The sequence below is a fragment of the Runella sp. R5_40 genome, from assembly GCF_057652295.1.
On the sequence record NZ_JBYFCH010000004.1, the window covers coordinates 230,686 to 346,028 of the forward strand.

96 protein-coding genes and 2 tRNA genes (2 of these 98 only partly in view) are annotated in these 115,343 nt (G+C 44.1%); 32 read left to right on the forward strand and 66 right to left on the reverse strand.

The genetic code is table 11. The features are described from left to right. Together AC23N5_RS10260 and AC23N5_RS10265 are read right to left on the reverse strand one after the other, a co-directional pair. Positions 1-251: the start of a SusD/RagB family nutrient-binding outer membrane lipoprotein gene (locus tag AC23N5_RS10260; RefSeq protein ID WP_487755494.1), read on the reverse strand. It extends 1,279 nt beyond the left edge of the window; the window shows 251 of its 1,530 coding nt (coding positions 1-251); its start codon is at positions 249-251; the stop codon falls past the left edge of the window. 33 nt (positions 252-284) lie between these two features. Then, positions 285-3,461, reverse strand: coding sequence for a SusC/RagA family TonB-linked outer membrane protein (locus AC23N5_RS10265; RefSeq protein ID WP_487755495.1), 3,177 nt, complete (start codon positions 3,459-3,461; stop codon positions 285-287). 565 nt (positions 3,462-4,026) lie between these two features. Here AC23N5_RS10265 and AC23N5_RS10270 point away from each other — a divergent pair. Further along, on the forward strand, positions 4,027-6,408 hold the full coding sequence (locus AC23N5_RS10270; protein ID WP_487755496.1) for a penicillin acylase family protein: 2,382 nt from the start codon (positions 4,027-4,029) through the stop codon (positions 6,406-6,408). A 45-nt stretch (positions 6,409-6,453) separates the two neighbouring features. Then, positions 6,454-7,557: a non-hydrolyzing UDP-N-acetylglucosamine 2-epimerase gene (gene wecB, locus AC23N5_RS10275; RefSeq protein WP_487755497.1), complete on the forward strand. Its 1,104-nt coding sequence runs from the start codon at positions 6,454-6,456 to the stop codon at positions 7,555-7,557. Positions 7,558-7,883: 326 nt separating this feature from the next. Here the strand turns inward: wecB and AC23N5_RS10280 are convergent, their stop codons facing one another. Further along, positions 7,884-9,911: a hypothetical protein gene (locus AC23N5_RS10280; RefSeq protein ID WP_487755498.1), complete on the reverse strand. Its 2,028-nt coding sequence runs from the start codon at positions 9,909-9,911 to the stop codon at positions 7,884-7,886. Between the two features lie 75 nt (positions 9,912-9,986). Between AC23N5_RS10280 and AC23N5_RS10285 the strand changes: the two genes are divergently transcribed. Next, the gene (locus tag AC23N5_RS10285; protein WP_487755499.1) at positions 9,987-10,580 is read left to right on the forward strand and encodes a Crp/Fnr family transcriptional regulator; all 594 of its coding nucleotides are present in this window, start codon (positions 9,987-9,989) and stop codon (positions 10,578-10,580) included. A 73-nt stretch (positions 10,581-10,653) separates the two neighbouring features. Next, positions 10,654-11,244, forward strand: coding sequence for a DinB family protein (locus AC23N5_RS10290; RefSeq protein WP_487755500.1), 591 nt, complete (start codon positions 10,654-10,656; stop codon positions 11,242-11,244). 47 nt (positions 11,245-11,291) lie between these two features. Here AC23N5_RS10290 and AC23N5_RS10295 read toward each other — a convergent pair whose 3' ends face one another. The 3 genes from AC23N5_RS10295 to AC23N5_RS10305 all read right to left on the reverse strand — a co-directional run bounded on the left by AC23N5_RS10295 (position 11,292) and on the right by AC23N5_RS10305 (position 14,636). Next, complete coding sequence (locus AC23N5_RS10295) at positions 11,292-11,750, reverse strand: RES family NAD+ phosphorylase (protein WP_183972452.1); 459 nt, start codon at positions 11,748-11,750, stop codon at positions 11,292-11,294. Position 11,751: 1 nt separating this feature from the next. After that, on the reverse strand, positions 11,752-12,258 hold the full coding sequence (gene parS / locus AC23N5_RS10300; protein ID WP_183972450.1) for a type II RES/Xre toxin-antitoxin system antitoxin: 507 nt from the start codon (positions 12,256-12,258) through the stop codon (positions 11,752-11,754). A 254-nt stretch (positions 12,259-12,512) separates the two neighbouring features. Further along, on the reverse strand, positions 12,513-14,636 hold the full coding sequence (locus AC23N5_RS10305; protein ID WP_183972448.1) for a Tex family protein: 2,124 nt from the start codon (positions 14,634-14,636) through the stop codon (positions 12,513-12,515). 225 nt (positions 14,637-14,861) lie between these two features. On the opposite strand from AC23N5_RS10305, the gene AC23N5_RS10310 reads away from it, so the two are divergent. Continuing rightward, positions 14,862-15,842, forward strand: a complete 981-nt coding sequence (locus tag AC23N5_RS10310) for a phosphotransferase (RefSeq protein ID WP_487755501.1) — start codon at positions 14,862-14,864, stop codon at positions 15,840-15,842. Between the two features lie 18 nt (positions 15,843-15,860). On the opposite strand, the gene AC23N5_RS10315 is transcribed toward AC23N5_RS10310, so the two are convergent. The 6 genes from AC23N5_RS10315 to AC23N5_RS10340 all read right to left on the reverse strand — a co-directional run bounded on the left by AC23N5_RS10315 (position 15,861) and on the right by AC23N5_RS10340 (position 25,364). Continuing rightward, the gene (locus tag AC23N5_RS10315; protein WP_487755502.1) at positions 15,861-17,168 is read right to left on the reverse strand and encodes a TolC family protein; all 1,308 of its coding nucleotides are present in this window, start codon (positions 17,166-17,168) and stop codon (positions 15,861-15,863) included. A gap of 5 nt (positions 17,169-17,173) precedes the next feature. Next, positions 17,174-18,292 carry an ABC transporter permease gene (locus tag AC23N5_RS10320; RefSeq protein WP_487755503.1) on the reverse strand — a complete coding sequence of 373 codons (1,119 nt, stop codon included), beginning with the start codon at positions 18,290-18,292 and terminating at the stop codon, positions 17,174-17,176. Positions 18,293-18,304: 12 nt separating this feature from the next. Further along, a complete protein-coding gene (locus AC23N5_RS10325; RefSeq protein ID WP_487755504.1) occupies positions 18,305-19,264 on the reverse strand; it encodes an HlyD family secretion protein in 960 nt (319 codons plus the stop codon). A gap of 197 nt (positions 19,265-19,461) precedes the next feature. Continuing rightward, positions 19,462-20,166: an ABC transporter ATP-binding protein gene (locus AC23N5_RS10330; protein WP_487755505.1), complete on the reverse strand. Its 705-nt coding sequence runs from the start codon at positions 20,164-20,166 to the stop codon at positions 19,462-19,464. A 223-nt stretch (positions 20,167-20,389) separates the two neighbouring features. Beyond that, positions 20,390-23,878, reverse strand: a complete 3,489-nt coding sequence (locus AC23N5_RS10335) for a PVC-type heme-binding CxxCH protein (protein ID WP_487755506.1) — start codon at positions 23,876-23,878, stop codon at positions 20,390-20,392. Positions 23,879-24,134: 256 nt separating this feature from the next. Continuing rightward, on the reverse strand, positions 24,135-25,364 hold the full coding sequence (locus AC23N5_RS10340) for a GDSL-type esterase/lipase family protein (protein ID WP_487755507.1): 1,230 nt from the start codon (positions 25,362-25,364) through the stop codon (positions 24,135-24,137). A gap of 240 nt (positions 25,365-25,604) precedes the next feature. Here AC23N5_RS10340 and AC23N5_RS10345 point away from each other — a divergent pair, with 240 nt between their 5' ends. Together AC23N5_RS10345 and AC23N5_RS10350 are read left to right on the forward strand one after the other, a co-directional pair. Further along, complete coding sequence (locus AC23N5_RS10345; RefSeq protein WP_487755508.1) at positions 25,605-26,516, forward strand: MBL fold metallo-hydrolase; 912 nt, start codon at positions 25,605-25,607, stop codon at positions 26,514-26,516. Between the two features lie 212 nt (positions 26,517-26,728). Continuing rightward, on the forward strand, positions 26,729-27,268 hold the full coding sequence (locus AC23N5_RS10350; RefSeq protein WP_487755509.1) for a DUF6580 family putative transport protein: 540 nt from the start codon (positions 26,729-26,731) through the stop codon (positions 27,266-27,268). A gap of 54 nt (positions 27,269-27,322) precedes the next feature. Here AC23N5_RS10350 and AC23N5_RS10355 read toward each other — a convergent pair whose 3' ends face one another. Further along, on the reverse strand, positions 27,323-28,237 hold the full coding sequence (locus tag AC23N5_RS10355) for a 1-aminocyclopropane-1-carboxylate deaminase/D-cysteine desulfhydrase (RefSeq protein ID WP_487755510.1): 915 nt from the start codon (positions 28,235-28,237) through the stop codon (positions 27,323-27,325). Between the two features lie 79 nt (positions 28,238-28,316). Between AC23N5_RS10355 and AC23N5_RS10360 the strand changes: the two genes are divergently transcribed. Continuing rightward, the gene (locus AC23N5_RS10360; protein WP_487755511.1) at positions 28,317-29,159 is read left to right on the forward strand and encodes a hypothetical protein; all 843 of its coding nucleotides are present in this window, start codon (positions 28,317-28,319) and stop codon (positions 29,157-29,159) included. A 2-nt stretch (positions 29,160-29,161) separates the two neighbouring features. On the opposite strand, the gene AC23N5_RS10365 is transcribed toward AC23N5_RS10360, so the two are convergent. Continuing rightward, complete coding sequence (locus AC23N5_RS10365; protein ID WP_183972428.1) at positions 29,162-29,581, reverse strand: DUF4783 domain-containing protein; 420 nt, start codon at positions 29,579-29,581, stop codon at positions 29,162-29,164. Positions 29,582-29,680: 99 nt separating this feature from the next. Here AC23N5_RS10365 and AC23N5_RS10370 point away from each other — a divergent pair, with 99 nt between their 5' ends. Next, positions 29,681-30,178, forward strand: coding sequence for a phosphoribosyltransferase family protein (locus AC23N5_RS10370; RefSeq protein ID WP_122934342.1), 498 nt, complete (start codon positions 29,681-29,683; stop codon positions 30,176-30,178). A 19-nt stretch (positions 30,179-30,197) separates the two neighbouring features. On the opposite strand, the gene AC23N5_RS10375 is transcribed toward AC23N5_RS10370, so the two are convergent. The 3 genes from AC23N5_RS10375 to AC23N5_RS10385 all read right to left on the reverse strand — a co-directional run bounded on the left by AC23N5_RS10375 (position 30,198) and on the right by AC23N5_RS10385 (position 32,218). Then, positions 30,198-30,518, reverse strand: a complete 321-nt coding sequence (locus AC23N5_RS10375; protein ID WP_028525734.1) for a YbjQ family protein — start codon at positions 30,516-30,518, stop codon at positions 30,198-30,200. Positions 30,519-30,658: 140 nt separating this feature from the next. Continuing rightward, positions 30,659-31,426, reverse strand: coding sequence for an SDR family NAD(P)-dependent oxidoreductase (locus tag AC23N5_RS10380; protein WP_487755512.1), 768 nt, complete (start codon positions 31,424-31,426; stop codon positions 30,659-30,661). A gap of 33 nt (positions 31,427-31,459) precedes the next feature. Continuing rightward, positions 31,460-32,218: an SDR family NAD(P)-dependent oxidoreductase gene (locus AC23N5_RS10385; RefSeq protein ID WP_183972426.1), complete on the reverse strand. Its 759-nt coding sequence runs from the start codon at positions 32,216-32,218 to the stop codon at positions 31,460-31,462. Between the two features lie 408 nt (positions 32,219-32,626). Here AC23N5_RS10385 and AC23N5_RS10390 point away from each other — a divergent pair, with 408 nt between their 5' ends. Beyond that, the gene (locus AC23N5_RS10390; RefSeq protein WP_487755513.1) at positions 32,627-34,315 is read left to right on the forward strand and encodes a sodium:solute symporter family protein; all 1,689 of its coding nucleotides are present in this window, start codon (positions 32,627-32,629) and stop codon (positions 34,313-34,315) included. Here the strand turns inward: AC23N5_RS10390 and AC23N5_RS10395 are convergent. Further along, complete coding sequence (locus AC23N5_RS10395) at positions 34,312-35,271, reverse strand: zinc dependent phospholipase C family protein (protein WP_221225589.1); 960 nt, start codon at positions 35,269-35,271, stop codon at positions 34,312-34,314. The genes AC23N5_RS10390 and AC23N5_RS10395 overlap by 4 nt on opposite strands. Before the next feature lie 420 nt (positions 35,272-35,691). Here AC23N5_RS10395 and AC23N5_RS10400 point away from each other — a divergent pair, with 420 nt between their 5' ends. Continuing rightward, positions 35,692-36,090 carry a Dabb family protein gene (locus AC23N5_RS10400; RefSeq protein ID WP_028525739.1) on the forward strand — a complete coding sequence of 133 codons (399 nt, stop codon included), beginning with the start codon at positions 35,692-35,694 and terminating at the stop codon, positions 36,088-36,090. A 73-nt stretch (positions 36,091-36,163) separates the two neighbouring features. Here the strand turns inward: AC23N5_RS10400 and AC23N5_RS10405 are convergent, their stop codons facing one another. Together AC23N5_RS10405 and AC23N5_RS10410 are read right to left on the reverse strand one after the other, a co-directional pair. Beyond that, entirely contained in the window at positions 36,164-36,955 is a 792-nt protein-coding gene (locus AC23N5_RS10405) for an anti-sigma factor (protein ID WP_487755514.1), read from the reverse strand. After that, the gene (locus AC23N5_RS10410; protein ID WP_028525740.1) at positions 36,952-37,491 is read right to left on the reverse strand and encodes an RNA polymerase sigma factor; all 540 of its coding nucleotides are present in this window, start codon (positions 37,489-37,491) and stop codon (positions 36,952-36,954) included. Before AC23N5_RS10410 ends, AC23N5_RS10405 begins: the two co-directional genes overlap by 4 nt. 166 nt (positions 37,492-37,657) lie before the next feature. Here AC23N5_RS10410 and AC23N5_RS10415 point away from each other — a divergent pair, with 166 nt between their 5' ends. Next, complete coding sequence (locus AC23N5_RS10415; RefSeq protein ID WP_487755515.1) at positions 37,658-38,089, forward strand: hypothetical protein; 432 nt, start codon at positions 37,658-37,660, stop codon at positions 38,087-38,089. Positions 38,090-38,166: 77 nt separating this feature from the next. Continuing rightward, on the forward strand, positions 38,167-38,631 hold the full coding sequence (locus AC23N5_RS10420; protein ID WP_028525742.1) for a group I truncated hemoglobin: 465 nt from the start codon (positions 38,167-38,169) through the stop codon (positions 38,629-38,631). A 60-nt stretch (positions 38,632-38,691) separates the two neighbouring features. Here the strand turns inward: AC23N5_RS10420 and AC23N5_RS10425 are convergent, their stop codons facing one another. Next, on the reverse strand, positions 38,692-39,894 hold the full coding sequence (locus tag AC23N5_RS10425; protein WP_037301643.1) for a class I SAM-dependent rRNA methyltransferase: 1,203 nt from the start codon (positions 39,892-39,894) through the stop codon (positions 38,692-38,694). A gap of 97 nt (positions 39,895-39,991) precedes the next feature. On the opposite strand from AC23N5_RS10425, the gene AC23N5_RS10430 reads away from it, so the two are divergent. Then, positions 39,992-40,831, forward strand: coding sequence for a sugar phosphate isomerase/epimerase family protein (locus AC23N5_RS10430; protein WP_487755516.1), 840 nt, complete (start codon positions 39,992-39,994; stop codon positions 40,829-40,831). Between the two features lie 68 nt (positions 40,832-40,899). Here AC23N5_RS10430 and AC23N5_RS10435 read toward each other — a convergent pair whose 3' ends face one another. The 4 genes from AC23N5_RS10435 to AC23N5_RS10450 all read right to left on the reverse strand — a co-directional run bounded on the left by AC23N5_RS10435 (position 40,900) and on the right by AC23N5_RS10450 (position 46,004). Continuing rightward, a complete protein-coding gene (locus tag AC23N5_RS10435; RefSeq protein ID WP_310586980.1) occupies positions 40,900-41,586 on the reverse strand; it encodes a SanA/YdcF family protein in 687 nt (228 codons plus the stop codon). Positions 41,587-41,598: 12 nt separating this feature from the next. Further along, positions 41,599-44,256 carry a DNA gyrase/topoisomerase IV subunit A gene (locus AC23N5_RS10440; protein WP_487755517.1) on the reverse strand — a complete coding sequence of 886 codons (2,658 nt, stop codon included), beginning with the start codon at positions 44,254-44,256 and terminating at the stop codon, positions 41,599-41,601. Positions 44,257-44,388: 132 nt separating this feature from the next. After that, positions 44,389-45,279: an oxygen-dependent coproporphyrinogen oxidase gene (gene hemF / locus AC23N5_RS10445; protein WP_183972412.1), complete on the reverse strand. Its 891-nt coding sequence runs from the start codon at positions 45,277-45,279 to the stop codon at positions 44,389-44,391. Between the two features lie 8 nt (positions 45,280-45,287). Beyond that, positions 45,288-46,004, reverse strand: coding sequence for a tRNA1(Val) (adenine(37)-N6)-methyltransferase (locus AC23N5_RS10450; RefSeq protein WP_183972410.1), 717 nt, complete (start codon positions 46,002-46,004; stop codon positions 45,288-45,290). 26 nt (positions 46,005-46,030) lie between these two features. Between AC23N5_RS10450 and AC23N5_RS10455 the strand changes: the two genes are divergently transcribed. Then, the gene (locus tag AC23N5_RS10455) at positions 46,031-46,432 is read left to right on the forward strand and encodes a hypothetical protein (protein ID WP_487755518.1); all 402 of its coding nucleotides are present in this window, start codon (positions 46,031-46,033) and stop codon (positions 46,430-46,432) included. A gap of 8 nt (positions 46,433-46,440) precedes the next feature. On the opposite strand, the gene AC23N5_RS10460 is transcribed toward AC23N5_RS10455, so the two are convergent. Continuing rightward, positions 46,441-47,073 (reverse strand): ribonuclease H1 domain-containing protein, encoded by a 633-nt coding sequence (locus AC23N5_RS10460; RefSeq protein ID WP_487755519.1) that lies wholly within the window; start codon positions 47,071-47,073, stop codon positions 46,441-46,443. A 75-nt stretch (positions 47,074-47,148) separates the two neighbouring features. Between AC23N5_RS10460 and AC23N5_RS10465 the strand changes: the two genes are divergently transcribed. Beyond that, a complete protein-coding gene (locus AC23N5_RS10465; protein WP_487755520.1) occupies positions 47,149-48,171 on the forward strand; it encodes a DUF6807 domain-containing protein in 1,023 nt (340 codons plus the stop codon). Between the two features lie 121 nt (positions 48,172-48,292). Here the strand turns inward: AC23N5_RS10465 and AC23N5_RS10470 are convergent, their stop codons facing one another. From AC23N5_RS10470 to AC23N5_RS10500, 7 genes are all read right to left on the reverse strand, one after another. Further along, positions 48,293-49,051 carry an oxygenase MpaB family protein gene (locus AC23N5_RS10470; protein WP_487755521.1) on the reverse strand — a complete coding sequence of 253 codons (759 nt, stop codon included), beginning with the start codon at positions 49,049-49,051 and terminating at the stop codon, positions 48,293-48,295. Positions 49,052-49,572: 521 nt separating this feature from the next. Beyond that, the gene (locus AC23N5_RS10475; protein ID WP_487755522.1) at positions 49,573-51,534 is read right to left on the reverse strand and encodes an AAA family ATPase; all 1,962 of its coding nucleotides are present in this window, start codon (positions 51,532-51,534) and stop codon (positions 49,573-49,575) included. Beyond that, the gene (locus AC23N5_RS10480) at positions 51,531-55,199 is read right to left on the reverse strand and encodes an Eco57I restriction-modification methylase domain-containing protein (protein ID WP_487755523.1); all 3,669 of its coding nucleotides are present in this window, start codon (positions 55,197-55,199) and stop codon (positions 51,531-51,533) included. Before AC23N5_RS10480 ends, AC23N5_RS10475 begins: the two co-directional genes overlap by 4 nt. Positions 55,200-55,296: 97 nt before the next feature. Continuing rightward, a complete protein-coding gene (locus tag AC23N5_RS10485; RefSeq protein ID WP_487755524.1) occupies positions 55,297-56,955 on the reverse strand; it encodes an ATP-binding protein in 1,659 nt (552 codons plus the stop codon). Next, a complete protein-coding gene (locus tag AC23N5_RS10490) occupies positions 56,952-60,200 on the reverse strand; it encodes a helicase-related protein (RefSeq protein WP_487755525.1) in 3,249 nt (1,082 codons plus the stop codon). Before AC23N5_RS10490 ends, AC23N5_RS10485 begins: the two co-directional genes overlap by 4 nt. 153 nt (positions 60,201-60,353) lie before the next feature. After that, a tRNA-Asp gene (locus AC23N5_RS10495) sits at positions 60,354-60,430 on the reverse strand. A 118-nt stretch (positions 60,431-60,548) separates the two neighbouring features. Continuing rightward, positions 60,549-60,625: transfer RNA gene (locus AC23N5_RS10500), tRNA-Asp, on the reverse strand. A 173-nt stretch (positions 60,626-60,798) separates the two neighbouring features. Here AC23N5_RS10500 and AC23N5_RS10505 point away from each other — a divergent pair. The 3 genes from AC23N5_RS10505 (at position 60,799) to AC23N5_RS10515 (ending at position 64,695) form a co-directional block, all read left to right on the forward strand. After that, positions 60,799-61,899 carry a Nif3-like dinuclear metal center hexameric protein gene (locus tag AC23N5_RS10505; protein ID WP_487755526.1) on the forward strand — a complete coding sequence of 367 codons (1,101 nt, stop codon included), beginning with the start codon at positions 60,799-60,801 and terminating at the stop codon, positions 61,897-61,899. Between the two features lie 68 nt (positions 61,900-61,967). Continuing rightward, positions 61,968-62,699 (forward strand): zinc ribbon domain-containing protein, encoded by a 732-nt coding sequence (locus tag AC23N5_RS10510; RefSeq protein WP_487755527.1) that lies wholly within the window; start codon positions 61,968-61,970, stop codon positions 62,697-62,699. Positions 62,700-62,856: 157 nt separating this feature from the next. Beyond that, positions 62,857-64,695, forward strand: a complete 1,839-nt coding sequence (locus tag AC23N5_RS10515; protein ID WP_487755528.1) for an alkaline phosphatase — start codon at positions 62,857-62,859, stop codon at positions 64,693-64,695. On the opposite strand, the gene AC23N5_RS10520 is transcribed toward AC23N5_RS10515, so the two are convergent. Both AC23N5_RS10520 and AC23N5_RS10525 read right to left on the reverse strand, forming a co-directional pair. Beyond that, the gene (locus AC23N5_RS10520) at positions 64,675-65,805 is read right to left on the reverse strand and encodes a glycerate kinase (RefSeq protein ID WP_487755529.1); all 1,131 of its coding nucleotides are present in this window, start codon (positions 65,803-65,805) and stop codon (positions 64,675-64,677) included. The two genes, AC23N5_RS10515 and AC23N5_RS10520, sit on opposite strands and share 21 nt — an antisense overlap. 6 nt (positions 65,806-65,811) lie before the next feature. Continuing rightward, on the reverse strand, positions 65,812-68,136 hold the full coding sequence (locus AC23N5_RS10525; protein WP_183972345.1) for a penicillin-binding protein 1A: 2,325 nt from the start codon (positions 68,134-68,136) through the stop codon (positions 65,812-65,814). 184 nt (positions 68,137-68,320) lie between these two features. Here AC23N5_RS10525 and AC23N5_RS10530 point away from each other — a divergent pair, with 184 nt between their 5' ends. Together AC23N5_RS10530 and AC23N5_RS10535 are read left to right on the forward strand one after the other, a co-directional pair. Then, the gene (locus AC23N5_RS10530) at positions 68,321-68,956 is read left to right on the forward strand and encodes a TetR family transcriptional regulator C-terminal domain-containing protein (protein WP_183972344.1); all 636 of its coding nucleotides are present in this window, start codon (positions 68,321-68,323) and stop codon (positions 68,954-68,956) included. Beyond that, positions 68,953-70,287: an ABC1 kinase family protein gene (locus AC23N5_RS10535; protein WP_183972343.1), complete on the forward strand. Its 1,335-nt coding sequence runs from the start codon at positions 68,953-68,955 to the stop codon at positions 70,285-70,287. The genes AC23N5_RS10530 and AC23N5_RS10535 overlap by 4 nt, the downstream gene beginning before the upstream one ends. A gap of 44 nt (positions 70,288-70,331) precedes the next feature. On the opposite strand, the gene AC23N5_RS10540 is transcribed toward AC23N5_RS10535, so the two are convergent. From AC23N5_RS10540 to AC23N5_RS10570, 7 genes are all read right to left on the reverse strand, one after another. After that, a complete protein-coding gene (locus tag AC23N5_RS10540; RefSeq protein WP_487755530.1) occupies positions 70,332-70,979 on the reverse strand; it encodes an SCO family protein in 648 nt (215 codons plus the stop codon). A 17-nt stretch (positions 70,980-70,996) separates the two neighbouring features. After that, entirely contained in the window at positions 70,997-71,563 is a 567-nt protein-coding gene (locus AC23N5_RS10545; protein WP_487755531.1) for a toxin-antitoxin system YwqK family antitoxin, read from the reverse strand. Between the two features lie 14 nt (positions 71,564-71,577). After that, positions 71,578-72,321, reverse strand: coding sequence for a YHYH protein (locus AC23N5_RS10550; protein WP_487755532.1), 744 nt, complete (start codon positions 72,319-72,321; stop codon positions 71,578-71,580). A gap of 170 nt (positions 72,322-72,491) precedes the next feature. Beyond that, the gene (locus AC23N5_RS10555; RefSeq protein ID WP_183972339.1) at positions 72,492-73,007 is read right to left on the reverse strand and encodes a Spy/CpxP family protein refolding chaperone; all 516 of its coding nucleotides are present in this window, start codon (positions 73,005-73,007) and stop codon (positions 72,492-72,494) included. A gap of 9 nt (positions 73,008-73,016) precedes the next feature. Beyond that, positions 73,017-73,322 carry a hypothetical protein gene (locus AC23N5_RS10560; RefSeq protein WP_487755533.1) on the reverse strand — a complete coding sequence of 102 codons (306 nt, stop codon included), beginning with the start codon at positions 73,320-73,322 and terminating at the stop codon, positions 73,017-73,019. A gap of 21 nt (positions 73,323-73,343) precedes the next feature. Next, positions 73,344-73,916: an RNA polymerase sigma factor gene (locus tag AC23N5_RS10565; RefSeq protein WP_183972337.1), complete on the reverse strand. Its 573-nt coding sequence runs from the start codon at positions 73,914-73,916 to the stop codon at positions 73,344-73,346. 50 nt (positions 73,917-73,966) lie between these two features. Further along, entirely contained in the window at positions 73,967-75,487 is a 1,521-nt protein-coding gene (locus tag AC23N5_RS10570) for a D-apionate lactonase family protein (protein WP_487755534.1), read from the reverse strand. Between the two features lie 216 nt (positions 75,488-75,703). Between AC23N5_RS10570 and AC23N5_RS10575 the strand changes: the two genes are divergently transcribed. Further along, positions 75,704-75,862 carry a hypothetical protein gene (locus tag AC23N5_RS10575; RefSeq protein WP_487755535.1) on the forward strand — a complete coding sequence of 53 codons (159 nt, stop codon included), beginning with the start codon at positions 75,704-75,706 and terminating at the stop codon, positions 75,860-75,862. 94 nt (positions 75,863-75,956) lie between these two features. Here the strand turns inward: AC23N5_RS10575 and pepT are convergent, their stop codons facing one another. From pepT to AC23N5_RS10590, 3 genes are all read right to left on the reverse strand, one after another. Further along, positions 75,957-77,195 carry a peptidase T gene (gene pepT, locus AC23N5_RS10580; protein WP_487755536.1) on the reverse strand — a complete coding sequence of 413 codons (1,239 nt, stop codon included), beginning with the start codon at positions 77,193-77,195 and terminating at the stop codon, positions 75,957-75,959. A 268-nt stretch (positions 77,196-77,463) separates the two neighbouring features. Next, complete coding sequence (locus AC23N5_RS10585; protein WP_487755537.1) at positions 77,464-77,988, reverse strand: hypothetical protein; 525 nt, start codon at positions 77,986-77,988, stop codon at positions 77,464-77,466. A gap of 65 nt (positions 77,989-78,053) precedes the next feature. Beyond that, on the reverse strand, positions 78,054-78,725 hold the full coding sequence (locus AC23N5_RS10590; RefSeq protein ID WP_487755538.1) for an NUDIX hydrolase: 672 nt from the start codon (positions 78,723-78,725) through the stop codon (positions 78,054-78,056). A gap of 71 nt (positions 78,726-78,796) precedes the next feature. On the opposite strand from AC23N5_RS10590, the gene AC23N5_RS10595 reads away from it, so the two are divergent. The 10 genes from AC23N5_RS10595 to AC23N5_RS10640 all read left to right on the forward strand — a co-directional run bounded on the left by AC23N5_RS10595 (position 78,797) and on the right by AC23N5_RS10640 (position 88,939). Next, entirely contained in the window at positions 78,797-79,234 is a 438-nt protein-coding gene (locus AC23N5_RS10595; RefSeq protein ID WP_487755539.1) for a DUF2721 domain-containing protein, read from the forward strand. Positions 79,235-79,316: 82 nt separating this feature from the next. Further along, a complete protein-coding gene (locus AC23N5_RS10600) occupies positions 79,317-80,096 on the forward strand; it encodes a pentapeptide repeat-containing protein (RefSeq protein WP_487755540.1) in 780 nt (259 codons plus the stop codon). A 120-nt stretch (positions 80,097-80,216) separates the two neighbouring features. Then, positions 80,217-82,700, forward strand: a complete 2,484-nt coding sequence (locus AC23N5_RS10605; protein ID WP_487755541.1) for a S9 family peptidase — start codon at positions 80,217-80,219, stop codon at positions 82,698-82,700. Between the two features lie 100 nt (positions 82,701-82,800). After that, positions 82,801-83,589, forward strand: coding sequence for a hypothetical protein (locus tag AC23N5_RS10610; protein ID WP_487755542.1), 789 nt, complete (start codon positions 82,801-82,803; stop codon positions 83,587-83,589). 92 nt (positions 83,590-83,681) lie between these two features. Beyond that, the gene (locus tag AC23N5_RS10615) at positions 83,682-84,542 is read left to right on the forward strand and encodes an Rpn family recombination-promoting nuclease/putative transposase (protein ID WP_487755543.1); all 861 of its coding nucleotides are present in this window, start codon (positions 83,682-83,684) and stop codon (positions 84,540-84,542) included. A 7-nt stretch (positions 84,543-84,549) separates the two neighbouring features. Beyond that, on the forward strand, positions 84,550-84,948 hold the full coding sequence (locus AC23N5_RS10620) for a ketosteroid isomerase-related protein (protein ID WP_487755544.1): 399 nt from the start codon (positions 84,550-84,552) through the stop codon (positions 84,946-84,948). Positions 84,949-85,034: 86 nt separating this feature from the next. After that, complete coding sequence (locus AC23N5_RS10625) at positions 85,035-85,628, forward strand: GNAT family N-acetyltransferase (protein WP_183972327.1); 594 nt, start codon at positions 85,035-85,037, stop codon at positions 85,626-85,628. A gap of 50 nt (positions 85,629-85,678) precedes the next feature. Next, entirely contained in the window at positions 85,679-86,578 is a 900-nt protein-coding gene (locus tag AC23N5_RS10630; RefSeq protein WP_487755545.1) for a carbon-nitrogen hydrolase family protein, read from the forward strand. 46 nt (positions 86,579-86,624) lie between these two features. Further along, positions 86,625-87,674, forward strand: a complete 1,050-nt coding sequence (locus tag AC23N5_RS10635; RefSeq protein WP_487755546.1) for a winged helix DNA-binding domain-containing protein — start codon at positions 86,625-86,627, stop codon at positions 87,672-87,674. A gap of 38 nt (positions 87,675-87,712) precedes the next feature. Next, positions 87,713-88,939 carry an MFS transporter gene (locus AC23N5_RS10640; RefSeq protein ID WP_487755547.1) on the forward strand — a complete coding sequence of 409 codons (1,227 nt, stop codon included), beginning with the start codon at positions 87,713-87,715 and terminating at the stop codon, positions 88,937-88,939. A 61-nt stretch (positions 88,940-89,000) separates the two neighbouring features. Here the strand turns inward: AC23N5_RS10640 and AC23N5_RS10645 are convergent, their stop codons facing one another. The 21 genes from AC23N5_RS10645 to AC23N5_RS10745 form a co-directional block, all read right to left on the reverse strand. Further along, the gene (locus AC23N5_RS10645) at positions 89,001-89,456 is read right to left on the reverse strand and encodes a hypothetical protein (protein WP_183972323.1); all 456 of its coding nucleotides are present in this window, start codon (positions 89,454-89,456) and stop codon (positions 89,001-89,003) included. 138 nt (positions 89,457-89,594) lie between these two features. Continuing rightward, positions 89,595-90,521 (reverse strand): nucleoside hydrolase, encoded by a 927-nt coding sequence (locus AC23N5_RS10650; RefSeq protein WP_183972322.1) that lies wholly within the window; start codon positions 90,519-90,521, stop codon positions 89,595-89,597. Between the two features lie 73 nt (positions 90,522-90,594). Beyond that, positions 90,595-92,346 carry an ABC transporter ATP-binding protein gene (locus AC23N5_RS10655; RefSeq protein ID WP_487755548.1) on the reverse strand — a complete coding sequence of 584 codons (1,752 nt, stop codon included), beginning with the start codon at positions 92,344-92,346 and terminating at the stop codon, positions 90,595-90,597. Positions 92,347-92,443: 97 nt separating this feature from the next. After that, a complete protein-coding gene (locus tag AC23N5_RS10660) occupies positions 92,444-92,851 on the reverse strand; it encodes a Dabb family protein (protein WP_487755549.1) in 408 nt (135 codons plus the stop codon). Between the two features lie 19 nt (positions 92,852-92,870). Further along, complete coding sequence (locus tag AC23N5_RS10665; protein ID WP_487755550.1) at positions 92,871-95,117, reverse strand: TonB-dependent receptor; 2,247 nt, start codon at positions 95,115-95,117, stop codon at positions 92,871-92,873. A gap of 121 nt (positions 95,118-95,238) precedes the next feature. Then, complete coding sequence (locus tag AC23N5_RS10670) at positions 95,239-96,513, reverse strand: HupE/UreJ family protein (protein WP_487755551.1); 1,275 nt, start codon at positions 96,511-96,513, stop codon at positions 95,239-95,241. Continuing rightward, on the reverse strand, positions 96,455-97,855 hold the full coding sequence (locus AC23N5_RS10675) for a DUF3500 domain-containing protein (RefSeq protein ID WP_487755552.1): 1,401 nt from the start codon (positions 97,853-97,855) through the stop codon (positions 96,455-96,457). The genes AC23N5_RS10670 and AC23N5_RS10675 overlap by 59 nt, the downstream gene beginning before the upstream one ends. A 114-nt stretch (positions 97,856-97,969) precedes the next feature. Beyond that, the gene (locus AC23N5_RS10680; protein WP_487755553.1) at positions 97,970-98,725 is read right to left on the reverse strand and encodes a LytR/AlgR family response regulator transcription factor; all 756 of its coding nucleotides are present in this window, start codon (positions 98,723-98,725) and stop codon (positions 97,970-97,972) included. Continuing rightward, the gene (locus tag AC23N5_RS10685) at positions 98,722-99,696 is read right to left on the reverse strand and encodes a sensor histidine kinase (protein WP_487755554.1); all 975 of its coding nucleotides are present in this window, start codon (positions 99,694-99,696) and stop codon (positions 98,722-98,724) included. Before AC23N5_RS10685 ends, AC23N5_RS10680 begins: the two co-directional genes overlap by 4 nt. Before the next feature lie 448 nt (positions 99,697-100,144). Then, positions 100,145-102,442, reverse strand: a complete 2,298-nt coding sequence (locus tag AC23N5_RS10690) for a glycoside hydrolase family 3 protein (RefSeq protein WP_487755555.1) — start codon at positions 102,440-102,442, stop codon at positions 100,145-100,147. A gap of 275 nt (positions 102,443-102,717) precedes the next feature. Continuing rightward, positions 102,718-103,713 carry a zinc-dependent alcohol dehydrogenase gene (locus tag AC23N5_RS10695; protein WP_487755556.1) on the reverse strand — a complete coding sequence of 332 codons (996 nt, stop codon included), beginning with the start codon at positions 103,711-103,713 and terminating at the stop codon, positions 102,718-102,720. 11 nt (positions 103,714-103,724) lie between these two features. Continuing rightward, on the reverse strand, positions 103,725-104,984 hold the full coding sequence (locus AC23N5_RS10700) for an MFS transporter (protein WP_487755557.1): 1,260 nt from the start codon (positions 104,982-104,984) through the stop codon (positions 103,725-103,727). A 99-nt stretch (positions 104,985-105,083) separates the two neighbouring features. Further along, positions 105,084-106,202 (reverse strand): alpha/beta hydrolase family protein, encoded by a 1,119-nt coding sequence (locus AC23N5_RS10705; RefSeq protein WP_487755558.1) that lies wholly within the window; start codon positions 106,200-106,202, stop codon positions 105,084-105,086. A 113-nt stretch (positions 106,203-106,315) separates the two neighbouring features. Next, on the reverse strand, positions 106,316-107,191 hold the full coding sequence (locus tag AC23N5_RS10710) for an amidohydrolase family protein (RefSeq protein ID WP_487755559.1): 876 nt from the start codon (positions 107,189-107,191) through the stop codon (positions 106,316-106,318). A gap of 28 nt (positions 107,192-107,219) precedes the next feature. Then, positions 107,220-108,356: an ATP-binding protein gene (locus tag AC23N5_RS10715; RefSeq protein WP_487755560.1), complete on the reverse strand. Its 1,137-nt coding sequence runs from the start codon at positions 108,354-108,356 to the stop codon at positions 107,220-107,222. A 115-nt stretch (positions 108,357-108,471) separates the two neighbouring features. Next, positions 108,472-109,578, reverse strand: a complete 1,107-nt coding sequence (locus AC23N5_RS10720) for a 5-methyltetrahydropteroyltriglutamate--homocysteine S-methyltransferase (protein WP_487755561.1) — start codon at positions 109,576-109,578, stop codon at positions 108,472-108,474. Between the two features lie 75 nt (positions 109,579-109,653). Then, on the reverse strand, positions 109,654-110,421 hold the full coding sequence (locus tag AC23N5_RS10725; RefSeq protein WP_487755562.1) for a 3-hydroxyacyl-CoA dehydrogenase: 768 nt from the start codon (positions 110,419-110,421) through the stop codon (positions 109,654-109,656). Between the two features lie 40 nt (positions 110,422-110,461). Then, positions 110,462-112,264: a feruloyl-CoA synthase gene (locus tag AC23N5_RS10730; RefSeq protein WP_487755563.1), complete on the reverse strand. Its 1,803-nt coding sequence runs from the start codon at positions 112,262-112,264 to the stop codon at positions 110,462-110,464. Then, on the reverse strand, positions 112,261-113,046 hold the full coding sequence (locus tag AC23N5_RS10735) for a crotonase/enoyl-CoA hydratase family protein (RefSeq protein ID WP_487755564.1): 786 nt from the start codon (positions 113,044-113,046) through the stop codon (positions 112,261-112,263). Before AC23N5_RS10735 ends, AC23N5_RS10730 begins: the two co-directional genes overlap by 4 nt. A gap of 115 nt (positions 113,047-113,161) precedes the next feature. Beyond that, positions 113,162-113,776, reverse strand: coding sequence for a response regulator (locus tag AC23N5_RS10740; RefSeq protein ID WP_487755565.1), 615 nt, complete (start codon positions 113,774-113,776; stop codon positions 113,162-113,164). Beyond that, on the reverse strand, positions 113,773-115,343 hold the 3' portion of the coding sequence (locus AC23N5_RS10745; protein ID WP_487755566.1) for a tetratricopeptide repeat-containing sensor histidine kinase. Its footprint extends 403 nt past the window's final position; 1,571 of the gene's 1,974 nt are visible here — the last part of the coding sequence; the start codon falls outside the window, past its right edge — the gene reads right to left on this strand; its stop codon occupies positions 113,773-113,775. The genes AC23N5_RS10740 and AC23N5_RS10745 overlap by 4 nt, the downstream gene beginning before the upstream one ends.

The following is a 115,343-nucleotide window of genomic DNA, read 5'->3' on the forward strand; positions in this document are numbered from 1 at the left end:
GCTCTTCCGAGGTAATTGTATTGCGCATTTTCGGGGAATTCCATCCGGATGATGGACTTCCCGTTCATCATCGACGAGATGCTTCCGAGTGAGTTTCTCGACACATCAAGGATAAGCGTAGTTGCCAGCATGGGCGCAGACGCTTTGGTCGCCGCGTTGGGGTTGGTATTGATCTGATCAAAGTTTGAGCAACTGCTCATTGAAAGACCCGCCACCGCGATTAAAAAGTATTTTTTCAATGTAAATTTCATACCTAATTCTTTTTAATGTGATGCAATTGATTCTTAGAACGTCAACGTGATGTTACCTCCCATGTAACGAACTGAAGGCGATGTCAACTGCGTATCGTCTGCTTTGTCTGGGTCAGCAAAACGGAAAGCTTTTGTCCACATCCATACGTTTTGGCCTGTCAAAGAAATAGAACCAGAACGTGCTCCGAGCAACTTGGCGATGTTTGAAGGAAGGTTGTAGCCTAAAGACACCTCTCTAAGTTTGAAGAACGTCGCATCGGTGATACCGCGAGTACCGTCGCCGTACGAGCGAGCGTAATCTTGGTACGACACTTTGGCTTCGTTTGGAGCAAATACGCGCGTGTCGTTGGTAATGTTACCAAAGCTATCAAACGTTACGGCGCCCGACTTCACAATCACTCCTTGTCCTACGAACGATTTGTTTTTGTTCACCACTTCGTCGTATCTCCATTGGTTGTCTGAATCTGGGTGCGCACCCGTATCCCACATTTTGTACGAAGTATAGTTGTTCAATACTCCACCTACGCGGCCGTCAAAGTTGACCATCAAATTGAATTGCTTGTACTTGATGGTATTGGCAAAGCCCCACAAGAATTTAGGATCTGTGTAACCACGTAAGTAGCTATAATCGCTCAACAATGGCAAACCATTGGTACGGTGAATCATGCTTCCAGAAGCTGGGTCGGTCATCCACACACGGTCTGTGTAAACATCCATACGTCCACCTGCGACAGTCCAAGCATTTTTAGCTGAATTTGGCGCAATTTCTTTGAAATAACGGTGGTTGTACGAGTAGTTGGCGGTGGCATCCCATTGCCAATCTTTGTTTTTAAGGATGGTTGCATCAAGGCTCACTTCCAAACCTCTTCTTACAATCGTCTCGTCCCAGTTGATAAGTGTACTGTTAAATCCTGACGCCGTCGAAACGTTAGCAAATGTTTGACGGTTGTAGGTGTATTTGTTGAAGTACGCTACGTCCAATTTTAAGCGTTTTTTCAAGAAATACGCCGCCGTTCCCACTTCCCACGTACGGTTAGTTTCTGGAAGGATGTTTTCGGCGTTACGGATGGTCGTTGGGTAAGCTGCTGAGTTAAATGTATTCCACGCGCCAATCGTCGTTCCGTACGTTTGGTTGGTAGCATAAATACCCAAATCAGACTTAGAAAGCGTCCAAGAACCGCGCAATTTCCAGAAATCAAGCCAAGAAGGCATTGTACCCAATACTTCACTGATCACGAAGCTACCACCCACCGATGGATAGAAATATGAACGTGAGTTTTTAGGCATAGTTGAGCTCCAGTCGTTACGACCCGTTGCATCAACAAAAAGCATGTTTTTGTACGAAAGGGTTAACTTCGCGTAAGCACTGTTTACTTGTTTGGCACGGGTTCCTTTGCTAACGTCAGTAAATCCAAGTGGATCTGCTCCCACAGATACGTTAGGACGTTCAACCGAGTTATTCAACGAATAATACCCTGGAATCAAAATACCACTCCGTGTTGAGCTATACAAGTTGTTGTTATCCATTTTATAAATAGCCGCCCCTAACAATCCATCAATGTTGAACTCGCCAAAGTTTTTATTGTAGGTCAACAAGGCGTCTCCATTGAAACTATAACCTGTACTTTTGTTAATCGAATACAAACCTGGGGTATCCCATCCACGGTTTGAGAGAATGTTTGGCGGGTTGCGTTTTGTTTCGTCGTTGCTATACAAATCAAAACCAGGACGAATCACCAAGTTAGCTCCTTCAAACAGTTTATACGTAGCGGTAAGATTCGCATTCAAACGGTTTTCATAGATACCCCATACTTTTTCGTGCGCCATCAAATATGGGTTGTCGTACCAAGCCTTGTAATGCCAGTTTTGCTGAACGTCAGGAATCAACCAATAGTTATCCTTATAATCAGCCAAACGGTACTCAGGTCCCATCCAAATCAAGATATTGTACATGTAGCCTTGGTCGCTATACCCTGCTCCCATGATTTGGGGGGCGTTACGCTTGTTGTAGCCCATTTGGCTCGACAACTTAAAACGATCGCCCACTTTCATCTCACCACTTAGGGTAAAGTTGTAGTTGTTTGAGGTCAAGTTTGGATATTGGCCTTTGTTGTAAACGTGGGTCAACGAGGCACGGAAACTACCATTTTCGCCCGTTTGTGCCACACTTACGCTATTGTTGGTAATCAACCCTGGAACCAAGAAATCATTGAAGTTGTCTTTTCCGCTTGATACTAGCTCACGCATTTCCATTTGTTTGGTAAATGGATTCCATTGGTTTGCCATTTTACCCGCGTCCAATTTTTGTCCCCACACGTAGTCAGTTGGGTCATACACCCCACCAATCCCTGCGCTGTATGAACTTTGTACTTTGGGAAGCATCAAGAAACCTGCATTGAACATGTTGTTGGAGTTGACCGTAACGGTAAGCCCTTTGCCTGACGCCCCTTTCTTGGTCGTGACAATGATGGCACCGCTACCTCCGCGAGAACCGTACAAAGCCGAAGCCGTTGGTCCTTTCAACACGTCAACGCTCTCGATGTCATCTTGCGCGATGTTGTTGAGAGAGATGTTATTATAAGGTACCCCATCAATCACAATAAGCGGCGATTCACCCCGCAAGCTGATGGCTGGCATTTGGTTAAACTCCGTACTGTTGCGTACCCACAAACCCGATACGCGGCCCGTCAATGACGTACCAACGCTTACTCCCTTTACCGTTTGGAGCGAAGGGCCTGATACTTTTTGTACGGCATACCCTAGTGATTTTTCTTCGCGTTTCACCCCCAAAGCCGTTACCACTACCTCGTTCAAGATTTTGGTATCGGTTGTCATTTTAATGGAAAGTGAAGTTTGGGTACCTACCACAATTTCTTGAGAAGCATATCCAATGAAAGAGATGGAAAGGACGGATTTGTCGCTTTTCACCGAAAGTTTGAACTTACCAGCGGCATCCGTAAGCGTACCATTGGTTGTTCCTTTTTCAACAACGTTCACTCCTGGAAGCGCCTCACCATTTTCATCGGTAATTGTTCCAGTAATGTCTTGTGCTGCTTTCTGAGTCCCTACTTTGTGTGAGGGTGGGGTGGCAGCATACGCCCCCGTGATAGTTGAACTGGTTAGTACAGAAAGCGAAAGCATAGAACCCGCTACAAATAACAATGGGCTCCTGTCTTTCAGCAAAATGTGGGAAAGTAATGTTTTTCTCATTTGCTTTTTATTGAGAGTTGGGAAATAAAAAAACAAAAAAATACAATTTCCACGCGTAAAACGGTGGCAAAGAAGGGCAGAAACAGTGTTTGATCAGTTAGTTAATTAAGTTAGTTTGTGAATGATTTATTTAAAATGATGAGGTTGCTAATATACTATTTCTTTTACATTCGTGAGCAAAAGTGGTGCAAAAATAGTTTAGGCATTCTACACACAAAAGCCAATGTTGTTATCAAAACATTAACTCTATTGTCAAAAGTCCCTATTTTTTTCAAAAAAACATGAGCCATAGTATAGGTAAATTAAACTATAACCCTCCCCTTTTTATCCGACGTTTTCTATTTTTTATTAAAACAAAAAACTATATTTAGGTACATTTTCACTCAAACAAGGCTTAATTGAAATTATCCAAGAAAATGCTTTGTTTGGTGGTCGTTGCTTAAATTTTTGCCAGCAATCCTCAAACTACATACAGCTGAATAGTAAAAAAAGACTACTTGAAGTATGTTATTTTATTGTTAAATTTCATTTTCAAACGTAACCTCTCCCAACCTAATCTACCCTCGTGAAACGCTTCAAACTGCTCTCGTTTTGCCTTACTTTGGGGCTAGTTTGCTCCCTTTCTGCCCAAGAACTGTCCGTCAAAGGGTTTAAACAACCCGTCGAAGTCATTCGTGACCGCTGGGGGATTTCGCACATTTATGCCCAAAATGAGCACGATTTATTTATGGCGCAAGGCTACGTAGCTGCCTCCGACCGTCTATTTCAGCTTGAAATTTGGCGACGACAAGCTACGGGTACGGTGGCCGAACTGCTGGGCGAAAAAGAGCTAAAACGAGACATTGGCACTCGTTTGTTTAAGTTTCGCGGTAATCTAACAACCGAGCTAAACCACTATCATCCCCGTAGTGCGCAGATTATCAAGGCATTTGTGGAAGGAATTAATGCCTATGTGGGCGAAATGCGACAGCATCCCGAAAAACTTTCCTTTGAATTTAAAGTATTGAATACGCTTCCTGATTTTTGGACGCCCGAAGTTGTCATCAGTCGGCACCAAGGGTTGCTGAGCAACGTCAAAGACGAATTGAACAACGCCCGAATTGTGCATTTGGCAGGCGCCGAAAAGCTCCGAGAATTGCAGTGGTTTCATCCCGTCCGAAACGCGCAAGAACCCGATTTGAGTCTTGATAAAGTCATCAAAGGGGAAGAATTGTTTCAACCTATTTTGGATATATATGAGGCATTTCGGTCGCCCTTAAAATTTACGAAAGAAGACAAACGTACGGGACAAGCCTTCGATTTTGACGCTTGGTACGAAGAAGAAAAGCTCCAAGTAGGTTCTAACAACTGGATAATTGACGGAAAACACGCTCAAAGTGGCTACCCCATGCTCGCCAACGACCCGCACCGCGCGCAATCGGTGCCAGGACTTCGGTACTGGATTCACCTCAACGCCCCAGGTTGGAACGCGATTGGCGCGGGTGAACCTTCGCTTCCAGGCGTTTCCATTGGCCACAACGACCACGCCGCTTGGGGGCTCACCATTTTTGAAACCGACAACGAGGATTTGTACGTCTATGAAACCAATCCACAAAACCCCAATCAATACAAATACCAAGGGAAGTGGGAAGCGTTGAAGGTAATTCAGGATACCATTAAAGTAGCCAATCAAGCTCCCGTGGTAGTTGCGTTGAAATACACTCGCCACGGCCCCGTGACGTTTGAAGATACCAAAAACCACAAATTATATGCCGTAAGGGCAGGTTGGCGCGAAGAAGGTTGTGCGCCTTATTTGGCGAGTTTGCGCATGAACCAAGCCAAAACGTGGGAAGAGTTTCGTACGGCCTGTACTTTCAGTCGGATTCCTGGGGAAAACATGATTTATGCCGACCAAAAAGGCAACATTGGTTGGCAAGCCGTTGGGATTTCTCCCATTCGCAAAAATTGGACAGGCTTAGTGCCCGTTGCTGGAGATGGCCGCTACGAATGGGCGGGTTATTTGCCGATTGTGCAACTTCCGCATAAAATCAACCCTTCGGAGGGGTACGTCGTTACGGCCAACAACAACTTAACGCCCGTTGATTTTCCGTACCGAAATGCCGTTGGTTGGACGTGGGCAAACCCCGTCCGTGCGCACCGCATTGAAGAAGTGCTCAATGCAGGCAAACGGATGAACCTTCAGGATTTTGCCACCTTACAAACCGATTATCTTTCTGTTTCGGCCCGTACGCTCGTGCCACTTCTCCTCAAAAATCCAACCTATGGTTCGAAAGAAGCCGAACAAGCCAAACAACGGCTGACGCAATGGGATTATCATCTTACCTCCACCTCCATCGCCGCCGCTATTTATGCCGAATGGGAAACACAGCTAAAACTAGCCATGCATACGTTGATGGTGCCCGAAAACATTCGAACGTATTACAAAACCTTGCCCATGAAACGAATCGTGGATTGGTTGGTGACGCCAACATCAGCATTTGGTCAAAACCCAGTAGCAGGCAGGGATGAATTTTTAAGTAAATCGTTCCAAAAAGCAATTGAAACGCTTCAAAAAAGACTTGGTAACGACCAAAATCAGTGGCAGTATGGCCAACCCAAAAACAAACACATTGCCCTCAAACACGCCCTGAGTGAGTTGGTTAGTGAAGAACAACGGGCAAAAATCAACCTTGGCCCACTCCCACGCGGCGGCTATGGCGAAACGGTGGGCAATACAGGAGGCCAATTAAACCAGGAACATGGCGCTTCTTTTCGGATATTGGTGGATACCGAAGACTGGGATAAAACCTTGGGAATAAACAACCCAGGCCAATCGGGCAACCCCGACGACCCGCATTACCGCGATTTGTTTGAGCTTTGGGCCAAAGACGGTTTTTTCCCCGTTTATTTTACCAAAGATAAAATCAAAACCATTGCTGACCGAACGTGGACGTTTAAGGCTCAGTAGAAATACGTACTTTTACCCCAAAGTCAGACCGAATCTTACTGTAGAATGAAAATAGTGAATATCGTGGGGGCACGCCCCAATTTTATGAAAGTGGCACCATTGCACCGAGCCTTTCAAAAACGAAGCGAAATTGAGTCTAAAATTGTCCATACTGGTCAGCATTACGACGCCAAAATGTCGGATGTATTTTTTAATCAGCTCGAACTTCCTCAACCTCATTATTTTTTGGGCATTGGCGGCGGAACACACGCCCAACAAACCGCCAAAATTATGTTGGAGTTTGAAAAAGTAATGGAAGCAGAGAAGCCCGATTTGGTGCTCGTGGTTGGGGACGTTACTTCTACCATTGCTTGTGCGCTCGTTGCCAGTAAAATGCACGTACCGATTGCGCACGTTGAAGCGGGTTTGCGTAGTGGCGACCGCCGAATGCCCGAAGAAATCAATCGGATTTTGACGGATAGCATTTCAGACTTGCTTTTTGTGACCGAACAAGCAGGCATCGACAACCTGAAACGCGAGGGAGTTCCCGACGAAAAAGTATTTATGGTGGGAAATTGCATGATTGATTCGTTGGTACATTACCGCCAAAAAGCCCAACAACTTAGGATTTTGGCTGATTTTGGGGTTGCGAAGGGCGAATACGTGCTAATGACCATGCACCGCCCCGCCAACGTCGATACGGCCGAAGGACTTTCGAGTATTTTGCAAATTGTAGCCGATACCGTTAAATACAAAAAAGTCATTTTCCCGATTCACCCAAGAACCCGTTCTAACATCGAAAAATTTGGGTTGAGTGACCAACTTGCCCGCATCGAAGGCATGCTGCTTACCGAGCCGCAAGGGTATTTGGAATTTCTTCATTTGATGGAGAACTCGGCATTGGTCGTTACCGATTCGGGCGGAATTCAGGAAGAAACAACGTATTTACAAGTGCCATGCCTGACGTTTCGGGACAGTACCGAACGCCCCGTCACGGTGGAGCTTGGCACCAATCAGTTGCTTGCCGACTTAAATCCCCAAACGGTTCACGAAAAAGTAGTTGAAATTTTGGAAGGGCGAATCAAACAAGGAATCATTCCTCCCCTTTGGGACGGTAACGCCGCCGAACGGATAGCGGATATTCTGAGTCCGTTAGCTGTTATTCGTTAGCCGTTATCTGGTTTCTTTAAGTAATAAAGCAAAAGTTCTAGAGTAATTCAAAGTAGCCTCGGTAGAGGCGCAACATTTGTAGTAACAACAGGTAATTTTTTAATTTTTGCTTCGTAGAAGCACAACTTGTTGCTTTGTTATGCTTCTACGAAGCAAAAGGGTTTTATGGTTGCCCCTCTCTACTACTACAAAGGTTATGCTTCCGCTCGGGCGGCCCCGTACGAAGCAATATAAACTACTAATAAACTAAACCTTTTGCCCAACTACTTAAATCCACATAAAATAATAGCACACGGACACATATTTAACTGGCCTAATTTCGTACCTTAGTTTATTTTCCGATACACTTGGCCACTGCTCGCAGTGATGGTTGAGGCTTCCGTTGGAGGCTCGGTGGCAAAGGCCAATTCATATCCTTCAAGCGGCAACTCATCCAAGGCTACCTTTTGTACCGCATCCAAATTTGCGACAAAAACGTAAGAATCATCTTCCGCCAATGTCCACGCAATTAACTTGTTTGTAGCCGTCGCGTCGGGGGTGAGTAGCCATTTTACAGTTTTTGCATCAATCTGCGGCCAGATTGTTTCCGCAAAAAGACGTAACTCCAACATTTTGGTAAACTGCTCCATATTTTCTCCCCACTCAAACGGCCCATGGGTTACTTTGTCGGTCTCGGCATCATCGTGGATTTGAAAAACGTAGAGCTTGGTATATTCTTCGTTTTTACCGCGTTGTTGGTGCAAGTTTCTTACTTCAAAGCCCAAACTATAATAACTCGGCATATCTGTCAAAAACAGCCCTGTAAAGTACCGAACGATGTTGCCCGCACGGTAAAATTCATCAAAACGAGGATCGTCTTTGTCGGCCGTAATCATGGTAAAACTAGGCGCAAAAGCCCGCGAACGAAGCAATTGATCATACAGGCTAAAACGCTCCATAAACGTAGCCTCCCCTACTACCGACGACTGTAAATCGCCCAAAGTTGCATCGGCACGAATCGCCTCCAAGTGGTCAAATTCGTCGCCATAGCCCATTGTATCAGGCGGTGCGATAAACGTCTCGGCATAAAAAGCAAAATGTTGGGCGCCGTGTTTTTGCACATATTCTTTTACCGCCCGCAACGGGTCATAAAAATGATCGGGCTGGGCAGGAACGCCCTCCGCCCGCATTTGAACGTGGGCCATGTCCCCCCGCATAAAATCAAAATTATACTCCTGCTGACATTCGTGGTATTTGCGCGTAAAATACGCCCACGCCGCCATGTGTGGATTCTGAAAATCAAGTTCCCATTGCTGATTGTCGTTTTTAGAATGATAAAAACGGTAGCGCGTCAACGGCCCAAATACCCGCGACATGTCCTGTGGATGGTCAAACTCATACTGGTACCAAGGCGTACCGCGTTCGTCGAGCACAAACTCCTCGGGGTTGATGTGTAGCCCACGGTAGGGCGGCGCCATCGTCATGGGCAAAGTTTCAAACCCACGACCGACCAAGTCTTGCATCAAGGCAAGGCGGCGGTGTAGGCGTTGTTGTTGGTCAAAACCAAACAGTATTTCTTGTCTTTTTTTATCGTGTAAGAAAGGAATGGTTGGGTCAAAAAGTACTTCTTTCCCAAAGTTCAACCACGAGCCATCGGCGGTTCCGTGATGGTGTAGATGCTGCCAAATAACCTCTTCTACTTGCTCCCACACGTTTTCTGAATGGTTGACAAGCCGACCGCCATCTCGCTGCACCCACTCAAACAGGCGAGGATGCGTCAATACAATTTCCGAAAAACGGTCGGTGTGTGGTATCACATCCAAACCTACCGTTTTGCCCATGGCGTGTAGCAAATTCACCACCACTTTGAGTTGTTTCTCGACCGTATCCAACCACGGCACGGCACGTTGAAGCTGCCAGCTAAAAAACTCCGCGTTGATATTCCAGCTTACTTTTCCGTACAGGCTTCCTACCACCCCAGGTTCCCAAATGGGAAGCAAATGAATAGAATCGTGGAAAGACGGCAGAGTAAGCGCATATCCCACCACGTTCCAAAAGCTCCCAATCGTTCGAACGTTTACGCCCACCATGTTGGACGTTTTTAGCCATTGGCTATCTGGCTCATTGGCCCGTGGCGAAACGATAGTTTCCGTGGGTTGCAGCGCGCGGCCAAGCAGCTCGGTGCCTAGGCGTTTCTGCAAAATATCGAGCAGTTGAAACGCATCAAATTTCGTAGGCAAATCGGGCAACAAGCCTGACACAAACGAGGATTTTTTTCGTTCGTAGCTTGTTAATGAACGGTGATAAGTAGTACGCCAATCTTGCACGTACGCATCACGCGTCAGCGAAGTAGTAGAAGTCAAACTGTTCATCATAGGTCTTTGTAGGTCAGCAAGGTACTATTTTTTAAGAAAAGGTCATATCTTGTGTTGGAAAAATTAAACAATCGTATGCCTGATTTATCCCCTGGCCTTGCCACCCTCAAAACCGTTATTGATTCGACATCCCCGTTGACAAATGATAGCTGGGAAGCTTTCAGTGGCATTTGGCGGCCTTTTTCTGCCAAACGAAAAGAAATCTTGACCGTGGCAAATGAGCGGGAACGTTATTTATATTTTGTGTTAGAAGGCGTACAGCGGGTCTATTACTTTGACGACCAAAGCCGCGAATCAACCTTGGTTTTTACCTATGCGCCTTCGTTTGGTGGTGTTTTGGACGCCCTGATGCTCGCCTCGCCTTCTAAATATTATTACGAAACCCTCACTCCTTCCGTTTTTTTGCGGGCTTCCATCACCGATTTACAACCATTGATTGACACCCGACCTGATGTGGCTACCTTGATTCGTTTAGGCGTAACAAGTGCCCTCTCAGGAGTGCTTGAGCGGCTCGTCGAGCTTCAAACGTTCAGCGCCGAAGACCGTTTTAAGCAACTTTTACGGCGAAGTCCGCACATTTTACAGCTTGTTCCTCACAAGTATTTGGCCAATTATTTGGGAATAGATGCGACCAATTTTAGCAAATTTATCAATCGAATGAAAATCTAGAAAATCTTGGTATTTGCCAAGATTTATTTGGCGGTATCCCCCGACTTTTGCGGACATACAACCAACAACAACGATGGCTACGATTCAGCATTACGAACTTATTGAGCAACTCGAAAACCGCATTGAACGACACTTGGAAGAGGCAATTCATTCACTGCAAAATTTACCCGAAAAAGTACTTCTACAACCTGCTTCCAACGGTGGCTGGAGCATTGCGCAGTGCCTCGAACACCTCAATACCTACGGTGATTATTATTTACCACAAATAAAATCAGGACTAGAAAAAGCCCAAAAATCGTCACCTTCCACGCATTTTCAAAGTTCGTGGTTGGGGGCTTATTTTATCAAAATGATGGAACCTGAAACGGGGAAGAAAAAATATAAAGCATCCAAAGGGCACATTCCTGCGCCCAATTTGGACGCCTACGCTACTGTCGCGCGGTTTATTCAACAACAAGAAGAGTTGTTGTCGTACGTAAAACAAGCCAAGTCGGTCAACCTCAACAACATTCGGATTCCGATTTCCATCACTCGGCTGATTCGACTCAAATTAGGCGATGTTTTTCAGTTTATGATTGCTCACGATGAGCGCCATTTGCAACAGGCGTTTCGCAATCTGCCTCAAGGGGCATTACCAACGCCCTCAGTCTCTAAACAACGTTAACCTTTTAGGCATAAATAGAGAAAAGGGGCTGCTATGTTCCCAATAGGTCACTTAAATATTCTTTTATCAAAAGGAAATTTTTCAACCTTTGTAATCTCTATTTTATAAAAATCTTTGTGGTTGGGATTAATCAAAATATTGTAATCACCTTGTGTCACTACTGATGGAACACGCAAAAGGCAATAGTTATTTTCCACCACAAAGTTATCTCCAAATTTTTGTGTAGAAATAGGATGAGGAAATTCTTGCCAGTCAGAAGGCAGCTCTTCTTCAGCTATTTCTTTCATCAAAAACTCATCAGGAATCTTGATAGTTAACATCACATAATCATCAGGCAGCGTCGCTAAAGTAAAATGCACCGCCACTTCCGCCATAGCCAATGATCTATTTTGCGCCGTATAAATCAATTCAACCCCAATTGAATTCCATCGTGCTCCCTTGAGAGCAGCACCTTTACCAGAAAGTGGAGTCGCAAACTTTTCCCTTGAAAGACGAAACACTTCCATTTTATACAAGTATTCCGTAGTTAATACGAGTTAGTTCGCTAATAACCAGCTCTTTCCCATACGAATCTTTCAGTAGTTCAATAGGTTTTAAACTACCTAGTGCATAGTTGGGCGTAGTTAGCCAAAGTCGCAGTTTCTCCATACTTCCAAACACATCTAATCCTACTTTGGTCACCTCTGCCATCTCAATGATTTTTTCAGAATGAATAGGTTTGAAATGGTGTTCAGCCGTTGTTTTATACCGTTGTAATGATTTTGTAGAAATGTCAAGAAAATTAGCCCAGTCATTTTCCGTAAACGGAGTATAAGCTTGAATTAACCCAAAAAGTGAATAAGGAATCCCCGTTCTAATCGCAACGATTATAAGCATTTTATTCGACAAAAAGTCTTCGTACGTCACGGCCTTATTTAACTCGATGTGGTAATCTTCCAAACGAGATTGCTTCAAAAAAGACGATATTTCTCTATCCAGTCTTCCTTCAATGGTTGAATTGATTGTTGTTGCCATATCTGTATATTGAGACATTTGTCTTCAAAATTAAGACATTTTTCCTTAAAATAACGCAAACATTTCAAGAAATGTGCCTGTAGGCACTACCTATCTGTAGCGATGATGTTTATTTGGTCATTTCGGCGTGCCGTAGGTACGCAACTGACTACAAAAGTTTGCTTACTATTACACATCACACAAAGACAGCAAGGCGCAGAGGTATTAAATCAATACTTCGCGCCTTGCTGTCTTTGTGTGAGCAATTTTCAATCTTACAACTTCATCGTCAACGCAATTCGCTTGCGTGACAAATCAACTTCTGTCACTTTTACCGTCACGTGCTGTTGAAGTTTTACTACTTCGTTCGGGTCTTTGATGAAGCGATTGGCCATTTGTGAAACGTGCACCAAGCCGTCTTGTTTTACCCCTATGTCAACAAATGCACCAAATGCGGTGATGTTGGTCACGATGCCTGGCAACACCATTCCTTCGTGCAAATCTTCAGGCTTGCGAACGCGGCTGTCAAACTCAAAAGCCACAATGGTTTCCCGAGGGTCACGCGAGGGTTTTTCGAGTTCTTTCACAATGTCTTGCAATGTCAACAAGCCAGTAGAGGCACTTACGTATTTTTGAGGGTTAATTTGGCGACGCAGCTCAGGTTTTCGCATCAATTCCGCCACATTCGTTCCCAAATCTTTCGCCATTTTCTCTACCACAGGATAGCTTTCGGGGTGAACAGCGCTGTTATCGAGCGGGTTGTCTGCATTTTCAATCCGTAGAAAACCTGCGGCTTGCTCAAATGCCTTACCTCCCAAGCGGGGAACTTTCAGCAACTGTTGGCGCGACTTAAAATCCCCATTTTGGGCACGGTAAGCCACAATGTTTTTGGCCAAAGCGGGTCCTAATCCCGACACATACTGAAGAAGGTGTTTGCTGGCAGTATTGAGGTTGACCCCCACGGAGTTTACGCAACTTTCAACCACGGCATCCAACGCGCCTTTCAGCATATTTTGTTCGACATCGTGTTGGTATTGCCCTACCCCAATGGATTTAGGGTCAATTTTTACCAATTCTGCCAACGGGTCCATCAAACGACGCCCAATCGACACCGCACCGCGAACCGTCACGTCCTTGTCGGGAAACTCATCGCGGGCCACTTCCGAGGCCGAATAAATCGACGCACCTTGCTCCGAAACCATGTAAATAGCCACACCGCTGATGCCACTATTCGGGCCAAGTGGGCCACTTTTTATAAAATCTTCCGTTTCGCGCCCAGCGGTTCCGTTTCCGATGGCAACCGCCTGAATCTGGTGTTTTTTGACCAAATTTAGAATCGTTGCTTCGGCTTCCAAACGTTTATCAAACGGATAAATAACCGTATCGGCCAGCAAATTCCCCTGAGAATCTAAGCAAACTACTTTACAGCCCGTGCGGAAACCTGGGTCAATGGCCAATACCCGTTTTTGTCCCAAAGGCGACGCCAAGAGCAACTGGCGCAGGTTTTCGGTAAAAATTTGGATGGCATATTTGTCGGCTTTTTCTTTTGACAAATTAGAAAATTCCGTTTCGATACTTGGTTTCAACAAACGCTTGTACGCATCCGATACGGTTTGTTCTTGTTGGTCTTTGCACGCTGGTAAGCCTTTGACAAACAAGCGGTCGAGGTATTCGATGGCTTGTTCTTCGTCGGGAGAAATGTCAATGTTTAAGAAACCTTCTTCCTCGCCCCGTCGAATGGCCAACAAACGGTGCGAAGGAATTTTGTTGAGCGGTTCGCTAAAATCAAAATAATCGCGGTACTTGGCTCCTTCTTCCTGTTTTCCTTTTTTGACTTTAGAGGTAATGATGGCGGTACGCTCAAAGGCAAAACGCATTTTGTTACGGGCTTCGGTCGTTTCCGAAATCCACTCCGCCATAATGTCACGCGCCCCTTGAAGCGCATCATTAACCGATGCTACTTGGTCGTTGAGGTATTTCTCGGCCAATCGCTCAGGATTACCTTCTTTACCCGAAAAAATCACCTGTGCAAGCGGCTCCAAGCCTTTCTCAATGGCCATCGTCGCCCGCGTTTTGCGCTTGGGTTTGTAAGGCAAATAAATATCTTCCAACGATTGTAGGTGATACGTATTTTCGAGCAATTTACGGAGTTCAGGAGTCAATTTACCCTGTTCTTCAATACTTTTCAGGATAGCCTCACGGCGTTTTTCTACTTCCTGAAACTTTTGGTATTGTTCTTTAATGGCAAGGATTTGAACCTCATCAAGTTGCCCTGTCATTTCTTTCCGATAACGAGCAATGAAAGGCACCGTAGCTCCTTCGTCGAGGAGTTGAATGGTATTTTGGGTTTGGCGTTCGCTAGTGCCCACGATGGGCGCAATGAATTGAGATGCGGTCATTTACGTTATTTATACTTTTAAAAATCTTTATCGCTTCGTCGCTCTTTCCAAATTATAATTTAGAAAAAAAAATCCAGCGTTTCCGTTGCAGTGCTGTCGCTGCACCGAACCAGCCCGCAAATAAGCAAACAGAAGCGGATTGGTGCAAACTATTTTTTCTATCTAAACCTAAAACGCTGGCACAATTGTTTTAGTCGTACCTTCGAAAATTCAAATCACAACTTTATGCACCTCGACATCACGAAAGCACAAGCATTGCAAGAATACCTACAGGCAAAAGGATGGCTCAAAGAGAACGAACCTATTTTTAGCCTTGAAATCCCTGGCGAAGGTAACATGAATTATACGCTTCGGGTTCGGACGCACGACCGTACGCTCATTGTCAAACAGGCGAGGCCTTACGTTGAGAAATACCCCCAAATTTCGGCTCCTTGCGAGCGTGCGGTGATTGAGGCTCATTTTTACGAGAAAATCCAAGAATTTGCTTCCATCCAAACCTTCATGCCTGCTTTGATTGGGGTGGATGAAAGTGCCTCTATTCTTGCGTTGGAAGACTTAGGGACGTCGAACGATTATACGTTTTTGTACCAACCTCAGCAAAAGCTGTCGATGGTTGAAGCCGAAGCATTGGCGCTTTTTTTGGCCATGTTGCACCAACTAACCTGGAAAGAAACCCTCGACGGGACGTTTGCCAACCGTGCCATGCGGGTACTTAACCATGAACATATTTTTAAGTTTCCCTTCGTGGAAAACAACGGGTTTGACCTCGATTCGCTCCATGACGGATTTCAGATGATTTCGATGGCCTATAAAGTTGACCCGTATTTGAAAAAGAAAGTGGAAGAACTGGGTCAGGTGTATTTGTCGGACGGGCACAGCTTGCTGCACGGCGATTTTTACCCAGGCAGTTGGCTAAAAACCGATTCTGGTCTGAAAGTGATTGACCCTGAGTTTTGTTTTTATGGCTGTCCTGAATTTGATTTGGGTGTACTCACGGCCCATCTGATGTTGACCAAACAAGACGAAGACACCATTCGTAAAGTGTATCAAGCCTACGGTGCGGTAAAAAATCCACAGTTGGTTGATCAATTTACGGGCGTCGAAATCATGCGGCGTTTGCTCGGTTTGGCCCAATTACCCCTCTCATTGAGCTTGCTCGACAAAGAAGAACTGCTCGAAACGGCCTACGAAATGATTATGAAATAGGCACCCGAAACGGGGACGTTAGAGCGTCCCCGCAGCTTTTTTATAGCGCACATGGGCAATCAAAAATTGATACACACTGTTCAAATAATTGGTTTCGGCGTTCTGAAGGCTGTATTCGGTATTTTTCAAATCGGCCAACAACAACGTTCCTTTTTCGTAGCGAAAGCGGTCGGTTTCTAAAATTTGTTGCGCTAACGCTACGTTTTTCTTCGTGTCCAGCACATTAGCCTTTTCTTGGGCCAGAACTGTCGCGGTGTTGGTAATTTCGTACTCAAAATCTCCTTTCAGCCTCTCCAACGTATTGCGATTTACTTGCGTTTTCAACGCATATTCGTTGCGCAAAAGGGCCGTTTGTTTACCGTCATACAGGGGAATGTTTAGCTTCAAACCTACGTAATTGAACGGAAACCACGTTCCCGACGAAAACGGATTAAATTTGTCATTGAGCTGGAGTGCGGTGTAGTTTCCGTAAGCACTTACCAACGGTGCCAGCCGTGATTTTTGCTTTTGCTGAAGTAATTCATTCACCCGCAACGCCGATTGCTCTTGCTTTAACTCAGGGCGAGTATCAAGCGCCGTTTCTGGGGTTGTATTTTCCGAAGTGGCCAATACTTTTTCCAAGGTTTCGGTTAGCTCTAGCGCGGTTTGTTTTAAACCAATTTGGTACAACAGGTACGCCTGATTCACTTTTAAATCTTGTTTTGCCTTCGTCAGCGCCGTTTGAGCGTTGTTAACATCCAATTGCAGGCGGTCAAAATCGTTTTTTAGAATCGTCCCTTTTTCCCACTTCGTTTTCCCCGACTCCCAATACGCTTGCGCCCGAACAACCGCTTTTTCGGCCAGCGTAATTCTTTCTTGATTGAACAAAACGGCGTAATAAGCCTCCGTAACGGCTTGTTTTATGTCTATTTTTTGTTTTTCAAGCGTAATTTTTTGACCTTCCACTGTTTCAGAGTTTATCAATCGGTCGTATTTTCTAGCCGCATCATAGACTTTTTGCTCGGCCGAAAGTCCTACATTATTGTTAAACGGAACACCTAACACCAATTTGACGTCTTGGCCGTTGGCAAAAGGGGCATTTTTGAAAACCGAGGTTTGAAGTTGGGTGTTCCAACGCATATCCGCCGAGGCGTTGACCTGCGGAAGCCATTTTGCCCGAAGTTTAGCCTCTTCTCCTTCCGCAATTCGCAACTGAAGTTGTTGGTTTTTCAGTTCGAGGCGATTGTCAATGGCCATTTTTAAGGCGTCATCAAGCGACAGTTTTTGAGCATTTACAGCCATAGGCAACAGCCCAATTCCGAGTAAAAAAAACGCGATTTTCTTCATAACAATTAGGTTCTAAATACTTGGGCGGGTTCCATTTTGGTGATTTTACGCATGGCAAACAAACTCCCCAACACGGCGATGAACAGGGTTACACCAATGAGAAAAAGGATGAGATACGGCGTAATTTTGATGTTAAGGCTGGTTTTGGTGACATTGACAAAGCCCCGCAGCAAGACGTAGGCTATGACAAAACCGACTGTCGAATAAATAACGGCTTGCCATAAAATCAGTTGGCGGATGATTCCGTTGGTTCCTCCAATGGCTTTGAGCGTGCCGTAATCTTTCAATCGGTCGTTGACGGCCGAAAACATCGTTAGACCCACAATGGCAAAGCCTGTGATGATGGCAAAAACGACCAACAAACCGAAGGAAGCGACAATGCCACTATTGAGCGCAAAGTATTTGAGACTTTCTTGGGTAAACGCTTCGCCGTCGCGGGCTTTCACCCCCAAAATCTCTTTATTGATGTTGTTTACGACTTGTTGGTGCGTAAAACCTGGCTCGGCTTCCACCAAAAACGCCGATGCTTGGTTGGTGGATATTCGGCAGAGCTTGCGGGCACGTTCAACCGTTGTAAAGCCATAGGCCACGCCTAACCCTTTAGCACTTCGGGTGTTTCCACTCAAAAAAACGCGAGAACCGTTGAACTCAAAATGGTCGCCAATTTTGATTTTTTTGGAAGAAATGGGGTCGTATTCGTCCGTAATGAGGGCACCTTCTTGCTGCAAATCTTCCAAATTTCCTTTGACAAAATTCCACGGCCCACCCGCGTGGCGCGGCGATTGTGTTCCAATGAGCGTAATGGGCGTTTTGGTACCATCTTTGAACTTGGCGCTACCTGCGGCCACCACCATCGTATTGACCCGCTTCACGCCCGCCACACTCATTAGCTCCCGCGAGACACGCATATCCAACAGCGGCAAATCACTGACTTGCTGACTTTTATCGCTCACAACCCAAATGTATTGCTTGTTGTTTTCGGCCAAAGAAATGGTGCCGCCCAACAAGGCAAAACAAATGCCCAGTTGTTGTCCAATCAAAAAAACCGAGAGAATGATACCAAACAAAATCCCAAACATTTTGGCTTTGTCGTACCACATAAACTTAAACGCCTCTTTAAGCATGGTAGGTCAGGTTTATTGGAGAAGAATGAGACAGTCAACTCGGCTGCCAATCAACGGCATTTTTCCCGCCTCCAATCGAATGGACACGTCCCGAACGCGGCGGTCTTCTTGTTCGGTCGCTTGATCTTTAAACAGCGATTTTTGTTTCAGATACGCCGCGGCATAGCTCACTTTGCCCTGCGCCAAGGTGTCACCCGTGGTTTGGGATAAAATGTAGGCTTTTTGCCCTACTTGAACCCGTTCGGCGTAGAGTTCATCCACTTCGGTTTTGGCATACAACGGCCCTGACGGCGCAAAATCGGCGATTTGGGAGTCGTTATTGACGTATTCACCCACTTTGACCAACACTTTCAGGATTTTTCCAGAAAGCAGCGCCAACACTTTTTTCTTTTCCAAAACAGTTTGGTAATAGTTTAAATCAGCCTTCGATTCCCCAATGCGACTTTGGGCTTGCCGAACGTTGGCCTCGGCCGTCTCAGTATCTTTCAGTAACTTATCTACCGTCGCTTTGCTATCGTCCACGGCTTGTTTGGTTTGGGCGTTGCCTTTGAACAAATCCACGTTTCGGGTGTAGTTTTCTTGGGCATTGGCCAAACTGACCCGCAGTCCCTCAAGCGTAGCTTGGTTGGCAGCCAAGGTGGCTTGGAGCGTTGCAATCTTGCTTTGTGACTGGCGAAGTTGGGCGTTTTCCACGGCTACTTCCACGCGCAACAGAGGTTGTCCTTTTGTGACCGAATCGTTTTCGTCGATAAGCACTTCCAGAACGCGGCCTGTTGTACCTGCCGTTAGGCTCATAAGTCCATCTTCTGGCTCAATTCTCGCTACGCCCAAAATCTGGTCTTTGGTCGAAGGAAGTGCCACCGAATCGACCTTGGCTACTTTTTCTTCCGAGTCCGATTTTTTACCACATCCCCACCAAAGTGGGAGGCAAAAAAGCAACAACCATTTTTTTTTGATTTTCTTTATTTTCACGTGTGTAAATGGTTAAAATTAAAGCAGATTCAAAATAGCAGTAAGTAACTGTTAATCATACTAATTAAGTAATAAAACAAAAGTTTTAGAGTAATTCAAAGTAGCCTCGGTAGAGGCGCAACATTTGTAATAACAACAGGTGTTTTTTTAATTTTTGCCAACTACTTAACGGTTAACAAATAACGATTAACTGTTTATCAGCCCTTAACGTTCGTTAATTCAATAGGAATCACTAGCCCATTTTTTACCTCTACGGCACGGTCAGCGTACTGTTGCAAGCGGGGGTCGTGGGTGACAACAGCAACCGACTTCCCTTGACGAGCCAGCGACTGTAATTCTTTCATCACTACCCCCAACGAATCTTTGTCGAGCGATGCCGTAGGTTCATCACACAAAATCATTTTGGGGTTTGTTACCAAAGCCCGAGCAATGGCAATGCGTTGTTGTTGGCCACCAGATAACGCTTTGGGTAAATTTTTACGGCGTTCTATCATTCCCACCGTTTCAAGGGCTTTTTGAACTCGTCTTTTTCGTTCACTGCTGTCCAAACCGAGTAATTTTAGCGGTAACTCAACGTTTTCTTCGGCCGTAAGTGGTGCTAAAAGATTGAAGCTTTGGAAGACAAAACCAATGGTTTCCAATCGAAGACGGGCTAATTTGGTGGCGTTCAAGGAATTAATATGCTGCCCATCCACCCACAAATCGCCGTAGCTTGGATAAATGACACACCCCAACAGAGAAAGCAAGGTGGTTTTACCCGAACCAGAAGGGCCAATAATCAAGGTAAGCTCTCCTTCATGCAGCTGAAAATCAGTCGCTTGAAGGGCTACAATTGTTTGATCACCCGTTTTGTATTCTTTTCCCGCACCTTTGAGTTCGGCGATGAGCTTTTTCGGATTCATGTTTTTTAAAAAAGTACGATATTGTAATTTATATAAAATACTACAACAACATCGTATTTTTCATACAACTGAGAAGGTTTGAATTTTGTTAGAAAAAAATTAAAATTTAATCTTCAAAAAAACGGTGAAGGCAATCGTGAATTAGGTCAAATAAAAAGACTTCCCACTTCGGCCAACATAGCCTCAGTAGGAAGTCTCCAGCAAGCAGTTGAAACTACTTGGTTTACATATCCATCATCAAACGAAGCTGGGCGGCTCCGTTTTGGTCATCCAACACTTGTACAGAAATACTATTTTCTTTGAAGGCGTTTCTGTCGATGGCAATTGTGAACGAATGAATGCCTTTGGCTAATTCACCCGAGATACCCGTTGGCGACATTTTCATCGGTTTGGCATCCACCCAAGCCGATACTCCCGCGACTGAGTTCAGCGCTAATTCAACGTTTCCTTTGTTGACTACTTCCAAATTGAAACGGACAAAACTAAAACGCTTTCCAGCACCGCCTTCCACCACTGGTAGTTCATCGAGCGGCAAGTTGCCCGATACTTTACTGTAAATCGGCATGTTTATGACCTTTCCTTTGTCCTTTGCCACAAACAAACCTCCTTCTTCTGTTACTTTTCGGGTCAGCTCTTTGCTTCCCATGGCAGTATTCCAACGGCGAACAAAGCGGGAAGTAGGAACGCGGTATTGCCCACCCATTTTTGATAAAAACCCAATCAAATCCACAAATTCTTTCTTGTCAAGCCCCGCCGTCAAGCTCGCTGGCATCAACGAACCTGGTGTTTTTTCGATGGTTGAGATTTGATTTTTAGCAATTGATATTTCCTGTCCTGCAACATCCCGCACCACTACTTCAGTATTGCCATTGCTCACCAAATAGGCCATCATTTCACTGCCATCTTTTTTCACAATTCGCTGCAATTCATAGCCTTCTTTGATCGAAAGCGTAGGATACAACACCGAACGAATGATGGTTTCTACGGGCGAACTTGTGCCCAAACTACTCAAATCGGGACCAATTCGTCCTCCAGCTCCGCCAATGGCGTGGCACGTTTGGCACAACAATTCAGACTTTCTAAAGACTTTTTCGCCCAAGGCAGGGTCAGCCGTTTCGACCACCGTTTTGGCCAAGGCCGTTATTTCGCGGTCGTTGAGTTGTTGGGGCATTTTTTCGACGGGCAATGTACCGCCCGACGCCTCCAGCGCTTTTTCCAATTGCACCACATCATCGGCACGGCGACGAGTCCAAGGAATATTTCGTCCCATCAATTGGCGGCCTGCCTTGGCAAAATTTTCAGGAATTTTTCGCGTATTAATGGCTTCTGACAAAGCCTCTGTCGCCGTTTTGGTCGCAAAAAACGCTTTAAACAAATCAGTTACATCCGTTTCAGCGGGAACAGTCCGCATCAGGTCTGTACCAATTTTGGCCGCTTCGTTGGCATCCAGCCCCACCAGTTGCGTCACTGACATTACCCGTAGTTCGGGAGAATTTTTAGTCCCTGTTAAGTCGATGAGCATTTTTTTCGATTTTTCGCTGCCCATCGCCGATAAAGCCACCAATGCTGCCTTTTTGACGGGTTTTTCGCCTTGTTGAATCAACCCCAACAATTGCTCACTCAGTTCTTCCATTTTCCACAGCCCAATCAACCGAATCGCCGTGGTCGAGACGGCTTCGTCGTCGCTCTTTATAAAATCCACAATTCTACCCAATCCATTGGTAGGTTGTATTTTTCGTTGCTGTGCTGCCTCCGCCAACGCTCCTAGCCGCGCCGCCGTTTGTTTGTCGCGCGCAGCGTTACCTTGAACCGCCATATCAAACAAGGTAGTTAAGTCAGCAGCTTTCCCCCATTTTGTAATCGACGACAACGCATCCTTTTGATATTCTTCGGGCACTTGTCCTTTCTGATACAGTTGGGTCAAGCGGGCTACCGCTTCTGGGTTGTTGACTGATTTTAGGGCAAAAGATGTCTTCTTGGAGTCACCCAAAAAGTTGGAATCTGTTTTTAAGCGACTCAACCACTGAGGCTCCAATTCGCGTACGGTTTCCCACAGTGCAAAATCCAAAAATTCATCCATTGAGTTGTCCAATACGGTCAAAGCCGTTTGCGCTGCTTCGGCGGTTTTCAGCTTCCGTAGGGCAATCACGGCCTCCAATCGAACCCGAGGATGGGTGTCTTTTACGGCGTTTGCCAATAGTCCTGCCTCGTCTTTTATTTTACCATGCCACAACTGAAAGGCCCGAATCGCCGCTGCACGGGCGTTGTGGTTTTCGGCTTTGAGAAGAGTCAACAACACCGACTCATTGACGGTATCCAACGTTTGATACGTCCACAACGCTTCCAACAACAAATGCTCGTAATTGGGGTCTTTTTTATCCAATTTACTCACCCATTGCTCAAGGGCAGGAATCACCTCCTTCGCACCACGGCTTTTGAGGACTTGTTTGGCTTGAAGCCGTGTCCAATCTTCGGGTTGGCGAAGCGCCTCCAAGAGTTCATTTACCGAAGCTTTGGTCAGTTGTGGTTTCTTTACCAACGGACGGTTTTTGGCCACAATCCGCCAAATCCGTCCGTGTTCTTGGTCGCGGCGCGGGTCATGGAAATCCACTTCTCCGTGCTGGATAATGGGGTTATACCAGTCAGCAACGTAAATAGCGCCGTCGGGTCCTACCGAAATATCCACGGGACGAAACGCTACATTATCAGTCCAAAGCAAGTCTTCCACTTGTTTAGAAACAAACCCGCTACCTTGTTCTTCCAATTTAAAACGGTTGATGCGATTGGCACGAAAATCATTGGTAATCAACGAACCCGCCCACGATTCGGGCAAGTGTCGTCCTGAAATAATATCCAAGCCGCTGTGCTTAGGTTGGCCTGGGTTAAGCCCTCTTAAAATACGTTCAGCACCAGGTGCCGTCACAAACGTAGCGCCAGGAAAGGCGTAGTTAATTCCCTCATTTCCCGCCCCATCGGTCAAGAATGACGAACCCCAACGCGAGAACTGCAAGCCCCACGGATTGATAAGCCCTTTGGCATAAATATCGAGGTCGAGTTGTTGAGGGCGCAATTGCCACACTCCTCCCCCTTCCAAACGCTTAATTCCAGAGGGCGTTTCTACGTGGCTATAGATATATATGGATTGGTTAAAATACATGCTTCCTTCGGGCCCCCAGCGGAAGGTGTGAATCAAATGGTGCGTATCGGCGGTTCCAAATCCGCTCAAAATGCGTCTTCTTTTATCCGCCTTCCCATCACCGTCGGTATCGGCAAAATGCAAAATTTCGGTCGAGTTGGCTACATAAACGCCACCATCTCCTGGCAAAATACCCGTGGGAGTAAGAAGTCCTTCGGCAAAAATGGTTGACTTATCCGCCTTGCCATCCCCATCGGTGTCTTCCAACACAAACACTTTATCGTTGGCTTGTTCACCCGTTTTTAGGTGAGGATAGGCAGTGCTACTTACCACCCAGAGACGCCCTTCTGCATCCCAGTTCATCTGAATGGGCTTTGCAACCAATGGCTCGGCCGCAAAGAGGGTCACTTCAAAACCATCGGCTACTTTAAACGATTCGAGTTCTTTTTGAACATCAGGGTTTGGAACATCCCAGTTTTTATCTTGATTTACCAAGGCCGTCGTCAAAATAACAACGGGCAGAAGTAAGGTTTTTCGCAACAACGAAATAGTTTTATTGATTGTAGTACGTTGCATAATCGAAGTTTACTGTTTGGGGTTTTCAGGTTGGGGTTTTGAGTGTACTGTTTGGGGTTTTCTGTTTAGGGTTTCGGGTTTTCTATTTTTTCCCAGGTTGAACGCATTAAAAATAAAAAGTGACTATTTATTGCTCCAGAGGAGCCAAATCTTCATAGAAAGAAATAATTAGAAAATGTTTCGCCTCTCCGAGGCTGTTTTTTTAAAATGCTTTTAACCTGATTTTTCCCAATAACCAATCACAAATAGCCAATACCTACTTCAAAAGAGTTAATTGATAAGTAACTGGTTTAGGTTGGTTGGCAGTGGCAATTTGAGCTTCTAGCCACGTAATGAGGTAATTTTGCTCCTCCAATCCTTTTTTATGCCGCCCTTGCTCGTACGAACGAAAGCCCAAAATGTACGTTTGGTTCAAGGGGCGGTATTGGTAAAAAAAGAGTTCTTCCTTCTTAACAATGTTCTTTTTCAGTTCTTCGGCTTGGACAAAAGCAGGCCCTTGTCGAATAACAACACCCTCTTCCCATTGTTTTGCTGACGCTACCGCAATCACCTCATTTTCGGACGTTAGTGTGTAAAAACCTTTCTTCAGTCCTTTGATGCTCAGCTTTCGACCGTTATCAACCATGATGGCTTTGCCATCTTCTTGCGGGGCTGGCAAAGGAAAATACGTCTCTTTCACCACAAAACTTGTGGATTCTTTTGCTTGACTTAACAGTTGGGTGGGCACATTCGACTCCACCGTATTTTTAGATACGTCCAACGTAATACCTTCGTTTCGGTCGGTCCACCCCAGCCCTTTTTCCAAAAAAGTAGCCAAATGGTAATAGCCCGTCGCATTAAGGTGCACACCGTTTTCCGTAATCACGGACTGTTTACTTGCTTCCAAAATGGGTTTAAATACATTGATAAAACGCTTGCTACGGGCTTTGGCAATTTGCTCAATGACCGAACCATACGTCTCTAACGCACTGTTTTTTTGTGAAACACTTTCAGGAGGTGATACTAAGAGAGGTATGGGCGAAACCAGAATTGTTTTAGCCCCCAACTGGTCAATTTTATCAATGAGTTGATTAAGACCTTGTTTAAAACGTGGCAAGCCCTCCTCTCCTTCCTGTGCTTCGATGCCCCCATAGGCGACAAAAACCACCGTGGGCTTTGCCTCCGTTATCTGTTGCATCAAAAGCTCGTAGGGCGTTGGCGGCGTTGTTACGTAACTCCTCGCGTCACCAAACACATTGTCACCCGACCAACCAATGTTTCGGAAAGTCAAGTTTCGGTTGGGCCAGCGGGTCGTCAGGGCTAGTTCCAAATAACCAAATTGGACGTCGTTTTCAATCAACGAATTTCCCACAAAAAGTACCCTATCGCCATTCTCAAAAGCGAAGGGTGCCGTAAGGTCCGTTTTTGGTTGGGAAAAAACGTGGGTACAAAAACCAACAATAAATAGGAAACAATAAAAAGTAAGTGAATTAGACAGCTTACACATGGATAAAGGGTTTGTGAGGAAAGTGAATAAAACTCAATTTGTAGATAGTTGATTGGTTGGTGCGTTGGTTGGCAGGTTGAAGTTTAGCCTAACCTATTATAAAGAGTCACTTTTTGCCAAAAATTACCTACTTGGTCGCCTAGATTTTCAAAAAATGAAGAAAATTCTCCTTATTTATGACATTGTTTGGTAAATAGCTTCATTTACAATTAACAAATAACGGTCAACCGATTAGTACACATGATGAAATATTGGTTCTTCCAACTCCTTTTTGTCATTGCCGCAAACGCCCAGGAGCCATACGTGGTGGTATTGGGGACTGCACAAGACGGCGGTTATCCTCAAGCAGGTTGCAATAAAGCCTGTTGTAGAGCAGTTTGGGAAAAGAAATTGGCGTTTGAGGCCGTCTCTTGCATCGCCTTGGTAGATCCCAGTACGGGACAACGTTGGATTTTTGACGCTACCCCTGATTTCAAAATTCAACTTGAAGCGCTTAAAACCACTTCCCAAAATGCGAACAACGACTTGTCAGGAATTTTTCTGACCCATGCCCACATCGGACATTATACAGGACTAATGGATCTCGGTCGAGAAGTAATGGGTGCCAAATCCGTACCCGTTTACGCCATGCCCCGCATGAAAACTTACTTGGAATCAAATGGGCCGTGGAGCCAATTGGTACAACTGGAGAATATTAAACTTCAACCATTGCAAGAGGATATACTTATTGAACTAAATGACCGCCTAAAAGTAAGAGCATTTAGAGTGCCTCACCGTGATGAATTTTCAGAAACGGTCGGGTTTGAAATAATTGGCCCTCAAAAGCGACTGGTCTTTATACCCGACATCGACAAGTGGCAAAAATGGAACCAATCCCTCGAAACACTCGTCCAAAACGTTGACTATGCACTTTTGGACGGCACTTTCTACAAAGATGGCGAAATCAATCGTCCCATGAGTGAGGTTCCCCACCCTTTTGTTACTGAAACCATTTCCCTTTTGAAACACCTCCCAATATCCCAAAAAAAGAAAGTACATTTTATTCATTTAAACCATACCAATCCACTACTTCAACGAACGTCACCCGAATACCAAGAGATACTAAAAGACGGATTTCATGTAACGCATACCCAGCAATCCTTCAAACTGTAATTTCAGCCAAAAAGACGCCATAACAATCTATGGATTTTAGGGATTTATAAACTTTTTTAAGTATTAGTTCACTATTTGTCATTTTTTTTAGTGTTTTTTTGACACACTTCTTGCTATTTTCACAAATATCATTTTATCTTTACACCCAAGTTCAGAGAAATCTAAGAGCCAACAAAAAAAAACACGTATCGAGAGAACTTTTTACCTCAGTCATGAATTCAGTTTTTACGAGATTTAGTACAGTAGCTGTGCTGATTTTTTTAGCTACACTTTCTCGGATTTTACCTCATCCATTTAACTTTACTCCCATTGGAGCAATTGCCTTGTTTGGTGCTGCTCAGTTTAGTCGTAAAGTTTATGCTTTCATGATTCCGATGGTAGCCATGCTTTTGAGTGACGTACTCATTGGCTCACCTTCTCTCCCCACTTACGTTTCTTTTGTTATCATTTCCGCATTTGGTCTTTTCTTTTTGAAAAAAGTTACTTTTGGACGCGTTGTCGTGGCTAGTTTGGTAGCTTCTATTTCGTTCTTTTTAATTACGAATTTCTTTGTTTGGTTTCAAGGTTCAATGTATCCACAAACGTGGGCGGGTCTTGTAGCGTGCTATACTGCGGGTTTAGCATTTTACCAACAAACCTTTTGGGGAAATTTATTCCTCAACACCGTCATGGGTGACTTCTTTTACAATGCTGTTCTTTTTGGAAGTTACTACGGTATTCAACGATTGACATTCAAGCCTTCTATGGCGTAAAATATTTGTTTTCATGGCTGTTAATAGGTAGATAAATAGCCCCGATATTCGGGGCTATTTTCTTTTTATCGGAGGCAACAGTTCACTTCTTCCTTGTAAGCCTCCCGTATGCAAAACTACCATTTGGGTTCCTGGTTTAAAAAAACCTTCTTTCGCTAATTCCACCAGTCCATACATCATTTTAGCGGTATAAACTTGTTCAAGTGGTATGCCCGTCTGCGTTTCAAAGTCGCGGATAAAATCCAGCAGTGTGTCGTTCATTTTTCCATAACCTCCAAAGTGATATTTTTCTATCACCTTCAGACGTCCTGTGGGTTGGGGAATATGCGTCAAAATCAATTGCGCAGCCTCTTCTGACGAAATTTTCAAACTAGGAAAAACCAATACCTCGTTCTCAAAGGCAGATAGAATACCCGCTGCCGTTCCACCCGTGCCCAGCGCAGTACAGAAATAATCGATCTTTCCGCCAAGCTGATTTTTCACCTCTTCTACCATTTCGGCAACCCCTTGTACGGCCAACTGATTTGAGCCGCCTTCGGGAATCACAAAAGCATCTCTGCCATAAAAGTGGGCCAATGTTTCTTTATCTCGGTAGGCTGTTCGGCCTACAAAATGTAATTTCATCCCACACTTGGCCGCAAACTGCAACGTTGGGTTTGAGTCAGGACGAAGTTCTTCACCGCGAATGATACCGATGGTGTCAAAATCCAGCGCCTTCCCCGCAGCTGCTACGGCTGCGATGTGATTTGAAAATGCACCACCAAACGTAAGCAATGTTTGAAAGCCATTTTTTTCGGCCTCAATCAAATTATATTTTAGCTTCCGCCACTTATTTCCCGAAATGTAAGCATGAATTAAATCATCACGTTTGATGTAAACGCGTAAACCTAGCTCTATAAAAATAGGGGCTTCAACGATTTGAATAGGCGTTTGGGCGGTGTTCTCCCAAAATCTGACGACTTTACTCACAATAACAACTTCCTTTTTACGTACATTTGCTTAAATCAATACCCAAGTTTTATCAACTTTTATCATTCCCCAAACAACTATGAAAAAAATAATTTTGAGCCTGATGATGTTTGGCGTTGTTGGCGCTGCTTCAGCCCAAGAAACTCCCTCGGCAGATGCCATCCTTGACAAATACCTAGCTGCCATTGGCGGCAAAGAGGCCCTTTCCAAAATCGAAGACATTTCTATTAGTACCGTTGCCGAAACCCAACGTGGTTCGATGGAATCGGAAGTGAAATTTAAAAAAGGCAATAAATTCAGCAGCGTCATTTACATGATGGGCAATGAAGTAATGCGCCAAACTTGCGATGGAACAAAGGTAGCCATTACTTCTGGTTTTGGAGGTAATACCAACTCTCGTACCCTCGAAGGCAAAGACGCCGCAGGCGCCATTTTACAAGCTGCTCCATTTCCCGAATTACTTTATGCTGAATTTAACGTTCAAAAAACGGTGGTTGGTAAAGAAGCTGTCAATGGCAAAGATGCGTGGAAAGTGGAATTTGCCATTCCTGAGGGAAGAAAATGGAACGATTTCTTTGACGTAGAGACGGGTCTTAAAGTAAAAAGAGCTGGCTCGGGTGAAGGTCAAAGAGGCCCTCGTCCAGATGGTCAAGGCGGTGGTCAGCGTCCCGAAGGACAACGTCCTGAAGGTGGCGGTGGACAGGGTGGCCAAGGCGGCGGCCGTGGCGGTATGGGTGGTGGAATGATGGGCGGCGGAATGATGAACGCAGCCCTCAGCGACTACAAAGAAATCAAAGATGGCAATGGTGTTAAAATCCCTTACGTCCGCGAGCAAGGCAACGGACAGTTCTCTTCAAAAGCAGAAGTGACGTCGGTCAAAGTAAACAAAGGCATCAAAGACAACAACTTCGTGATTAAATAAAATCACTCTTTCTTAAAATGTAGCGTATTGATAAGGTATTCTTTTTCGGTGACTCTCATCAAAATATATACCTGAAACGAATTACCATTGAGTGCCTGATACGTTGCTGTACAATAACGAACTTTAGAAGCCGTCCCCTGAAAGCCATATTTAAAGTCTTTCGGGGGATATTTTTTAAAGAAGTTTTTCAAAATCAATTCTGCCTGCCCATCACGAACGCGCCGAAACTCAACGTGTTCGGCATCAATGACTAAGTCCAAATTTTTCTCAAAATGCACCGCAAGATTGTGGGCATTTCCGCTTTTTATCGAGCCTTTTATTTTTTCGGCGATTTCAAGCTCGCGGGCTGCCTTTTCGGCAATAAAGCCACTAAAAATACACCCAACTACTAACGTCAAGAAAATAATTTGCAGGGTTCTCATTGCGAAAGCGTAAATTTGTTTTTTGATTTCAATAAGTTCTTGGCTAAAATTGTGCCAAACTCGTTCGTCTCACAAAAAACAGATTATTCCTTTTTCGCTGTGCAGAATCCAATACTTTCACTCGACCAAACCCACCAAAAAATAAAGCGAATTGCGTTTGAAATTTACGAACGTAACCTCGAAGAAACCAACGTTGTCCTTGCTGGAATTGTGGGCGAAGGCTATACCATGGCTGGTCTTTTAACCAACTACCTGCGGGAGATTTCGCCTTTGAACATTACGTTGATGAAAATTGACCTAAACAAAGAGCAACCCCATACCAGCCCTGTCCATTTTGACATAGACAAAGAAGCACTGAACGGCAAAGTAATCATTGTGGTGGATGATGTGCTAAACACAGGTCGTACGCTAGCCTACAGTCTTTCTCCGTTTTTGGGTGTTTCTGTCAAACGGGTACAAGTAGCGGTCATGGTCAACCGGGCACATCACTCCTTTCCCATTTCGGCCGATTATGTCGGTTATGCCCTCAGCACTACCCTCAACGAGCACATTCGGGTTAAGCTTTCTGAGCCTGAAGCAGGCGTATATTTAAGTTAATAAGAGGGGTAGCCCCCTCTTATTCATAAATAATGGCAGTACCATTGGCGCTTACCATAAGCATGGTACCACTACCACCGATGGTTTGATAGTCTAAATCAACCCCAATGATGGCATTGGCGCCTAGGCGTTGGGCTTGTTCAATCATTTCTTTGAGGGCAATACTCTTCGCTTCGCGCAAGCCCTGTTCGTACGCCCCCGAGCGTCCGCCTACGATGTCACTAATGCCTGCAAAAAAGTCTTTTACAAAATTGGCACCTATGATGGCCTCGCCGTTGACCAAACCGATGTACTGAGTAATTTTTTTACCCTCAATGTTGTTGGTAGTTGTTATGAGCATATCAAAAGCGGTGAGAATGTTAAATATTGGGCACAATAGTAGTCATAATGGGATAAATCGGCGGTACAATCTAGGAACAACGGTCTTGGGAATGTACCAACGACTTAAAACCTCCATGAAAATATTGGGATATGTGCTTTCTAAATAGTCGTTCCTCCATCGACGGTATAAATGCCTCCTGTGCAGTATCCCGACGCATCCGAAGCTAAATACAAAACCAACGAAGCCACTTCTTCTACTGTCCCCATGCGGGCAATGGGCAATCGTTTTGTAAAATGCGCCAATGTTTTTTCATCTTGCCACAATGCCTGACTGAACTTTGTCTTGATAAGCCCTGGCGCGACCGCATTTACGCGAATTCCGTCGGCACCCCATTCTTTTGCCAATACTTTGGTAAGCATATTGATGGAGGCTTTACTCACGCTATAAATCCCCAAACCTGGGTCGGGCGTTTCGCCAGCAATGCTACTAATATTGATAATGCTCCCTCCGCCTCTCAGTTTCATGACGGGATAGACCATTTTAGATAGTTGAAAAGGTGCTTTTACGTTGATGTCCATGATTTTGTCGTAGGCATTGTCGGGGCAATCTACGGTGGGGCCATAATAAGGATTGGCCGCCGCGTTGTTTACCAAAATATCAATTCCGCCATACACTTCAACCGTTTTATCAAATAAGTGCTTTGTTTGTGCTTCGTCTCCCATTCTTGCCTCTATGGCCGTGACTTCGCCCCCCGTTTTACGAATGTCTTCCGCCAATTCGTCGAGGTCTGCTTGCCGCCTACTACTGATCACGACTTTTGCGCCAAATTGCGCCAAATACCGCGCGATTTGCTCGCCAATTCCTTTACTTGCTCCCGTAATGAGTGCTACTTTACCTGTCAATTGAAAAAGTTGGTTGTCAGCCATTTTGGTTGTTTCTTTAGTAATTGGTGAATGAAATTAGGCAGTTAAAAGTCCGCCATCGAGGACAAGGGTGTGCCCTGTCATAAACGATGATGAAGCCGAGGCTGCGTACAAAATTGCGTCAGCGATTTCTTCGGGTTTTCCAAATCGCTTCATCGGAATGGCATTCTGGAGTGCTTCTAGGTAATTGGTATCGTCGTTGATAATCGCATTTTCGAGCATGGGCGTCAACGTAAAGGCTGGGCAAATGGCATTGACCCGGATTCCGTGTTTGGCAAATTCGAGGGCAGCCGAACGCGTCATGCCTACTACGGCATGTTTACTGGCCGAATAACCAATGTGCCCCGCAAATCCACCCAAACCCGCCACCGACGCAATATTGACGATGTTGCCTCTTTTTTTACTCAAAAAATGGGGTAAAACGGCTTGCATACAATAAAAAAGGCCGTTCACGTTGACATCCAACACTTTTTGAAAGTCGTCAATCGGATATTTTTCGGTACGAGCGCGTGGCCCAACGACGCCCGCACTATTGACCAATACATCAATATTCCCAAAATAGGAAATACAATCGCTAATCATACGCTGTACATCTTCTACGTCGGTGACATCAATACGAGCAAAAGTCGCCGCGGCACCCATTCCCGTAAGTTCTTCCACGAGTTCGTCCCCTGCTTTTTCTGACAGGTCGGCAAGGAATAATTTAGCACCTTCACGAGCAAAAGCCAATGCCGCCGACCGCCCAATGCCAGAACATCCTCCCGTAATAATCACTACTTGATCTTTGAAATTCATTGAATGAAAAATAAGTTAAATTAAGGGTTTTTGAAAAAAGTATCGGTTGTTAAAACTAGGATTATGACGCTTTAAACATCTTTTTTGACTTTCTAGCTAATCTTTACCAGAAGCTCAAAGAATACACCTAATTTTACGGCACGCATTTTGGTTATTTTTTTGATGTAAAACAAATAATTCACCCATTCCCTTTTGCTACTCAAATTTCGCGCATTTGTATGATGGACTCCCAGCAACCTAACGAGACCGAAGGATTACCACCTTTCATTAAAAGTTGGCGCCAAATGTACCGCATTGTCATTGGTACCTTATTAGTACTTATAGTGCTTTTTTACGTAATGATGAAGTATTTCGAATAATATTCCCAGATTTCTAAACCTTTCACTTTCCACCTAATCCCTCCTGCCAATGAGTTTTATTGACTGGATTGTCTTAATTGGTACCCTCAGTTTTATTATTATTTACGGTATTTACCGAAGCCGTGGCAAGCAAAACATCGATGATTATCTTATTGCAGGTCAATCGCTGCCTTGGTACCACGTATGCTTTTCCGTAATGGCTACGCAAGCGAGTGCGATTACTTTTTTATCTGCCCCAGGCCAAGGCTTTGCCGACGGAATGCGCTTTGTTCAGTTTTATTTTGGGCTTCCACTGGCGATGGTCGTGCTAAGTATCACTTTTGTCCCTATTTTTCACCGACTCAAAGTGTTTACTGCCTACGAATTTCTCGAAACTAGGTTTGATGGTCGAGTTCGGATTTTTACCGTTATCCTATTTTTATTATCGCGCGGACTTTCAACGGGGCTTTCCATTTACGCTCCTTCCATCATTTTAGCCACTATTTTAGGCTGGGATTTAACTTGGACCAATATTTTGATGGGCTCGTTGGTACTTATTTATACCGTTACGGGCGGCACAAAAGCCATTTCTCACACCCACTTACAGCAAATGATTATTGTAACCATGGCCATGTTTGTGGCAGGTTACATGGTTGTTCATTTGTTGCCTAGTGACATTGGTTTTGTGGATGCGCTCAAGATTGCGGGGAAAGCAGGACGTCTTAACACCATTGATTTTCATTTTGACCCCAATAGCCGTTATAATATTTGGTCGGGTCTAATTGGAGGTTTCTTTTTGCAACTATCGTATTTTGGCACTGACCAATCGCAAGTAGGCCGCTACCTCACAGGTGAGTCCATCGGACAAAGTCGCATGGGTCTCGTCATGAATGGTTTGTTAAAAATCCCGATGCAATTCCTGATTTTGCTCGTTGGCGTGCTCGTTTTTGTCTATTATCAATACAATCCCGCCCCGTTGTTTTTTAACAAAGTAGAAACTGACAAACTCAGAAATAGCGAATACGCCGCCGATTACCAATCGTTGGAAGAGAAACATTCATTGGCCGTGAGCAGTCAACGGGCAGCCGTCGATGGTTTGGCCAAAGCATTGGATTCCAAAGACGAAACTTCGATTGCCCATTGGCAAGAAGCGTTGAAAGAATCGGACGATACCCAAAAGCAACTTAAAAAAGACGCGGTTTCCTTGATTAAGAAAAACAACCCAACCGCCGATACCAGCGATGTGAATTACGTATTCTTGCGATTCGTACTTGACCGCCTCCCCATTGGACTGATTGGTTTATTAATTGCCGTCATTTTTAGTGCGTCAATGGGCTCGATTGCCGCTGCCTACAACTCCTTGGCCTCTACCACGGTTGTAGATTTGTACAAACGCGTCTATAAAACCGATGCCAGTGACAATCATTATTTGATGGCCACCCGCATTTCTACCATCGGATGGGGTGTTTTCTGCATTTTTGTGGCGCAATATGCCAGCAAATTAGGAAGCATGATTGAGGCCGTTAATATTCTTGGTTCGCTTTTCTACGGCGTTATTTTAGGGATATTCTTGGTCGCGTTTTACTTCAAAAACATTGGTGGAAAAGCTACCTTTTGGGGAGCAATTGTGGCCGAAATCGGCGTAGTTCTGTGTTGGTGGTATGACTTAATGGCATTTTTATGGCTCAACGTCGTCGGATGCGTACTCGTCATTGCTTTTGCGTGGATAATTCAAAAAATTAAGCCTGCCAACGCCTAATTATCGCTCTCCGTTCTGACCGAAAATAGTCGCTTCAACCAGCCCATTTTTTCTTCTTTTTCTTCTTTTTTTGCTTGTTCGTCTAAGTCAAAATGAGAGAAATCAGAAAGGATGGGCTGGCCTGCATCCACCCAACACGTAAACCAAAAATCCGCCACCATTTTAACGGAAGCACGCATTTGCCGTTCAACTTGGCGGTTTAGCAGCTGGTGGTACCGTTCCGAAAATTCCCTCGAATAGGTCTTCACTATCACCCCATTACGATCTTCCAATACGTATTTCTGTTCAGGTCGAAATTTCGCCGACAACTCCCGCTCAAACCGTAAGACACTGTCCAATCCTGCATTGGCATTTCGGACGGCCTGCCAAGCGCGGTGGGCTACTTTGTGTTCGTACATAGCCGCACCCACAAACATATCATAACTTTCCCCGTACAATTCTGCCACCCTCGACTCCCAAAAAGCATGAATCCCTTCCTGACCCGTCATTTGTCCGTTGTAATTGCGGGTTGTGTGCAGGGGTACGTTGGCGTCGGCAATATAATGCCCCAAATCTGCCGCTACCCGTAAGATACGACGGGGATTTTTTTGACGAAATGCTTCCGTAAGCTGAAATTTGTATTGCTGGATTGCCCAAGGGACAGTACCATTGAGCGCCAGCGTATCTTCGCCGTATTTTTCAACCGCCTCTTTCCAATAATAAGGAAGTTTGTACAATGCGCTATCTCCATACGCCTCTGCGTCAATATAATGGCGTGGGGCCTCTCCCACTACGGCGTAGCGCCTTTTGTCGGGATTGACCGCATTTTCAGTCAGGTAGTTGATTTGTGTTTTGAAAAACACTTGCATTTCGGGAGGAAGGCTAAAAACCGCGAGACGGTTGATGCGCTGGTGCGCCCAAAAACCCCACTTTATTTTACCACAAAAGCCACCAATTGGGATATTCAGCAATAACAGAAGAAAAATTAGTGTAAATATTTTCCGAATTAAACATAGATTACAGGGGTACACTCCAAATTTTATTTGGTATTTGTTCTTTACACAAAAGTGTAATATCGTATTTTTTATCCTCAAAAACCGAAATAAAACCATTTTTGAACTGCAAAATGGCGTAAAGTAAGTTTTTGAATTAAGTAATTGGCTGAGTATTTTTTGCAGAATCATCGATTTAATCTTCAAATTTTTACTGAGACGCTGAATAAGGTTGTATCGTCACTTTTAATACAGTCGTAATTTGATTTGGCAAAAAGCAAAAAATACAGAATTGTTTATATTTTTAATAAAAAAAGTACAATTTTTAAATTTCGTTCGTTATCTTTGCATCGTATTCAAAATCAGACGTGAAAACTGAAGTTTAAAAATCAACTTATTACCAAAATGAACAAGAAGAAGTTTTTCGGATATATCAAACCAGTATTTGGCCTTTGTGTATTTATGCTCATCATTTACGGAGCCTACACGCCAAGTCAGAATGCAGAGATTCAAAAAATCGTTTGCATTAAGTTTAAAGCCGACGCAAGTGCCGCCGATATTGAGCGCCACATGAATGAATTTGCTCAGCTCCGCCGTGAGATTCACCAAATGGTTGCTTACTCAGGTGGTAAAACGTTGAGCGTGGCAGGAAGCTCAGAATATGATGCGATGCACTATCTTACTTTCCGCACAAAGGATGACATTTTGACGTTCCAAAATCACCCTAAATACCAAGAGTTTGTGAAAAACAACCAAGCATCTTGGGAAAAAGAATTGGTGATTGACGCAAGCATTGCTAAATAGTTTTTCTCAAAAAACTCCCCAACAAAAAAGCCTCGGCGTTTGCCGAGGCTTTTTTGTTGGGGACGGGGCAGGATTACCCTGCCACCTTACCCATCACGTATAACTCTTCCAAATGAGGCGTCGGATTGCCTCCCTTCTTTTCGAGCGTGACCGCAAATGCTTCTGCTTGTCCCGTCGTTTTCATTTTTTGGAAGGCAGTACTTACATCAAACACGCCTAAATCAACTGGCTTTCCTTCCACCAACGCCCAAAGTTGATATTGTTTGTCGGCACTAGGAGTAGGCAATGACAAAACACTTAACTGAACTTCCTGCGTTTTAGGATTCCACACAACCCGCACCGAACTACTAGGTGATTTCTCTACCCCTTTCAAAGTCACAAACTGGTTATTGGCATCATTTAATTGCGCAATTTGCGTTGTTTGTACTTTTATTTCGTTCTGTTGTTGTGCCACCGTTGTAGAAAGTGTATCCAAACGAGCGTTGAAGTACACCACCGAGCCAACCAAAGCTGCTACTGAAGCCGCCGCTACCCATCCCCATTGAAAGGAATTTCCGCGCGAATTAAGCGGTAAAACGGGCACATTATCTTCTTCCTCCTCAACAAGTTGTTCCACCTGTGTTTCAGGTTCATCGTCTGCAAAGGTGAGCTGTGCCATAATTTTACTTTTCAATGCAGCTGGGGCAGCCACTTTGTTGGCAAAAGCAAATCGTTCTATTGTATCGCTGAGACTATCTAACTCAGTCCTTATTTCGGGGTAAATTTTAGATAGGCAATCCACTTCCCTCCGTTCCTGTTCAGAAACGTTCCCTGAAAGATAGTCTTCTAGGATACCTGATTCTATGTATTCTTTAACGTTAATCATGCACCAAAAAATTTTCTTAAATCCCTAAGAGCACTTCGCACACGCGTTTTTACCGTCCCAAGCGGCATGTCTAGCCTTTGGGCTGCCTCTTCGTGCGTGTAGCCTCCCCAATACACCATTTCTATCAGCGTTTGCTGCTCCGGTTTTAGTTGCGACACCACTTCTTTAAGTTCGTTGTTGTTAATTTCCTCATATATTGATTGACCTTGTTCTACAGTATATACGGCTGTATCTATGTCTTGGATTTCGAGGCGATTAACTCGCAAATAATCTATCGACGTATTTCGTGCGATATTGAGCATCCAGGTAAACAAACGCCCTTTGCTTGAGTCGTATTGGGCAATGTTCTTCCAAATTTTGACGAAGATTTCTTGCAACAAATCTTGTGCAGTTTCTTCAGTGCGAACCACCTTTAAGATAACCCCGTACAGTGCGTCGGAGTAATTATCATAAAGGTAATTGAAAGCTTTGCGATCTTGCCTTCGCAACAGTTCCAATAGTTCGCTCTCATTCAATTTAGGCGTTTTTAATCCCATATAAAAAAGTTAAACCACTTGAGAATAGACAGTATTTACAAGTAAACAAAAGCGAGCGTACTTCTGTTTAAGAGCTTTCATGTATGCAATATCCAAAAAAAAAATCAGTCCTCTAAATCCAACTTGACATTCGCCCTCGTAGATAGTACCAAAAAGGTTATCGACCATGAAAAAAGGACTTATCAAAACCGCTAAAATTTCGCTTTACTCCTTAGGTTTTCTTTTTATGGCATTTGTTGTCTATGCCAATTTAGAACCTGCCCCCATGCACGCTTACGTAAAGCCAATTAGCATGACCATCATAAAAGTAGATGGGCTTGATGAAACTACTAATTCGGAAGCGTTACAAAAACAAATGAGTCAACAAAAAGGGGTCACCGCTTGTACAGCCAACCCCGCAAGTCAACTCGTGAGCATCACTTTTGACCCTGATGCCACCAACGAGTCTTCTTTGAAATCATTGGTAGGCACCTATTCTGCCAAAAAAGTTGAGCCCGCATCCTTTGATGGCATTACAGCAAGCGGCCCTGAATGCCCCGTGCCGTTGTCGTACATTCAAGCATTTGAGCGCGCTAAATACGCCTTCTGTTTCCGTTAGCATCTTTTATTTTCTCTCAATAACTACTCAAGTTTTAATTTAATCCATTTTCTCAATCAATTAAATCAATTAAAACCATGAAAAAAGCATTTTTGTCTTTATCGGTTGCGCTTGTGTTCATTATGTCATCTTGTAAGAAAGAAGAAGAAGCAGCGCCAAAATCATTGTATGACCGCCTTGGTGGGGTAAGCGCCATTTCAGCAGTTGTGGATCAATTTATCACAAACGTAGCGGCAGATCCAAACATGGTTCGTACGTTTACGCCACTTCTTCAAGAAGTACAAAAAGGTAACACGGCACGTTTGACTGCCCTTCGTAACAACCTAATTGACCAAATCGGTCAGGCTAGCGGCGGTCCACAGAAATACACAGGAAAAGACATGGTGACAGCCCACAAAGGGATGAAAATCACTGATACTGAGTTCAACTCACTGGTCAATGACTTAGTGATGGCCTTGAATAAGTTCAATGTACCATCTACCGAGCAAAACGAACTTTTAGGTGTTTTAGGAGGCTTAAAAAGCCAAATTGTAGGCCAATAGTAGGGTCTGGTTGGGTAGTTGAGTATTACAGCAGGGCAAATTGCCCTGCTGTTCTTATTTTTACTCGACCCAAAGTACCAGTCCTTTGAGGTAGCTTCCTTCAGGATGGAAAAGATTGACGGGGTGGTCGGCGGGCTGCGTAATTTGGTGTAAAACCCGCACTTGGCGTCCTGCCTCGATGGCCGCTGCAACCACCGTGTTGTAAAACAGCTCGCGATCCACTACTTGCGAACACGAAAACGTGAACAATATCCCGTTTGGTTTTAGGTGCTTGATACCTTCTGCATTCAATCGCTTGTAGCCTTGTACGGCACGATGACGCGCCGACATGCTCTTGGCATAGGCTGGTGGGTCAAGAATCATCAAATCGTAAGTACCTGTTGTTTCTTTTAAAAACTTCATTACGTCTTCTGCATACGACTGGTGGTTTGTCGTCTCACCAAAATTGGCTTCTACATTGCGCTCCGTCAATTCAATCGCTTTTTTGGAGGCATCCACCGAATCGACCGATTGTGCTCCTTCTGCCAAAGCATAAATAGAAAAACCTCCCGAATAGCAAAACGCATTCAGGACATTTTTCCCTTTGGCATAGCTTCCCAACAACCGTCGGTTATCGCGTTGATCGAGGAAAAAGCCCGTTTTCTGCCCCGTTTCCCAATCAATCAAAAAAGTATGTCCGTTTTCTTTGACAGGATGCGGAACAGGACAACTACCGAAAACGTACCCGTTTTGGGTAGTTTTGGCAAACTCATCGGGCAAGGTATCGGCGCTTTTATTATAAATGGCTTTCAAATCGCTGCCGTATAAATCTTGTAACGCTTGCGCCAACTCATCGAGCACGCGGTACATCCCAATCGAATGGGCTTGAATAACCAACACCCCGTTGTAAAAGTCGATAATAAGCCCAGGTAAACCATCGCCTTCACCGTGTACCAAGCGGTAGCTATTGGTGATGGTGTCTTCACTACTCCATTGGGTGGCAAAAAGCTGCTGACGAACGGTCAGTGCTTTTTGCAATTTTTGTTTCCAAAAATCAACGTTAGGTACAATTTGTTCAAAACTGAACAATTTTACGGCAATGTTGCCATTGTGGTAATGCCCCGTTGCCAAGTACTGGCCACGGCTATCACAAACTTCAACGATTTCACCGTCAGTTGGTTGGCCTTTGATTCGGGCGATAGCCCCCGAAAAAACCCACGGATGAAACCGCCGTACGGCTTCATCGCGATTGGGTTTTAGATATACAAGTGGAAAAGAATGCACGAAGATGATTATTAATTGAAAGACAAAAATACTTAGCACAATGCAAGTAGAAAGCACATTTTTCGTTTTTTTTCCTGAAACTAACCACCAATCACCAATGAATCGTCGCGATTTTTTGAAACAAACATCCGCATTAAGCGCGGGAATTACCCTCACACCAAGTCTTTTTACTGAAGCGAAACCCATCAAAAAATTTGGAATTCAGCTTTACAGCGTTCGTGATTTGATGCCAAAAGATGCCAAAGGAACCATGAAAAAACTGGCTGAAATGGGCTATACACAATTTGAAAGCTACGGCGGCCCCGACTTTTTGTGGGGAATGTCGCCGAAAGAATGTAAAACATTTCTGGGTGATATGGGCGTCAAAATGGTGAGTACACACTTTGACATGAACAAAGACCTGGATAAAAACATCGAGCGTGGCGCTGAAGCGGGACTCAAATACATGCTTTGTCCTTATTTAGGCCCTCAAAAAACGATTGATGATTGGAAGAAAAAAGCCGATTTGTTTAACCAAGTGGGCGAAAAAGTAACCAACGCGGGAATGAAATTTGGCTACCACAACCACGATTACTCTTTTAAGCCACTCGAAGGCCAAATTCCGCACGAAGTGCTTTTAGCCAACACTGACCCCAAAAAGGTGATGTTTGAATTGGATTTGTGCTGGATTGTAGCAGCGGGACAAGATGCTGTTGAGCACTTCAAAAAGTACGGAAAACGCTACGAATTGGTACACATCAAAGACATGGTAAAAGACAGTAGCGGCAAAGTTACCCAGAAAGATTTGGGACAAGGCTCAATCGACTTTGTGACCATTTTGAAAGCTGCCAAAAAAGCGGGTGTAAAATACTACCTTGTAGAACAGGAACAATACCCTGGAACATCGATTGATAGCATCAAAGTAGATGCCGATTGGATGAAGCAACTTTCGATTTAATAGTAACGCAAAACCTCCCGAAAGTTCCAAACTTTCGGGAGGTTCTTTGGAACTTTCGGGAGGTTGGTTCACTCCCCTTCTCGCACCCCCGCTTCAGGCTTCAGAACATATACGTCCAACATCGCCTTAGGACGGGCAAGGTACTCACGAAGCAATGTTTTTAGCGAATAGCCATTGGGGACATCTTGCGCGGCAAATCCGACGGCATCCATCCCTTCATGTTCGGCTAAGTAAAGCGCTCGGGCATTGTGGAAATTTTGAGAAATCACCGTCACCCGTTCTTGTCCATATATCTCGCGACACCGCACTACGGAGTCAAACGTTCGATAGCCCGCAGTATCGAGCAACATGACATCTTCAGGAATCCCCAATTTTGTCAAGGCTTGTTTCATCGCTTTGGGTTCGTCGTAGGTTTCCGCTTCCTTGTTACCGCTCAAAATCAAGTACTTGACTTTTCCTTCTTTGAACAGCAGCGCGGAAGCTTCCATGCGGTACTTAAAAAACAGGTTCTCTTTCCCCCGAGCTACGTATTTGCTAGTACCCAACACCAGCCCAACATCGTTGGAAGGCAGCGAGGAAACGTCAAAAAACACCTTGTGACGGGTCGTTAGTACCACAATCCAGTTACATAGCAACACTGCCACTACCACCCCAAATACCGACCACAAGCCTGCTTTGATGAGCTTTTTCATCAAAGAGACCCGCAAACGGCGCGAATGGCGAATGGCGTTGATATGTAAAAAAGCGGTTTTCACATTGCTAGTTTTTTAGAACAACCCCAGCTGCCCCGTCTCATCGGGAGCTGCGGGTGGGGTTTGTGGTGGCGTTTCGTCATCATCAGACGGCGCGGCTATTTCAGGTTCATGTTCAACAATTTCTGGTTCGGCTATTTCCGCTTGAATAGATTCGAGCTGCTTTATTTCTTTGATTTTTAAAGCAGAAACCCGATTTCCCAGGGCTTTCCAGCCTCTTACCTCCACAAATTCGTCCAAAGTATGTTGCTCAACTTGGTTCTCCGTTTTGCTCTTTTCTATCACCACTTCCATGCGTGGATGTACGTCCGTCGAAACAAATACGATTTTAGACCCTTTGTTTTCACCAATAAACGAAAATTTCTTATCAGTGGTTGTGGTTTCTATTTTAAAACGCTTGGCAAAGTAATTTTTTTGTACCGATTCGTAATAAACTGCCGTAATTGGTTTTTCGGGAACAAACTTCTCCAAAAGCACCAATTCTTTGGGTTCGTAACGGTTGGTCAAATCAAAGCTGGTAAGTTCGTACGTCCCTTCTTTGTAAAGAACCAGAATCAGGTCACCATTGTCAAAGTTACCCAAATAACGTCCCCGATCGTCACGGTTTAATCGACCTAGCACTTCGTCGTACCACAAGTCAACGCCGCCGAGTGTTGAGGCACCTGCCGATTTAAAGGCAATTTTACGGACGGGATACTTGGTCAGTACATTTCCCATGGCCGAGCGATTTTTGACCGCTAACTTAGAAAAATCAAAATCAAAAATCTTGATTCGAGCCGTACTTTGGGCCGTTAGACTTACGGTAATTATTTCTGCTTCTCCGTTGTCGTTGGCACTAAAATAGGTCATTTTCGACTTGTTTGTCCCCAATGACACGTCGTATTCTTTGTCGCGCGTGATGCCCGTTACGGCAAAACGTTTGGCATAACTCACCCCCGATTTTCCGTCAAGGTAGGATACATTGTATATTTTGCGTTCGTCGTTTTTCTTAAACACCGACACGTAAAATATGTCTTTGCCCACAAAAACCTTATCGGCTACGCGTACCACTTTGTATTTACCGTCGCGGCGAAAAACAATGATGTCATCGATGTCCGAACAATCCATGACGTATTCATCTTTTTTCAAGCCATAACCAATAAAACCTTCTTCACGGTTGACGTACAGTTTTTGGTTCGCAGCCGCAACGACGGTCGCCGCAATGGTATTAAACGAACGAATTTCGGTACGACGCCCACGGTCTTTACCATATTTTTTCAACAACTCTTTGAAATAATTGATGGCATAGCGTGTCAAATGAACGAGGTTATCTTCCACTTCGGCCAACTCCGCCTCAAGGCGTTTCATGGCTTCATCTGCCTTAAACGCATCGTATTTTGAAATACGTTTGATGCGCAATTCGGTCAGGCGAAGAATATCCTCTTCTACGATTTCGCGGTAAAAGTCATTTTTGTAAGGCGTCAACCCCGCATCAATCGTTTGAATAACCGCCTCAAACGTTTCACACTCTTCAATATCGCGATAAATGCGATTTTCGATAAAGATTTTCTCTAACGAACTGTATAAAAGTTTTTCTTTTAGCTCAAATCGTTTGATTTCTAGTTCACGTTTGAGCAAATGAACGGTTTGATCGGTACACGTTTTTAAGATTTGAGAAACCGTCACAAAGTGGGGTTTTTCGTCGATAATCACGCAGGCATTGGGCGAGATACTTACCTCACACTCCGTAAAAGCATACAAAGCATCAATGGTAATGTCGGGCGAAACGCCTGGAGCAAGGTGGATAACAATCTCCACGTCCCGTGCCGTGAGGTCTTCCACCGCTTGCATTCCCTTTTCGGGTTTTTTAATCTTAATTTTCCCTTCCTCGCTGGCCTTGATAATCGAATCCTTGATGGAAGTCGTGGTTGTTCCAAACGGAATTTCACGAATCACCAACGTTTTCTTATCAAGCTCTTCAATTTTGGCCCGCACGCGAATTTTCCCGCTTCGTAGTCCATCGTTGTAGTTAGTTACATCGACAAACCCTCCCGTTGGGAAATCAGGATACAACGTAAACGGCAATCCTTTCAAATAAGCCATTGACGCCTCAATCAATTCCACAAAATTATGCGGCATGATTTTGGTCGAAAGCCCCACGGCAATTCCTTCCACTCCCATGGCCAACAGCAACGGAAATTTCACAGGCAGCGTGACAGGCTCTCGCTTACGGCCGTCGTAGCTCATTTGCCACTCGGTCGTATCTTCGTTAAAAATAACGTCGTTGCCAAACTTAGAAAGGCGCACTTCGATATAACGAGCGGCGGCGGCGCCATCGCCCGTTCGGATGTCACCCCAACTACCTTGCGTATCAAACACCAAGTCTTTTTGACCCATGTTGACAATCGCTTCGTTGATAGACGCATCCCCGTGCGGGTGAAATTGCATGGTAGCCCCAATCACGTTGGCTACTTTGTTAAAGCGCCCGTCGTCCATTTCTTTCAGTGCATGAAGAATACGACGCTGCACAGGTTTCAGGCCATCCTCAATGTTAGGAACAGCACGCTCTAGAATTACATAAGAAGCATATTCCAAAAACCAGTTTTGGTACATATCCGACACCACCAACTGGTCGTGGCGGGTGTGTTCAGGGAGATTTTGGTCTTCGGGTAAAGTGTCGTTGATTTCGCTCATCGGTTCGTATTGAGTGCCACGTAATTTAAGAGTTTTGCAAACTCTTTTACCAAAAATAGTCGCTCAATCGCTATTGGTAAATTACAATTTTTTAACACGTAAATATACAAAAAAATGTCCAAAAATCGCGTTTTATACCCACTCAATGCCTTTTTTTAGCATCGAAAGCGTGTATTCTTCGCGCGATTGTGGAGCGGGCTTATAGTCGTACTCCCAGCCTGCCAATGGGGGCAAACTCATTAAGATTGATTCCGTTCGTCCGCCCGTTTCTAGTCCAAATTTTGTGCCACGGTCCCACACCAGATTAAATTCCACGTAACGCCCACGGCGGACCAACTGCCACGCTTTTTCTTGCTCACTATACGGAATATCAGCGTTTTTTTTCATCAATGCCGTATAAGTTGGCGCAAAGGTTTCGCCCACTGCTTTGACAAATTCAAACACCTGATTTTTATGGTCGTCGGAAGTTGGTTTTAAATAATCAAAGAATATTCCGCCCACACCACGGGTTTCTTGGCGGTGAGGCAAGAAGAAATAATCATCCGCCCAATTTTTAAATTTGGGATAATAATTGACATCGTGGGCATCGCAGGTAGCTTTGAGTTGTTGGTGAAACCAGCGAGCATCCTCATCAACGACGTAATGCGGCGTCAGGTCAATTCCTCCCCCAAACCAGCTAGTGCCGTTGGACATCTCAAAGTAGCGAACGTTCATGTGAATGATGGGAACCATCGGGCTCACAGGGTGCATGACAATCGAGACCCCAGTGGCAAAATAATCGGCCCGTTCGGTGAGGTTCATTTGTTTCATAAGTGCCTCGGATGTTTGTCCCTGCACCGCCGAAAAATTGACGCCTCCTTTTTCAAGGATAGTTCCCGCCTGAATCAAGCGCGTTCTGCCACCGCCACCGCCGTGGTGTTGCCAAAGGTCTTCATGAAACTTGCCTTTTCCGTCGGTTTGTTCGATGGCTGCACAGATTTGGTCTTGTAACTGTTGGAAGTAATCAGAAATCGTGTTACGCATTTTTTAATTTAGAATATCAAATAATAGTCCTTTAATAAAGTACGAAAACCCTCAGAATACTTACCGTCTCCCTCGTGAATGGTAAGTTTCTCTATCTGTAATGGCTTATTGTGCCACTGGAAGGTCGTTATAAGTCGAAAAAGTGCTTTTTCTTCTCGTTGAAAAATCTGAAGTTGCTGGACAGGCCAAAGACCTTTTCCCTGCAAGAGTTCCGTCATTTTTTGGGTTTCAAAGGGAGGTAATAATACCACAAATCGGCCTTTTTTTTGCAATAAACTAGCTACTGAATTGGCTAATTCGACCAAAGAAAGGCTTTCGGCGTGCAGGGCTTGGTTTTTAATTTCGTTGGTAGAAAGCAAGTGATTTTCAAAAAATGGCGGATTGCTGATAATAAAATCGTAGCCCTTTTCTTTCTTCCAATTTTGGAGGGCGGTTTTATACACTTGAATGCGTTCGGCAAAGGGACTTTGGCTAACATTTTCTTGGGCTTGTTCGGCGCTAGATTGCTCAATTTCAATGGCGTCGATGTGTAAATTTTCGTTCCTTTGCGCCAGCATTAAGGCCAACACCCCCGTACCCGTGCCAATATCTAACCCTTTTTTCACCCCGTCCACCGACGCATACGCCCCCAACAAACAGGCTTCTGTACATACGCGCAATGAACTGCGGTCGTGCCAGACAGTAAATTGTTTGAATTTAAAATAGGGGTTTGAGCTACGTCCCATTGTCTTACCTTTATAAAAAATGATGTATGAATAATTATCTAAAACAAATCCCTTACTCCATTGCCCAGTACATCATGTACGCCCTTATTGGCTTTGGTCTGGCATTTCAACTTTGTGTTATTATTGGACTCATACCCCATAAGTATGTTTGGGGTGGACGGCTCGAAAATCAAGAGCAGATGATTGCGTTTGAGCTAATATCCATGTCCAATTTACTACTATTATTTATACTCATCCAAGTCCACGGACGAACAAAATATGCTAACTTAAAAAAAGTGGCGACCCTACTGTTATGGATTTTTGCGGGAATATTTGCTTTAAACACCCTTGGAAACCTCGCTGCCATTTCGTCGCTTGAAACGTTACTTTTTACACCCATTACTATCGTGGCGTCCATTCTGTGTGGTCGAATCGCGTTGGGCAGATAAAAATTTAGCTATTTGCGGCCAAAATCTGCGGGATTTTCTCCCCAATATTCCGTTTCCCACTTCACAATGGCGTTGGTAAATTTATTTTTTGAAAGCCATTCTTCTGCCCGTTGAAGCATTTCAAAGAGGGCTTTGTTACGCGGCGTCACTTCCAATTTTGTATTGGCATGTTTTCGCTTAATCCAGCTCATTGCCGTTTTAGAATCGGTATAAATCGGCAGATTGCTCTGGTGTTTTTGGAGATACGCCAAGCCGTGTACAATCGCCAAAAACTCCCCAATGTTGTTTGTACCGTCCTGAAACGGCCCTTGATGAAAAAGTTTTTGACCCGTGCGCACATAGACGCCTTGGTACTCCATGTCGCCCGTGGCGGTATTCCACGCGGCATCTACCGCAATACTTTCAGGGTTGGGTTTGCCCACATTGGCAGGGGCTTCTTTGAGCGCAGGCTTGGCTTTGCTAGGGGTAATAAACTCCCAATAACTTTTGCTAAGAGCAGCTTCTGCTTCCTTCAATGAATCGAATGACTTGTATTTTGCTTCAGCAAAACCTTTGATTTGCGCCTCGCACTCGTCCCACTCCGTAAACACCCCTCGACGGCGGCCTTCCCAGACTACGTAAAATTTTCGTTTTTTTGCCATGCTACAAACTTAAAGAAAGTACGGGGTAAAAACGGAATCTCAACGCCTTTAGAAGGAAATTCCACTACAAATTCTATGAAATTTCCTTTTTTAGTGGGCGCTTTGGCACTTTCAAGTTTAGCCATCGCCCAAAAAGGGGTTGTCCTCACCCCCAACGAAACCGAAAAAAAAATCGATGTTACAATCGATGGCAAGCCTTTCACCAGTTATTTTTATCCAGGCCCCGATGTTTTAAAAAAAGCAGTTCTTTACCCTCTACTTACTGCCCAAGGTACTGAAATTACGCGCGGCTGGCCTATCAAACCTCGTACGGGCGAACGCGTGGACCACCCGCACCACGTCGGGATGTGGCTCAACTATGAATCGGTCAATGCCCACGACTTTTGGAACAACTCCACGAAAGTAGATCACGCCAAACACACCTACGGCACCATCGTTCATACGGGAATCACCAACATGAAAGGTGGCAAAAACGAAGGTACCCTTACCGTTACGGCCGACTGGCTCGACAAAAATGGTGGCCTGATGTTGACCGAAACCACCACGTATATTTTTAAGGGAGACGCTACCACCCGCACCGTTGACCGCATCACTACGCTAACTGCTAAAACCGAAGTAGTGTTTAAAGACGTCAAGGACGGCATGTTTGCCATTCGCGTTGCTCGACAATTGGAACACCCTTCTACGGGGCCTTCGGAGTTTACGGATGCTTATGGGGTAGTGACCAAAGTTTCGTCGATGGACAACACGGGCATTACGGGGAGTTACCGAACCAGTGAAGGAATTGAGGGCGACAATGTTTGGAGTACGCGCGGCCGTTGGTGCAACCTTCGCGGAAAGATTGGCAACGAGACCATCAATGTCGTTATTCTCGACCACCCAAAAAATGTGGGCTATCCTACCTACTGGCACGCCCGTGGCTACGGACTTTTTGCCGCCAACCCGCTTGGACAAGCTATTTTCAGTAAGGGTAAAGAAAATCTTAATCTGACGCTCAAAAACGGCGAATCCACTACTTTCCGATACCGCACGGTCATCGCTTCCAAAACCCTTTCTGACGACCAAATCAATAAAATTGCGGCAGATTTTGGGAAGTAGCCTTGGTCAGACGATAGTCAGACCAAGAACTACCTGAATTTGAATTTGGTCTGACTGTCGTCTGACCAAGTAAATATACTTATCTAAACCTAAAAGGTTTTCAAAACCTTTTAGGTTTGGTTTACCGAGTATCAAGCGCAGCTATCTGGGGTTTGTAGGCCGTGGGTAGAATGGTATCCTTCAGTAAATTTTCCAGCTTTAGGTACCTAAACAACTTGTATGTAGCAATCACAGGCGCAAAAAGTGGAATCCTTCCAAGTCCCAAAAGCCGATTAACCCTTTGAGGAACGACTAACGTTTGCGCTTGCTTTAGAATAAGAAAGCGGACAGTCCCCAAATGTTTTTGGTATTGGCGGTACAGGTCATGGGTAAATTCGCTGGCCATTAAATTATCCCGCAAGTGTTCTTCACGCATTCTTTGCCAGTCTTCAAAAGTAGTCGGCAGCCCTCTGAGGCCCATTCTAGCCCCTACCCGATAAAATACGTTGAACGTTTCTTCCTTTTCTTCTTGGGTTAATTTTCGTTCAAGCACTTCAAACGAACGAATGGAATAATCAATCAGCATAAAAAGCACATCGCGGTAGGCCCAATCAGGAATTTGAGCGGCTCTGTTTTGTTCTACGGCTTGGTGGATAGCGGCGATTTTATCAATGGAATTAAGGGCTTGTTCCTCCTCCGAAAACACAATTTGACGAGCGTAAGCCACCGTCGAAAATAACCGACCAAGCGGGTCAGAAGGCAATTTACCCGTAAAATACAGCCAATCGACGGCTTTATTGAGGGCAAATTCGGCCGATGCCCCCGCAAAAATAAACAAGATGGTATCGGCTTTCCCCCATATTGTCCGAACGATGGAATTGGGCGCGACGAAGTGTTTCATTTTAAAATGAATAAAAAGTACTTTTTAATACAAAGTTAAATAAAAACACAAGACTTGTCAAGGGGAATCCAAACTGAATTGGGGAAAAATCAACGAAAAAGCCCAGAAAGGCCTGGGCTTTGGAGCTGTTCTATTCAGTTACTTCGTATGACTATCGTCTGAACGAGTAACTTTCATTTTTGATTCCCTCGCACTCGCTTGGCTCTGTCGAGTGAATCGTATTCAAAGGCTTCAAGCCGTCAAGATGACTTTGAATCATCATCACTCGCCAAAAGGCGAGCGATTGCGGGGCTGCTTCTATATGTTACGTAGATGCTAAGAAAGTTGTCTTCATTTTTCCATCGGCTCGCCTGTTTGGTATGGTTCAAAGGTGAGGAATTGGTATATATTCACACCACTGCGACCAAAACTTAAAAAATACATCTCCTAGGTCATTGTATGGACATCGCTTAACGAGTTACCATAAATGGGTTCAAAATAGTGATAGCTTAATTTTTCGTAGACGAGTGTATTTACCACATCTATGATGATGTTATCAAGTTAAATACTTGTTTACCTTTAATATTACTACAGTTTAAAGCATGTGTTATCTGCCTATAAGCATCGTTAATATTTTTGCATTTTCCATTACCTCCAAAATTCTCAGTAACACCATTAGATCCTTTTCTTGATAAAACATGACACTTAGGAGCAGAGTAAACTATACTTGAATCTAAGAAGTAATATCTTCTCCAATTTTCTAATAAAACTATTTGATATTTCCAATCAACACCAGAAGAATCAGTATCGGTTAAAAATACATAAGTTGGCTCTTTTTCCTTTAACTCAAAAACAATCTCGCTTCTAAGTTTTTGTAATTCAGGGATTGTTATATTAATAAAAGTATGAAGTTCATCTTGATAGACGGTTGTGCCCAAATTGTCATGGGATAATGGGTTTAAAAGTAAATCTTTATACAAGTACAAATCTTGAAGTGGAGTAAAATCTCTATTATTAGATGCAAATAACTTTTTTAGCTCATCTATTAATTTCTCTAATGTTTTTAATTTCCACTCTCCCTCCTTTGAAACGGCATATAGTAAATTGTCTGGTAAAAACAGTTTTATTACTCTCTCACATTCAGTCCTCAATGAGTTTGCACAGGCTGGGAAGTCATAGTTATTAAAATAATATCTCGCTTTAGATAGATTATCGCTACTATTATCTATCACATAGGGTTGCTTTAAGGTGTGATAGTCATCAAAAAACATCTCAAAGTATTTCCAATTATCAGGCTTATCTAATTTCTCAATGTAATGTTTTATTACTTCCTGAAATGATTTATCGTGGGTAAAAAGAAATATTTGATATTCACTTGAATATAAACCATTTGGATTCAATAACCATTCTAATATTTTTCGTCTATTGCTCATATCCAAACTTATAAGCAAATCGTCCAGACATAGTATTTTAAAGTCAGTAGTTTGAACACGAGTAAGCAAGGCTCCAATCCGAATCGCCAACGCAATGCGGGTAAGTTGTGCTTCATTGAGAAACGACTGTGGGCGATGGTTTTCTATCCATTGCTGAGTTTGAACATCATATATACTTACCCAAAGTTTGATTTCAGCCCCTTGTGGAATTTTGTTGTTGATTAATGCATTGTCTTTTTCTTTTATCCAAAGCTCGTTAATTGGGGTTTTGTATGACAACTTCACCTTCAAAACATCCTTTCCCTCAAAAAAATGAGCTTTTAAAAACTCATTGGCGTTATTTTCTATTTGAGTAATAAAAGATAAGATTTCGTTGTTGAATGTTTCTAGTTTTAATTGGAATTGCTCTTGAATTATTTCGTTTTCTATTAGAACTTCATCTGGGCTTTCTTCTGGGCCATTTTCCGCTATATCACCAGCAATTACTATTGTTTCATCTGAAATAAATGTATTTACATTTCCTTGATTTTCTTGAATTAAGGGTAGCTCCAAGTTCTCCATTTGCTCCCGATAGCTTCTACCGTTTTCCTCAAAATACGGAAATACATCGCGCCAAAATACCTCCCACAGGTTCACTTCTTGCTTGTGCGTGACGTTGTAGAAGTTTTGCAACAGTTTGTAGTTGATAAAATCAGAGGCCAAATTGGCTTTTTGAAGTACTATATCGCCGATGGTGTTGATGAGGGTGGGCGAAATGGTCTTGATGGTTTTTGTACCGTCATCGGCCACATAGGTCATTTCAACAAGTACGTCTTGGTCGGCTGGAGCAAAAACGTTTTTCAAACTTCGGTTGGTTTTTTCACTATTCTCACCATCAAAATGCTGAAAATAGGCTTGCAGTTGGGCATCGGTTTTGCTGCTACTTTGCAAAAAAGTGTATAAAGCCCAATAGAGCGAACTTTTGCCGCTGCCATTATTGCCGTAGAGCAGGACATTTTTGCCGCCAAACTCAAACGTTTGGTCCCTAAACGCCTTGAAATTTTTGAGTACCAAGCGGTCTATTTTTTTCATACATTCAGAATGTGGGCTATGGTATGAGGGCTTTCGATGGTCATGAGTTTGAGGCGATTCCTAACTTGGCTATCGGGCTGTTGCCACTGCTGATACACCTGCAAAATGGTTTGAGACTGCCCGTCATAGGGCTTGATTTCGGTAGCGACAAATGGCAAGATGTCAATGCGCTTGGCTTTCATTTCTTCGCCAAAATACAACTCAAACACACAGCCGTCTATGACTTGCCGCAGGTATTGAGCCACGGCACTATTCCCAATGCTCGGGTGAACTTGGGGGTGCGCGGTATCGGTGAGATAAATGACGTATTTTACCAAATGCGCAATGGCTTCTTGGTAGTGCGTACTTACGGACAATGGGATGGGAAACGGGTTGAGATAATTACTTTTAAAACGTCGAGCATCCCCTTGAAGAGTATCGCCCGTGTTTTTCAAAAACCACCACAATACCGCACTGTTGGCAATGGCCAAAAGGTATTCGTAACTCGCTGAAATATTTTCTTTTTTGACCCAACTATACACAGTAGTAGCATGATAAAAGTTACCTTCATTGAGCGTTACGTTGGGGTGTGTGGTGCAGATTTCCATGCTCGAAAGCTTGGGTTGTTCAAACTTAGCAAGATTATTTTCTCGACCATGTTTATGCCAATCTTTCTCCTTGCTCATTTTTCCATTCTCCCTACTTTTAAAAACATCTTCGTGTTCCAAAATGTACTGGTAAGTGTAAGGATAACTTTCTTGAAAAGTTCTAAGGGGTACAACAACAGCCTGTTCTCTTTCAACTCGATAAGGAAAAAAAACATAATTGTTGGTTTGCAATGGTGCATAGCGTTGTACATCGCGTCCCTTCAGCATAGGCTTAAAAAAAGCCCTTTCGACTTGCCATATTCGGTCACTAAGTTTATTTCTACCATATAAATATACTTCATCCTCCCGTTCAACCTCAATCAGAAATAAGTTATCATTACTTGTTTGCAAACCAACAAAAATGTCAAAGACATCTTCTATTTTATTCGGATGCTGGTATATCTTTTCAAAGATTTGGTACTCTTCTGCCGTTCTGAAAAATATCCATTGGTTACCCCCGTAGGCTTTGGCGGCGCGGTCGAGGGTATCGTAGCTGATAAATTCGTAGCGAGATTCGTCGTTGAGGTGTCGGATAAATTCGCTGCGGTGGGCAAATTTTTGGAGTTTAAAGCCTGCATTGGCTTTGTTGGAAAAAAAAGCAATGCAAACGTAGGTATCGGCATCGTTAAAGACCCGATTGGCGCCAAAATGGGCAATTTTGTCAATGTACATGCCTTTCCGCAAAAAACTACGGAAAGGGGCAGAACTATCAGAATTGAAGAATTTGTGGGGAAAAATAAAGCAATTACTGCCGTTTTCTTTGGCCAGTTTCTTGACGGTCATCACAAAAAACAGGTTGGCAAACTCATACGCCCCCGTCGTAATCTCGCGGTAATCTTTTTCAGTTTCGATGTATTTTTTCTCGTCGGTCAAGTTGGCCTGTATGCCCTGCACCCGCATATAAGGCGGATTAGCGATGACGATATCAAAGCCTTTTTCGTCGGTCACTTGTTCGTTGAGGATTTCGGCGAAGGTGAGTTTCCAATCAAAGAATCGCAAAGGCATTTCAGGATTTTGCTTCAATGCGCGCAATTTAACAATCAGTGCTTCATAGCTTGCGGTACGTTGTCGGAGGTCCTCTTCGGCTTTTTGTTCGGCCTTCGATTTGGGCAAGGCAAATAATCCGCCTTGCGACACATTGGCAGCACTGGCCTCTAACTGACTCAACGCCATTTGATTAATCAGCAAATCAATCTTGATGTCTCTAATCTCTTGTTGCAACGCTTCTTTGGTGGGGTGCGGCTGGGTATCTTCGTCGTTGAGGCTAAAAAACGCCCGCTGTTTTTCCACTACTTTTCGGAGTGAGTCCCGAATGCCCTCCAAGAGAAATTGATTACTGGTGGTATGGGATTTGTTCCATTCAATTTCTACAATCTGGTTTTCAAACTTGGGCACAAGCGAGTCGCCCTCTACGATTTTGTAGTCGAGGTTAGGTAAGGCACGGGGTTTTTCTTCGTCCACAATCAACGACAACCAAAAGCGCAAGCGGGCAATATCCACGGCTCCTGCATCCAAATCCACGCCATAGATAGATTTCTGGATGATATTTTCTTTGACCTTGGCCGACGAGTAGCTTTTGAAGCCACGGGCAAAATAGATGATTTCTTTGATGGCAAAAATCTCCTGCAATAGCCCCATCGGAAATGCGCCCGAGCCAATGGCAGGGTCGCAGATTTTGATTTTTTCGAGCCTATTGTCAATGTCAATCAGTAAATCTTCTGGGATATTATTGATACTTTTCTGCACCACTACTTGCCTGATTTGGCTTTCAATAGTAGGGTTGTTTTTGGGATTGAGATGTACATGGAGGTAATGAATCAGGCTTTGCTGACACATAAAATGTACGATGTCTTTTGGGGTGTAAATCGCACCTTTTTCGCGGTTTTCTTCGAGCAGGTTTTCAAAGATGTGTCCGAGCATTTCGGGGTCAACGGCCACCGTCTGGTCCTCGGGGCTATCTTCATAAATCGTAAAATTGAAGCTATTCATAAAGTCGAAAAGCCCTCTTTCGTTGGGTTTGTCGGCTTTTTTATCATCGTTTTGATGGAAAAAGTGGGCAGGAAACGAGATGAGCGATGGCATTGGCTCATTTTTACCATAAAAAAGTCCACCGTTGAGATACGGTACTTTTACTTGCTTGCCCGTGGGCATCGTAAACAAATCCCCTTCTCGTTTGGTATTGAGCGTCTCAAAAAACAGCTTTGAAAGCCAATGCGAATAAAAGGCGGATGTTTGGTCTTGTGCCTGTACTTCCTTGAAAAGTGACAGCAAAAAATTGGTGTCGCCATCCCAGTGGTCTTGGCCAAAGGTAGCCCCCAACCAGCGTTTTTTCTGAACAAAATACAGAAACACGATACGTCCAAGCAGGCGTTTGCAAAAGTCCCTCACTGCTTTGTCATTGCCCCCAAACACGGTGTTTTTGAGTGGCATTAGGTGGGCCAAAAACTTCTTTTCGTAGTTGTACTTGTATTCGGCAAAAAAGTCATTGGAGAGTTTCTCAACCGAGAATGCTTCAATGACATCTTTCAGTGCCGCCCGATTATTATCGGCCAAGTATTTGGTGAGTCGTTGGGCAGCGGTGGTACAGGACTCATTTTGGCCTAAAATATAGGTATAACGCTTTGGGTAGGTTTGTTTGGTTACAAACTCACCTTCGTCATTAAACGAGCTACTTTTGGCAATGAAAGTGAGTCGGTAGTCTTGTTGGGTAGCATCAGCAGAATGAAATAAAGCCAAAATACCCTGAAACTTGCCTCCATCTACGTACTTGGCGATAAGTTCACGAAGCTGAACCCGATTTTTTGAGATGACTTTGTTGCTGCTTAGTTTGACATCAATCAGGGCCAATTGTCGGTCGTCGTGCAGTGATACTGTACCAAACTGAAAAGCCTTTTGCACATACTCCACATTTTCAAACAACGGCACAGTTGCTTCTGTTGTAAACAATGTAGGTTTATTAAATATATGACGAACAATCTCTTGCCAAGTGTGGAGGCGATACGGCTCGTGAAGTTTTTCTTTGAGTTCTTTTTCGGTCATGGCAGGGTTTTTCTTTTCCGTTTTTTTATTTTAGAAAAAAAGAAACAAAATCAACATTCCTTTGATTGTCAAATAGTTGTCTTTTTTTCTTTTTCATTTATTTTTCATTTCTTTTTTTTTTTGCCAGTTCGTATTTACGATATGTTTTACCTCCTGAGTATTCTAATTCACCCTCTTCCACCAATTTATACACGGCTTTTTGAATATCCTTGCGGTCAATTTCTTCAAAGCGTTGATGAATATCTTCAATGCTGCTTTGGGGTCTGAGGCGTAATTCTTCAATAATCAGGGCTTTGAGGCGGTGCGGTTCTATGACTTTCAGGCTGGCTTTAACATTGAGTCGGGCGTTGGCTACCAATTGGGGATTGATGAGGTACTCAGTACCTTTTTTAAGACCACGGCTAATGAGCAAACCTTGTTCGGTTAAGCGACCTACGTAGCTTCTAAGACGCTCTTCTTCTGGCAATTGTAGCTGCTTGTAGAGTTGAGTAACCAACACCTTTTGCCATCTCGACACGATACCCAATGCGATAAACTCACGTTGTGATAGTTGGTAATGATTCGATACGTATTCGAGTAGCGCAATGCTTGATTCGTCCAAGATTTTAGATTCTTGCACCACGTTGACACTGTCAAAATCGGCTTCAACGATTGGAAAAGGTTTGGCATTACGGCTGCTGATTTCGTACAGTAAATCAAAGCCTGAGCCTTCGCCTTCCATCAGGTTAAGGTCGTGAAAGATTTTGATGAGATGAGGATTCCGTCGGGCGGTTTTGTGCAGAATGTTGTCTTTGGAAATCCCCATCAATAGCCCTCCTGGGTTTTTGATTTCCAGTCTATCCACATAAACACTGATAAAAATATCGCCTGATATGGTGTAGCTTTTGTGCGCAAAAGCATTGATGAGGAGCTCTCTGATGACCCGTTCGTCGTAAAATCGAATGGGTTTGCGCTGGAAAAGCCCGTCTTTGAACTCATGGTAATAGGTAAGTTCGATGGCTTCTTTTTCGATTTCTTGTAATAGTTCTTTGGGGTTGAGGGCGTAATCGTGCCAATCCAGTTTACGTACTTTCTCTTCTAAGTCGTTGTAAACCAAATACTGTATGGTGAGTGGATACGCCAATCGGCTACGTTGGGAGGCATTTCCCAACCACAAAATGCCCAAATTGGTGAGTTGCTCGTTGTGAATGAGGTTATAATGCTCAGCAATTTCGACATCACTTCTCTGTTTGATGCTCTCCTTTACCCTTGGCGACTGCCTAATCTCGTGGGCAAATTTTGTCAGATGTTGGACTGGAATGTCATCTAACGAAACGTTTCGCAATTGCAATTCCCACTGAAAAGCATCTTTTTCGGCGGCTATCCTCACGAGGTCTTCGCTACGTGCGGCGTGGCATTGGTCGCCTACCCGCAGGTAAATTTTCCCATCATTGGTAGTAGCAATAGTTTTAGACGAAGGCAAAACAGTAAGTTCAAAATAGTGCCCGCCGTTAGAATGCGTTAATACATCACTGGCTGTTACCCCCACATTGAAAGACAAAGAACGAATTCGGTTGAGGGTTTTGTTGATGTCTTCAACATTGATGGTTTGTTCACTCGGTGGCAGCTTATTAGCATCTTCTATGCCAATAATGAGTTTACCGCCTTGCGCGTTGGCAAAACAAACAGCCGCTTGTGCCAAGTCTTTGAAACCGCTCTCGCCTTTCTGTATGATACGAATGCTTTTGTAATCAATATGTTGTGATTCAGGAGTCATGCGTTGAAACTTTCAGAAATGATGATGTTGGGAATAAGGTCTTTGGGTGTGGTTTTGGCTACGGGGTTTGGACGGGTCTGTAAGTTATAACTATTCAAAATTTTGAGCAACTCATCCAGCAAAACTGACAGTTTAAATTTGGCGATTTTCTGGTTTTTCTGCAATTTATTGATGTCGCGTTGTAGGTTTTGGTACCAGCCTTTTTGCAGGGCTTCTTTGGCCAGTAGTATCAAGTTTTTTTCGTCTTGGCCTAGGTGCGGAACGTTCAAAAAACCGTTGAGGTAGTCTTGGGCTTTCTTTTCGTTGGGCCCAGGCGTAACGTCTATTTTGTGTTGACTCCCTGCTTCTCGCTCAACATCCGCCTGAAACTGCCCGATAGCTATCTGTACCTGCTCATGATGGGCGGGGTGCAGCGAAATAGCCTTCTCAGATTCAGTGGCTTGAAATTTCTTGACGGCTTCCAAAAAAGACAGAGGCAGCACTTCTCCATTGGTCTTTACATAAAAAAAGGCATCGCGCTTGTGATTTCTGATGAAGCTGATGGTTTCGTTTTTCTGCGTTTTGTCTTTGCGACCCACCCGTGCCCGCAGCGGCATTTGCTGAATCTTGCGAAAATAGTCAGGGTCTTTTTCTTTCAACGCTCTGATAAGCATCAGGTATTCCAATTTTTCATCTTTTTCTTCGTCGGGATCTTTGTCAAAAAGCCCAAAAGTTTCGGGGGTTTCGTCGGGGCTATAAATTTGGCTATCTTCGCCCAAGGCCGCGTGGAAGGCTTGGAGTTTCATCAGGGCTTTTTTCTGCAATTCGATATCGTTGTCCACCTGCGCCGTTGGGAAAAAGTTAAACACGTACACCTCTTTGGCCACCGACCCAATGCGATTGACCCGCCCAATGCGCTGCATGAGTCGGGTGGAATTCCAGGGGGTATCATAATTGACGATGACATTGGCACGGTGTAGGTTGACCCCCTCGGCCAATACTTCGGTAGAAATAACCATCTGATAATCATTGCGTTTGATACCCGTAAAATTAGCGTCAAAATTCTCACGAATGATGGGCATACGGTCTTTGCGGGTATGGCTATCCACGGTCAAGATTTTTTGTTCAATAAACTGCGGGAGTTTTTTTGCCAAATAGTCGGTAGTTTCTTTACTTTCAGAGAAAACCACTAATTTTTTTTCGTGGTTGATGTCGGTAAACAAGCGGTTTTTAAGGTACTCAACAAAGGTGTCGAGTTTAGGATCTTTATCCCCAATTTCCTCCCAAAACATGACCAGTTGGGTTAATATTTCTTGGTCTTGTTGGAGGCCACTTTCAAAACCTACTTCAAAATCATCGGGAGCACAAATTTCGATGGTGGGGTCATCGAGTTGCCGTTCCAATACCAAATCTAAAAGCTCGTCTTCTTTTCCATCGTTGATGTACTCACTCACGGGGAGGTTAGGGGCAATGAAAATGCGGCCTTGTTCAAACATGGTCATCATGGCTTGATTGGCCTGCAAAAATCGCCCCAATGAAGCCTTGAAGGCATGAAAGCTGCTGTCAATGCGCTTGACGAGCATGGTTTTCATGATTTTAGCCAACTGCGTGGCAATCATGTCGGCCTTTTTATATTTCTGCTTTTTGTGCGGTTTTAAAAAACCAATCGCCCGATAGCGGTTGTAGGTAAGACCCAGCGTGGGGTGGGTCAGCAGCCAAATGGTTTTATCATAGAGGCTTTCTAGCTGCGGGTCTAACTGGTAAAAAATCTTCTCTGGCCCTTTGACATCGGGAAAGCGAATACCCTGTGCTTGTAAATCCAATGAATACTGGTCATGAATCTGCAAGTCGGTGCGGGTACGTCGAACCGTCAGGGGCTCAATGACTTTATTACGGATTTCGGTATAAATGCGCTTTACTTCGGCCAAGGTTTTGGTCAAATCGGACTCGTTTTTTGCTTTGCGGTACGCGTCAATTTGTTGGCGAAAAAAGTGCTGCAAATTGCCCACTTCAAGGGTAGAATCTTTACTGTCTTGAAACAAATACACCAAACTCGCCACGTCTTCGGGGCGATTATTGAGCGGTGTAGCCGACACAAGCATGACTTTCTTTTGGGTGCTGGAACCGTCAGCCAATACCCGACGGGCGGGCGATTTGCAGATTTTTTGGAGGTCGTTGTAGGCAGAGGAAGCATCGGAGCGAAACTTGTGGGCTTCGTCCACAATCACTAAATCGTATTTTTCGGGATTACGTACTTTGTGTAGGCTACCGTTGGTGATGATTTCGTAGCTTTCAAAGCCAAATTTTTCAAGGGTCTCATCCCAGTTGCTTTTGAGGGCAGGTGGTACGACAATCAACGTACGCGAACGGTGGTCGGGGAAGCCGTTTTTAAAATAAAATTTCTTGGCAATAAGCGTCGCCACGATGGTTTTGCCCAAACCCACCACATCCGAAAGAAAAAAACCGCCGTGTCGTTCCATTTTATTAAAACCATCATTAACCGCATCAATCTGGTACGACAACCGTTTGAAACCCTTGGGCAAATCGCTGATGGAGTTGGGGTCAAAATCAATACTTTTGCCGAAGTATTCAATCAAAAATTTAAGGTAAACTTCGTAAGGGGTGAAGGTATCGTTGAGGTAGGTCTGTTGCTTCAGTTTGTCCACAAAGACTTCGCTAACGGGGACGCTTTCTACCCAGAGTTTTTCAAACGTTTCGGTGGCAAATTCAATATCGGTATCGTCGCGTAATTCGACATTAAATTCAAAGTTACGTTGCAGCCCCGCATCGGTGAGGTTGCTCGACCCCGTAATGACCGAGCCGTAGCCGTGCGCGTGTTTGGTTTGCTCTCTGAAAATATAGATTTTAGCGTGGATATTTTGCTTGGGGTGTACCCTGATTTGCAGTTTGCCCGTGGCCAAATCGCTGATAAACTGCAACATCCCCTCTTCAATGGTTTTGGAGTAGGCTGCTTGCTGGATATTTTCTTTTAAAGACTCAAAAAACTGCTCTTGCGACAAATGGGCATCTGCCTCAAAAATAACTCCGTTTTTTTGGGCTTCGAGTACCAAAATGTCAATGTTGATACCGACCAAAATTCTGATTTCTTGGGCTTTTTCAATAAAAGGACGTATTCTGAAATAGCCCGAAGCCCGAAAGTAGCCCACAAGGGCATCAAAGAAGTAAACGTTTTTGTATTGAAAAACCCCTTCGATTTTTTGCAGAAGGGTATTGTCGGTTTCATTAGTAAAAAATTTTGTGGCCATGAAAGCTCCAGTTGATATAAAGCCCAAATAAATTAAAATTATAGAATCCAATTTCTTTGCGAACTAGCATCAAATTTACAGGATTAATGCAGTCAATTTGCAAAGGCTTAAAACAAAAAAAGCCCAGATTTCTCTGAGCTTTTTGCTTTGTGTTGGCGGTCCGGACGGGACTCGAACCCGCGACCCCATGCGTGACAGGCATGTATTCTAACCAACTGAACTACCGGACCAATATTTTATTTGTCTTTGGCAAACATTGAGTGAGAGGCTTGTATTCTAAACAACCGCCAAACGCTTAGTGAACTACCAGACCAAAATGTACTAAAGAACGAAACACTTACTTTGTGTTGGCGGTCCGGACGGGACTCGAACCCGCGACCCCATGCGTGACAGGCATGTATTCTAACCAACTGAACTACCGGACCAAATTGTATTTTTTTACTTTTTTGCGTTTTGGTGTCGCTGAAAGTGGTGCAAAAGTACTATTTTTAACTTTCAATGCAATACTTTTGCCAACAAAAAAGCTGACTTTTTTTTGAATTATTTTCAATTTTTAAGGCATAATTCTGATTTTTAAATAGTTACACGCTCAAAAAAAATGACAAAAATTAAAGACATTACGCACTTTTTAGAAACCATAGCACCATTATCCTACCAAGAATCATACGACAACGCAGGTCTCATTGTTGGTGAACCAACCGCCTCCGTTACCAATGTACTCGTTTCGCTTGACTGCACAGAGGCCGTCGTCGATGAGGCCATTGCCAAAAACTGTAATTTGATTGTCGCCCACCACCCCATCGTATTTAAAGGGTTGAAAAAATTTAATGGGCGCAACTACGTCGAACGTACGGTGATCAAAGCCATTAAAAACGATGTTGCCATTTATGCCACGCATACCAACCTCGACCACGTGGTCGGTGGTGTCAATTTTATGATTGCCGAGCGCCTGGGCTTGCAAAACGTTCGCGTGTTAGCCCCTAAAAAGGATTTGTTGATGAAACTTGTCTTTTTCGTTCCCGTCGAAAACGCGCAATCGGTCGTCGATGCGTTGCACAACGTCGGTGTCGGCCAAATCGGGAATTATGACCATTGTAGCTTTAGCGTAAATGGCACGGGTACTTTTCGACCCAATGAAGCAGCTACGCCTTTTATTGGGAATGCAAATGAAATCGAACATGTAAATGAAAGCCGAGTTGAGGTTATTTTCCCTGCTTATTTGGAAGCAACGGTGATGCGAACGCTCAACGAAACCCATCCGTATGAAGAGGTGGCGCACTATCTTACGCTCTTGCAAAATACCAATCAAGAAGTAGGTGCAGGGGCAATTGGTCTTTTGTCAGAAGGCATTGCAGCTACCGATTTTTTGGCCTATTTGAAACAAAAAATGCAGCTAAATGTCATTCGGCATACCGCCACTTGTTCCCCAATTATTCAGAAAGTTGCCGTTTGTGGAGGCGCAGGAGGATTTTTGTTGAACGACGCGGTTCGCCAACAAGCTGATGTTTTCATCACTTCCGATTATAAATACCATGAGTTTTTTGATGCCGATGGCCGCATCCTCATTTGTGATATTGGACACTATGAAAGCGAAGTTTTTACAAAAGAATTATTGCAACGATATTTGTCGAAAAAATTCATTAATTTTGCGACAATTTTGTCGGAAACTATTACCAATCCAGTAAATTACTACGTGTAAGGTGTCGGTTATCGGACGTAAAGAATGACATTCTAAACTGAACTAACCACACTTCAAACCCAACAAATATGGAACTGACCGTCGCGCAGAAATTAGACTTATTGCTCAAATTGCAGCAAATTGACTCACAGTTAGATGACATCAAGAAAATCCGCGGCGACTTGCCCGAAGAAGTTCGTGATTTAGAAGATGACATTGCGGGGTTTGAAACCCGTATCGGAAAGTTCAACAACGAAATCAGTGTTCTTGACGAAGAAATTAGCCGCCACAAAGCGACAAAAAAAGACGCTGAGAAGTTGATTGCTCGTTATAAGGAGCAACAGATGAACGTTCGTAACAACCGTGAGTACGACGCCATCACGAAAGAAATGGAGCTTCAGACGCTTGAAATTGAACTTGCCGAAAAGAAAATGCGGGAAGCAGAATACAAAATCAAAGCTAAGAAGGAAGAAATCGCAGGAACTGATGGTCTGTTAAAGGAACGTCGCGAAGATTTGAAAGCGAAAAAACAAGAGCTTGATACCATCACTTCTGAAAGCCACGAGGACGAGAAACACTTGTTGGAGCAACGCGAAGCTCAAGCCCAAAAAGTAGAAGACCGTTTGTACAAATCGTACACGAAAATTCGTAACAACTCCGAAAATGGACTGGGCGTAGTGAAAGTAAAACGTGGTGCTTGTGGAGGCTGTTTCAATGTAGTTCCTCCTCAGCGTCAGGCAGATATTCGTGAAAAGAAAAAGATTATTGTTTGTGAACACTGCGGACGTATCTTCGCAGATGTTGACACTGAGTACAAATAGTTTATTGTACTTTTCTAACACAAAAACGCTTTGGTAACGCTACCAAAGCGTTTTTGTGTTTATGAGCATTTATAAAAATTTCACAGTAACATAATCGCTTGTAGTCCAAATAGTCTGTTTGATTGTATTACTATTGTTGCCGCACTAAATTTTATTTATGAAAACTTCGTCTTTTGGCCTTTCATTATTGTTGGCAGGTTTTGTTCATACCAACCTTCATGCACAAATCAACTACACGAATGCCAACATCCACTCCCACAATGATTATCAGCAAGCAAACCCATTTTGGGGTGCGCATACGCTTCAATGTGGCTCTATCGAAGCTGACCTTTATTTGTATAATGGAGAGCTGGTCGTAGCCCATTTGCCCTCAGAAGTAAAACCCGACCAAACACTCGCAAAGATGTATTTGCAGCCTTTGCAACAACAGCAAAAGGCGGGCAAGAGTTATCCTTTCCAGTTTCTCATTGACCTTAAAACACCTGCTTCACCTACCCTCGATTCGCTGGTAAGTCAGCTGAGTCGTTACCCCGAACTTTTTGGCGAAGGAAAAAATGCGCGGGTGGTCATCAGTGGCAGTATGCCAACTCCTGCCCAATTCGCCAATTACCCTTCCTGGATTTCATTTGATGGTCGTTTTGAACAAACCTACGATGCTGCCGCCCTCAAGCGTGTGGCACTCATTAGTGCGCCATTTACACTCGTATCTCGTTGGGACGGCAAAGGGCTATTCCCAAAAGAAGACCGCGAAAAGACAGTTGAATACGTTACGCGGGCGCGTCAACAAGGAAAAAAGGTCCGTTTTTGGGGTGCTCCCGACAACGAGGCGATTTGGAAAGAACTCACAGCACTTGGCGTTGATTGGATTGGAACTGACCGCCCACAGGTATTAGCTGATTATTTTAAAAACAATAAACCAGCTGATAATCAACACACTTACTCATCATCTCCTTATGCTGTATATCAACCTACTTACCGTAGCGATGGTGCTGCCAAAACACCTAAAAACATTATCTTTTTAATCGGGGATGGAATGGGACTTGCCCACATGCAAACGGGGTTGGTCGCTAATCACGGTCAACTTCATTTGGCTTTGTTCAAACGCCTGGGCTTGATGCAAACCCAACCTGCGGAAGGCTATATCACCGATTCGGCGGCGGCTGGAACAGCTTTGGCAACTGGGCATAAAACCAAAAACGGTACCATAGGCATGGATGCAACCTTGGTGGCGCGCCCGTCGTTGGCGGTTGTTGCACGGCGCAATGGCAAAAAAACGGCGGTTATTTCTTCAGGCCCCATAACGGATGCTACCCCTGCCGTTTTTTATGCCCATCAGCCCAAGCGTAGTATGCAAGAAGAAATTGCGGCAGATTTTCTAAAAGAGCCTACGGATGTATTGGCAGGTGGAGGCACCAAATACTTCTTTGAGCGCAAAGACAAAGCCAATTTGGGCGATTCGTTAGTGGCGCGTAATTACTCCGTTATTCGTCGGTATGCCGATATTACTTCTGAAACCAAGAAAGACAAGTTTGTGGTTCTTGACGACCAAGCAGGACTTTCGATGGAAAAAGGGCGGGGCAATTTTCTACCTTTAACAGTGGGAGAAACGGTCAAACATTTTAAGAAAAGTGCCCCAAAAGGCTTCTTTATGATGGCCGAAGGGGCACAAATTGACTACGCTGGACACGCCAACAATGTCTCTTATGTGATGAATGAAGTCCTTGATTTTGACCAAGCGGTAGCAGAAGCACTTCGTTTTGCCGACCAAGATGGGCAAACGCTCGTTATCGTAACGGCCGACCACGAAACTGGTGCCATGGCCCTTACGGGTGGTAGCGAAAAAGAGGGAATGTTAAAGGCTAATTTTGGTTCAAAAGGCCACTCTGGCATCATGGTTCCTGTGTATGCCTATGGCCCCCAATCGCAGTTATTCGGAGGAATTTATCAGAATACCGAGCTTTCTGATAAAATAAAGTCATTGTTGGAGAAGCGTTAATAACGACACCAACGAATGTGAGGTTTCCTTTACTCCCTGATAGGCGTATTCAATCGCCTCAGGGAGTGCCATTGGGCGGGGCAAAATGGACCTTGCATACGAGAGCCCCAACGACTGTATGTCGTGGGTAGTCAACAGGAGTGTTCCACACAAGGCTATTACAGGAATATTTCTTTCCTTGGCTGCTCGGGCAATCCCTGCAATCAACTTCCCTTGCAGGGTTTGTTCATCCATTTTCCCTTCGCCAGTAAAAAGCAAATCGACGCCTGCTAATTGTTCTTCAAAGTGCGTTTGTTCCATCACAATTTTGACGCCTTCTTTGAGGTTGGCCTTGAGAAAAAATAAAAGCCCAAACCCTAGCCCACCTGCTGCGCCAGTACCAGGTTGGTGTGCTAAATCTATCCCAAAATCGCGTTGAATAACCGCTGCTACGTGTTGTAATCCAGCATCTAAGGTTTTTACCGCTGCCTCATCCGCTCCTTTTTGGGGTCCATAAACATAAGCTGCCCCTGAGGGTCCAAAAAGCGGCGCAGTTACGTCGCAAGCTACGTCGATGGTGACGTCAATTACGGGGCTTTCAGGCGGGATAATTTGTTCAATTTGAAGTAAATTTTCGCCGATGGGCGCTAGTTCATGGCCTGTTTTATCACAAAAACGCCAACCAAGTGCCGCCGCCATTCCAATACCCGCATCGGTAGTAGCGCTTCCCCCAATCCCCAAAATAATGTGTTTGGCTCCCGCTTCAATCGCCTTTACGATTAGCTCTCCAGTTCCGTAAGTGCTTGTTTTTAAAGGATTTCGTTCTTCCGAACGAAGCAATTTGAGCCCCGAAGCGCTCGCCATTTCGAGATAAGCCGTTTGGTGGTTGGGGCTCATCCCAAAATTGGTTCTAATAGGACGCCACAGCGGATCCATCACTTCCGTTTCTACAAAAAAACCATCCGCATCTTGAGTTAAAATTTCTGCTGTGCCTTCTCCCCCATCTGCCATTGGAATCGCAATCACTTCGGCCGTTGGGTTGGCGGCCAAAATACCATCACGCATGGCGTTACAAACGTCGAGCGCGGTCAGCGAACCTCTAAATTTATCAGGGGCTAAGAGGATTTTCATCAGGGCTTAAAACAGAATACTTTCATCGTCGGTTACCCTTGGCCGCATGTAGGTATTGAGGGTGTCCAATTTAGGGCCACCGCAACCCAAGTTCGCTTCCATGCCATCTGGTTTATAAAAACGCTCGCGACGATACGGCGAACGCTCATTGCCCGCCAAATCAGGGTCTGCATATATTTTTTGCATATAAAGTCCCCATGCAGGCATCGCAATCCGTGCCCCTTGTCCCAGCGCCATCGTCGTAAAGTGCACGTGGTTATCTTCTCCACCTACCCAAACACCCGTCACCAAATTAGGTGTCATCCCCATAAACCAGCCGTCGGTATAGTCTGAGGTCGTACCTGTTTTGGCCGCAATGTCATTATTTTCCGAAAGTCCGTATTGGGTACGAAGGCGCTGCGCCGTTCCCCACGGATCTTCAACGGCACCACGCATGATAAACAACATTTGATACGCCATGCTCGGGCTAATTACCTCTTTTTCATCGACAGGAAACTCTGCCAACACTTGTCCTTCTTTATTTTCGATACGGGTTACAAAACGTGGTTGAACGTGTTTTCCTCCGTTGGCAAAAGTTGAATAAGCATTGACCATTTCAAAAACCGATACGTTGGGCGTTCCCAAACAAATGGTTACTTCGGCAGGAATCGGGCTTTTTATCCCTAGTTTGTGCGCGTATTCGACCACTTTTTTAGGCCCTACCATGCTCATCAAGCGCGCACTAATGGAGTTGACCGATTTAGCCAGCGCTTGGCGCAAGGTAAGTTCTTGACCCGAAAAAGAACCCGTTGAGTTTTTGGGGCACCAATCACCGATACAAACCTGTGCATCGCGAATGGTCGTACAGGGCGTAACAAAGCTTTCATTGATGGCCGAACAATACACAAACGGCTTGAAGGTAGAACCAGGTTGGCGCTTTCCTTGATATACTTGGTCGTACTTGAAGTGTTTGAAGTTAATTCCTCCTACCCACGCTTTTACGTCACCATTTCGGGGGTCCATCGACACCATCCCGATGCGCAAAAACTTATTGTAATACTTAATCGAATCCAGCGGACTCATAATCGTGTCACGGTCGCCTTGCCACGAGAAAACCTTCATTTTGATGGGTTTCCGCAATTCTTGCCAAATTTTCACCTCATCTTCGCCATACACTTTCTTTAATTCGCGGTAACGCCAACTTCTGCGTACAGCCCGTTTTTCAAAATAAGGATCGGGCGCATACCCACCGTTTGTTCCTTTCACAACCCAAGGATTCATTTTAAGCTCTTTGAAGTGCGTAAAAAACTTGGTTTGTTGGTCGCGCATGTGTTGGTCGGCGGCCTGTTCGGCATAATTCTGCATTCTTGAATCAATCGTCGTATAAATACGAAGTCCATCACGGTACAAGTCATAATCGGTGCCGTTTTCTTGGTTATATTGTGTCAACCAAGATTTCATCCAGTCACGAAGCACTTCACGGAAATAAGGCGCAGGCCCAGTATTGTGGTTTTCAATGTAAAAATTGAGGGCAAGCGGTTTCAATTTATTTTGAGCAAACTCCTCTACCGTTAAGAAACCATATTTCATCATTTGCCCCAACACCACATTACGGCGTTCCAAAGCACGCTCTTTAAACAAACGAGGATTAAAGCGAGAAGGGTTTTGCAACATCCCCACGAGCAAAGCGGCTTCGGGGAGGTCGAGGTTCCAAGGTTCTTTTTTGAAGTATGTCTTTGCGGCGGTTTTAATCCCATCAGCGTTGTTACCAAACGACACAGTGTTTAGGTACATCGTCATGATTTCTTGTTTGGTATAATTCCGTTCCAAACGCACCGACAAAATCCACTCTTTGGTTTTGGCAATAACGGTTTTTATAATCGGCAAATCTCCCAACGAACCTTTGTATTTGTCGCTGCGGGTTTGAAACAAGTTTTTGGCCAACTGTTGCGTAATTGTACTCCCTCCCCCCGTTGTACCTTGGTCGCTTGACACGAGCCCTTTGAATACCCGAAACATAGAACGGGGGTCAATACCTGAGTGTTTCACAAAACGCGCATCTTCGGTAGCGATAAGCGCCTTCACAAGATTTGGGGAAAGTTGATCAAACTCAACAGGCGTCCGATTTTCAATAAAATATTTTGAGAGCGTCTGCCCGTCGGCCGAAATGATTTCCGAAGCTACTTGACTTTCAGGATTTTCGATGGCTTTTAATTCAGGCATCCCCCCAAAAAGCCAAAAGAAATTGAAATAGACTGCTACCAAGTACAAAACAGCGCTTCCGATAATAACGGTAGCCAATTGCCAAAATCGAATGATAGGTTTACGGTACTTTCCGTTCAAAAATGCCATAGTAGATGCTTAAATAATACGCCTCAGAACGCAATTATACGGTTTTTAACTGTATTTTTTTTATAATCATGCAAAAAACGTGCAAAACTCGGCATGTTGTTTTGCAAAACTAAATACCCGCTTTTACCAAACCTTTTTAGGGCACAGTTCGTTGTTTAGTGTGTATTTAGATTGACTACATATCATGGAAAAAGCCGAAAAAATCCGTAAGTCGTATATTGATTATGTCCTTGAAAACGGACAACCCCCTGCTTCATTTTATGCTTTTGCCAAAAAATTAAAAATGGCAGAGGCTGAACTCTACGAATTTTATACGTCGTTTGAGTCTATTGAAATGGATGTGTGGAAGTCTTTTTTTGACCAAGCCCTTAAAACTGCCGAAACTGACCCTACCTACCAAGGGTATAGCGTTCGCGAAAAGCTTTTGGCATTTTATTATACATGGGTAGAAGTGCTCAAAGCCAATCGGAGCTTTGTTTCATATAGTTACCGCAAACTTCCTCAGCCCGTTGCGGCCAAAAATCCCCAAGAGCTTCGTCTTTTCAAAGAAGCCTTTTTGACGTTTGCGCATGATTTGATGTACGAAGGGCGCGAAAGTAAGGAAGTGATTGCTCGTCCCTACATTGCCAATAAATATCCCGAAGCAGTTTGGCTCAACACGCTTTATATTTTAGACTTTTGGGTAAAAGATACCAGTCGAAATTTTGAATTAACGGATACCGCCATCGAAAAAACGGTGAATACAGGCTTCGATTTAATGGGTCGTTCGATTGTGGATACCGTGGTTGACTTAGCAAAATTCATGTATCAGAACCGATGAAAACACAAGATAGTATCCCCACCTCCAAAGTGGCGCGGGCCACTCAGTTCTTAAAAACAGGGGCAAAAATTGGCGGGAATTACCTGAAATACAACGTCAAAAAAATCATTGACCCCACCACGACTCGGGAAGAATTGCACCAAGACAACGCCACCGACGTTTATGAGTCGTTGAGTGAATTGAAGGGCTCGGCCTTAAAAGTTGCCCAAATGCTCAGCATGGACCGCAGTGTTTTACCGCGCGCCTACGTCGATAAGTTTCAAATGTCACAATACTCCGCACCGCCGTTGTCGGGGCCGCTGGTCGTGAAGACATTTCGGAATTTCTTTGGTAAAGCTCCGCACGAACTCTTCGACCAATTTGACATCAATGCGGCCAATGCAGCCTCTATTGGACAAGTCCATCAAGCGTTTAAAAATGGAAAAAAATTAGCCGTCAAGGTACAATACCCAGGCGTAGCCGATAGCATTAGCTCGGATTTGAAAATGGTCAAACCCATGGCAGTGACCTTGTTTGGCCTCAATGAAAAAGACGTAGAGCGATATACCGAAGAGGTAGAAACCAAACTTTTGGAAGAAACCGACTATGACCTTGAATTGCGTCGTTCGGTGGAAATATCAGAAGCGTGTAAACACATTGATGGTCTTATTTTCCCAAAATACTACCCCAACCTTTCGGCCAAACGGGTTTTGACAATGGATTGGTTGGACGGGTTTCACCTCAAAGATTTTCTCCAAACAAATCCGTCTCAGGAGGTTCGCAATCGGATTGGACAGTTGCTTTGGGATTTTTACGACCACCAAGTACACAGCCTGCGCCAAGTGCATGCCGACCCGCACCCTGGCAATTTCTTGATGCGCGCCGATGGCACCATGGGCGTCATTGATTTTGGCTGTGTCAAAGTCATTCCAGACTACTTTTACGACAATTATTTTACGCTAATCAATCCCGACACGCTGGATGATGATCCGTTGATTGAAAAAATCTTCTATAACCTCGAATTTTTGGTCAAAGAAGACAAACCTAGCGAAAAAGCCTTGTTTAAAGATTTGTTTAAACAAATGATTGTGATGTTGGGCAAACCTTTTGCCGTCGATGAATTTGACTTCGGCGACCATACCTATTTTGATTCGGTCTATGCGTTTGCCGATGAACTAGCCAAAGTGGAAGAAATCAGAAATTCAAAAGTGGCGCGTGGTTCTAAAGATGGGTTATACATCAACCGCACCTATTTTGGACTCTATTCGATGCTCAATGAATTAGGCGCTAAAGTTAAAACCACACGTCCTGATTGGCTACGAAGTAAGAAAGAAATGGAGCTTATGTCCTAACAATTCAAAAAAAGCCATTGAGGAAAGTTCAATGGCTTTTTTGATTATTCTCGTTTCAACGTTTTTATATCCTCCACCAACTGCTCGATTTCCAGCGGAAGTGTGCCATTGTAAATTCCTCTTATTCGAAGATTTTTATCTACTAAAATGAAATTTTCGGTATGTAAAAAATCGTTTTCCCCTTTTCGAATCCCCAAGTTTTCATCCGCAAAATACGACCGACGCGCTGTCTCATACAGGTCTTTACGATTTCCTGTCAGCAACTCCCATTTACTAGCTTCAACTTGATGCTGCTGCGCATAGGCTCGTAACACAGCCACCGAATCTCGCTCTGGTAACACACTGAATGACAACAGTTTTACATCGTTATCGCTGCTAAATGTACGTTGTAATTCTTTCATATTTCCCATGGTTCGCGGACAGAGACTTGGGCAGGCCGTAAAGAAAAAATTAGCCACGTGAATTTTACCCCGTAAGGAATCCGAATCCACCCATTGATCTGCTTGATTTTTAAAAACAAATTTCTTCAACTGGTGGATGGTATCCATTGAAGCCAACGACCCTACCCAATGCGGGGTAAAATCGGGCGTGTGATAATAGGGCAATTGGGGCGTGTTTCGTTGTTCAGTTATTGGTTGACAACAACAAGCAATGACCACTACAAATCCAAAAAAACAAAAACGTGTCAACATGGCTGAAAATAAGTACGTTATATTTTTATTGAAGTGGTCTCCCGTTCGTTTTCGCCCATGCAGCCTTTGGCACCGAGTAGCCCAAATCGCCGTCCGTTCTGAATGACATAATTGGCTTTGATTTGCCCATCCACGTACCACATTTGTTGTTTTCCTTCGGGTTGGCCTTCGTTATTGTAAGTGCTCAGGCTGTACATTTGCCCATTTTCAAACCATTCGTGATGTGTTCCTGTGGCTACATCCTCCGAAAAACGATAGTCAAATTTAGGAATTCCATTGGGCCACCAGCCTTTGTGCAAGCCATTTTTGTGGTTACTGTGGTAAGTTCGTTGTTCGGCTAATTGCCCATTTTCGTACCATTTTCGGTGGACTCCTTCCGCTCTTCCTTGCCAATACCCTTCTTTTGAATGTATTTTTTGGGAAGGGAAACGCACCAAAATATAACCCGAGAAAGGCTCGTTTTTGTACAATAGTAACCCATTTTGAAAACGAAATGCTAAGTCATTTTTCGCAACCTCAATGACTTTATCAGGAATTGAAATTTGAGCTGGCTGGCATCCCAGCAATCCAACAAAAATGAGCATTATCCATCCCTTTTTCATTTGGTGACTGTTCCAGGTTTTCCATAAAAGCCCGACCCATTGATGTAAGGGTCTTCAGCCGTAATGTGGTAGTGATAAATCCCATTCGCGTATTCGGCCGTGGCGTGTGAATGGCCATGATACGCATCCAAATCGCTATTAGTTACTTTTTTCCCATTTTCGACGGGGCCATACACAGGATAACCATCCAATAAAAAGCCTAAAAGTGCGCCAGTTCCTTTGGTTTTGGTCAAATACAAAGGCTCAACGTGGTAATGGTACGTACCACTGGGATCGGGATGGCCGTTGTACTGGTCAAATGAATTAATTTCATTGGTCAAAGGAGTATTTGGCCCTGCGTATTGATTGTAAAACGGAACCCCATTGAGCGATACGCCAATCGGACCGAGGGGCGTTGCTTGGGGTGAGGATGCTTTTGCAGGAGTGATGGGGATTCTAAACGTGTAATTTTGGGTAGAAATACGATTGGGATTAATGGCAAACTTTGAATTTGTTCCATTATAAGCCTCGTAATTAGCATTACTTGACCCAAAATAGGGGCTTTTGTGGTCTGGCGTTGCCGTACTTTTTATCACCACATAATCACCATCAACGTAGGCATTCAAGCTGGAGTTAAACGCTTTAAAAGCCGTTGGAAGCGTTGTTGTGTTGGTCGTTGTAGTTGGATCAACACTTTCATTAGAACTACTACACGCCACTATACCCACGATAGCGAACGCGAAACCAAAAATAACCTTCATTTTAGATAGCTGGTTAAAAATGTAACAGATTGATTTTTACCATTGCAGACTGCAAGGAGAGGTTATTTCATACGGGGAGTAAAAGCTAAAGGTTGAGGTTTAGACGGAATTTACCCAAAAAGTTTGCGATACATTGCCGTTTTTTTAAAGATATTTTTCAAATCACTCACTTATCTTGGAGGTGGCGGAGGTGGCATTGGTCCATCGGGGCGTTCTGCGGGTCTTTCGGGGTTGGCTGCCAATCGACGTAGCATTTCATCAATGACCGTATCAAATTTCTTTTGTTGTTCGGGGGAACATATTTTGCGGACATCGCTAAAATGTTGAAAGGTAATCTTATCAATTTGAGCCATTTTTTCGGCAATCGCTTTTGATTTTTGTACCAATGCACTATCCCCTACTTCGGCTTGCCCAATGTGTCGAAAATACGCTTCTTTCATTTGACGAATACTGTCGCGTAGTGCCTTCGTTTTTTGGTGATGGTCTTCGCGCAAAACCCGAAATTCCTCTTTTTGTTGCGGTGTGAAAGCCAACTCTTGCTCTAAAAACTGCCCAGGATTTTCGCCTCGGGGGCCATTTGGTCGCCCTTGCGGAGAAAACCACATCCAGCCCACTAACCCTAAGTTGAGTAAAAACAACGCAAGGGTAATTGGCCAAAGATAGTTGGATGAAAGTACGTTTTTCATGAGTTACATCTAGTTTGTATCAAACCCGCTAAAGTCGTTGAGGCCATAATCGTTGGCAAACTGCTCTCCAGACTCAGCGTTTGAGGAACGGTGTGAGACTTGATAAATCGTCCATACATTTAGAAGAATAACCACTCCCAAAAACGCATAAGCATACGCAGGTCGCCAATGCCAGCCCGTTTTTACTTGCTTTTTTTTCTCCATTCGCGCCTGCAAACGGGTATAGAAAAAAGGCGTAGGTTCGGCGGGCTTTATTCCCTCCAGCGATTGAAGCGTCCGCTCAATCTCCTCCTCTATTTGGTAATTCTTTTTCATGATTTTTATTCTTTTTTATGGCTATTGAGATGTATAATACGTTTTCAACAAAGATTTTAGATTCGTTTTAGCTCGAAACATCAACGATTCCACCGACGACAACGACACTTGCATCACTTCCGTAATCTCCTGATAGCTCAGTCCCTCCACGTGGTGCAGGGTGAAGGCAATTTTTTGGTTATCCGACAACTGATTGATGGCCTTGAACAGCACCGACGCCCGTTCTTTATTTTCCAATTCGACCCCTGGATGCACAAAATCAATCGGTTCGTACACGGCTTCGTTGTTTTCCCCAAATAAACTACTCAAAAAACCTCCCCATCGCTTTTGAGCCTTCTTTTTCCGATACGCTTCTAAAGCTTTGGTTGTGGCAATTCGGTAAATCCATGAGCTTACCTTGGCTTCACCCCTAAACGTATCAATCGACTCATACACTTCCATAAACACCTCTTGAGCGACGTCTTCTGCTTCTTCGGGGTGCTGAACAATGGCCAATACCGTATTAAACACTTTCGTTTGATAGTGCTCAACTAAGTATCGAAACGCCACCGCTTGGCGTGATTGTAGTCCTTGAAGAAGTTCTAAATCGTTCAAATGGAATCAGATTTATTCGTTTAGATGCACCTTCTTCTAAAAACTTGCGGTCAACGGTGATTTTTTTTGGGAAATATTTCAAACGCAGGATACGGATTCCCTTCTAGGGAAAGAATCCCCAGTTGACCTACCGTACGTAAAAGCGTCACAGAAGCCACCCTGCTTGCCGACAGACTATCCCAAACCTCTGATAACCAATCTTTTGCAAAACCTGTCGATTGGCGTGGGTCTATTTGTTTTGAAAGGGGAATTTGAACATCGGCAGGGGAAAAAGCGTACGGATTGGCGCGGGCTCGTAGCGAAATAAAATTGATGTGAACGGGTTTATCATACAAATGTTCGGCACTTTCTACTTGGTATTCCAGCGTTTCGGCATTTTCTAAAATCGTAAGATTGTCGAAGGCGTGTACCTGCGGATGATAGGAAAACGTGACAAAATCGGCTTCTTTGGCCTCAAAACGGTTGCGGTTTAGTTCCGTAAAATTGTAATTGGTACCTACCCCAAATTTTACGTTTGGAAGTTGATTTTTTAAAGTTGGAATTAGGTCAATGATTCGTTGCGGCGTAGTTACCTCATTTGTCGAAAACAACAAAACACTACTGATATTCAAGCGATTCTGTTGACAGATAAACACAAATTCTTCCAAGTTTTTTTCTTCCTCTTCTCCTATCGTAAGGGCTACTTCCAAAGGCAAACCAAGGTCAAAGGCATTTTCGCAATGGGTAGAAAATTCAGTAATCCACGAGGCGGAAGGAAGTGTAAGGTCGATGCGATAATGCGTCAACTGTAGCTTTTTCAACTGGTCGATGGCTTCCTTTGTCAATGCTGCCGATTCAACCGAAGCCCCAATTCCCAGTTGAAAGGAGGTTGCTTTTGGGGGTAAAACGGCTTCTTCTGACTTAATTTCTAACGTTGGATTTTCAATGGGCGGATGGAGCGTAATTCGTTGAAAAACAGTGTTTCCTTTTTTATGCAAAACAGGAAATGGCTTGGACAAAGGTGTACAAAACGTTTTAAAGGACGCATCTCCCCAATTTCGCTGGTCTTCGGTTTCAAACGTATCTCCCTCAAAATCCATTTGATACGCCGCTCCTCCCGCCACTTGCCAAGTCATCGAACGAATCATCAAAAAAGGGTCTTCTGGCGAAATGTATTGGGGAAAAATAGACGTAGAACTGGCACCATCTTCATGAAGAAGCGAAACGGGCTGATTCGCGATTCCTTTGATAGGATGTAACACGCAAAACCCAGCTCTGTTGCTCCACACGTCCGTCAATGCTTTTCCAGAAATTTCAAAGCTAATTGTACCATCGTAGGCGCCATTGATAGCTACCTCCCACTCAAAAATCGGCGTTGAAGTTTCATCTACGTGGTTACACTTATAATGAATTTGAAAGCTAGTATCCTCTTTTTGAACAACTTCATCAAAAATAACTTTGTCAAACGTGCCCCAATTGTGGTCACGTAAGGCAAAATAAATCATCCGAACTACTTCTTTCCCTTGATGTTTTAACTGACGAATGCTCCCTTGTTCGTATAAAAACGCATACTTTCCCGCTTGTAATATCATTAACAATTTGTTTTGAATTAACATTTAAAACCAAAAAAAGGCCACTTTTTATATCAAAATAGCCTATCATTTTATCAAGAACTTACTGTACTCACACAACAACTTTTGGGTGTTCTTGGCATTTGGCCACCCATTAATTGTACTTTTCCAATTCACAATTTGGGCTTTATTTGTATTATTCCGACCTTTGTGGTACATTCATCAAACAGCAATACCATGATCGCAATTAATTTTGAACACATTAAAGCCTATTTTGAACTTGCTCAATCTAAGAACTTGTTCAAACGTTTTTTGACTTGGTTTCTACGTCATCAATCGGCCTTTGAAACCATCGCCCGTACTGGACAACCTTTTGGAAGAAACGTCTTTAAATAACCCATAAAAAGCAAAACACCGCGCCCAAACTAAAAACCAAAACTTCGTTCGCATTTACTCTTTCGTGCGCGGTGTTGCTTTCTATCATGTAGCATTAGTGTTTTTCTTCCCAAATTTGGCAAAGGTTCACGATTACCTCGACTGCTTTTTGCATATCTTGAACCGAAACCCATTCCAATTTTGAATGAAAAGCATGACCACCTGTAAAAATATTGGGGCAAGGCAAGCCCATGAAGGAAAGTCGAGAGCCATCGGTTCCACCTCGGATGCTTCTTTTTAACGGAGTCAACCCTGAGCGGCGGATTGCTTCCCATACGTATTCCGAGACATGCGGGTGGTTATCAAGCACTTCTTTCATGTTTCGGTATTGTTCAATGACCTCAAAATCGGCCGTTGAATGGGGATATTGTTGTAAAACTTGGTCAAGAATCCCTTTGAGGTAGGCTTCTTTTTCGTGTAGCCCTGCCACCGTAAAATCGCGAATGATGAAGCCAAGGGTCACTTTTTCTTGGATTCCTTCGATGTTTGTCGGGTGGATAAACCCTTGTTTTTCTTCGGTCGTTTCGGGCGAAAGGGCGTCTTTTGGCAAAGCGGCAATCACATCCGCCGCAATTTTAAGGGCATTTTCGAGTTTCCCTTTGGCAAAACCTGGATGGGCACTGATGCCACGAATGGTAATTTTTACGGCGTCGGCACTGAAGGTTTCGTCTTCAAACGACCCAAGGCTTTCGCCGTCGATGGTATAGCCAAAATCGGCACCTAACTTGGCGAGGTCCACTTTATTTGTTCCTCGACCAATTTCTTCGTCGGGTGTAAAGAGGATTTTAATCGTACCGTGCTTAATTTCAGGGTGTTCCAACAAATAACGTACGGCATCCATGATTTCGGAAACCCCTGCTTTGTTGTCAGCCCCCAATAACGTGGTGCCGCTGGCAGTCACGATGTCATTGCCAATTTGTGCGTCTAAATCAGGGTGTTCCGAGCGACGAATCACCTGCGCAGGGTCGTCGGGTAGTACAATGTCTGTGCCTTCCCAAGCCTTGTGAACAATCGGTTTGACACCCGCACCTGAGCAATCGGGAGAGGTATCCACGTGTGAACAAAAGCAAATGACAGGAACGTTTAATTTATCCGTATTGGCGTGAAGGGTTGCATATACATAGCCGTGTTCGTCGAGGTGGGCATCCACAACCCCCATCTCAAACAATTCGGTCACCAACATCCGACTCAGGTTTTTCTGTTTTTCGGTCGAAGGTTGTAACGTGGAATTAGGATCTGATTGGGTATCAATTTGAACGTATCTTAGAAACCGTTCGAGTACTGTTGATGACATAAAAGGTTAAATTGGGTTTAAGTTTATTGAGACTTTCCAAGTTTCTTGTTTCTGCTAAGGTTAAACACATTTAAAAAAACAGCCTCGGAGAGGCAAAACCTTTGTAGTGAAAGAGGTCACCGAGCGTCGGCCGCCCCGAAGGGGCTTTAGGGGGGAGGTAATTATTTCTTTCTACGAAGATTTGGCTCCTCTGGAGCAATAAATAGTCACTTTTTCTTTTTAATGCGTTCAACCTGGTTTCTGTTAAATTAAACTTGGAAAGTCTTGGTTATTCTACCGCAGGTTTGAGGTCATCGACGGTAATCGTGCCGCCTGCGTGGGTAAATTTCAGTTTTTTTCCAGTTCCATCCTGTGCTTGCTGCACCCCCCAAAGGGTCAAGCCTTCGGTACTGTAACGGGCTATTTTGTCTTCTTCTTCAATCTGCAACACATTTTGAGGGGCATAATAGGCATATTTTGTCCCGTTTTGACTACCACTGAACGTCGCAGGAATGGTTTTGATGGGAGCAGCCACGGTGGCATCTTTCTTTTCTGTTTCCTCGGGTTGCGTAGCTTGATGCTCGCGCACAAACGACGCAAGTTCCGCACACAAAGCGGCTACTTTGGCCTTGAGTCCATCGTTGAACATGTCGCCAATCATCACCATTCCTGATTGCCACTGCCCCATTCCTCCCAATTCGGCACTGTTGAATTGCACTTGAAAACCACTTGTGGTTTGTAATCCTTCCAATAACGTCCGTACAGTTGCTTCGGTTATCTGGTATTTGGCGGCGATATCGTGAATTTTTGACATGGCAGTAGCTGATTTTTGGTTAATTGTATAGTATTCATACTACTAAAAAATCATACCAATCCTAGTTATAACTGCTTCAGCAACTCCCAATCTCCTATTGCTTTTAGGTATAGGAAATCAAGTAAAATACCATTGACGTTGTTGATGAGTCGGTGGCCTTCCAAAAATGGCAAAACACAAGTTACAATCCGCTCATGTTCAGAGGCTTCCCCCATAAATCGCTGGTCGTACGACATGATTTTTTCTTTGGGAAGCTCTATCTCACAATAAAAATAGTACATCGCTTCATCGCTTGTGCCCGTTGAAGGATACGCAGGAGCATCCATGAGCCTAACCAGCTGACTTTGTGACACTTCAATCCCAGTCTCTTCCCATACCTCTTTGGCGGCCACTTTGTAAGCGTCCGATTCGCTGTCGAGCATTCCTGCGGGATGTTCGTACGTGAGCGACCCGTCACAGATACGCCTTTGACGTACCAAAAGCAAATATTTTTCTTTCGTTAGTTCATCAATCAAACATACCAATACGCAAAGCACTTCTCCTTTTAAAAAACAAATAGGGGGAATTTTATCACCTTCAGGCGTAGTGGCATCGAGCATGAGTAGTGAAAACAATGCCTCACCTTTATGGTTGTGGCGGGTAAATTTTTCATCAATTTGATGAATATTGAGGCCATTTTTCAACAATCGACCTTTCCAAAGATTAAATTTGTGGGAGTCAAATACGTTTTCTTTCATCCGAAGCAAAATTTAGCCACAAAGTACGACAATATCACTCATTCTCACATAGTCTCATTTGTTCATTTTACATGGAACTTTCTATCTCGACTCCAGCTATTTTATTTTCAACGGTCTCGTTGATGATGATTGCTTTTACGAATCGCTATTTGGCGATTGCGAGCTTAATTCGTGAACTTCACGATAAATTTCGACAAAATCCCGACAAAAATTACGTGGACCAAATCAAGCACCTTCACCGTCGGGTTCACATCATCCGCAACATTCAGTTTATCATTGTCACCAGCCTGTTGCTAAGTGCGGTTTCGATGTTGGCCATTTATCTACATTACCAACCCTTTGCCCAAGCCCTATTTTTTGTAGCGCTTCTCATGCAAATTATCGCCCTTATGCTTTCCATTTGGGAGATTACCATTTCGATTCACGCCCTCAAAATTGAATTGAGCGACATGGAAGCACAGCTCGGAAAGCGGTTCGATTTATTTGGTCGCTCGCGAGCTAAAGAATAATTTTTTCAACTCTCGTGCAACCAAGCTGTGCTTTTTGGCATCTTATAACAAAAGCCATTTTAACACTAAAAAGCACACAACCATGAAACGCCTTTCCATCTTTGTTTTCGCCATCTGCGTATCTTTTGTCAGTTTTGCACAAAAAGAAGTTTCAGCCAAAAGTATTTTTGAGGCGATTGACAAAAAACAACAAATCCAATACGACGGCGTCGTAGTAGTAGGAACGCTGGATTTAACGGAGTTGTCCAACAAAAAACGCAAGAACAACAAAGCGTCTTGGGACGAATACAAAAGTACCGTTGAAGTACCCGTTGTATTCAGAAATTGTACTTTCAAAGGAGATGTCATTGCGTACAAAAACCTCTCAAAAGACGGAAAACGTAAAAGTATCGCAGGTTTCAACATTGAATTAGGCGAATCGAGCACAACCTATTCCACTGATTTTACTGAAAATGTGGTGTTTGAAAACTGTACTTTTGAAGGAGATTCTGAGTTTAAATACTCAAACTTTGCCCGCGTAGCCAACTTTTCGGGCACGAAATTTAGCCAGCAAGCCAATTTCAAATACGCACATTTTAAGGGTGAGGCGTCATTTTCGGGCAATCTGTTTAGCGAATATGCTAACTTCAAGTATGCGGATTTTGACGACCAAGTGTATTTCAAAAACGCTCGTTTCCGCGACTACGCCGACTTCAAATACGCTCATTTCCACGACGGAGTGTCCTTCAAAAGCGGCCGTTTCCAGCGCCATGCCGACTTCAAATACACCAGCTTCTCGAACGATACCGACTTCCAAAGTACCGATTTTGAAGGCTCTAACGATTTTAAATATTCCAACGGCAAACGCTACGTAAGCCGTTAGGAGCCGAACATAAAGCGACAAAAAAGGGAGGTTCGACGCCTCCTTTTTTGTTTTGGTAGGTTTTAGACCCAAGGCAGGGCGATTTGATTTAACTTGCAACAAATCAAACAACTAAAACCCATGAAAAAAGCGCTATTCTTTGTCGGGTGCTTGGTCGGTTTTTCGGCCTTTGCCCAAGACAATGCGGGGTACCAGCTACCACCCAAAGCCCTGGCCGATTTGGTCACGGCTCCCCCAACTCCATCGGTCAGTGTCGATAGCAAAGGTCAATGGATGCTGGTGTCGGAGCGAAACACCTCCACTACCACCATCGCCGAACTTTCACAGCCCGAACTTCGATTGGCAGGTTTACGCATCAACCCCGCCACCAGCGGCCCTAGTCGTGCCGTGTTTATCAACAACCTCAAGCTCCGCCGTGTAGCTGCCAATGCCACCGACGTACAGGTGACGGGTTTACCTACCAACCCACAGTTATCAAACGTTCAGTGGTCGCCCGACGAAACCAAGGTAGCTTTTACCAACACCACCGACGCTAAAATTGAGCTATACGTTTTGGACATCAACAGCGCTGCCGCGCGCAAAGTAAGCGATGTTGCACTCAACGCCGTTTTAGGAGTTCCTTATCAATGGTTGTCCGACAGCCAATCGTTTATCATTCGCGGGATTCCTGCCAGCCGTGGCGCCGCTCCTGAAATCAGCCGCGTACCGACGGGGCCTACCGTTCAAGAAAACCTTGGAACTAAAGCCCAAGCCGCAACCTTCCAAGATTTGCTTAAAAGCCCATCGGACGAAAAACAATTTGAGTATTACGCCACTTCTCAGGCCATGAAGCTAGGACTCGACGGAAGCCTACAACCGATTGGAAACGTTGGGATCATCGCAACCTCTTCACCTTCACCCGACGGTAAGTACGTGTTACTCGAAACCGTTCATCGGCCGTTTTCTTATTTGGTAACTGTTAATCGCTTTCCATCGAAAGTCGATATTTACGAATCCAATGGGACGTTTGTAAAAACTCAAATCGACATTCCCCTCCTCGAAAACGTTCCTTGGGGGCCTGACGCCGCGCCTTCGGGTCAGCGTGGGCACAATTGGCGCAACGACGCCCCTGCCACGCTCTACTGGGTAGAGGCACGCGACGGTGGCGACCCTAAAAAGAAAATCGCTATCCGTGACGTAGTTTTGACCTCAGATGCGCCATTTACGGGCGAACCTAAAGAAATTTATGCGGCAGCTTTCCGTTTTGGGGGCGTGACGTGGGGAAATGCCCAAACGGCACTTTTCTCAGAACGCTGGTATGCCACCCGTAAAACCATTACCAAATTGGTAAATCCAAGCAGTCCTGCCAATCCTGTTGTTTTGTTCGACCGTTCTTCGGAAGACCGTTATAATAACCCTGGTTCGCCAGAATTAAAGAAGAACCAATACGGCGAAAGGGTTTTGGACATTACCCCTACCAACGACATTTACCTCACAGGCCAAGGTGCTTCGCCCGAAGGTGACCGTCCTTTTGTGGATGTATTTAACTTAGCTACCAAACAAACCAAGCGTCTTTGGCGTTCGGAAGCCCCTTATTTTGAGCGCCCTATCAGTATTTTAAACGCCGAAAAAGGGTTGATTCTCACCTCACGTGAATCACAAGAGGAACAACCAAACTATTTCATCCGTAACCTAAACCCTGCACCTAAAAAGGGCAAAAAGCCCGCCGAACCCGCGCTTACGCAAGTAACGTTTTTCCCGCATCCTTATCCGCAATGGAAAGGTATTCAGAAACAACAACTTCGCTACAAGCGCTCCGATGGCGTGGATTTGACGGCTACCTTGCTTTTGCCTCCAGGCTACAAAAAAGAAGATGGGCCGCTTCCTTCGTTCCTGTGGGCGTATCCTGCCGAGTTTAAAAGCGCTGCTGCTGCTGGTCAAGTAAGTGGTTCGCCGTATCAGTTTAACCGCATTAGCTACTGGACGGGTGCCGCTTTTGCCACGATGGGCTATGCCGTACTTGAAAATGCTTCCATTCCAATCGTGGGTGAAGGCGACAAAGAACCAAACGACACCTACGTAGAACAACTCGTGGCTAGTGCCAAAGCGGCCATCGACGAAGGCGTGCGTCTAGGCGTTGTTGATGCCAATCGCGTCGGTGTGGGTGGACACTCCTACGGCGCCTTTATGACCGCTAACTTACTCTCTAACAGCAACTTGTTCAAAGCAGGCATTGCACGTTCTGGCGCTTACAACCGTACGCTCACTCCCTTTGGTTTCCAAAACGAACAACGCACTTACTGGCAAGCCCCTGATGTGTACAACAAAATGTCGCCGTTTATGAATGCCGACAAAATGAAAACGCCGTTGTTGCTCATTCACGGAGAAGCCGACAACAACACGGGGACATTCCCCATTCAGTCGGAACGTTACTACAATGCGTTAAAAGGGATGGGCGCTACGACCAAATTGGTCTTTTTGCCTTACGAAAGTCATGGTTATACGGCCAAAGAATCCCTTTTGCACATGTTGTACGAAATGGGTGGCTGGCTTGATAAATACGTAAAAAATGCTTCTGCCATAAATACAGGTTCAAAAACGGGTAAAATGTCGGGAGAAAAATAGACCATTATTATCGTTTTTTTTACAAGTTAACCCTAGTTCGCAAGGACTAGGGTTTTTCTTTGGTACATTTACCCCCGAAATAATAAACTCACATACTTTAATGAAAACGTTACTTTCATACACGCTTGTTTTGGTTGGTTTACTACTTACCACCACTGAATTTACCCTTGCGCAACGATGGGAACAAGTAGGCAAAAAAGGGGATTGGGAAAATACCCTTGATGTTGTTTCGATGAATGGTTTTTTGTACAGTATTGAAAAAAATGGTACACTTTTCCGAACTGATAAAAACGGAAATTATGAACAAATCGGGGCAAAAGGTGAATTTGACAATGCTAATTTCTTGGTTGCCATGGACGGCGAAATTTGGACTGTTGAAGATGGCGACTTGTACCGTACTAATCCCCGCGCAAGTACGTGGCAACGGGTTGGGAAACAAGGTGATTGGAAAGAAACAGCTGGCATGGTTTCTCTCAACGGAAAGCTCTATAGCATTGAAACAAACGGAACGCTCTACGAAACCAACAAAGATGGCTCTTGGACACAAATCGGGGCCAATGGCGAGTTTGGCGAAGCAGAAATGTTGGAGTCAATGGACAATCATTTATGGACAGTCGAGAAAGGAACACTCTACAAAACCAATATCCGATTGCTAAGATGGCAACAAGTGGGAAAAGTCGGAGACTGGGCCAATACCGTTGCGATGGTGGCTGACGGAGGTTATTTGTGGAGCGTAGAAAAAGATGGAACGCTCTTCAAAACAGATAAAAATGGCGCCTATCAGCAAATTGGCGAAAAAGGTTTGCTTAGTGAAGTAACCCTCATTGTGGCCATGGACGGAATGCTGTATGTGGTAGAAAACGGAACCCTGTACCGAACTAGAGGCTAATTAAAACCAAAAGCCTCAGCACGGGTTGCTGGGGCTTTTGGTTTGGCAATCGCTATTGTTTTGAATAAATTTGCCTTATATACTTTGTACTTATGTCCATCATTGCCGAAAAATACATAAATCCTTTTACAGATTTTGGGTTCAAAAAGCTTTTTGGCGAAGAACCCAATAAGGACTTACTTCTCGATTTTCTGAATGAGCTTTTAAAAGAGCAAGAAGGTAAAATCAAAAATCTTACGTATCTAAAAAATGAACATCTTGGACTAGGTGAAAGTGATCGTAAAGCTATTTTCGATTTATATTGCGAAAACGAACGTGGCGAAAAATTTATAGTTGAGCTTCAAAAGTCCAAACAAAATTTCTTCAAAGACCGAACGCTTTATTACTCTACCTTCCCAATTCGTGAGCAAGCAAAACAATCAGATTGGAATTATGAATTGAAAGCAGTTTATACTATTGCCATTTTAGACTTTGTATTTGATGAGGACAAAACCGATAAAAACAAATATCGTTATGATGTTAAATTAACTGATATTCACACCTGTAGAGTATTTTATAACAAGCTTACCTTCATTTACTTAGAAATGCCCAAATTTCAAAAAAGTTTGGAGGAGTTGGATACTAGATTTGAGAAATGGCTTTATGTCTTGCGTAACCTTAATCGTCTGAAAAAAATCCCTGAAAAATTACAAGAGAAGATTTTTGAACGCCTTTTTGACGTAGCTGAAATCGCCAAATTTAGTAAAGAAGAAATTCTGTCCTACGAAGATAGCTTAAAGTACTATCGTGATCTTAAAAACTCTTTGGATTTAGCCAAAGAAGAGGGAAAATTGGAAAAAGCCAGAGAAATTATTCTCAATGGTCAACAAGAAGGTTTATCCATTTCAATACTTTCAAAAATCGTTGGATTGGCCGAAGAAGAAGTAATAAGCATTATCAATGAATCAAAATAGTATCTAAATGACTGCACTAGAAATCGTTCAACAGTATTACTCCCACTTTAATCAAAAAAACTGGCAAGGAATGTTAGACTTGCTCCACCCCGAAGTTCGGCACGAGCCTAACCAAGGAGAAGTCCGCATCGGAAATGAAAAATTTACTGAGTTTATGCAGAAAATGGACGATGCCTACGACGAAACTTTGACTGGCATGGTCTTCTTTTCATCGTCGGACGAAACCCGTATTGCGGCCGAATTTGTCGTAAATGGTACCTATAAACAAGCCGAAGAAGGCCTCCCACCCGCCCACGGACAAAAATACGTACTACCCGCTGGTGCATTTTTAGAAGTAAAAGAGGGAAAAATCACCCGCGTTACTACTTACTATAATTTACCACTTTGGATTAAATTAGTATCTTAATTCGGTCAGACGATAGTCAGACCGTAACCACTACACATTCGGTCTGACTATCGTCTGACCGTATGTAGTCTGACCAAAAGACAAAAATGCACACAACACTTTCTTTTGACACCAAACGCGGCGCTGAAATTGCGTCGGTATTTGAAGGACTGGGAAAATTACGCATCGCCGTTTTTCGCGACTTTCCTTACCTCTACGAAGGTACCCTCGAACACGAAAAAGAATACCTTCAAACGTATGCGAATTCAGAACGTTCGTTTTTATTTTCGGTATATGACGGCTCCGAAATGGTAGGCGCTACTACCTGCATTCCTTTGGCCGACGAAACCCCCGAAGTACGTTTGCCTTTTGAAGAAGCAGGATTCGACATTCATTCCATTTTTTATTTTGGTGAAAGTATTCTCTTACCTGCTTACCGTGGACTGGGCTTAGGACACCGTTTTTTTGACGAACGTGAAGCCCACGCGCGCAGTTTTGGCACATTTACAACCACCTGTTTTTGCGCTGTGGTTCGAGATAACCACCCCGCCCAGCCCCAAGATTACCGTCCCAACGACGCTTTTTGGACAAAACGAGGCTACGAAAAAGAACCATCGTTGCAAAGTTCCTTTGAATGGCTCGACCTCGGGGATACGCAGCCCACGGTAAAACCGATGGTGTACTGGATACATACTTTATAATTTTACGCTTCGCCCTAAGAGACACCCCTCTAGGGCGATTTTTACTTTGCATGAAACTAACACTCGCCACCGCCCAATACCCCATCACCGAACATAAAAATTGGGACGAATGGGTGATTCATACCGAAAAATGGGTAGCCCAAGCGGCCCACCAAAAAGCCCAATTGCTTCTTTTCCCCGAATACGGTTCGATGGAAATAGTAAGCATTCTTTCGCCCGAAATCCGCCAAGACATTCGCCAACAAGTGATTGAATTAAGTGCCTTGCAAGGAGATTTTTGCCAAGTTTTCGAGAATTTAGCCCGTAAATACCAAGTTTGTATTGTTGCACCCAGCCTCCCTGTGGTCGAAGATGGCAAGCCTTACAATCGCGCTTTTGTATTTTCACCAAAAGGATTGATTGGCTACCAAGACAAGTTTTTTATGACGCGTTTTGAAGACGAAGAATGGGGAATACAATCTGCGCCAAAGGTGCTTACACTTTTTGAAGGAGATTGGGGAAGTTTTGGCGTTCAAATTTGTTATGATGTCGAATTTAGCATTGGCGCTCAACGTCTTTGTTCAGCAGGAGCATCATTAATTCTCGCTCCGAGCTGTACCGAAACCATCCGAGGAGCCACCCGCGTTCACGTAGGCGCGCGCGCAAGGGCCTTAGAAAACCAAGCGTACGTAGTTGTTTCTCAAACTGTCGGAAATGCCGAGTGGTCACCAGCGGTGGACATTAATTATGGCTACACAGCCATGTATTGCCCTCCCGATAAAAAACTACCCGAGGAAGGTATCGTTGCCCAAACACCTCCACAACAAGCAGGCTGGTTAGTAGAAACGCTCGATTTTTCGCTCATCGAAAACGTCCGCACAGATGGGCAAGTATTCAACTACCAAGACCATCAACGTCTTCATAATCAATTCATCAGCGATGAAATAAAGGTCATCAAGCGGTTGATTTAAATTCTTTTTCTTGCAAAAAACAGGGTTAACACCCACCAACTAAGCCATGATAAACATTGCCCATCAACGATTAATCAATCAAAAAATCATTGACAGAGGTTTCCTACAACCCCAAGATGCAGTAGAATTTTTGGGCGCCGTTCAAGCACAAGACTATCCCATGTCCAAATGGGCAGTGGGGATTCGCACCAAAAACGCTACTGACAAAACAGTAGAGCAAGCACTTGACGAAGGCTTGATTTTACGAACCCATATTCTTCGCCCCACTTGGCACCTTGTATCTCCCAAAGATATTCGCTGGATGCTCGCCCTGACTGCCCCGCATATCCATCAAATTTCGGCGCATTATAACCGAAAAATGGAGTTGAGCAGTGATTTATTGAATCTCACAGACGAGTTATTGGCCAAAGCCGTTGAAGGTCACAAGCACCTTACCAAGGCCGAATTAATGGCCCATTTAGAATTAGCAGGCATAAATACGTCAGAGGGACGTAGTTCGCTCATTTTGATTCATGCCGAACTTAATGGAGTTCTTTGCAGTGGTAAACAAAACGGGAAGAATAACACCTATGCTTTGCTCGAAGAACGGGCAACGCCTGCCCCGAGTTATACCCGAGAAGAATCTTTAGGGCTTTTGGCTCGTCGTTATTTCCGTAGCCACGGCCCCGCAACTCTCCACGATTTTGGATGGTGGTCGGGCTTAAAAATCAGCGATGCTAAAGCTGGCTTGGAGTCTGTAAAAGCAGAGTTTGTATCCGAAACCATTGAAAATCAAACCTATTGGTTTTTGCCCGATAGCCAACCTGCATTACAACCCACGACTTTTTTGCTTCCTTCTTTCGACGAATTTATGGTAAGCTACAAAAACCGAGCGGCTTCCCTCGATTCTTCAAACGTTTCGGCTGCCATCACCGCCAATGGCATTTTCAAGCCCATTATTGTCGTTAATGGACAAGTTAAAGGACTTTGGAGCCGAACCGTCCAAAAAGAAAACGTAAGCATTCAAACTCATTTTTTTTCTGATACAATAACCGACCCTCTTCTAACCGAAGCCGTCAAGGAATTTGCGTCCTTTCTAGGAAAAGAATTGACGTAAGCCTATTTATCCTTTTAATTTCCTCTCATTCATCACACATGCAAGCACCCCAAACAACAACTTTTACATCTTACCAAAAAATTGTTATTGCCCTCCTAGCACTCACTCAATTTACGGTAGTTTTAGATTTTATGGTGATGTCTCCCTTGGGAGATTCATTGATGAAATCCATGAAAATCTCTCCAACCCAATTCGGATTTGTCGTTTCGAGTTATGCCTTTAGTGCGGGAATTTCTGGCTTACTGACTGCAGGTTTTGCGGACAAATTTGACCGTAAAAAGCTTCTTTTATTTTTCTATACGGGTTTTATCATCGGGACGCTTTTTTGTGGGTTGGCACCCACTTACGAAACCATCGTCGCCGCTCGCATCATTACGGGTTTATTCGGTGGCGTTATTGGCTCCATTAGTATGGCTATTATTACCGATTTATTCTCGCTCCAACAACGCGGGCGGGTCATGGGTTTTGTCCAAATGGGATTCGGGACAAGTCAGGTTTTGGGTATCCCCATCAGTTTGTATTTGGCCAATGGCTGGGGCTGGCAAGCGCCATTTATTATGATTGTCGGTCTGAGTATTATATTGGCCATTGTCATTCTGAAAATACTTCAGCCTATCACCGCTCACTTAGCCATTCAATCGGAGCGAAATGCCCTGTCTCACTTGTGGCATACCATCGCACAACGCAACTATCGAATTGGATTTATGGCCACCTCATTATTGGCGATTGGTGGTTATATGATGATGCCTTTTGGTAGTGTTTATGCTGTCAATAACTTAAAAGTAAGCCAACAGCAATTGCCCATTATTTTTATGGTAGCAGGCATTAGTACCTTGATTACGATGCCCATGATTGGGCGTTTGAGCGACCGGATAAACAAGTTTAATTTATTCACAATTGCCTCCGTTTGGATGGTTATTATGGTGCTTATTTATACGCGCTTACCCGTTATACCCCTCTGGGCTATTATTATTTTCAACGTTTCGATGATGGCTGGGATTATGAGTAGAATGGTGCCCGCTACCACCATGACATCGGCGATTCCTGACCCACAAGACCGAGGTGCATTTATGAGTGTAAATTCATCTTTACAACAAATAGCGGGTGGAATAGCCTCTTTTATTGCGGGTTTAATTGTGGTTCAACCAACAAATTTTAGCCCGCTTGAACACTACGATACGCTCGGAATTGTCACTTCAAGCATTACACTACTTTGTATAGGAATGATGTACCGGGTCAAATTACTGCTGGATACCAGTAAATAAAAAGCGAAAGCCACCTAAACGGTGGCTTTCGCTTTTTGTACAAAGAAATAAGCAAGAGAGATTAATCTTCGTCTCCGTCATCACTTTTTTTGGTGCGAGGTTTCTCGTCAACAAGCTTTGCAAAAAAGCCCGTTCCGATTCCGTCCAAATCTATTTTTTTAATTGTGAAATGGAATTCAGTTGTTCTGTAAGCCAATCCCAATTTGATAAAAATACCTTTCAACAACAATGAAAAACCGCGGCCGATTTTAACAAGCTCGAAGGCAGTTGGATCACTTTCGTCTGAAGGGATAAGGTAAAGGCCAACAAATCCTTTTTTGTTTTGATCTACACCTACTTTAAAACGAGCTGTCAAAGTAGATTCAACGCCCAAAAATTCGAGGGTAGGTAAAGGCAAGCTCAATTTACCATTTGAAGTAATATGTGCTTCTGGAACAAAAACTTCCTCTTTAACTACTCTTGTCTTTTCGACAAAATTATCCTCTTGTGTGAAGAATTTAATTTCTTTCTTTTTCATTGTTATTTTTTAATATATGTTAAAATTACTTTAACCACAAAGGTAAAAAAATAACATTTCAAAGCAATTTTTCTTTAAATTAAAATGGAAAGCCCCAAAAATGACTTTCCATTTTGAAATTTTTCTAAGAAAGCAATGTTAGTCAAATGAGCTATATAATTGGGCTAAAAATTTCTCTCTTGATGCTTCTAAAACCACCTCCATATTTGGTTTAAGCTTGAGAATATTTGTATGATCTACAATGGTTTGCCCACGGGTAAGCCCTTCTCCCAAAACGACTTCCACATACAGTTTTTTTATGTCAGTTGCGACGGTTCTGTCTAGCGCAACAGCCACGGTTATTGGGTCTGGTAAATCAAAGCCAATTTCCCCTGTTATCTCCGACGTAAAGCGTGCTTTTGCGCCTTGAATATCCACCACAAAATCGGCCAAAGGCTTTTGAATATTCCGTAATTCTTGCGTTGCTTTTTGGTCAAACGCCGCATATTTTATTGAAATATCCCAGCCTACCATTGTCATATTCATTCCCGATTGAAACACCATTTGGGCAGCTTCTGGATCCACCCAAATATTGTATTCGGATACAGGCGTGATATTTCCATATCCAAAACCAACTCCTCCCATGATAACACACGATTTTATTTTAGAGGCAATTTCTGGTGCTTTTGCCAAGGCTAATGCCATGTTTGTCAACGGCCCTAACGTAATGATTTCAATCTCATTAGGAAACTTATTTACGGTATCAATGATGGCATCTACGGCGTGTCCTTCCAACGGTTTTCGGCCTTTTAAATCTAACCCAATGTCGCCCATTCCATCATCTCCGTGAACAAACTGAGCGGTAAATAAAGGGCGAATCAACGGCTTTTCTGCGCCCAAATATACCTTCGTTTCATACTGGCATAAATCGACCATATAAAGCGCATTTTGTAGGGCTTTATCGGCTGGCACATTTCCCGCCACAATCGTTATTACTTCTACCTTTACATCAGGCGATTTCATCGCCATCAGCAACGCAACGGCATCGTCCGAGCCTGTGTCTGTATCAATCAACAAATGTCTCATTGGCTATTTCATTACTATACATTAATCTGATTTTTGTTTGTGTTCATTTTCAAGTGAACGAATATCCCAATCGTTACCCAATCGTTTCACTTTCTCCAACTTGCTGACGCCACATGGCGTAATAAAGCCCTTTTTGAGCCAACAAATCTTCATGATTTCCCGCTTCTACCATCTTTCCTTTTTCAAGAACAAAAATTCGGTCAGCGTGCATAATTGTGCTCAAACGGTGGGCAATAAGAACGGTAATATGCTGCTCATTATTCGATAAATCACGAATTGTTTGTGTGATTTCTTCCTCGGTCAACGAATCTAAAGCTGACGTAGCTTCATCAAAAATCAACAAATTGGGGTTTCTCAACAACGCCCGCGCAATAGACAAACGTTGTTTTTCTCCGCCCGACACTTTCATCCCCCCTTCTCCAATCACGGTATCTAGGCCATTATCAGCACGGTTTAAAAGCGAATAGGCCGCTGCTTTTTTCAATACATCTAAACAATCGGCATCGGTAGCAGATGGCTTTACAAACTGAAGATTTTCGCGGATTGTACCTGAAAACAACTGAGCATCTTGTGCTACAAAGCCTATTTGCTCACGCAACTCATCTTTGTCAATTTCTCGGCTATCTATTCCGTTGTATTTAATGTGCCCTTGCTCGGGATCATACAAGCCCACTAAGAGTTTTATGAGCGTAGTTTTACCACTTCCCGAAGGCCCCGCAAAAGCAATTGTTTCACCTTTTTTAACCTCAAAACTAACATCTTGTAAAGCCGTTCTCGAAGCGGTCAAATGTTTAAATGAAACGCCCTGAAAATCTATCTTTCCAATTTTTGTCAGCGTGGCAGGTTTGGCAGGTTTAGCTTCAATGGGACGACTCAAAATTTCACGAAAATTATTCAAAGACACCTCTGCTTCTCGGTACAATTGTATCACATTTCCCAACTCTTGAAGTGGGCCAAATATAAAAAATGAATACAATAACAGTGAAAAATATTGCCCAATCGTTAGCACCTCTTTAAAGATAAGCCAAAGCATCAGCGCAACAATACAACTTCGCAGAAAATTAATGGTTGTACCTTGAACAAACCCAAGCGTCCGTACAAATTTTACTTTACGGAGCTCTAATGCCAGAATTTTTTCAGTATTTCCATTCAAACGCTTTACTTCTTGGTCGGTCAGTCCCAAACTTTTTACCAACTCAATATTTCGTAACGATTCTGTCGTACTTCCCGCCAAAGCGGTTGTTTCGGCCACAATTTTGGTTTGAATTTTCTTGATGCGTTTACTCAACACTGAACTCAACCACGCAATGATGGGGATGGTCAAAAAATAAACGGGCGCAATGGGCCAATACACGCTCAGGGCGTAAAAAATCACAAACGTAATACCAATCACTGATTGAAAAACGACGTTCACGACCGACGTAATCATCCGTTCGGTATCGGTTTTGACTTTTTGCAACACCCCCAACGTTTGACCACTTCGTTGATCTTCAAACACTTGATAAGGCAACGCCAACGAGTGTTTAATCCCGTCCGTATAAATCTGCGTACCGACGCGCTGGGTAATCACACTAATAAAATAATCTTGAAAATTTTTGGCAATCCGTGAAACCATTGCGGCCCCAACGGCCATCCCAACGTATTTTAAAACACCCCATATATAATCGCTTTCGTTGAAATCCTTGATGTGCGACGCATAACGATCGATAACCAAGCGGTAAATGTAGGGATCGAGCAGGGAGAAGATTTGGTTGATAGCGGCCAATGTCAAGGCCACAAAAATAAGTTTCCAATAAGGTCGGAGGTAGCGGTAAAGTATATCCATGGGAGCAAAACACCAACCTAGTCCATTATGTTCCTAAAAACAAAAAGAGCGGCTATTCATCTAATTAAAGTAGCCGCTCTTTGTATTACTAAATTTTTTATTGCTGAAAATACTGCACCGCACTAACTGCTTCAATGTAGTCAGCGCCTACTTTCATGTGCGCTTGGTGTTCGGGAGAAGCACCGTAAAGAGGTAAGTCCTTCTTATCTCCAAACGTAAAAACATAGACATGCTTTACGTGGGCGGGGTCTTTGGCATCGTCCACGACGCCCCATTCGTACGACCGAACCATTTTTAATTTAGCTAATCCTTTAAAAGATTTATCAACCACGCCGATTTGCGTGTCAGACGTTCCTGACTTGAACGTCACCGTTACTGCATGTTTGTACAGTTTTTCGGATTGCTGGTAAGAGGCAAATCCGTACAGGCCGAGCAGCAGTGCTAAGCTTAAAGCAAAAGCAACCACTTGAAAACGAGACGGTTTCATTAGAGTAGAGTAAAACATGGGTTAGAACAAAAGAAACTCAAAACTGCCAACTAATGCTCAACTTGGCATTAAATGGCGTTCCTGGGGTAAAATGGATTTCTTCCACAGGCTCCGTTTCGTTCTGAAGGCGGCTTTCGGTCGCAAATTGGGTTTCTTTCCATTGGGTATTGAACATATTTTGCACCGATAAACCTACTGAAAAACGATTTTTGGAATAATTCACCAAGGCATCCGTCACAAAGTAGCCCTTGGCCACAATGCTATTGTCCTCATTTGCAGGTCGGTTGCCTATATAACGATAACGTAAACTGCCACTAAAACCTTGTTCTGTTTTTAAAGTTAATCCACCCACGCTCGTGAAATTAACGGCCAAAGGCAGATAATTCTGTCCTTCGGCTTCGCCTACGGCGCGTGGTTTGGCCCAATTGGCATCCAAATCAAAGAACAATTTTTTCGATAATTGATAGCGCATCGACACGTCCACGCCTTTGCGCACCGACTTGCCCGAAGGCTCCACTCCCCCCGCATCACCCACATAGACAAACTCTTGGTTGAGCCACAAGTACCAGTACGAGGCGTTAAGGAGCATTCGCGGGAATGGCTTCCAAATTGCCCCTAAATCAGAACCGTAAGCGGCTGGCAAAATTTCTAAGCCGTTTTGAGCCACCACCGCGCGGGTGTCGTTGGAATGAAAACCTTTGCCGAGGTTGACGTACAACTGCACATTGGGGTTATAGGTATAATATACGTTCAATTTGGGCGAAACGATGGCCGCATTGGCTTTAAATTTCGTATTATTTTGGAGTTTGTCGAGGTATTGGTTGTTAAAATAATCAAAACGAACTCCCGCCGTCGCCGACAAACGTGGGCTTAATTGGATGGTTTCGTCCACATACACGCCTACATTGGCTTCGTTGACATCGCCCAATTTGATGGCTTCCAATAATTGCGTGCGGTCTTTGGTCCGCGACAATTCCGAACCGTTGGTAAGGTCGTGGCGGTAATTAAGACCCGCGTTAAAAGTTGCTTGTTTGTCGCCAATGGCGTGACCTATTGAATAATTGGAGTTATAACCCCACAAATTTCTACCTTCCTTTTGGCGAATTTGGTCACCATTTACGGGGTCAACCAAGAAAAAGGTAAAGTTAGAATACAGTTCAAAATTGTAGTTCGAGTAAAAGAATTGATTCTTCCAGACGTGGTTGCGCTTGGTCAATGTCACCAATTCCGCGTTGAAGTTGGTACGGCTAGTCTCGCCCCCTTCGTTGGGGTCAATTGCCCCATAAAAACCAATGGAGCCATCGGCCACTGAGCGGTCAGGGATTTGCCCCGAAGCATTCCACTTGCTCCAAAAAGTCGAAGCCGTCAGCGTCAGGTTGGTATTTTGGGTTAAATGCCCATGGTATTTTCCCAACAAATTGATTCGGTTGAAATTCTGAGGAGCTTCAAAATACGCATCCGAGTAGTTGTATTCACCCGCAAGATAAACATTGTGTTGCTTTGTTTTCAGCACATTAACCCCCGACACCAACCGATAGGTATTGAACTGCCCTACTTCGGCTTTGGCAAAACTGTGTTCCAAGGTTGTTTTAGTACGAAAATTAGCCCAGCCCGCCGTGGCAAAATTCCCTTTGTCGGTATCGTATAGTCCCTTTTTAAAATCCACCCCTTCAATCAATTCTGGAATGATAAAGTGCGCATCGGCATACCCTTGGCCGTGCGCGTGCGACACCATGTTGATGGGTACGCCGTCCACCGTCAGACGAATATCCGTTCCGTGGTCGATGTCAAATCCGCGCAAGAAGATTTGTTCGGCTTTGCCTCCGCCCGCGTGTTGACCAATGACCAGCCCTGGCACAATCCGAAGCACTTCTTGGGAATTGTTGATGGGACGTGTTTTAATGTCAAGGCTTGAAATCACTTGTTGGTGCTGCGGGTTCGAGGCCGATACTTTCACTTCACTCAACTGGATTTGCGATTCTGACAGTCCAAACTCTAGGTTTACACTCTCATCTTCTTTTACTGTTACTAGCTGATTTTGAGCCGAATACCCCACAAACGACACCTCAATTCGATACGTATTGGGTTCTAAATTGTTGATTTGAAAAAAACCTGTCGCATCCGTCGTTGCTCCTTTTTTAGAATCTGCCACCACGACAGTCGCTCCTACAATAGGTTGTTTGGTCGATTTATCAATGACCCTCCCGACCACGCTTCCAAGGTGGGCGAAGGCAACATACATACTTAAATGAAGAATGAATAGTGTGGAAATAAATTTTTTCATGAATTTGAAATAGTGTTTGTAAATACGTTCGGCAAAGTTAGCGACTGAAGATGTTACTTTTTATAACTAGCATTGTTTTTAGAAAACATTTTCTAAAAACAATGCTAGTTATGAACCAACTCTACAAACGAGCCAACCATTCGGTCACAAAATTGGGACTTTCTTGTATTCGTTCTACCATCCAGGCCAATGCCAACAACATCATCATCACTGCTCCTGCGGTACGTATAGCGCCGTAAAAGGAGGTTTTGGCCAATAAAAACAACAGGGGAAATACCACGGCGATGAGGGTCAATTGCATCAATTCAATACCCACATTAAACCCTAAAATACTCAGTATCATTTGGGTAGTTGATAAATCAAGATTAGTAAGAGTTTCGGCAAATGCCAACCCATGAACCAAGCCAAACAAACCCGCAATGACGACTTCACGTTTAGGATAAATCGGTTTCAACGCATGAAAAGCCGACACCAAAATCGTAATCGCGATAAGCACTTCAATGGGCTTCGCAGGAAAATGCAACCATTGAAGCGACCCAATGAGTAGAGTCAGCGAATGCCCAACGGTAAACGCCGTGATAATTTTCAGAAGGTTCAATAAACTGGCTTTCAACTCCAAGCGTTTGCGCCAACGACCCTCCGAAACAACCAGCATCGCAGGAAAAAGAAGCGTCAGAACAAACAAAAGGTGGTCAGTGCCTTCGGCGATGTGGTCGATGCCCAGATGCACCATGTTGGTAAATCCTTTCCAGCGGCTACCTTGTTGTAAAGTCACCAAAAACGGATTCAGTTTGTTATTGACCACATCCCACTCAATGACCCCAATCTGTTGGGTCAGGGTATCTTCCCGCACCAACCCTTGCGCCCAATCTTGCTTGACGTGGATTAGGGCTTTATGGCTCGCCTCTTGGTGCAGGATGACGTCATAATCAAAGAAAAAGTTGCGCAGGTCGTAGCCGAACGGAGGCACCATGTCAAACTGCACGACCAACTCTTTGTACATTCCTACGATGGGGTCAGTACTTTCCAATAGCTGCATCTCCCCCACCGTAACCTTCCACGGCATTCCCTCAAAACTCTTGGGACGGATATGTTTCACTAAATACCTCCGAAGCGAGTCCCCCAAACGCTCTACCAGGCGCTCGGAATGGTCGCTGACACTCATTCCAATGGCCGATTGAAGCTCGCTTAAAGGCAACAAAACCTCACCTGAAATGTGCTTTTCGTGAATGTTCAATACGACCATAGAACTGGGCATAGGGTGGGCAAAGAGATACCCCCCTGCCCCCCATTGTGGGAACAAAAATACGAATAGCAATAGCCCCCTGACCCACGCTTTAGTTGCCACCATAATCTGATTTTCTATCTCTCCAAACTGAGTGAGGGTGAACGCCATTTTTGATGATAATTCCGCCTTGCATCGACCATTCAATCCATACACTTGGGCCATCTATCAACAAATAATCACCTTGGGCTGCCATTGTTGTACCTCCGTAGTAAGAAACGTAGGTTTCGTCTAACTCCGATTTGTATTTGGCCAATACCGCCGCAGCCGCTTTATCATCCAAATCATCGACATAAGTTTTAATCGCGGCCAACAATAAATCTTTCTGAGCGGTGGTCAAGTTTCCAGCCTTTACCCCCGTTTTTGTGGTCGGGAAACTACCATCTTTTTGAGGGCCAGCAATCAAATCATTTTGTGCCGCCGAACGTTTTGCCGTGGCTAGTTCGGTCGTACTTAGGCTTTTCATAAAATTAGCAAATGCCGCTGTTTCTTGCACCAAAGGTTGTACTGTTTTTCCAGTATTGGTCGATGTCCAAGTTGGGTAGGGTTCTGTTGAGCGGAACGATGGCGTTCCTCCAGTCATTTTGCCGCCACTGTAGGTATAAATGATGGTTCCGTGGTGTCCTCCGATTTGCAAACACCACAAACCCGTTGTGCTTGGCGTTCCTAAAAACCCAATGTAGTAATTGCCTGAACCATAGCCACTATCGCCTCCGTTGGCTCTTAGGTAATCATCTGCATCAATAATCCCTGCATATTCTTCGCTGCCTTCGTTGGCACCTGTTCCCGTGGCTGCTTTCACTAAGTTGTAAAAGGCCGTCCATTGCGCGGTAGAAAACGTACTTGAAGCTAATCCTACACGTCCTTTATACAATGATTGGGGCAAATTACTCCAAAGTTTGGCCTGCGCGACGGTGTAGGTATATTGTGCCGAGGCCACCTGCGAAGAGGTCAAAGTAGCTTTAAACGCCTCAGAAGCTGCCACAATCGCCGCAATATTGGTCTCCATTGACCATACCGTACCTGTGCCCGACGACGAACTTGCGGCCGATACTGTAAGCGACAACGTACACGATTGGCCACCTAATGAAATGGCAAAAGCAGCCGTCCCGCTGGCTGAAGGAGTTCCTGAAATGGCATAGGTCACTGAACCTGCCCCCGACGCCAAAGTTCCTGCTGCTAACGTGGCGGTCAAGCCCGTGACGCCCGTAGAGACAATTCCCGAACCTGCCGAATATGCCACGCCATTGCCACCCGTATAGGGCACGGTGGCCGTTCCTGTAAATGCTGCATTGGCTTGTGGCGTTCCTGAGAAAGTCACCGAAGCACAGGTAAGGGCAGTAACCGTCGCCGTTGAAGTCGTAGGTGTCGGGTCATCAGTTGACTTATTGCAGGCAATCAACAGTACAATTGTTCCTACAAATACACTTGCGAGAAAATGATTGATTTTCATACTAACTTATTGAATTTGGTTTCAATTGGTTAGACGCAAGTTTTGGAATCTATGTTGAAAAAAATGGGTGGTTTGGAAGTGAAAAGGAAAAAAATGGAGGTGAATCGTCGTTCATTAATTTTGTTCAAACCATCGCTTAAAAGGCGTCACTTTTTCTTTGCTGATGATAATCGGAAAACTCGCTTCGGGTTGCACTTTTACGTTGACTCGGCTATTAAAGTGCGATTCTATTTCGACTATGCTTTCCCGCGAGAGAATGTATTGACGATTGGCGCGGGTAAATTCTGCGGGGTCAAGCTGCCCTTCCAAATCCTCCAATTTAAAGTCAACCACCAGTTTGCGTCCGTCAAACAATTGACCGTACACCAGTCCATTGTCAATAAAAAAGTAAGCAAATTCTTCGGTCTTAATTGGCAAGAGCTTATCTCTAAATTTTACTAAAAAGCTTTTGCGATAGGCTTTGGGCATAAACACTTGCTTCTGAATCAGTTCGTTCAGGCGTTCTTGTTGCATCAACTGCTGGTTTTGAAACTTCTCAATCGAAAAACGCAACGAGTCTTCGTCGATAGGTTTCAACAAATAATCTACACTGTTGTGCTTAAATGCCCTAATGGCGTATTCATCAAAGGCCGTCGTAAAAATGATGGGCGTGTTGAGCTGCACTTGCTCATAGATGTCAAACGAAATTCCATCGGCTAGCTGAATGTCCGAGAAAACTAAGTCGGGACTGGGATGGGACGTAAACCATTTGATACCTTCTTCTACGCTTTCAATGACAGTTTCGACGGGGTCTTCCACGCCTATTTCTCGTAACAAAAATTTCAATTGACTTGCCGCCGCTGGCTCATCTTCCACAATGACTATCTTCATGGTATTAATGGTAAAACAACACAAAACTCCTCCCCTTGTTTGATTTCGATTTCACGGTGAGTCAACAATTTAAACCGTTGGTTGAGGTTAGCCAACCCAATTCCCGTCCCCGCCGAATTTGGCCTCAGATTCAACGAATTTCGCACCAACAAACTCTTACTATCCGACTGATAATCAACAAAAATACTCAAGGGCAACGCCGACGAAATGACGTTGTGTTTGATGGCATTTTCAATCAAAAGTTGAATCGAAAGAGGTGGGATTTTGACGGAAGCCTGCTCATCCACGTTCTTACAAATTTTGAGGTTATCACCAAACCGCATTTGTAAGAGAAAAATGTAGCTATCCACCAAATCCATTTCTTCTTTGAGGCTCACCAGCGACTGTTCTTGCATCGTCAACGAATACCGAAGTACTTGCGAAAGTTTCTGTAAATAACGCTGACTTTTGGCTTTGTCTTCGTTGATAAGCCAGCTAAGGGTATTGAGAGAATTAAACAAAAAATGGGGGTTGAGTTGGTTTTTAAGGGAGTTAAGTTGAACCAATACATTTTCGTGTTTAAGCTGTTCGTTTTCCAGCAAAACCTCATTTTTTTTCTCCGCTTCGGTCATAAAACGGCTAAAAAAGTAAGCAATAATCGCCATCAATACGCCGCGAACAACCACCGTCCCTCCCGTTTTGAGGGGCAAACCAATGATAAAATAGTTGGCCAATGTCAACCCAACACTATATGCCACTAGTATAGCCCCCGCTCCTACCCACTGCTTAGTTAGCCCTTCGTTTTTCTTCGTTGCTTCATAAATCCATTGAATAAAACCCATTGCAAAGGCAATACTGAACGCTACCTGCAAAAAAATATCCAATTGAACAATGGGACGGTTCAATCGAGGAAGGTTGATAAAAACGATGGGGAAATTGACAAACGATGCCACAAACAAGGCGATTCCCCACACAAATCTTTTTTTCGTCATTGTGAAATATCAAGCTTTACGCTAATAACTAAAATGTGTCATTTCTTATTCAAACCACGAAGGTAAATAAACGTGAAAAGGAAAAAATGGCCAGTGAATCTAATAGGCAAAAAGCGTTCAGCCTGAAATTCATTTCAAACGGAATACGTTGTTTATTAAGTTTCTTTATAATTTACCCGCAGATTTACGCTGAATCTAAAACCGCAGATAATCGCAGATTTTGGGTGATTAATTCGGCTAATGAGCTTATCTGCGCCAATCCGCGTTAAATTTTAATCTGCATTTATCTGCGGGATAAAAAATATCATACTACTTTTTAAACAAGGTACTGAACGCTTTTTGTAAAATCGTTTGCTTTTTACTTTTTCGTATTGGGCGGGTTGTGAGCAACCAACTACACACTTTGGGCGGGTTGTGAGCAACCCTTTACACGAAGGTGCACGAAGGGCTATTTTCTAAACTTCGTCACGCGGGCATCTTTCATTACCCCTTTCCAGTTCAATCCAAAACCAAAATTATAGACGTTTCCATCGGTATCTTTGTGGCAAGTCAAATCGTACGGAACGTCTTCTGCCTGTTTTTCGACGGTCTTCATGTCCAACGGCATTTGCATTGGCAACAACGCTGACGGCTCTGATTTGCCCGCAATGGTTTCAATGATGGCTTGGTCTTGCACTCCAAAACTCAACAAAATCGCGGATGCCGCAGGCTCAATCTCCGAAAACAACATCGGATTGGTGGTATTGACCGACACAATCACAGGTTTTCCTTTCATCTTTGTTTTGGTATCTTGGACCAATTTCATATCAGTGTTGTTGGGCGTTTTTACCGTTTTTCCCTTGTACGAACGGTTCGTAAAGTTTTCTAACGCATCGCCTCCCGCAATACTCACTTCGCGAGCGTCGGTAGCCGTATAGTCATTGTACTGCAAACTAATGGGGACATAGCCATTGCCACCCTTGGTCACATCTTCTTTGTCATACCCAATGTTTGCTTTTGGATTTTCGATAAAAACAAGGGCAAAATCGGCCTCGTCGGCATTATCGGTGACATTAAAGTACTTTTTGACTATCTCCATATTTACAGGATAATCTTCTGAAGCAGGCGTTTCCATTCCTAAGAAATTGCGGCTTGCGGCCACAAAACGTTTGGGTACGTACACTGTCTTTTTGGAGGTAATAGGCAATTCTTGTCCGTGGTTTTTCAACAACACAATGGACTTTAACTGTGCTTCGTAGCCTGCTTTCATAAACTCAGGCTTACCGACTGTTGCTTTCGTCTCTTCTGGGTTTAGATAAGGATTTTCGAACACCCCCACTTGGAAAATATTTTTCAACAAACGCACTGCCGATTGCTCCATCCGTGCCCTGATTTTGGCCTCCCCGTGTTCTTTTACGCCCAATTGATACGCGTCCAAAATAGGTTTCATATCATTAACCCCGCCATATTGATCAACCCCCGCCATCAAGGCTTTATAGTGTAGTTCGGCCAACGTTAGGTTTTCAACACCCCACGATTTCCCGTCCATAAACGAGTCCATCGACGTGTGCAGTTTGGTTACATTCCAGTCGGTACACACCACGCCGTCGTAGCCGTATTTGGTACGAAGCAAGTCCGTAATGAGGTATTTATTGTAATTATTGGCCACGTTCTCGTGGTATTTCTTATCCTGATTCCACGAAATGGTGTAGTAAGGCATGACCGCCGACGCCATTTTGGTTTTTCCTTTCAACTTAAACGCTCCTTCGGTAAACGGTATCAAATGAGCGTCGAAATTATTGCCAGGATACACCGCAAATTTTCCGTTGGCGTAGTGGGCATCTCTACCCGCCTCGCCCGAACCGCCGCCTGGCCAGTGCTTTACCATGGCATTGACGCTCATCAAGCCCCAATCGGCCGACTGAAATCCTTCGCAGTAGGCTTGTCCCAAAGCAGCAGAAAGTAGCGGACTTTCCCCAAAAGTACCATTGAACCGCGACCAGCGAGGCTCGGTAGCAATATCAACTTGGGGCGAAAGTGCGGTGGTGATACCCAAAGCGCGGTATTCAGCCGCTGCGATTTTGCCGAATTTTTCAACTAGCATGGGGTCAAATGTAGCTGCCATTCCTAACGAACTTGGCCACATCGAAATCTCACCTCCCGAGGCCGCGTCGTACTCAGCACGCGAACGCGTACCGTGGCGTGGGTCAGAACTGTTGTTGGCAGGAATACCCAGTCCGACACTTTCACAAAACGCCTGCATTTTGTTGTTCCATTTGGCCGCAATTTCAGGACTTTGAACGGTCGTAATCAACACGTGTCGGAGGTTATCGTCGGCCAAAAATTTCTTTTGCTGGTCGGTCAGGTCCGTTGGGTCAGTTTCTCCCATTTTAAACGGCTTTCCGTTGTACGTCCCCGAAAAATACCCGCCAGCGCGGGCAGGAATCGACTGATGCGAAGAGTACAGCATCAATCCAGCGATTTGCTCTACGGTCAATTTTGAGGCCAAATCTTTGGCCCGTTCGGCGTAGGATAACCGCCAGTCTTCGTAAGCATCTAGCTTACCGTTTTTGTTTAAATCTTTAAAAGCAAAGCCATTAACTGTCAACAGCTTTACCCCAGACATTGGGGAATAACCAAGGGTTTGACCACCCTGATTTTTTACAATCGTTACTCCGTCTTGTGTAGTTTCCGTCCATTTTTGTTGGGTAAAAGCGGTGGTAATGATGCCTAAAAATAAGCAACCTGAAAGGGTAATTTTATTCATTGTTGTTAGGTCAATTTGAATGTATCATTTCGATACAATGATAGTTTATATTCTCCAAAAAGCACAATTTTGTAATTGGTAAATCCATGATTCGGGGGGAAGAATCGGCAGATGGGGCAATCGGCTCGACGAGTTTATTCTACTAAAAAGTCGGGTTGTAAGCAACCCTCTGCACGATAAAATCGGGTTTTGAGAAACCCTTTGCACGAGAATTCGACACTCTGCACTCTACATTCGACACTAACTTATCGAGCTATGAGAAACCCTCAGCACGGTCACACGGTTACTACAATCTTGCTTTCGTCCCCGCTCGCAGCTTTTTCCAACGCTGTTTGGAGTTCATTCAGCGGAGCAAAACTTGAAATGATGTTGCTGGGAGTAACCACTTTTCGTTGTATCAATCGGATAGTTCGTTTAAAATCAGTGGGATGATGGTAGATAATCGAGGGGACAAACGTAATTCCTTCGCGCGCTATCCGTAGAGGCGTAAACTCCGCAGGGCGTTCTGATAAGCCCACCAAAACCACTTCCGAACCACGCGGTGCTGCCGACGCCGCCAACGTCGCTGTAGCAGCCGAACCTGCACATTCAAATACCGCAACTACCTCATTTTCAACCCACATCGAAAGCAATTTTTCGGCATTACCATTGATAGGAATTGCCCCCTCTTGCGTAGCTTTTTGTAATTTTTGTGGGTTAATTTCAGTAACCAGAACCCGATAACCCAATCGAAGTGCTAAATGATTAAGCAACAATCCTATCGCTCCTAACCCGATAATGGCAATGGCATCGCCTGGCTTAGCAGAAGAAGTAAACAAGGCGTGAACCCCCACGGCCATGGGCTCAATACAAACGGCGTCAAGGTCTGAAATATCGTCGGGAACGGCCCACGCAAACTCCGAAGGAATGCACACATATTCGGCAAAACAACCATGTTCAAGTAGTCCAACAACCCGCTTATTGACACAAATATTTCCTCGTCCACTTTGGCAGTATCTACATCGATGGCACGGAATGTTGGGTTCCACTACCACCCGTTCTCCTACTTGTCTGCCCTCCACTTTTTCTCCAATTTTATCAATATATCCCAGCCCCTCGTGCCCAATTACGGTAGGTTTGGCTAGCGTTCGATGCCCCATAAACAAATGAACGTCAGACCCACAAATCCCTACGTTGGTGAGTTTTATCCGAACCTCACCCGCTTTGGGCTCGGGAGTATCAATGGCGCGATGAACAATTTTTCTCGGTTCTTCTAAAAATGCTGCTTGCATTTGTATTTCAATTATAGCTTATCAGACTTTATAGACCAAATACACCCACCCATGACCAGCAATGGAATAGAAAATGCCACAAACAAGGCATTAATGCTCATTCCAGCGTCGGAAAAATAGCCAAAAAGAAGTGGCCCCAAAATGGCACCTACTCGGCCTATTCCAACGGTATATCCGACACCTGTGGCGCGAAGGTGAGTGTCGTAGAGGCGGGATAGCGTTGGCCAAATACCATTAAAACCTCCTTGCACAAAAAAGCCAATCAGGAGTACCAAACCAAAAATCAACCCCGTCGTAAGGGTTGAAAACGCATAGACTTGCATTACCCCAAAGGCGATTAGCATAAACATCAAGATGGTTTGACGAAGTCCCAATCGGCTACCAATCCCACCTACCGAGGCCGACCCAAAAGCGGCCCCAATGTTGAGCATAATTCCCACCCAAGTTGCCAATTCAAACGGCAAACCCGAATCTTTGGCAATGGTTGGCACCCAGCTCATCAGGGTATAAAGTGTTAGGAAACCAAAGAATGCCGCCACCCATACTTTGATGGTACTATCCTTATAATGAAGCAAAAACAACGCTTTTACACCCACATTTTCTTGATTTTTGACGAAAACAGGCAACGCTTCTAAGTTCGGAAGCCCCATTCGTTTCAGCAGTCGATTAACAGAAAGTAACGTATCCGTAGTTGGATTTTGGAGCATGTAGTCAATGGAATCAGTCATGTAAAAATACACCAATAACCACATCAGCAATGAAATGCCCCCTGCCACCAAAAAGGCCGTATGCCAGCCGTGCACAGGAATGTATTTTGCACAAAAAAGCCCCGTCAAGATTGCCCCAATCGGCCAGACTGCTTGTACCAATCCTACGTTGAAATCTCGGTATTTTTGATTGGAAAACTCAGCAGCGGTTGCCGCCATGGTAGGTAAAATACCGCCAATGCCCAGCCCCGTTATGAATCGAAATAGAAGCATAAGCCTGTATTGATGCCCCAGCCCTACCCCAAACATACCAATCGTAATCATCCCTACCGAAAGAAGAAAAATTCGTCGGCGTCCGTGTTTGTCGGCCAAGGGTGCAATCAAAAAACAGCCTAACGTCATCCCTGCCAAGCCCGCACTGAAGATATACCCCATTTCGACCTTGGAAAGTCCCCATTCTTTGATGATTTCGGTGCTGGAAAAGGAGACAATCAGTACGTCGATGCCATCATTGAAATTTAAAATAAAACAAATCGCTACCATCAGCCACTGAAAACGTGACATGGGGCGTAATAAAAGTTCCTGATTTGGGTTCATACATAATTAGGCCAAAAACCTCAGAATATCAATCACTGATAATTCAGTAACGATTAACAAATAACGCTACTCCACAAAGCCCGCTTTGGCTTTTTGGCCCGATTTCACCCAAGCTCTTAACTCATCAAACGCTTGCCCCGTTTGCTTGTCAGTAAAATTACAATGGCCTTGTCCATTGGTATATTTTACGGTAAAATAAGCCTGTTTTCCCTGTTTTTGAAGCATGTTTTCATAACTCACAATGGCCAAATCGGCAGGAATCAACTGGTCGTACATGGTATGCAACGCCAACGCAGGTTTGTTGATGTTGCCCGTGCGGTCGTATTTATCAAATAACGTATTCTGACTAACGGTAGCTGCTAATCGTTCAGCTTTTTGATTGACTTCTAGTGCATTAGAAAAACGGCCATAAACGGTATTGGTATTGTCGTACGGATTTCCGCCTGCTTTTTGAGCAACGTCCCGCAAAACTCCCTCACCAAATGCCAACGCAAAGGCAAGGTCGTCGGGCTTCATGTCAAAGTGTTTGGCAAATTCCACGGCAAGTAATGAATCCTTAGCAAAAATGGCTTTTTTCATGATGGCTGCTTTTCGAAATGCCGCAAACATGGGCATAGGCTCCTTAGATTTTGAGACATCAAAAATCTCGTGCAATGAGGTCGCAATGCCAGGAAAAAGGCCGTTGAACGTCGCAAACATATCAAACTCCTTGCGGGTTTGGAGGTAAATTCTTCCCGCCAACGGGCACATGGGCAACCCGCCTTGGTAGTTTTGACCAAAATTTTCGAGGGTCGCTAACGTAATTCCTCCTCCCATCGAATGCCCCGCCATAAAGGTGGAATCAGGTTGTCCGTACGTTTTGACAAAATACTGGCGCAAAGCTTCGGTATCGTCCACTCCTTGCACCAACGCCAACCCCTGAATTTTATAATCCGAAGCAGCTACGGCATAGCCCCGTTCCAAAAAAGGAGTCATTCGCTTGAGCCAAGCAGGGTCTTGACTTTGGCGCGGCTTTGAACCCATAAATTCGTAGCCGTGGGCGTACATGACGAGTTTTCCTTTCCAATTTTCGGGAAAAAGAATGCGGTAGCGCGCCCCGTCAATGGCGCCTGAGTCGATTTTGGAGACGTTTTGGGCCCCTAACACTCCAGATAGAAGTAGTAAAGGCAGGAATAGTTTTTTCATTTGGCAAGTACTTTTTGGGACACGGAGTAGCACTGAGTTTTTCACAAAGTTTCTCAAAGCTCCATCTCTTCTGTGGAACTCCGTGTCAAACTTTGTGCTACTCTGTGTCCTGTTTATTTGATTGGTTTCAACCCCAACATTTTAATCGCATTTTCTTTCAAAATCAGCGGCTTTACTTCTTCTTTAAAACCCGCTTCTGCAAAGTCTTTCATCCACCGTTCGGGCGTAATCAACGGAAAATCTGTTCCGAACAACATTCGGTCTTTCAATAACGTATTGGCGTACTGAATGAGTTGTTTGGGGAAATATTTGGGCGACCAACCGCTCAAGTCGATATACACATTGGGTTTGTGCATGGCTACCGACAAGGCTTCGTCTTGCCAAGGCCAGCTCGGATGGGCAATGATAATGGGACAATCAGGAAAATCAATGGCCACGTCGTCGAGGTGCATGGGGTTTGAATATTCTAATCGAAGCCCGCCGCCTCCACGCACGCCACTCCCAAACCCCGAATGACCGCTGTGAAAAAGCATGGGGAGTTTGTATTCGGCAATCACTTCGTACAAATGGTACGCCATTTTATCTTGGGGATAAAAGCCCTGCACTGTTGGGTGAAATTTGAAGCCTTTAACCCCGTAATTTTCAATTAAATCTCGGGCTTCGCGAGCACCCATACGCCCTTTGTGCGGGTCGATACTCGCAAAAGCAATCATCACATCATCGTTTTTGAGCGCGGCTTCTGCTACCTCAACATTGGGAATCCGACGTTTTCCAACATTGTGTTCGGAATCAACCGTAAACATCACCAACGCTAAATTATTATCCCGATAAAAATCAGCCGTTTCCTGAATCGTCGGACGTTTATCGGACTTAAAATACTTCGCAAATGCCTCGTCCAATTCTGGTCGGTAATCGTCGTGTGGTTGGCAACACGACACTTCGGCGTGCGTATGTACGTCGATGGCTATTACTTTTTCGATGTCTATCATATTGTCTTGCAGGCCCCAATAGGGGATTTTATTGGGTTAATTCTATCAAAAACTCCTCATAATTTTGAGGATGTACCAGTTTTAGACTGGATTCTGGATAAGCATCGGTGAATGTTTTTGGAAACTTTACCCTTGTTTGAGGATTCCATTTAAACTCAAATGCTTCAATGCTACCATCGCGTTCTTCCAAATAATCAATCTCTTGTTGCTGAGTTGTTCTCCAAAAAAATCGACTACCATACATTTGGGCATATTTGACCATTTTCAGTCGCTCCGCAATCAAGTAATTTTCCCATAATGCGCCAGTATCCGTTCTCAATCCGATAGCTCTGAAATTATTAATAATTGCATTCCGAACACCATTGTCGTAAAAATAGATTTTGCGCGATTTTTTAAGTTCATTCCTCACATTACGACTAAAAGCATTGAGTCGGAAAATCACAAAAGCTTGCTCTAATAAGTCAATGTATTTTTCTACCGTATTTTTATCTGCCCCCACCAATTGCCCTATTTCATTATACGAAACTTCGCTTCCTAACTGCAAGGCCAAAGCTGTTAAAATTTTGCTTAACAACGATGACTTTTTTATTCCTTCATACAAAAACAAATCTTTGTACAAATAACTGTCTGTCAACAACGTAAGCACCTCTTTTTCATTCCCGACCTGATTGATAATTTCAGGATAGGTGCCATACACAAGCCTACTTTCGAGTAATCTTTTTTCGATTAATAAACCTTGATGTTGCACCAGTTCCCCAAAAGATAATGGGTATAAGTAAAACTCATATTTACGACCCGTCAGTGGTTCATTTAGTTTGTTAGCAAGTTCAAATGCGGACGAACCTGTCGCTATTATTTGTACTTCTGGAAAATTATCGACTGCCAGTTTTAAGGTCAGACCAATATTTTCAATCCGTTGTGCCTCATCAATAACCACTATTTTAGCCTGACCAATCAAATTTTTAAATTGGGTGGAAGTGGTATTTCCCAAAGCCAAACGCACATCAGGTTCATCGCCACTCAGCCAACTTACAGGAAGACCTACTTCAGCTGCAATTTTTTTTACTAAAGTCGTCTTACCTACTTGTCTTGGGCCAAAAATTAAAATCGCTTTTCCTTTAAAAAGCCTTGCTTTGACTTTTGTTTCAATGGCTCTATTTATCATAATTTTCGATTTGATTCACGAATTTATATAATATTTTGTGAACCAAATCTAAAATTACGATAAAATTATCCGTCAATTCAAATTGAGAAATAATGTTTTACCTCTCTACCGCTCTCTACGCCGTCCCCCACACTTTGATGGCAGTGTTTACGACCAGTTCCATTTTACGCCATTGGTCGTCGTGGGTCATGTCGTTGCCGTGGTGGGTCGATGAAAAACCACACTGTGGACTCACGCACATCTGCTCCAACGGCATGTATTGCGCTGCCTCGTCGATGCGTTTGGCAAGGTCATCAATGCTTTCCAAGGCTTTTACTTTGGAAGAAATGATGCCGAGCACCACCATTTTATCTTTGGGAACAAAACGCAACGGGGCAAAATCGCCCGAACGCTCGTCGTCGTACTCCAAGAAATAGGCGTCCACGTTGATACTATTAAATAAAATATCGGCCACAGGCTCATAGCCTCCTTCGGCAAACCATGTACTACGATAATTACCACGGCAAAGGTGAATCCCAACGGTGAGGTCTTTGGGTCGGTCATCAATCACCGAATTAATCAAAGCGGCATAGGTTCGCGGTAGTTCGTTCGGGTCTTCGCCACGTTCGACGGCCGCTGCCCGCATTTTGGGGTCGCAGAGGTAAGCCAAGTTTGTATCATCCAACTGCAAATACCTCAAACCTGCTTTGTACAAATGGTCGATTTCTTGGCGATAGGCCACTGACAAATCATGGAAGAATTCGTCCATATCTGGATACGAATTGATGTCTATCGACTTGCGTCCACCGCGAAAATGCACCATCGTTGGTGAAGGGATGGATACTTTTGGCGTCTGACTTACGACCGATTTGAGGTAGTTAAAATCCGCCACTTGGATGTCTCTAACGTGCTTCAATTTACCCGTGACACTCAACTTTGGCGGGGTAAAACCATCTTCGGCTACTTTGGCGTTTGGATTGGCTTCAATTCCACCCGTTACAGTAACACCGTCTAGTTCTTTCAAAAAATCGAGGTGAAAATAATCCCGACGAAATTCGCCATCGGTGATGGCTTTCATCCCCGTCTCTTCCAATTTTTTTACGGTTTCGGCAATCCCTGCATCTTCAATAGCACGGAGTTCTTCGGCCGAGATTTCGCCTTTTTTCCACTTTAAGCGGTTTTCTTTTACTGCTGGCGTACGCAACAAACTACCGACGTGGTCGGCTCTGAAAGGAGGGTTCATAGTAGTAAAGCCCCCCGCCCCCAATGGGGGAGTTTTTTGTTGAAAATAGCCCCCGTTGGGGGAAGGGGGGGCTTGTTATTTCGCTGCCATACGAATGGCACCGTCGAGGCGAATCACCTCTCCGTTAAGCATTTGATTTTCAATAATGTGTTTTGCCAAAGCCGCATACTCGTGCGGCTGTCCCAACCGCGACGGGAACGGCACTTGTTGCCCCAATGAAGCTTTTACATCGTCGGGCATTCCCATCAACAGTGGCGTTTCAAAAATTCCTGGCGCAATGGTCATCACGCGAATGCCCATTTTGGCAAACTCACGGGCAATGGGCAAGGTCATTCCGACAATGCCACCCTTGGAAGCCGAATACGCTGCTTGCCCGATTTGCCCATCGAAAGCAGCGACGGAAGCCGTATTGATAATGACTCCCCGCTCGCCGCTTTCGCCAGGTTCGTTTTGTTGCATCGCCGCCGCTGCCAATCGGATGACATTGAAGGTGCCAACTAGGTTGATTTGAATAACTTTTGAAAATAGATCAAGTGTATGTGGTCCGTTTTTTCCTACGACCCGCTGGGCTGGACCAATCCCCGCGCAGTTCGCTACTCCATTAATACTTCCGAAAGTCGTGATGGCCAATTCAATAGCCACTTGTACTTGTTCTTCGTTGCTGACGTCCGTTTTCACAAAGCGAGCACTGACACCTAGTTGTTCTTCAGCTTTTTGTCCTGCTTCCTCATTTACGTCGAGTAATACGACATTTCCGCCATTTTCGACAATCATTTTGGCCGTTGCCAGTCCAAGCCCCGAAGCACCACCTGTTACGAGAAAAGTTTTTTGTTGTATGTTCATAGCTCCCTGCCCCAATGGGGGAATTTAAAGTTAAAAGCCCCTAAAGGCCGTACAATTTTTCCACCAAGTTAGCTCTATATTTCAAAACTGCACGCTGATTCAGCGAGCCTTTATCCGTAATTTCTCCTAAATCAATGGAAGGTGGTTCTAGCGCAACAATGTATTTTGCCACCCGACTTGCACTTCCAGTTGCCTGATTTTCAAGTTGTACCAGCATTTCATCCAAGTAGTTTATCACTTTAAAATGTGTAAACACCTTTTCGTGGCTCGTTTCGGATTCTAAACCTGCATGAACTCGGCAGGCTTCGACGTTTAAGAACAAAATCGCCCCTACGTACTCTTTGTCCAACCCTGTCAGAACCACGTCCTGAACAATAGGCGAGCCTGCCGTCAACACCTTTGCTTTTAAGACACCCACATTCACCCACGTTCCCGTCGAGAGCTTGAAATCTTCGGCGATGCGTCCGTCAAAAATGAGTCCTTTATCGGGATTATTTTCGTCTAAAAATTTGACGGCATCCCCCGTTTTGTAATACCCCTCTTCGTCAAAAGACTTCGCTGTCACTTCGGGATTTCGCCAATATCCTGGCGTTACGTTGGGGGCTTTGTAGCGAGCCTCTAGTTTGTCGCCATCGGGTACTAATTTCACTTTCATCCCTGCGACGGGTACGCCCAACAAGCCCGAGAAACTTCCTCCCCAATTGGCAAACATCGCCGAAGGCCCCGATTCGGTACAGCCCAATCCCGTAATGATGGGTACTTTTTCCCCCGTAGTTTCTGTAGCCAATTCCTCCCAACGGTTCCAAACAGGCTGTGCCAGCGAAGCCCCCGCATAAAACAGAATTTGTAACTCCTTAAAAAAGGTCTCTCGAAGCTGAGGCTCACGGTCAAAATACGGAATCAACATTTCAAACCCTTTTGGCACGTTGAAATAGGCCGTTGGGGAAATTTCCCGAAGGTTTTTAACCGTGGTTTCGATACCCTGGGGCGTTGGTTTTCCATCGTCGATATACAGCGTCCCTCCGTTGTAGAGAGCCAATCCAAAATTATGATTTCCTCCAAACGTATGGTTCCACGGTAGCCAATCAATAAACACGGGCGGTTCGGTTTTCAAAAAAGGAAATGCCTGCGTTATCTGCTGCAAATTGGCGCACCACATTCGTTGGGTATTAATCACCCCTTTGGGCAAGCCCGTTGACCCTGAGGTAAAAAGCACTTTAGCTACAGTATCAGCATTTACCTTTTCAAAAGCTTCCTCAACTTGAGAAGTTGGTTCAATGTAAAGCATCTGTGCAAAATCAACTCCTTTACTCCCATCGACTGTCACAAAAGTAGCCTCAGAAAAAAGAGACTCTGCCAACTCCAAAGCCTTGGCATAAATTCGTCCGTTTTGAGCAAAAATCAGCCCTGGGGTCATCAATTCGAGCGTATGACGGAGTTTTCCCAAATCATCCGACACCAACGAATAAGGGGGAGAAATTGGCGAATAAGGAATTCCTATATGGACGGCTGCTAAGGCCAAAAGTGCATGTTCAAGGCTATTTTCGGACAAAATCACCAAGGTTTTTTCTTCCGAAAGTTTTAAATTCAGTAAGTACTGCGCTATTCGCTCCACTTTTTGGAGGGTTTCGGCATAGGTCAATTTTACCCAAATTCTGTCTTCGTTTCGCCTTGCGATGAAGACCGACTCAGGTTTTTCCATCGCCCAATAGCGCAATTTCTCCGTTAGTTTTACAGGATATTCTTCTAAGGGTGCCAAAAGTTCAAACTCAATTGTGCCGTCTGGATGAACGTTTTTTTGAGTTTGAGTAGGGCCAAAATGAACGTTTTTGAAAAGCATCATTCCCCCACTTTTTTAGCTCGTCCTTCCAAAAAATCACGCAATCTTTCTTTGGCTTCGGGGGCACTTTGGGCAATGGCAGCCATTAGTGATTCCATCAGCAGCCCTTGTTCTGGCGAAGCATCCACAATTCTTGGCAGCACCTGTACCAAGGCAAAATTGGTCATTCCTGCGTTGGAAGCGACTTTTTCTGCCAGTTCAAGGGCTTTTTCTAGGCTTTTTCCTGTTTCTACTAAATATTGAGCAAGTCCAATTCGCTCGCCTTCCTCGGCTTTATACACCCGCCCTGTGAGCATCATGTCGGTCATACGTGCCAATCCAATCAGTTTGGGTACACGCACCGACGCCCCTCCCCCAACAAATATCCCCCGCTGTCCCTCAGGCAAGGCATACATGGTTGTAGCATCCGCAACTCTAATATGACAAGCACTCGCAAGTTCCAAGCCTCCGCCTACCACGGCACCGTGCAAGGCTGCAATCACGGGCACTCGGCCATACTGCACCTTGTCCAACACCCGATGCCACATACGGGAATGATACACTCCTTCTGAAGCATTTCTTTCTGTTAATTCGGATAAATCAAGCCCTGCGGAAAAATGTTTCCCTTCGCCATAAATAACCATGCACCGAATGGAAGCAGGTAACGCATCCATTACTTTTTCTAAGTCTAGCAGCAGGGCATCGTTGAAAGCATTGCGTTTTTCGGGTCGGTTGAGTCCTACCAAAAGGGTGCTTTCGAGTACGGTTATTTTAAGAAATTCTGAGGGAGATGGGAAGTCAATCATTATTCCATTTTGAATTGATTTATTTCAACACAAAATTGAATAATAAAAAGAAGTTAAAATAGGAAAAATGTGGGCATTAGTACGCAATATCAATCATTTTTTTTTGCAAAAAAACTCATATCAGCTTTTCAGTAATCGCAAATTTTATCAATTGAGCCGTGTTTTGCACATCGTACTTGGAAAGCATGTTTTTTCGGTGGCTATTCACCGTACTAACATCAACAAACAGCAATTCAGCTATTTGCTGATTTGTTAACCCATCCGCAATTTTGATTAATATCTCTTTTTCTCGACGAGTCAGCGCAGGAATTTTTCGTTCATCAGGTTTTTTGAGGGTATTCGAAGCGGATACACTAAAATAGGTTTTCCGTTGAAGGACAGTTTTTACGGCATCGACAATTTCATATTTGGCTGCGTCTTTCAAAATATAGCCACTAGCTCCGTTTTCCATCATTTTCTTAATGATTCCTTTCTCATTATTAATGCTCAGCGCAATGATATAAATCCGTGGGTATTTTTCTTTAACCATTTTACAAAGGTCAATACCGTTAACGTCAGGTAAATTAATATCCATCACAATGACATTAGGCTGGTGAAATGGCAATCTCGCCAGTAAATCGTTACCCAGTTCAAAACTTTGGGTGCAATTCATCCCACTTTCTTTTTCGAAAATGGCTTTGATACCTTCTGTAACCAATGGATGGTCTTCTACCAAATATATTTCAATCATTTCGTCAACGGTATTTCAATATAATACGAACAACCACTACCCAAGCCCGTTTGCAAATCAACTTTTCCTTTCAAGTAGTCGATTCGATTGTACAGATTTTGTACACCCATGCTTGGTTGTTTATTTACTTGTTGCGGTTCAAACCCAACACCATCGTCCTCAATCGTAATATTAATTTGATTGTCCTTTACCATTACCTGCACCAAAGCCTCCTTGGCATTTGAATGCCGTATGATATTGGTTGTTAGCTCTTGAATCACCCTAAATATCGTCGTTTTGTAGATATTTTCGAGCTCCACATCCTCTAACCCAAAGCTTTGGTACGTAAAATTGATTTCTGAGTTTTCGTCCAAGGTTTGAATGTAATTTTTTAGGGCGTCTTCTAACCCCAATTTCGCCAAGCTCTCAGGCATCATATTGTGCGAAACACGGCGCAATTCTGCTAGCGATTCGTCGAGTAGATTCATACTACGCTCAAAGGCCAAAGCATGTTCATGTTGTAAAATGAATGACTGTTTCATGTTTTGAAATGAATATTTTACGCTTGATAATATTCCACCCAAGCCATCGTGTAAGTCTTTTGCCAAGCGACTTCGTTCTTCGTCTTGCCCTTGCAAAACTGCTCGGCTGGCCATAAGCTGCTTTTCGTTTTCGAGTTGCTTGAGCTTTTGTTCGTGCAGGATTTGTTCCTGCTTGCGAATACGATTACGGTTTTGCATCCAAAGCCAAAAGAAAATCAGCGCTACCGAAAGCAAAATGACAGAAAAAATAAGGAGGCTAATCTGTCGTTTTTTGTTTAGGTTTTCTATCGAAAGTTGCTGAATCGACCTCTCCTTTTTATCGGTTTCATATTTGGTTTCGAGCTCTTTGGTGGTTTTTAAAATGTTTTTGTTGAAGCTTACTTCTCGAAGTGAATCCGACAAATTATTGAATTTTTCGGCTAAAATAGGGTCGTTTTTATAGGCTAAAATCACTTTTGCATAGTGAGTATAATACTGCTGTAAGTGCTCCGTGTTTTGCAGTTTCTCTGCTTTTATTACGGCTTCATTAATATAATTATACGATTTTGGGTAGTTTCGATTGAAATAGTACGCCACCGAAAGCCAATAATCTGCCAAAGTAGTTCGCTCAGCAGATTGCAGTTGAGGATTCAGTTTTGCCAGTTCCTGAGCATGATTCAGCAATTTTTCGTAGTGCTTCCTTTCTACGTCATGATTGCATTGATTTTGCAAGGCATCTGCCATATCAACAACATCATTTAGTTTTCGAGCCAAAGCAATGATTTGATTATTGACCTTTTCGGCCTCATTTCTTCGTTTTAGTTTCCACAAAATATTTTCTTTATTGACCAAATGGCTCAAATAATACCCATCTTCCAATTTTTTACTGATTTCAACCGCTCGATTGATGTAACTTAATGCTCTTTCTTGTTTATCTGTTTGTGTAAAAACATTGGCTAAATCGCTGTACACATTGGCCATTTTCAAACTGTCTTGAAATCCCTCAAATATGGGTAAAGCTTTGAAATAATACGTGGCGGCCGAATCGAGCCGTTGCATTTCTTGGA

Excerpts from the sequence above, each read along its gene's own strand:
- AC23N5_RS10665 (WP_487755550.1), bottom strand. The coding sequence starts at position 95,117 with ATGAAAAAATTTATTTCCACACTATTCATTCTTCATTTAAGTATGTAT.
- AC23N5_RS10415 (WP_487755515.1), top strand. The coding sequence starts at position 37,658 with ATGAAAAAAGGACTTATCAAAACCGCTAAAATTTCGCTTTACTCCTTA.
- AC23N5_RS10265 (WP_487755495.1), bottom strand. The coding sequence starts at position 3,461 with ATGAGAAAAACATTACTTTCCCACATTTTGCTGAAAGACAGGAGCCCA.
- AC23N5_RS10585 (WP_487755537.1), bottom strand. The coding sequence starts at position 77,988 with ATGTCAAAAATTCACGATATCGCCGCCAAATACCAGATAACCGAAGCA.
- AC23N5_RS10735 (WP_487755564.1), bottom strand. The coding sequence starts at position 113,046 with ATGATTGACTTCCCATCTCCCTCAGAATTTCTTAAAATAACCGTACTC.
- AC23N5_RS10315 (WP_487755502.1), bottom strand. The coding sequence starts at position 17,168 with ATGAAGAAAATCGCGTTTTTTTTACTCGGAATTGGGCTGTTGCCTATG.
- AC23N5_RS10405 (WP_487755514.1), bottom strand. The coding sequence starts at position 36,955 with ATGATTAACGTTAAAGAATACATAGAATCAGGTATCCTAGAAGACTAT.
- AC23N5_RS10545 (WP_487755531.1), bottom strand. The coding sequence starts at position 71,563 with ATGCTCATTTTTGTTGGATTGCTGGGATGCCAGCCAGCTCAAATTTCA.
- AC23N5_RS10555 (WP_183972339.1), bottom strand. The coding sequence starts at position 73,007 with ATGAAAAACGTACTTTCATCCAACTATCTTTGGCCAATTACCCTTGCG.
- AC23N5_RS10350 (WP_487755509.1), top strand. The coding sequence starts at position 26,729 with ATGAATTCAGTTTTTACGAGATTTAGTACAGTAGCTGTGCTGATTTTT.
- AC23N5_RS10650 (WP_183972322.1), bottom strand. The coding sequence starts at position 90,521 with ATGAGACATTTGTTGATTGATACAGACACAGGCTCGGACGATGCCGTT.
- AC23N5_RS10660 (WP_487755549.1), bottom strand. The coding sequence starts at position 92,851 with ATGTTTTACTCTACTCTAATGAAACCGTCTCGTTTTCAAGTGGTTGCT.
- AC23N5_RS10550 (WP_487755532.1), bottom strand. The coding sequence starts at position 72,321 with ATGAAGGTTATTTTTGGTTTCGCGTTCGCTATCGTGGGTATAGTGGCG.
- AC23N5_RS10710 (WP_487755559.1), bottom strand. The coding sequence starts at position 107,191 with ATGATAGACATCGAAAAAGTAATAGCCATCGACGTACATACGCACGCC.
- AC23N5_RS10570 (WP_487755534.1), bottom strand. The coding sequence starts at position 75,487 with ATGATATTACAAGCGGGAAAGTATGCGTTTTTATACGAACAAGGGAGC.
- AC23N5_RS10620 (WP_487755544.1), top strand. The coding sequence starts at position 84,550 with ATGACTGCACTAGAAATCGTTCAACAGTATTACTCCCACTTTAATCAA.
- AC23N5_RS10520 (WP_487755529.1), bottom strand. The coding sequence starts at position 65,805 with ATGAAAATCCTCTTAGCCCCTGATAAATTTAGAGGTTCGCTGACCGCG.
- AC23N5_RS10630 (WP_487755545.1), top strand. The coding sequence starts at position 85,679 with ATGAAACTAACACTCGCCACCGCCCAATACCCCATCACCGAACATAAA.
- AC23N5_RS10740 (WP_487755565.1), bottom strand. The coding sequence starts at position 113,776 with ATGATTGAAATATATTTGGTAGAAGACCATCCATTGGTTACAGAAGGT.
- AC23N5_RS10470 (WP_487755521.1), bottom strand. The coding sequence starts at position 49,051 with ATGAAACACTTCGTCGCGCCCAATTCCATCGTTCGGACAATATGGGGG.
- AC23N5_RS10670 (WP_487755551.1), bottom strand. The coding sequence starts at position 96,513 with ATGGCGTTCACCCTCACTCAGTTTGGAGAGATAGAAAATCAGATTATG.
- AC23N5_RS10290 (WP_487755500.1), top strand. The coding sequence starts at position 10,654 with ATGGCTACGATTCAGCATTACGAACTTATTGAGCAACTCGAAAACCGC.
- AC23N5_RS10510 (WP_487755527.1), top strand. The coding sequence starts at position 61,968 with ATGGAACTGACCGTCGCGCAGAAATTAGACTTATTGCTCAAATTGCAG.
- AC23N5_RS10615 (WP_487755543.1), top strand. The coding sequence starts at position 83,682 with ATGTCCATCATTGCCGAAAAATACATAAATCCTTTTACAGATTTTGGG.
- AC23N5_RS10320 (WP_487755503.1), bottom strand. The coding sequence starts at position 18,292 with ATGCTTAAAGAGGCGTTTAAGTTTATGTGGTACGACAAAGCCAAAATG.
- AC23N5_RS10540 (WP_487755530.1), bottom strand. The coding sequence starts at position 70,979 with ATGTTGACACGTTTTTGTTTTTTTGGATTTGTAGTGGTCATTGCTTGT.
- AC23N5_RS10685 (WP_487755554.1), bottom strand. The coding sequence starts at position 99,696 with ATGACGAAAAAAAGATTTGTGTGGGGAATCGCCTTGTTTGTGGCATCG.
- AC23N5_RS10515 (WP_487755528.1), top strand. The coding sequence starts at position 62,857 with ATGAAAACTTCGTCTTTTGGCCTTTCATTATTGTTGGCAGGTTTTGTT.
- AC23N5_RS10595 (WP_487755539.1), top strand. The coding sequence starts at position 78,797 with ATGGAACTTTCTATCTCGACTCCAGCTATTTTATTTTCAACGGTCTCG.
- AC23N5_RS10590 (WP_487755538.1), bottom strand. The coding sequence starts at position 78,725 with ATGAAAGAAAACGTATTTGACTCCCACAAATTTAATCTTTGGAAAGGT.
- hemF (WP_183972412.1), bottom strand. The coding sequence starts at position 45,279 with ATGCGTAACACGATTTCTGATTACTTCCAACAGTTACAAGACCAAATC.
- AC23N5_RS10705 (WP_487755558.1), bottom strand. The coding sequence starts at position 106,202 with ATGAAAAAACTATTCCTGCCTTTACTACTTCTATCTGGAGTGTTAGGG.
- AC23N5_RS10480 (WP_487755523.1), bottom strand. The coding sequence starts at position 55,199 with ATGACCGAAAAAGAACTCAAAGAAAAACTTCACGAGCCGTATCGCCTC.
- AC23N5_RS10365 (WP_183972428.1), bottom strand. The coding sequence starts at position 29,581 with ATGAGAACCCTGCAAATTATTTTCTTGACGTTAGTAGTTGGGTGTATT.
- AC23N5_RS10295 (WP_183972452.1), bottom strand. The coding sequence starts at position 11,750 with ATGGAAGTGTTTCGTCTTTCAAGGGAAAAGTTTGCGACTCCACTTTCT.
- AC23N5_RS10400 (WP_028525739.1), top strand. The coding sequence starts at position 35,692 with ATGAACAAGAAGAAGTTTTTCGGATATATCAAACCAGTATTTGGCCTT.
- AC23N5_RS10455 (WP_487755518.1), top strand. The coding sequence starts at position 46,031 with ATGAATAATTATCTAAAACAAATCCCTTACTCCATTGCCCAGTACATC.
- AC23N5_RS10305 (WP_183972448.1), bottom strand. The coding sequence starts at position 14,636 with ATGACCGCATCTCAATTCATTGCGCCCATCGTGGGCACTAGCGAACGC.
- AC23N5_RS10525 (WP_183972345.1), bottom strand. The coding sequence starts at position 68,136 with ATGGCATTTTTGAACGGAAAGTACCGTAAACCTATCATTCGATTTTGG.
- AC23N5_RS10340 (WP_487755507.1), bottom strand. The coding sequence starts at position 25,364 with ATGTGTAAGCTGTCTAATTCACTTACTTTTTATTGTTTCCTATTTATT.
- AC23N5_RS10635 (WP_487755546.1), top strand. The coding sequence starts at position 86,625 with ATGATAAACATTGCCCATCAACGATTAATCAATCAAAAAATCATTGAC.
- AC23N5_RS10345 (WP_487755508.1), top strand. The coding sequence starts at position 25,605 with ATGATGAAATATTGGTTCTTCCAACTCCTTTTTGTCATTGCCGCAAAC.
- AC23N5_RS10600 (WP_487755540.1), top strand. The coding sequence starts at position 79,317 with ATGAAACGCCTTTCCATCTTTGTTTTCGCCATCTGCGTATCTTTTGTC.
- AC23N5_RS10420 (WP_028525742.1), top strand. The coding sequence starts at position 38,167 with ATGAAAAAAGCATTTTTGTCTTTATCGGTTGCGCTTGTGTTCATTATG.
- AC23N5_RS10605 (WP_487755541.1), top strand. The coding sequence starts at position 80,217 with ATGAAAAAAGCGCTATTCTTTGTCGGGTGCTTGGTCGGTTTTTCGGCC.
- wecB (WP_487755497.1), top strand. The coding sequence starts at position 6,454 with ATGAAAATAGTGAATATCGTGGGGGCACGCCCCAATTTTATGAAAGTG.
- AC23N5_RS10505 (WP_487755526.1), top strand. The coding sequence starts at position 60,799 with ATGACAAAAATTAAAGACATTACGCACTTTTTAGAAACCATAGCACCA.
- AC23N5_RS10280 (WP_487755498.1), bottom strand. The coding sequence starts at position 9,911 with ATGATGAACAGTTTGACTTCTACTACTTCGCTGACGCGTGATGCGTAC.
- AC23N5_RS10385 (WP_183972426.1), bottom strand. The coding sequence starts at position 32,218 with ATGAATTTCAAAGATCAAGTAGTGATTATTACGGGAGGATGTTCTGGC.
- AC23N5_RS10700 (WP_487755557.1), bottom strand. The coding sequence starts at position 104,984 with ATGTCACGTTTTCAGTGGCTGATGGTAGCGATTTGTTTTATTTTAAAT.
- AC23N5_RS10450 (WP_183972410.1), bottom strand. The coding sequence starts at position 46,004 with ATGGGACGTAGCTCAAACCCCTATTTTAAATTCAAACAATTTACTGTC.
- AC23N5_RS10375 (WP_028525734.1), bottom strand. The coding sequence starts at position 30,518 with ATGCTCATAACAACTACCAACAACATTGAGGGTAAAAAAATTACTCAG.
- AC23N5_RS10725 (WP_487755562.1), bottom strand. The coding sequence starts at position 110,421 with ATGAACATACAACAAAAAACTTTTCTCGTAACAGGTGGTGCTTCGGGG.
- AC23N5_RS10330 (WP_487755505.1), bottom strand. The coding sequence starts at position 20,166 with ATGAATCCGAAAAAGCTCATCGCCGAACTCAAAGGTGCGGGAAAAGAA.
- AC23N5_RS10720 (WP_487755561.1), bottom strand. The coding sequence starts at position 109,578 with ATGAACCCTCCTTTCAGAGCCGACCACGTCGGTAGTTTGTTGCGTACG.
- AC23N5_RS10640 (WP_487755547.1), top strand. The coding sequence starts at position 87,713 with ATGCAAGCACCCCAAACAACAACTTTTACATCTTACCAAAAAATTGTT.
- AC23N5_RS10645 (WP_183972323.1), bottom strand. The coding sequence starts at position 89,456 with ATGAAAAAGAAAGAAATTAAATTCTTCACACAAGAGGATAATTTTGTC.
- AC23N5_RS10655 (WP_487755548.1), bottom strand. The coding sequence starts at position 92,346 with ATGGATATACTTTACCGCTACCTCCGACCTTATTGGAAACTTATTTTT.
- AC23N5_RS10610 (WP_487755542.1), top strand. The coding sequence starts at position 82,801 with ATGAAAACGTTACTTTCATACACGCTTGTTTTGGTTGGTTTACTACTT.
- AC23N5_RS10625 (WP_183972327.1), top strand. The coding sequence starts at position 85,035 with ATGCACACAACACTTTCTTTTGACACCAAACGCGGCGCTGAAATTGCG.
- AC23N5_RS10690 (WP_487755555.1), bottom strand. The coding sequence starts at position 102,442 with ATGAATAAAATTACCCTTTCAGGTTGCTTATTTTTAGGCATCATTACC.
- AC23N5_RS10465 (WP_487755520.1), top strand. The coding sequence starts at position 47,149 with ATGAAATTTCCTTTTTTAGTGGGCGCTTTGGCACTTTCAAGTTTAGCC.
- AC23N5_RS10575 (WP_487755535.1), top strand. The coding sequence starts at position 75,704 with ATGATCGCAATTAATTTTGAACACATTAAAGCCTATTTTGAACTTGCT.
- AC23N5_RS10390 (WP_487755513.1), top strand. The coding sequence starts at position 32,627 with ATGAGTTTTATTGACTGGATTGTCTTAATTGGTACCCTCAGTTTTATT.
- AC23N5_RS10675 (WP_487755552.1), bottom strand. The coding sequence starts at position 97,855 with ATGAAAATCAATCATTTTCTCGCAAGTGTATTTGTAGGAACAATTGTA.
- AC23N5_RS10410 (WP_028525740.1), bottom strand. The coding sequence starts at position 37,491 with ATGGGATTAAAAACGCCTAAATTGAATGAGAGCGAACTATTGGAACTG.
- AC23N5_RS10360 (WP_487755511.1), top strand. The coding sequence starts at position 28,317 with ATGAAAAAAATAATTTTGAGCCTGATGATGTTTGGCGTTGTTGGCGCT.
- AC23N5_RS10335 (WP_487755506.1), bottom strand. The coding sequence starts at position 23,878 with ATGCAACGTACTACAATCAATAAAACTATTTCGTTGTTGCGAAAAACC.
- AC23N5_RS10715 (WP_487755560.1), bottom strand. The coding sequence starts at position 108,356 with ATGATAAATAGAGCCATTGAAACAAAAGTCAAAGCAAGGCTTTTTAAA.
- AC23N5_RS10680 (WP_487755553.1), bottom strand. The coding sequence starts at position 98,725 with ATGAAGATAGTCATTGTGGAAGATGAGCCAGCGGCGGCAAGTCAATTG.
- AC23N5_RS10430 (WP_487755516.1), top strand. The coding sequence starts at position 39,992 with ATGAATCGTCGCGATTTTTTGAAACAAACATCCGCATTAAGCGCGGGA.
- AC23N5_RS10475 (WP_487755522.1), bottom strand. The coding sequence starts at position 51,534 with ATGAAAAAAATAGACCGCTTGGTACTCAAAAATTTCAAGGCGTTTAGG.
- AC23N5_RS10285 (WP_487755499.1), top strand. The coding sequence starts at position 9,987 with ATGCCTGATTTATCCCCTGGCCTTGCCACCCTCAAAACCGTTATTGAT.
- AC23N5_RS10560 (WP_487755533.1), bottom strand. The coding sequence starts at position 73,322 with ATGAAAAAGAATTACCAAATAGAGGAGGAGATTGAGCGGACGCTTCAA.
- AC23N5_RS10730 (WP_487755563.1), bottom strand. The coding sequence starts at position 112,264 with ATGATGCTTTTCAAAAACGTTCATTTTGGCCCTACTCAAACTCAAAAA.
- AC23N5_RS10530 (WP_183972344.1), top strand. The coding sequence starts at position 68,321 with ATGGAAAAAGCCGAAAAAATCCGTAAGTCGTATATTGATTATGTCCTT.
- AC23N5_RS10380 (WP_487755512.1), bottom strand. The coding sequence starts at position 31,426 with ATGGCTGACAACCAACTTTTTCAATTGACAGGTAAAGTAGCACTCATT.
- AC23N5_RS10485 (WP_487755524.1), bottom strand. The coding sequence starts at position 56,955 with ATGACTCCTGAATCACAACATATTGATTACAAAAGCATTCGTATCATA.
- parS (WP_183972450.1), bottom strand. The coding sequence starts at position 12,258 with ATGGCAACAACAATCAATTCAACCATTGAAGGAAGACTGGATAGAGAA.
- AC23N5_RS10460 (WP_487755519.1), bottom strand. The coding sequence starts at position 47,073 with ATGGCAAAAAAACGAAAATTTTACGTAGTCTGGGAAGGCCGCCGTCGA.
- AC23N5_RS10695 (WP_487755556.1), bottom strand. The coding sequence starts at position 103,713 with ATGCAAGCAGCATTTTTAGAAGAACCGAGAAAAATTGTTCATCGCGCC.
- pepT (WP_487755536.1), bottom strand. The coding sequence starts at position 77,195 with ATGTCATCAACAGTACTCGAACGGTTTCTAAGATACGTTCAAATTGAT.
- AC23N5_RS10535 (WP_183972343.1), top strand. The coding sequence starts at position 68,953 with ATGAAAACACAAGATAGTATCCCCACCTCCAAAGTGGCGCGGGCCACT.
- AC23N5_RS10310 (WP_487755501.1), top strand. The coding sequence starts at position 14,862 with ATGCACCTCGACATCACGAAAGCACAAGCATTGCAAGAATACCTACAG.
- AC23N5_RS10490 (WP_487755525.1), bottom strand. The coding sequence starts at position 60,200 with ATGGCCACAAAATTTTTTACTAATGAAACCGACAATACCCTTCTGCAA.
- AC23N5_RS10440 (WP_487755517.1), bottom strand. The coding sequence starts at position 44,256 with ATGAGCGAAATCAACGACACTTTACCCGAAGACCAAAATCTCCCTGAA.